Source organism: Cognatiluteimonas weifangensis, from assembly GCF_003416885.1.
GTDB classification, from domain to species: Bacteria; Pseudomonadota; Gammaproteobacteria; order Xanthomonadales; family Xanthomonadaceae; genus Cognatiluteimonas; species Cognatiluteimonas weifangensis.
Map to the genome: position 1 here is coordinate 1 of NZ_QVPD01000011.1, position 97830 is coordinate 97830.

Annotated in this window: 87 protein-coding genes, 3 tRNA genes and 6 pseudogenes; 32 read left to right on the top strand and 64 right to left on the bottom strand. The window is 70.7% G+C overall.

What is annotated here, in order from left to right:
* Positions 1-535: 535 nt before the first annotated feature.
* The 28 genes and pseudogenes from pnp to tpiA form a co-directional block, all read right to left on the bottom strand.
* Positions 536-2645: pseudogene (gene pnp / locus D0Y53_RS10065) on the bottom strand (polyribonucleotide nucleotidyltransferase); the annotation flags it as partial.
* Between the two features lie 128 nt (positions 2646-2773).
* Positions 2774-3034 (bottom strand): 30S ribosomal protein S15, encoded by a 261-nt coding sequence (rpsO, locus tag D0Y53_RS10070; protein WP_117203103.1) that lies wholly within the window; start codon positions 3032-3034, stop codon positions 2774-2776.
* Between the two features lie 261 nt (positions 3035-3295).
* Positions 3296-4282, bottom strand: a complete 987-nt coding sequence (gene truB / locus D0Y53_RS10075) for a tRNA pseudouridine(55) synthase TruB (RefSeq protein WP_386724910.1) — start codon at positions 4280-4282, stop codon at positions 3296-3298.
* 241 nt (positions 4283-4523) lie between these two features.
* Positions 4524-4901, bottom strand: coding sequence for a 30S ribosome-binding factor RbfA (gene rbfA / locus D0Y53_RS10080; RefSeq protein ID WP_117203104.1), 378 nt, complete (start codon positions 4899-4901; stop codon positions 4524-4526).
* Positions 4902-4921: 20 nt separating this feature from the next.
* The gene (gene infB / locus D0Y53_RS10085; RefSeq protein ID WP_117203105.1) at positions 4922-7492 is read right to left on the bottom strand and encodes a translation initiation factor IF-2; all 2571 of its coding nucleotides are present in this window, start codon (positions 7490-7492) and stop codon (positions 4922-4924) included.
* A gap of 287 nt (positions 7493-7779) precedes the next feature.
* Positions 7780-9291, bottom strand: a complete 1512-nt coding sequence (nusA, locus tag D0Y53_RS10090) for a transcription termination factor NusA (RefSeq protein ID WP_117203106.1) — start codon at positions 9289-9291, stop codon at positions 7780-7782.
* Between the two features lie 114 nt (positions 9292-9405).
* Entirely contained in the window at positions 9406-9999 is a 594-nt protein-coding gene (locus D0Y53_RS10095) for a ribosome maturation factor RimP (RefSeq protein WP_117203107.1), read from the bottom strand.
* Between the two features lie 170 nt (positions 10000-10169).
* Positions 10170-10246 (bottom strand) — tRNA-Met (locus D0Y53_RS10100).
* 100 nt (positions 10247-10346) lie between these two features.
* Positions 10347-11789, bottom strand: a complete 1443-nt coding sequence (nuoN, locus tag D0Y53_RS10105) for an NADH-quinone oxidoreductase subunit NuoN (protein ID WP_117203108.1) — start codon at positions 11787-11789, stop codon at positions 10347-10349.
* Positions 11790-11802: 13 nt separating this feature from the next.
* The gene (locus D0Y53_RS10110) at positions 11803-13320 is read right to left on the bottom strand and encodes an NADH-quinone oxidoreductase subunit M (protein WP_117203109.1); all 1518 of its coding nucleotides are present in this window, start codon (positions 13318-13320) and stop codon (positions 11803-11805) included.
* A gap of 42 nt (positions 13321-13362) precedes the next feature.
* Positions 13363-15435 (bottom strand): NADH-quinone oxidoreductase subunit L, encoded by a 2073-nt coding sequence (nuoL, locus tag D0Y53_RS10115; protein ID WP_117203110.1) that lies wholly within the window; start codon positions 15433-15435, stop codon positions 13363-13365.
* A gap of 4 nt (positions 15436-15439) precedes the next feature.
* Positions 15440-15763 carry an NADH-quinone oxidoreductase subunit NuoK gene (nuoK, locus tag D0Y53_RS10120; RefSeq protein ID WP_117203111.1) on the bottom strand — a complete coding sequence of 108 codons (324 nt, stop codon included), beginning with the start codon at positions 15761-15763 and terminating at the stop codon, positions 15440-15442.
* Positions 15760-16410 carry an NADH-quinone oxidoreductase subunit J gene (locus D0Y53_RS10125; RefSeq protein WP_117203112.1) on the bottom strand — a complete coding sequence of 217 codons (651 nt, stop codon included), beginning with the start codon at positions 16408-16410 and terminating at the stop codon, positions 15760-15762. Before D0Y53_RS10125 ends, nuoK begins: the two co-directional genes overlap by 4 nt.
* 24 nt (positions 16411-16434) lie before the next feature.
* Positions 16435-16923, bottom strand: coding sequence for an NADH-quinone oxidoreductase subunit NuoI (nuoI, locus tag D0Y53_RS10130; RefSeq protein WP_117203113.1), 489 nt, complete (start codon positions 16921-16923; stop codon positions 16435-16437).
* The gene (gene nuoH, locus D0Y53_RS10135; RefSeq protein ID WP_117203114.1) at positions 16923-18014 is read right to left on the bottom strand and encodes an NADH-quinone oxidoreductase subunit NuoH; all 1092 of its coding nucleotides are present in this window, start codon (positions 18012-18014) and stop codon (positions 16923-16925) included. Before nuoH ends, nuoI begins: the two co-directional genes overlap by 1 nt.
* Positions 18011-20248, bottom strand: coding sequence for an NADH-quinone oxidoreductase subunit NuoG (gene nuoG, locus D0Y53_RS10140; RefSeq protein ID WP_117203115.1), 2238 nt, complete (start codon positions 20246-20248; stop codon positions 18011-18013). Before nuoG ends, nuoH begins: the two co-directional genes overlap by 4 nt.
* On the bottom strand, positions 20245-21606 hold the full coding sequence (nuoF, locus tag D0Y53_RS10145) for an NADH-quinone oxidoreductase subunit NuoF (protein WP_117203116.1): 1362 nt from the start codon (positions 21604-21606) through the stop codon (positions 20245-20247). Before nuoF ends, nuoG begins: the two co-directional genes overlap by 4 nt.
* A 16-nt stretch (positions 21607-21622) precedes the next feature.
* Positions 21623-22150, bottom strand: a complete 528-nt coding sequence (gene nuoE / locus D0Y53_RS10150; RefSeq protein WP_117203117.1) for an NADH-quinone oxidoreductase subunit NuoE — start codon at positions 22148-22150, stop codon at positions 21623-21625.
* A gap of 12 nt (positions 22151-22162) precedes the next feature.
* Positions 22163-23392, bottom strand: a complete 1230-nt coding sequence (locus tag D0Y53_RS10155) for an NADH-quinone oxidoreductase subunit D (protein WP_233511754.1) — start codon at positions 23390-23392, stop codon at positions 22163-22165.
* A gap of 71 nt (positions 23393-23463) precedes the next feature.
* A complete protein-coding gene (locus D0Y53_RS10160) occupies positions 23464-24246 on the bottom strand; it encodes an NADH-quinone oxidoreductase subunit C (RefSeq protein WP_117203121.1) in 783 nt (260 codons plus the stop codon).
* A gap of 1 nt (position 24247) precedes the next feature.
* Positions 24248-24820, bottom strand: a complete 573-nt coding sequence (locus D0Y53_RS10165) for a NuoB/complex I 20 kDa subunit family protein (protein ID WP_117203123.1) — start codon at positions 24818-24820, stop codon at positions 24248-24250.
* 49 nt (positions 24821-24869) lie between these two features.
* A complete protein-coding gene (locus tag D0Y53_RS10170; protein WP_117203125.1) occupies positions 24870-25226 on the bottom strand; it encodes an NADH-quinone oxidoreductase subunit A in 357 nt (118 codons plus the stop codon).
* Between the two features lie 456 nt (positions 25227-25682).
* Positions 25683-25829 carry a hypothetical protein gene (locus D0Y53_RS13125; RefSeq protein ID WP_233511748.1) on the bottom strand — a complete coding sequence of 49 codons (147 nt, stop codon included), beginning with the start codon at positions 25827-25829 and terminating at the stop codon, positions 25683-25685.
* 115 nt (positions 25830-25944) lie between these two features.
* Positions 25945-27948: an acyltransferase family protein gene (locus D0Y53_RS10175; RefSeq protein WP_117203127.1), complete on the bottom strand. Its 2004-nt coding sequence runs from the start codon at positions 27946-27948 to the stop codon at positions 25945-25947.
* Between the two features lie 94 nt (positions 27949-28042).
* A complete protein-coding gene (locus D0Y53_RS10180) occupies positions 28043-28471 on the bottom strand; it encodes a Rossmann-fold NAD(P)-binding domain-containing protein (RefSeq protein ID WP_199492043.1) in 429 nt (142 codons plus the stop codon).
* A 315-nt stretch (positions 28472-28786) separates the two neighbouring features.
* Positions 28787-28871, bottom strand: a tRNA-Leu gene (locus D0Y53_RS10185).
* 74 nt (positions 28872-28945) lie between these two features.
* Complete coding sequence (secG, locus tag D0Y53_RS10190) at positions 28946-29386, bottom strand: preprotein translocase subunit SecG (protein WP_117203129.1); 441 nt, start codon at positions 29384-29386, stop codon at positions 28946-28948.
* 16 nt (positions 29387-29402) lie between these two features.
* Entirely contained in the window at positions 29403-30155 is a 753-nt protein-coding gene (tpiA, locus tag D0Y53_RS10195) for a triose-phosphate isomerase (protein ID WP_117203131.1), read from the bottom strand.
* 109 nt (positions 30156-30264) lie between these two features.
* Here tpiA and D0Y53_RS10200 point away from each other — a divergent pair, with 109 nt between their 5' ends.
* Together D0Y53_RS10200 and D0Y53_RS10205 are read left to right on the top strand one after the other, a co-directional pair.
* Positions 30265-31062, top strand: coding sequence for an SDR family NAD(P)-dependent oxidoreductase (locus D0Y53_RS10200; protein WP_117203133.1), 798 nt, complete (start codon positions 30265-30267; stop codon positions 31060-31062).
* Between the two features lies 1 nt (position 31063).
* Complete coding sequence (locus tag D0Y53_RS10205; RefSeq protein ID WP_117203135.1) at positions 31064-31732, top strand: DUF6445 family protein; 669 nt, start codon at positions 31064-31066, stop codon at positions 31730-31732.
* A gap of 840 nt (positions 31733-32572) precedes the next feature.
* Here D0Y53_RS10205 and D0Y53_RS10210 read toward each other — a convergent pair.
* From D0Y53_RS10210 to prmB, 12 genes are all read right to left on the bottom strand, one after another.
* Entirely contained in the window at positions 32573-33523 is a 951-nt protein-coding gene (locus D0Y53_RS10210) for an isopenicillin N synthase family dioxygenase (RefSeq protein ID WP_117203137.1), read from the bottom strand.
* 58 nt (positions 33524-33581) lie between these two features.
* Positions 33582-34940: a phosphoglucosamine mutase gene (gene glmM / locus D0Y53_RS10215; RefSeq protein ID WP_117203139.1), complete on the bottom strand. Its 1359-nt coding sequence runs from the start codon at positions 34938-34940 to the stop codon at positions 33582-33584.
* Positions 34937-35827 (bottom strand): acetyl-CoA carboxylase, carboxyltransferase subunit beta, encoded by an 891-nt coding sequence (gene accD / locus D0Y53_RS10220; protein ID WP_117203141.1) that lies wholly within the window; start codon positions 35825-35827, stop codon positions 34937-34939. The genes glmM and accD overlap by 4 nt, the downstream gene beginning before the upstream one ends.
* A gap of 244 nt (positions 35828-36071) precedes the next feature.
* The gene (gene trpA, locus D0Y53_RS10225) at positions 36072-36875 is read right to left on the bottom strand and encodes a tryptophan synthase subunit alpha (RefSeq protein ID WP_117203143.1); all 804 of its coding nucleotides are present in this window, start codon (positions 36873-36875) and stop codon (positions 36072-36074) included.
* Positions 36872-37279: a DUF3144 domain-containing protein gene (locus D0Y53_RS10230; protein WP_158550637.1), complete on the bottom strand. Its 408-nt coding sequence runs from the start codon at positions 37277-37279 to the stop codon at positions 36872-36874. Before D0Y53_RS10230 ends, trpA begins: the two co-directional genes overlap by 4 nt.
* Before the next feature lie 58 nt (positions 37280-37337).
* Positions 37338-38558 (bottom strand): tryptophan synthase subunit beta, encoded by a 1221-nt coding sequence (trpB, locus tag D0Y53_RS10235; protein WP_233511749.1) that lies wholly within the window; start codon positions 38556-38558, stop codon positions 37338-37340.
* A gap of 101 nt (positions 38559-38659) precedes the next feature.
* Positions 38660-39340 carry a phosphoribosylanthranilate isomerase gene (locus tag D0Y53_RS10240; protein ID WP_386725085.1) on the bottom strand — a complete coding sequence of 227 codons (681 nt, stop codon included), beginning with the start codon at positions 39338-39340 and terminating at the stop codon, positions 38660-38662.
* A complete protein-coding gene (gene truA, locus D0Y53_RS10245) occupies positions 39337-40146 on the bottom strand; it encodes a tRNA pseudouridine(38-40) synthase TruA (protein ID WP_117203149.1) in 810 nt (269 codons plus the stop codon). Before truA ends, D0Y53_RS10240 begins: the two co-directional genes overlap by 4 nt.
* Before the next feature lie 39 nt (positions 40147-40185).
* On the bottom strand, positions 40186-42042 hold the full coding sequence (locus tag D0Y53_RS10250; protein ID WP_147319057.1) for a motility hub landmark protein FimV: 1857 nt from the start codon (positions 42040-42042) through the stop codon (positions 40186-40188).
* Positions 42043-42114: 72 nt separating this feature from the next.
* Positions 42115-43134: an aspartate-semialdehyde dehydrogenase gene (locus D0Y53_RS10255; protein WP_117203153.1), complete on the bottom strand. Its 1020-nt coding sequence runs from the start codon at positions 43132-43134 to the stop codon at positions 42115-42117.
* A 117-nt stretch (positions 43135-43251) separates the two neighbouring features.
* Positions 43252-44343 carry a chorismate synthase gene (gene aroC / locus D0Y53_RS10260; protein WP_117203155.1) on the bottom strand — a complete coding sequence of 364 codons (1092 nt, stop codon included), beginning with the start codon at positions 44341-44343 and terminating at the stop codon, positions 43252-43254.
* Positions 44344-44467: 124 nt separating this feature from the next.
* Positions 44468-45421: a 50S ribosomal protein L3 N(5)-glutamine methyltransferase gene (gene prmB / locus D0Y53_RS10265; RefSeq protein WP_117203157.1), complete on the bottom strand. Its 954-nt coding sequence runs from the start codon at positions 45419-45421 to the stop codon at positions 44468-44470.
* Between the two features lie 117 nt (positions 45422-45538).
* Here prmB and D0Y53_RS10270 point away from each other — a divergent pair, with 117 nt between their 5' ends.
* Both D0Y53_RS10270 and asd read left to right on the top strand, forming a co-directional pair.
* Entirely contained in the window at positions 45539-46180 is a 642-nt protein-coding gene (locus D0Y53_RS10270; RefSeq protein WP_117203159.1) for an SCO family protein, read from the top strand.
* Between the two features lie 37 nt (positions 46181-46217).
* Positions 46218-47081, top strand: coding sequence for an archaetidylserine decarboxylase (gene asd, locus D0Y53_RS10275; protein WP_117203161.1), 864 nt, complete (start codon positions 46218-46220; stop codon positions 47079-47081).
* A 144-nt stretch (positions 47082-47225) separates the two neighbouring features.
* Here asd and D0Y53_RS10280 read toward each other — a convergent pair whose 3' ends face one another.
* Positions 47226-48800 (bottom strand): transglycosylase SLT domain-containing protein, encoded by a 1575-nt coding sequence (locus tag D0Y53_RS10280; protein ID WP_117203163.1) that lies wholly within the window; start codon positions 48798-48800, stop codon positions 47226-47228.
* Between the two features lie 150 nt (positions 48801-48950).
* Here D0Y53_RS10280 and D0Y53_RS10285 point away from each other — a divergent pair, with 150 nt between their 5' ends.
* From D0Y53_RS10285 to greB, 3 genes are read left to right on the top strand one after another with little or no spacing between them, the layout of a single operon-like run.
* Positions 48951-50477 carry a helicase HerA-like domain-containing protein gene (locus D0Y53_RS10285; protein WP_117203165.1) on the top strand — a complete coding sequence of 509 codons (1527 nt, stop codon included), beginning with the start codon at positions 48951-48953 and terminating at the stop codon, positions 50475-50477.
* A 47-nt stretch (positions 50478-50524) separates the two neighbouring features.
* Positions 50525-51019, top strand: coding sequence for a copper resistance protein NlpE (locus D0Y53_RS10290; protein WP_117203166.1), 495 nt, complete (start codon positions 50525-50527; stop codon positions 51017-51019).
* A gap of 7 nt (positions 51020-51026) precedes the next feature.
* Positions 51027-51542 (top strand): transcription elongation factor GreB, encoded by a 516-nt coding sequence (gene greB / locus D0Y53_RS10295; protein WP_117203168.1) that lies wholly within the window; start codon positions 51027-51029, stop codon positions 51540-51542.
* Here greB and D0Y53_RS10300 read toward each other — a convergent pair.
* The 4 genes from D0Y53_RS10300 to rimO all read right to left on the bottom strand — a co-directional run bounded on the left by D0Y53_RS10300 (position 51505) and on the right by rimO (position 55465).
* Positions 51505-51981, bottom strand: coding sequence for a low affinity iron permease family protein (locus D0Y53_RS10300; protein ID WP_117203170.1), 477 nt, complete (start codon positions 51979-51981; stop codon positions 51505-51507). The genes greB and D0Y53_RS10300 overlap by 38 nt on opposite strands.
* A gap of 69 nt (positions 51982-52050) precedes the next feature.
* Positions 52051-52821 carry a molybdopterin-dependent oxidoreductase gene (locus D0Y53_RS10305; protein WP_117203172.1) on the bottom strand — a complete coding sequence of 257 codons (771 nt, stop codon included), beginning with the start codon at positions 52819-52821 and terminating at the stop codon, positions 52051-52053.
* Positions 52814-53668 carry a cytochrome b/b6 domain-containing protein gene (locus tag D0Y53_RS10310; RefSeq protein ID WP_199492044.1) on the bottom strand — a complete coding sequence of 285 codons (855 nt, stop codon included), beginning with the start codon at positions 53666-53668 and terminating at the stop codon, positions 52814-52816. Before D0Y53_RS10310 ends, D0Y53_RS10305 begins: the two co-directional genes overlap by 8 nt.
* A gap of 441 nt (positions 53669-54109) precedes the next feature.
* Entirely contained in the window at positions 54110-55465 is a 1356-nt protein-coding gene (gene rimO, locus D0Y53_RS10315; protein ID WP_117203174.1) for a 30S ribosomal protein S12 methylthiotransferase RimO, read from the bottom strand.
* A gap of 88 nt (positions 55466-55553) precedes the next feature.
* Between rimO and D0Y53_RS10320 the strand changes: the two genes are divergently transcribed.
* The 3 genes from D0Y53_RS10320 to D0Y53_RS10330 are packed head-to-tail and all read left to right on the top strand — an operon-like array spanning position 55554 to position 56982.
* Positions 55554-56219, top strand: coding sequence for a dienelactone hydrolase family protein (locus D0Y53_RS10320; RefSeq protein ID WP_117203175.1), 666 nt, complete (start codon positions 55554-55556; stop codon positions 56217-56219).
* A gap of 20 nt (positions 56220-56239) precedes the next feature.
* The gene (locus D0Y53_RS10325) at positions 56240-56671 is read left to right on the top strand and encodes an HIT family protein (RefSeq protein ID WP_117203258.1); all 432 of its coding nucleotides are present in this window, start codon (positions 56240-56242) and stop codon (positions 56669-56671) included.
* Positions 56672-56679: 8 nt separating this feature from the next.
* On the top strand, positions 56680-56982 hold the full coding sequence (locus tag D0Y53_RS10330; RefSeq protein ID WP_117203176.1) for a hypothetical protein: 303 nt from the start codon (positions 56680-56682) through the stop codon (positions 56980-56982).
* A gap of 20 nt (positions 56983-57002) precedes the next feature.
* Here the strand turns inward: D0Y53_RS10330 and dcd are convergent, their stop codons facing one another.
* On the bottom strand, positions 57003-57578 hold the full coding sequence (gene dcd / locus D0Y53_RS10335; RefSeq protein WP_117203178.1) for a dCTP deaminase: 576 nt from the start codon (positions 57576-57578) through the stop codon (positions 57003-57005).
* Positions 57579-57588: 10 nt separating this feature from the next.
* Positions 57589-58656 carry an iron-sulfur cluster carrier protein ApbC gene (gene apbC, locus D0Y53_RS10340; RefSeq protein ID WP_117203180.1) on the bottom strand — a complete coding sequence of 356 codons (1068 nt, stop codon included), beginning with the start codon at positions 58654-58656 and terminating at the stop codon, positions 57589-57591.
* Positions 58657-58811: 155 nt separating this feature from the next.
* Between apbC and D0Y53_RS10345 the strand changes: the two genes are divergently transcribed.
* The 3 genes from D0Y53_RS10345 (at position 58812) to rnfB (ending at position 61959) form a co-directional block, all read left to right on the top strand.
* Positions 58812-59255 carry a DUF2147 domain-containing protein gene (locus tag D0Y53_RS10345; RefSeq protein WP_117203182.1) on the top strand — a complete coding sequence of 148 codons (444 nt, stop codon included), beginning with the start codon at positions 58812-58814 and terminating at the stop codon, positions 59253-59255.
* A 133-nt stretch (positions 59256-59388) separates the two neighbouring features.
* On the top strand, positions 59389-61497 hold the full coding sequence (gene metG / locus D0Y53_RS10350) for a methionine--tRNA ligase (protein WP_117203184.1): 2109 nt from the start codon (positions 59389-59391) through the stop codon (positions 61495-61497).
* A 42-nt stretch (positions 61498-61539) separates the two neighbouring features.
* Entirely contained in the window at positions 61540-61959 is a 420-nt protein-coding gene (gene rnfB, locus D0Y53_RS10355; RefSeq protein WP_117203186.1) for an Rnf electron transport complex subunit RnfB, read from the top strand.
* A gap of 162 nt (positions 61960-62121) precedes the next feature.
* Here rnfB and D0Y53_RS10360 read toward each other — a convergent pair whose 3' ends face one another.
* The 7 genes and pseudogenes from D0Y53_RS10360 to D0Y53_RS10385 all read right to left on the bottom strand — a co-directional run bounded on the left by D0Y53_RS10360 (position 62122) and on the right by D0Y53_RS10385 (position 69602).
* A complete protein-coding gene (locus tag D0Y53_RS10360; protein ID WP_233511750.1) occupies positions 62122-63000 on the bottom strand; it encodes a TraB/GumN family protein in 879 nt (292 codons plus the stop codon).
* 197 nt (positions 63001-63197) lie between these two features.
* Entirely contained in the window at positions 63198-64145 is a 948-nt protein-coding gene (locus D0Y53_RS10365; RefSeq protein ID WP_117203191.1) for a DUF1684 domain-containing protein, read from the bottom strand.
* A gap of 1 nt (position 64146) precedes the next feature.
* A pseudogene (locus tag D0Y53_RS13290) lies at positions 64147-64839 on the bottom strand (DNA mismatch repair MutL family protein); the annotation flags it as partial.
* Positions 64840-64937: 98 nt separating this feature from the next.
* Positions 64938-65964 (bottom strand): annotated as a pseudogene (gene mutL, locus D0Y53_RS13295) (DNA mismatch repair endonuclease MutL); the annotation flags it as partial.
* Positions 65965-66087: 123 nt separating this feature from the next.
* Complete coding sequence (locus tag D0Y53_RS10375) at positions 66088-67542, bottom strand: N-acetylmuramoyl-L-alanine amidase (RefSeq protein ID WP_117203195.1); 1455 nt, start codon at positions 67540-67542, stop codon at positions 66088-66090.
* Between the two features lie 51 nt (positions 67543-67593).
* Positions 67594-68112 (bottom strand): tRNA (adenosine(37)-N6)-threonylcarbamoyltransferase complex ATPase subunit type 1 TsaE, encoded by a 519-nt coding sequence (gene tsaE / locus D0Y53_RS10380; protein ID WP_117203197.1) that lies wholly within the window; start codon positions 68110-68112, stop codon positions 67594-67596.
* Positions 68113-68117: 5 nt separating this feature from the next.
* A complete protein-coding gene (locus D0Y53_RS10385) occupies positions 68118-69602 on the bottom strand; it encodes an NAD(P)H-hydrate dehydratase (protein WP_117203199.1) in 1485 nt (494 codons plus the stop codon).
* 22 nt (positions 69603-69624) lie between these two features.
* Between D0Y53_RS10385 and queG the strand changes: the two genes are divergently transcribed.
* Positions 69625-70704: a tRNA epoxyqueuosine(34) reductase QueG gene (gene queG, locus D0Y53_RS10390; protein WP_117203202.1), complete on the top strand. Its 1080-nt coding sequence runs from the start codon at positions 69625-69627 to the stop codon at positions 70702-70704.
* Between the two features lie 138 nt (positions 70705-70842).
* Here queG and panD read toward each other — a convergent pair whose 3' ends face one another.
* The 3 genes and pseudogenes from panD to panB form a co-directional block, all read right to left on the bottom strand.
* Positions 70843-71223 carry an aspartate 1-decarboxylase gene (panD, locus tag D0Y53_RS10395; RefSeq protein ID WP_117203204.1) on the bottom strand — a complete coding sequence of 127 codons (381 nt, stop codon included), beginning with the start codon at positions 71221-71223 and terminating at the stop codon, positions 70843-70845.
* A 123-nt stretch (positions 71224-71346) separates the two neighbouring features.
* Positions 71347-72210, bottom strand: coding sequence for a pantoate--beta-alanine ligase (panC, locus tag D0Y53_RS10400; RefSeq protein WP_117203206.1), 864 nt, complete (start codon positions 72208-72210; stop codon positions 71347-71349).
* A pseudogene (gene panB, locus D0Y53_RS10405) lies at positions 72207-72988 on the bottom strand (3-methyl-2-oxobutanoate hydroxymethyltransferase). Before panB ends, panC begins: the two are co-directional and overlap by 4 nt.
* 201 nt (positions 72989-73189) lie before the next feature.
* Here panB and D0Y53_RS10410 point away from each other — a divergent pair.
* A complete protein-coding gene (locus tag D0Y53_RS10410; RefSeq protein ID WP_267896059.1) occupies positions 73190-74116 on the top strand; it encodes a creatininase family protein in 927 nt (308 codons plus the stop codon).
* 31 nt (positions 74117-74147) lie between these two features.
* Here the strand turns inward: D0Y53_RS10410 and folK are convergent, their stop codons facing one another.
* Together folK and pcnB are read right to left on the bottom strand one after the other, a co-directional pair.
* Positions 74148-74657, bottom strand: coding sequence for a 2-amino-4-hydroxy-6-hydroxymethyldihydropteridine diphosphokinase (folK, locus tag D0Y53_RS10415; RefSeq protein WP_199492046.1), 510 nt, complete (start codon positions 74655-74657; stop codon positions 74148-74150).
* A 5-nt stretch (positions 74658-74662) separates the two neighbouring features.
* A pseudogene (gene pcnB / locus D0Y53_RS10420) lies at positions 74663-75949 on the bottom strand (polynucleotide adenylyltransferase PcnB); the annotation flags it as partial.
* A 191-nt stretch (positions 75950-76140) separates the two neighbouring features.
* On the opposite strand from pcnB, the gene D0Y53_RS10425 reads away from it, so the two are divergent.
* Together D0Y53_RS10425 and fdxA are read left to right on the top strand one after the other, a co-directional pair.
* Positions 76141-76216: transfer RNA gene (locus D0Y53_RS10425), tRNA-Glu, on the top strand.
* Between the two features lie 132 nt (positions 76217-76348).
* The gene (fdxA, locus tag D0Y53_RS10430; protein ID WP_117203214.1) at positions 76349-76672 is read left to right on the top strand and encodes a ferredoxin FdxA; all 324 of its coding nucleotides are present in this window, start codon (positions 76349-76351) and stop codon (positions 76670-76672) included.
* Positions 76673-76741: 69 nt separating this feature from the next.
* Here the strand turns inward: fdxA and D0Y53_RS10435 are convergent, their stop codons facing one another.
* On the bottom strand, positions 76742-77251 hold the full coding sequence (locus tag D0Y53_RS10435; protein ID WP_117203216.1) for a hypothetical protein: 510 nt from the start codon (positions 77249-77251) through the stop codon (positions 76742-76744).
* A 13-nt stretch (positions 77252-77264) separates the two neighbouring features.
* The gene (gene dapA, locus D0Y53_RS10440) at positions 77265-78170 is read right to left on the bottom strand and encodes a 4-hydroxy-tetrahydrodipicolinate synthase (protein ID WP_117203219.1); all 906 of its coding nucleotides are present in this window, start codon (positions 78168-78170) and stop codon (positions 77265-77267) included.
* 225 nt (positions 78171-78395) lie between these two features.
* Between dapA and D0Y53_RS10445 the strand changes: the two genes are divergently transcribed.
* From D0Y53_RS10445 to D0Y53_RS10455, 3 genes are all read left to right on the top strand, one after another.
* The gene (locus D0Y53_RS10445) at positions 78396-78977 is read left to right on the top strand and encodes a glycine cleavage system transcriptional repressor (RefSeq protein WP_233511751.1); all 582 of its coding nucleotides are present in this window, start codon (positions 78396-78398) and stop codon (positions 78975-78977) included.
* A 58-nt stretch (positions 78978-79035) separates the two neighbouring features.
* Positions 79036-79518: a peroxiredoxin gene (locus D0Y53_RS10450; protein WP_117203223.1), complete on the top strand. Its 483-nt coding sequence runs from the start codon at positions 79036-79038 to the stop codon at positions 79516-79518.
* A 147-nt stretch (positions 79519-79665) separates the two neighbouring features.
* Complete coding sequence (locus D0Y53_RS10455) at positions 79666-81063, top strand: PhoH family protein (RefSeq protein WP_117203225.1); 1398 nt, start codon at positions 79666-79668, stop codon at positions 81061-81063.
* Positions 81064-81125: 62 nt separating this feature from the next.
* On the opposite strand, the gene D0Y53_RS10460 is transcribed toward D0Y53_RS10455, so the two are convergent.
* Positions 81126-82796 (bottom strand): SulP family inorganic anion transporter, encoded by a 1671-nt coding sequence (locus D0Y53_RS10460; protein ID WP_117203227.1) that lies wholly within the window; start codon positions 82794-82796, stop codon positions 81126-81128.
* Complete coding sequence (locus D0Y53_RS10465; protein WP_233511752.1) at positions 82793-83038, bottom strand: helix-turn-helix domain-containing protein; 246 nt, start codon at positions 83036-83038, stop codon at positions 82793-82795. Before D0Y53_RS10465 ends, D0Y53_RS10460 begins: the two co-directional genes overlap by 4 nt.
* Positions 83039-83176: 138 nt before the next feature.
* Between D0Y53_RS10465 and thiD the strand changes: the two are divergent.
* Positions 83177-83959 (top strand): annotated as a pseudogene (gene thiD, locus D0Y53_RS13130) (bifunctional hydroxymethylpyrimidine kinase/phosphomethylpyrimidine kinase); the annotation flags it as partial.
* On the opposite strand, the gene galE reads toward thiD, so the two are convergent.
* Complete coding sequence (gene galE / locus D0Y53_RS10475) at positions 83920-85110, bottom strand: UDP-glucose 4-epimerase GalE (RefSeq protein WP_117203231.1); 1191 nt, start codon at positions 85108-85110, stop codon at positions 83920-83922. The pseudogene thiD and the gene galE sit on opposite strands and share 40 nt — an antisense overlap.
* 169 nt (positions 85111-85279) lie before the next feature.
* Between galE and D0Y53_RS10480 the strand changes: the two genes are divergently transcribed.
* The 11 genes from D0Y53_RS10480 to D0Y53_RS10530 form a co-directional block, all read left to right on the top strand.
* On the top strand, positions 85280-86365 hold the full coding sequence (locus tag D0Y53_RS10480; RefSeq protein ID WP_117203233.1) for an NAD-dependent epimerase: 1086 nt from the start codon (positions 85280-85282) through the stop codon (positions 86363-86365).
* Positions 86362-86982 (top strand): XrtA/PEP-CTERM system exopolysaccharide export protein, encoded by a 621-nt coding sequence (locus D0Y53_RS10485; protein ID WP_233511753.1) that lies wholly within the window; start codon positions 86362-86364, stop codon positions 86980-86982. The genes D0Y53_RS10480 and D0Y53_RS10485 overlap by 4 nt, the downstream gene beginning before the upstream one ends.
* Positions 86979-88577, top strand: coding sequence for a hypothetical protein (locus tag D0Y53_RS10490; RefSeq protein WP_117203235.1), 1599 nt, complete (start codon positions 86979-86981; stop codon positions 88575-88577). The genes D0Y53_RS10485 and D0Y53_RS10490 overlap by 4 nt, the downstream gene beginning before the upstream one ends.
* Positions 88574-89320 (top strand): P-loop NTPase family protein, encoded by a 747-nt coding sequence (locus tag D0Y53_RS10495; RefSeq protein ID WP_117203237.1) that lies wholly within the window; start codon positions 88574-88576, stop codon positions 89318-89320. Before D0Y53_RS10490 ends, D0Y53_RS10495 begins: the two co-directional genes overlap by 4 nt.
* Entirely contained in the window at positions 89307-90641 is a 1335-nt protein-coding gene (locus tag D0Y53_RS10500; RefSeq protein WP_117203239.1) for a porin family protein, read from the top strand. The genes D0Y53_RS10495 and D0Y53_RS10500 overlap by 14 nt, the downstream gene beginning before the upstream one ends.
* A 16-nt stretch (positions 90642-90657) precedes the next feature.
* On the top strand, positions 90658-91794 hold the full coding sequence (locus tag D0Y53_RS10505) for a glycosyltransferase family 2 protein (protein ID WP_158550638.1): 1137 nt from the start codon (positions 90658-90660) through the stop codon (positions 91792-91794).
* A 123-nt stretch (positions 91795-91917) separates the two neighbouring features.
* Positions 91918-93186, top strand: coding sequence for a glycosyltransferase family 4 protein (locus D0Y53_RS10510; protein ID WP_158550639.1), 1269 nt, complete (start codon positions 91918-91920; stop codon positions 93184-93186).
* Entirely contained in the window at positions 93176-94354 is a 1179-nt protein-coding gene (locus D0Y53_RS10515) for a glycosyltransferase (protein ID WP_117203245.1), read from the top strand. The genes D0Y53_RS10510 and D0Y53_RS10515 overlap by 11 nt, the downstream gene beginning before the upstream one ends.
* Positions 94351-95601: a glycosyltransferase gene (locus D0Y53_RS10520; RefSeq protein ID WP_117203247.1), complete on the top strand. Its 1251-nt coding sequence runs from the start codon at positions 94351-94353 to the stop codon at positions 95599-95601. The genes D0Y53_RS10515 and D0Y53_RS10520 overlap by 4 nt, the downstream gene beginning before the upstream one ends.
* Before the next feature lie 5 nt (positions 95602-95606).
* Entirely contained in the window at positions 95607-96926 is a 1320-nt protein-coding gene (locus tag D0Y53_RS10525) for an O-antigen ligase family protein (protein ID WP_117203250.1), read from the top strand.
* A gap of 7 nt (positions 96927-96933) precedes the next feature.
* Positions 96934-97830, top strand: an 897-nt coding sequence (locus tag D0Y53_RS10530) for a hypothetical protein (RefSeq protein WP_147319058.1), incomplete at its 3' end; no start/stop codon positions are given.

The window sequence follows — 97830 nt, forward strand, 5'->3', positions numbered from 1 at the left end:
GGGGTGCGGAGAGTGGACCATGGAGGGTCCACGACCCGACTTAAAGACAGGAGGTCGTCAGGAGGGCGCAGCACCCCCAGCCCGCCGGCCGGCGACTCCTGCCGAAGCCGATCTCCCGCAGCCGAGAGAAGCACCACAAACGACGACGGCCGAGAAGCGTTCGACCAGCTCGGCTTCTTATCCGCCGCGAAAACGCGGCGCGCGCACGCCTACCCCGAGTCTCGTTTTCGATGGCTTGAGAACACCGGATCCCCGCTTTCGCGGGAATGACGACAACGCTCCTTCAGGCCTTCCTCAAAGCAGGACGTCGTCAGCAGGGCATGGCCATCCTTGCCCGCCGGACGGCAACGCACTCCGAAGCCGGCCCCGCAGCCGGGAGAAGCGCCACAAAAAAGCTCGGGCGCCATGAATGGCCTGCGCGACGATTGCGTCGAAGCCGACCGGCAGAACGCCCGGACAGTGACGTGGCAGAAAGAAAACGAAAAAAAAGCGGGCCGAAGCCCGCTTTTTTTCGATTCCTGCGCTGGCGCCGCGGCTCAGCCGACGGTGGCGCCCTCGCCTTCCTCGACCGCCTTCATCGACAGGCGGATGCGGCCCTGCTTGTCGACCTCCAGCACCTTGACCTTGACCATCTGGCCTTCCTTGAGCACGTCGCTGACCTTCTCCACGCGCTCGTTGGAGATCTGCGAGACGTGCACCAGACCGTCCTTGCCGGGGGAGATGGTGACGAACGCGCCGAAGTCCATCAGCTTGGCGACCTTGCCCTCGTAGATCCGGCCCGGCTCCACGTCCGAGGTGATCTGCTCGATGCGGTGCCTGGCGGCCTGGCCGGCGGCGGCGTTCACCGAGGCGATGGTGATGGTGCCGTCGTCCTGGATGTCGATCTGGGTGCCGGTTTCCTTGGTGATCGCCTGGATCACCGAACCGCCCTTGCCGATCACCTCGCGGATCTTGTCGGGGTGGATCTTGATCGTGATCAGGCGCGGCGCGAAGTCGCTCAGCTCCGGACGCGGCGCGGTCAGCGCCTTGCCCATCTCACCGAGGATGTGCAGGCGGCCGGCCTTGGCCTGCGCCAGCGCGGTGCGCATGATCTCCTCGGTGATGCCCTGGATCTTGATGTCCATCTGCAGCGCGGAGATGCCCTCGGCGGTACCGGCGACCTTGAAGTCCATGTCGCCCAGGTGGTCCTCGTCGCCGAGGATGTCGCTCAGCACCACGTGCTTGTCGCCTTCCTTGACCAGGCCCATGGCGATGCCGGCCACCGGCGCCTTGATCGGCACGCCGGCATCCATCAGCGCCAGCGAGCTGCCGCAGACCGAAGCCATCGACGAGGAACCGTTGGACTCGGTGATTTCCGAGACCACGCGGATGGTGTACGGGAACGCCTCCATCGTCGGCATCACCGCCAGCACGCCGCGCTTGGCCAGGCGGCCGTGGCCGATCTCGCGGCGCTTGGGGCCCATCATGCGGCCGGCTTCGCCGACCGAGTACGGCGGGAAGTTGTAGTGGAACAGGAAGTGTTCCTTGTACTCGCCGGAAACCGCGTCGATGATCTGGCCGTCGCGCGCGGTGCCCAGGGTGACCGCGACGATCGCCTGGGTCTCGCCGCGGGTGAACAGCGCCGAGCCGTGCACGCGCGGCAGCACGCCGACGCGCGAGGCGATCGGACGCACGGTGTCGAGCGCGCGGCCGTCGATGCGGACCTTGGTGTCGAGCACCGAGCCGCGCATGGTCTGGTATTCCAGTTCGCCGAATTCCTTCGCCATCTCGCCGGCGCTCCAGCCGGCTTCCTCGGCGCGGCCGGCCAGCGCCTGCATCACGTCCTTCTTGATCGCGGCGATGGCGTCGCGGCGCTGCAGCTTGTCGCGCACGTGGAAGGCTTCGGCCAGCCTGCCGCCGACGGCTTCCTTGAGCGCGGCGATCATGGCCTCGTTCTTCTCCGGCGCCTGCCAGGCGGACGGCTTGGTGCCGGCCTCGACGGTCAGCTCGTTGATCGCGTTGATGACCTTCTGCATCTCGCGATGGCCGAACATCACCGCGCCCAGCATCACGTCCTCGGACAGCTCGTCGGCTTCCGACTCCACCATCAGCACGGCGTTGGCGGTGCCGGCCACTACCAGCTCCAGCTTCGAGTCCTTCAGCTCGCTGACGGTCGGGTTGAGCAGGTACTGGCCGTCCCTGTAGCCGACCTTGGCCGCGCCGATGGGGCCCATGAACGGAGTGCCGGCCAGCGACAGCGCGGCCGAGGCGCCGATCAGCGCCAGCACGTCGCCGTCGACTTCCGGATTCATCGACATGACCGTGGCGATGATCTGGACCTCGTTCTTGTAGTCCTCGGGGAACAGCGGGCGGATCGGACGGTCGATCAGGCGCGAGATCAGGGTTTCCTTCTCCGTGGCGCGGCCTTCGCGCTTGAAGAAGCCGCCCGGGATGCGGCCGCCGGCGTAGAACTTTTCCTGGTAGTCGACGGTGAGCGGGAAGAAGTCCTGCCCCTCGCGCTGCGACTTGGCCGCGACCGCGGTGACCAGCAGCACGGTGCCGTCGCACTTGACCATGACCGCGCCGCCGGCCTGGCGGGCGATCTCGCCGGTCTCGAGCGTGACTTCGCGATTGCCGTACTGGAAGGTCTTGGTGATTTTTGCCACTTCGGGTTCCTTGGATGCTTGCTTACGGTTGGACCGGAACGCGCCCTTGCGCGCACCGGCTGGTTGCGCGATCGCAACCGCTCAAAACGAGACCGCGGCGCATCGCTGCGCCGCGGTCGTGGCGTTGCCTAGCGGCGCAGGCCCAGCTTCTGGATCAGCGCCTTGTAGCGCTCGGCGTCCTTGCGACGCAGATAATCGAGCAGGCTGCGGCGACGGTTGACCATCATCAGCAGGCCGCGGCGGCTGTGGTGGTCCTGCTTGTGGGTCTTGAAGTGCTCGGTGAGCTGGGTGATGCGGGCTGTGAGCAGGGCGACCTGGACTTCCGGGGAACCGGTGTCGTTGGCGCCGCGCTTGTGTTCTTCGATGATGCTGGAGCTGTCGATGGACATGGTGCTGCCTCGGGTAGACGCGTGGTCGGCAGAAATCGTCGGAACGCTGGTGACAGCGTCGACGCACCGCCGGGCCCGCCGCTTGCGGATGGTGCAGGATGTGAACGGAGAAGCCGATCGGGGCGATCAGCTGCGGGATTGTAGCGCCGCAGGGCCTTTGCGGACAAGGCGTTAGCGCATGCCAGGGCCGGGCCGGGGGCGCGTGTCGGCCCTGCTGTGGCCGGCCGGCCTTCCTGACGCGGCGGCACGCTCCAGCCCGGCCTACGGCGGCGGCGCACGCGGCGGCTGCACGCAGGCCCAGGCGAACAGCCGCTGCGGCCGCAGGCAGCCCGCGGCGTCGACCGCGCCCAGCCCCAGCGCACGCCCGCCCGGGTCGAGAATCGCGACGCTGCCGGCGGGGCGGAAGTCGCCGGCCACGCTCTGGCCCTGCCCCAGCCGCAGCGCCTGCGCCGCATTCACCCGGACCTGCGGCCAGGCGGCCATGCCGGCCTCGATTGGCAGCAGGCAGGCGTCGAGGCTGCGCTCGCCGCGTTCGGCCAGCGCCTGCAGCGCTTCCAGGGTCCACATCCGCGGCTCGCGGAAGGGGTCGACCCACAGCCGTCGCAACTCGGTGACATGGGCGCCGCAGCCCAGCAGCTCGCCCAGATCGCGCACCAGGCTGCGCACGTAGGTGCCCGAACCGCACTCCACATGCAGGCGCAGCTGCGGCGCGGCGGCACCGGACAAGCCGTCGAGCAGGTCGGCGGCCGACTGCAGCTCGAAAGCGTGTACTTCGACCTCGCGCTCCTCGACCTCGACCGGCTCGCCGCGCCGCGCCTTGGCGTACAGCGGCTCGCCGCCGCGCTTGAGCGCCGAATAGATCGGCGGGCGCTGGCGGATGCGGCCGGTCAGCGCCTGCAGCGCGGCGTCGATGCGCTCGACGCCGAGGGCCGGCACCGGGCGCTCGCGCAGCGGCTGGCCCTCGGCATCGTCGGTATCGGTGACCACGCCCAGCCGGGCGACAGTGTCGTAGGCCTTGCGTGCGCCGAGCAGGCCGCCAGCGATCTTGGTCGCCTCGCCGAAGCACACCGGCAGCAGGCCGGTGGCGAGCGGATCCAGGCTGCCGGTGTGGCCGGCCTTGTCGGCGCGGAACAGATGGCGCACGCGCTGCAGCGCCTGGTTGGAGCTCAGGCCGCGCGGCTTGTCCAGCAGCAGGATGCCGTCGAGCTTGCGGAACACCGTGCGCGGCCTTTGGGTCATCGGCGGCATTGTAGGGGGGAAGCAGGATGACCTTCGCCCCACCCTCGCCCCGCTTGCGGGGAAAGGGACGGATCCGCATGGCGGATCAGGGTGAGAGGTGTGTGGCGCGGGTGGCAAACCGTGCGTGGCGCATACCGCGGATCGTGAGCGGGGGTCTGGATCCGCGTCGCTCCACCGGCCCCTCATCCGCACTTCGGGCACCTTCTCCCCGCAAGCGGGGAGAAGAAACGCATCGCCACGACCGGCCGGCTTACGGCTTTTCGTCGTCGTCGGGGGCGAGATCCGGCCGCTCGCGCAGCAGGCTCTCGATGCGCTCGCCGCGGTCGACCGACTCGTCGTAGTGGAAGTGCAGTTCCGGCACGTGCCGCAGCTTGACCGCCTGCGCGAGCTGGTAGCGCAGCTCCGGCGCCAGCGCCTTGAGCGCCTTCAGCGCCTCGGCCGCGCGTTCGGGCTGCAACGCGGTCACCCACACCCTGGCGTGGGCCAGGTCGCGGGTGACCTCCACGTCCGAGACGCTCAGCGACGGCAACCCGTGCCCGCGCACCGCCTCGTGCACCAGCGTACCCAGCTCGCGGCGGAGCTGGGCGGAAACGCGGTCGGTGCGGTGGAAGGATTTCTTCTGCGGCATTTCGTTCTACGGTATCCGGGTTACAGCGTGCGCTGCACCTCGATGCGCTCGAAGCACTCGATCTGGTCGCCCGGCTGGACGTCGTTGTAGGCCTTCACGCCGATGCCGCACTCGGTGTTGACGCGGACCTCGTCGACGTTCTCCTTGAAGCGGCGCAGCGATTCCAGCTCGCCCTCGAAGATGACGGTGTTGTCGCGCAGCACGCGGATCGGCTTGTGGCGCTTGACCACGCCCTCGACCACCATGCAGCCGGCGACCGCGCCGAACTTGGAGCTGCGGAACACGTCGCGCACTTCCGCGGTGCCGATGATTTCCTCGCGGATCTCCACGCCCAGGATGCCGGAGGCGACCTGCTTCACCTGGTCGATCACGTCGTAGATGATCGAGAAGTAGCGCAGGTCCACGCCCGCGGTCTCGATCACCTTGCGCGCCGAAGCGTCGGCGCGGACGTTGAAGCCGATGATGGTGGCCTTGGAGGTCGCGGCCAGCTGCGCGTCGGACTCGGTGATGCCGCCCACGCCCGAGCCGATCACGTTGATCCGGATCTGGTCGTTGGACAGGCCGGTCAGCGCCTCGCGCAGAGCCTGCACCGAGCCCTGCACGTCGGCCTTGACGATCAGCGGCAGGCTGAGCTGGCCGGAGCCCTCGCCCATCTGCGCCATGATGTCTTCCATGCGGTTGCCGGCCTGGCTGACCAGCCGCGTCTCGCGGCGCTTGGCGTCGCGCTGCTGCGCCACGTCCTTGGCCAGGCGCTCGTCGGCGACCACCACGAAGTCGTCGCCGGCATCGGGCACGCCCGACAGGCCCAGCACCTGCACCGGGATCGACGGACCGGCCTCGGACACCTGCTTGCCGCCCTCGTCGAACAGCGCGCGCACGCGGCCGTACTGCACGCCGCAGACCAGGTAGTCGCCCTTCTGCAGCAGGCCCTGCTGCACCAGCACCGTCGCCACCGGGCCGCGGCCCTTGTCCAGCGCGGATTCGATCACCACGCCGGAGGCGCGGCCTTCCTGCACCGCCCGCAGTTCGAGCACTTCGGCCTGCAGGGTGATCGCGTCCAGCAGGTTGTCCACGCCCTGCCCGGTCTTGGCCGACAGCTCGACCATCTGGGTGTCGCCGCCGAATTCCTCGGCGACCACCTCCTGGGCGAGCAGCTCGTTCTTGACCCGCAGCGGGTCGGCATCGGACTTGTCGATCTTGTTGATCGCCACGATCAGCGGCACGCCGGCCGCACGGGCGTGCTGCACGGCCTCGATCGTCTGCGGCATGACGCCGTCGTCGGCGGCCACCACCAGCACCACGATGTCGGTCAGCCTGGCGCCGCGGGCGCGCATCTGCGAGAAAGCGGCGTGGCCCGGGGTATCGAGGAAGCTGATCGTGCCCTTGTCGGTGCGGACGTGGTAGGCGCCGATATGCTGGGTGATGCCGCCGGCCTCGCCGGAGGCGACCTTGGTGCGGCGGATGTAGTCCAGCAGCGAGGTCTTGCCGTGGTCGACGTGGCCCATGATGGTGACCACCGGCGGCCGCGGCAGCTTTTCGCCCTGCAGCTCCTCCACCTGCGCCAGCAGCTCCGACTCGGCGTCGCCGGCATCGGCGCGCACGGCGGTGTGGCCGAGCTCCTCGACCACCAGCACCGCGGTGTCGTGGTCGATGGTCTGGGTGATGGTCGCCATCACGCCCATCTTGAACAGCGCCTTGACCACGTCGCCGCCCTTGAGCGCCAGCTTCTGCGCCAGGTCGGCCACGGTGATCGCGTCGCCGATCGCCACTTCGCGCACGATCGGCGCGGTCGGGCGGGTGAAGCCGCTGCCCGAGCGCGCCTGCTCGGCATGGCGGCGGGTCGGCCGGGCCTTGCCGCGGCCGGTGCTGCGGCGCGCGCGGTCGGCGGCGCTCAGGTGCATCTGCCCGGCAAAGCGGCTGACGCGCTCGTCGTCCTCGACCCCGGCGACCATCGCGTGCGAGCCGCGGGTCTTGTGCTTGTGCCCGGCCTTGTCGTCGGCGCGCGGCGCGGCCGGCTTGGGATGCGGATGGACATGGCTCTTGCGCGCGACCTCCTCCTCGGGGGCGGCCGCAGCGGCGGCGGCGCGCTCGGCCTCCAGGCGCGCGGCTTCCTCTTCCTGGCGCTTGCGCTCGGCCGCTTCCGCGGCGCGGCGCTGGTCGGCCTCGGCCAGGCGCTGCTGCTCGGACAGGTTGCGCTGCCGGGACTCCTCCAGCTTGCGCAGGATCTCGGCGCGCTCGTCGTCCTGCGGCGCCGCCGCCGCGGGGGCGGCCGCCTCCGGCTTGACCAGCACGACCTTCTTGCGCACCACCACGTCGACCGTGGCGCGGTTCTTGCCGCCGCCGACGGTGAGCTCCTGCTTGCGGCTGCGGCTGAGGGTGATCTTCCTCGGCGCGGCCAGATCCTCGACCGCCTTCTCTTCCTTGCCGTGGGCGCGCTTGAGGAAGCCGAGCAGCTTGACCTTCTCGATGCTGGTGACGACCTGGTCGGGACCGTCGAAGCGCATGCCGGCCTCGGCCAGCTGCTCCAGCAGTTTGTCGACCGGCTTGTTCACCAGTTCGGCCAGCTTGCGGATGGTGGTTTGTTGCGTCATGCGAATTCCGTGTCCTGTGGCCCGGTTGCGGCCGGGCGCGTGAAGCAGGCGATTCTACTGCGGTGGGCGTCGGGAAGCGGTTTTAGTGTCCGCCGGCTGTCGTTTCGCTGCAAAAGGCCTGTTTCCGAAGGTGGGTTGTTTACATGGGTGTGGCTCGTCGTTGCGTCAGCGATCCTGTGCCATCCATGGCGCTGCAGCACTGGCTTCGGATGGTCCGGCCCGGCCATCCAGGGCCGGGCGCCAGCGGCCGCAGCCGATGCCGGCAGGGCATCGGCCGAGCGCAACCGCTAGCCCTCGCGCTCCAGGCGCGCGATCTCCTCGGCGCGGGCGGCCAGGATCAGCGCCGCGGCGCGCGCCTCGTCCAGGCCCTCGATCCCGAACTCCACGACCTCGTCGGCGCCGAGCTCGCCGAGCTCGTCGGCGGTACGGACGCCGTGGGCGGCGAGCGCGAAGGCGGTGTCTTCGTCCATGCCTTCGAGCTGGAGCAGGTCCTGCGCGGGCTGGTTCTCGTCCAGTTCCTCCTCCACCGCCAGCGCGTCGTTGAGCAGCGCATCGCGGGCGCGCGAGCGCAGCTCCTCGACGATGTCCTCGTCGAAGCCCTCCACCGCGAGCAGCTCGCCGACCGGGACGTAGGCGACTTCCTCCACCGTGCTGAAGCCCTCGGACACCAGGATGCTGGCGATTTCCTCGTCGACCTCGAGCTTTTCCTGGAACAGCGCGCGCGCAGCGTCCTGCTCGGCCTCGGACTTGGCGGTGACCTGGTCCTGGGTCATGACGTTGAGCTGCCAGCCCGACAGGCGGCTGGCCAGGCGCACGTTCTGGCCGCCGCGGCCGATCGCCTGCGCCAGCTTGTCCTCGGCGACCGCGAGGTCCATCGAGTGCTTTTCCTCGTCGACGATGATCGACTGCACCTCGGCCGGCGCCATCGCGTTGATCACGAACTGCGCCGGGTTGTCCGACCACAGCACGATGTCCACGCGCTCGCCGTTCAATTCGTTGGACACCGCCTGCACGCGCGAACCGCGCATGCCGATGCAGGCGCCGATCGGGTCGGTGCGGTTGTCGTATGCCAGCACCGCGATCTTGGCGCGGTCGCCCGGGTCGCGGGCGCAGGCCTTGATCTCGACCAGGCCCTGGCCGACTTCCGGCACCTCGAGCTTGAACAGCTCGATCATGAACTCGGGCGCGGCGCGGCTGATGAACAGCTGCGGGCCGCGCGGCTCGCTGCGCACGTCGTAGAGATAGCCGCGGACGCGGTCGCCGGCGCGCAGCACGTCGCGCGGGATGCCCTTGTCCTTGGGGATGAAGGCCTCGGCGTTGCCGCCCAGGTCGACGTAGATGTTGCCGCGCTCGGCGCGCTTGACCACGCCGGTGACCAGCTCGCCGATGCGGTCCTTCCACTGGTCCACGACCTGCGCGCGCTCGGCCTCGCGCACCCGCTGCACGATCACCTGCTTGGCGGCCTGCGCGGCGATGCGGCCGAAGTCCGGGTTCTCGATCTGCTCCTCGATGAAATCGCCGACCTCCACGCCCTCGCTCTCGTCGAGCGCGTCCATCAGGCGGATCTGGCGATCCGGCGACTCCATCACCACGTCGTCGGCCACGACCTCCCAGCGGCGGAAGGTCTCGTAGCTGCCGTCCTTGGGGTCCACGGCGACGCGGGTCAGCACGTCCTGGTCCGGGTAGCGCTTCTTCGCCGCCGACGCCAGCGCGGCCTCGATCGCCTCCAGGATGACCGACTCCGGCACGCCCTTCTCGGCCGCCACCGCGTCCACGACCAGCAACAAATCCTTGCTCATACCAGAATTCTCTCTAAAGGTTCCGACGATTCGCCGCTCCGATAGCGCGAGCGGCTGCTTCCGATCCTGCCGGGCCGTCCGGCCTGCCGCCGCTGCCGGCGACCTGCCCGATGCCTATTCTTTTCCCGGCTTGCGGCCGGCTTTCCGCTTGCCGGGGCGCGCGTCGCGCCCCGCCTTGTCCCGTGCCGGCGCCAGGCCCAGTGCCGCCCAGTCGGGCACCAGCCGCGCCTTGTCGATGTTGTCGAAGGCCACCGACAGCGGCTGGCCGTCGACCTCGAAGCCGATTTCCTCGTCCGCCACCGAGACGATCCGTCCCTGCAGCCGGCGGCGCCCGTCCTGCGGCAGCTTCAGCGTGACCTTGGCGTCCTGGCCGAGGAAGCGCGCGAACTGCGCCGGCGCGAACAGCGGCCGGTCCACGCCGGGCGAGGACACCTCCAGCGTGTAGTGCCCGCTGATCGGATCGGCCACGTCCAGCTGCGCGGAGACCTCGCGGCTGACCGCCTCGCAATCCTCGATGCCGACCGTGTCCGCCGCCGGCTGCGCCGCGCCGTCGGCGTCGGCGGGCCGCGCGTCCGCCGGCTTGTCGATGTACAGGCGCAGCAGCGCGCCGCCGGGAGCCGACTGGTATTCGACGCCCAGCAGTTCCAGCCCCAGCGATTGCACCGTGGGCGCCAGCAGCGCTGCGATCTGGTTTGCCTTGTCGGTCATGCGTTGCGTGTTCGGTTGCGCGATGCGTGGCTTCGAAAACAACAAGGGGCCCATTGGGCCCCTTGTCCGATACCGCTGGATTTCGGCGCGGCCGCGTACCGCATGCGACCGTCAAGCCCGACCTTCGCAAACGAAAAAGGCTCCGAGGAGCCTTGATCGCCAGCGAGAGCTGGTAGCGGGGGCAGGATTTGAACCTGCGACCTTCGGGTTATGAGCCCGACGAGCTGCCAGACTGCTCCACCCCGCAGCAGAAGCGGGATTATGCGGTTTCCGGAGGGCCGTGACAAGCCTGAGGCGGGCTTTCGTTAAGAAACCCGCACAGGGACGTGCGGGCTCCTGCGAAGGACTCAAATAAAGGCCGCCTGGCACCAGGCCATGATCGGGTTCCAGAACATGCCCAGCACCAGCAGCGCCAGCGCGTTGAGGCTGAAGGCCCAGCGCAGCGGGCGGTTGGTGCTCGGGGCCGGGGCGTCGCCGTCGGGTGCGTCGAAGTACATCACCTTGCACACCTTCAGGTAGTAGAAGCAGCCGATCACCGCGAACACGATGCCGACGATCGCCAGCCACAGCATGTCGCCGTGGATCGCGGCGCGCAGCACCGAAAGCTTGGCCCAGAAGCCCAGGAACGGCGGGATCCCGGCCAGCGACATCATCGCGATCAGCATCATCCCGGCCAGCCACGGATTGCGCGCGTTCAGGCCCCTGAAGTCGTCGATGCGGTCGGCCTCGTAGCCGCGCCGCGCCAGCACCACGACCGCGCCGAACGCCGCCGTGCCCATGATCGCGTAGACGATCGCGTAGAACATCGCCGCGGCGTAGCCCTCGGCGTCGGCCGCGGCCAGGCCCAGGAACAGGAAGCCGACGTGGGAGACGGTCGAATACGCCAGCATGCGCTTGATGTTGGTCTGCACCAGCGCGATCACGTTGCCGACCGCCAGCGACAGCACCGCGAGCACCGCGATCAGCAGCCGCCAGCGCTCGTCCAGCGGGCCAAGCCCGGACTCGAGCAGGCGGAAGGCCATCGCGAACGCGGCCAGCTTGGGCGCTGAGCCGATGAACACCGTGATCGGGGTCGGCGCGCCGTGGTAGGTGTCGGGCAGCCACATGTGGAACGGCGCGGCGCCGAACTTGAAGGCGATGCCGGCGATCAGGAACACCGTGCCCATCAGCAGCAGCGTGGTTTCCTGCGAACCGGCGATCGCGGCCTGCAGCTGCGCCAGGTCCAGGGTGCCGGCGGCGCCGTACAGCAGCGACATGCCGTACAGCAGCAGGCCGGAGGCCAGCGAGCCGAGCACGAAATACTTCATCGCCGCTTCGGACGCCAGCGAGCTGTCGCGGTCCAGCGCCACCAGCGCGTAGGAGGCCAGCGCCAGCAGCTCCAGCCCCAGGTACACCATCACCAGGCTGCCGGCCGAGATCAGCAGCATCATGCCCACGACCGCGAACAGCATCAGCACCGCGACCTCGCCCTTGTACAGGCCGCGCTCGCGCAGGAACGGCCACACGTACATCAGCGACAGCGCGGTGATCGCGCAGGCGGCGATCTTGAGCACGTCGGCCATGGTGTCGCGCACGAACATGCCATTGAGCACGGTGCCCTGGCCGCCAACGCCGGCGGCGATCATCGCCGCCACCGCCAGCAGCGCGGCCATCGCCAGCACGTGGGTGACGACGCGGCGGCGCTCGTCCAGGAACAGGTCCAGCAGCAGCAGCGCGAACGCGGCGCCGACCAGCACCAGTTCGGGCAGCAGCGGCAGCAAGTCGGCGGCGGTGGGCAGGGTCGGCGTCATCCGGCGTGCATCCTCAAAGCTTGCTTGCGGCGAGCTGGCTCGCCAGTTGCGCGATGGACGGTTCCATCAGGTCGGTCAGCGGCCGCGGCCACACGCCGATCAGCAGCACCGCGGCGGCGAACACGCCGAGCACGATCCACTCGCGCAGGTCGATGTCCTGCATCTGCGCCACGTGGGCATTGCCGACCTCGCCCCAGACGATGCGCTTGGCCAGCCACAGGGTGTAGCCGGCGCCGGTGATCAGGGTGGTGGCGGCGGTGAAGGCCAGCAGCGGATGCTGCTGGAAACTGGCCAGGATCACCATGAACTCGCCGACGAAGCCCGACGTGCCCGGCAATCCGGAATTGGCCATCGAGAAGAAGATCATGAACGCGGCGAACCACGGCATCACGTTGGCCACGCCGCCGTAGTCGGCGATCCGGCGCGTGTGCAGACGGTCGTAGAGCACGCCGACGCAGGAGAACATCGCGCCGGAGATGAAGCCGTGCGAGATCATCTGCACCATCGCGCCCTGCAGGCCCAGGCGCGCGGCGTCGACGTTGCCGAAATCGCGCACCAGCGCGAAAGCGATGAAGATGCCCAGGGTGACGAAGCCCATGTGCGCGACCGACGAATACGCGATCAGCTTCTTCATGTCCTCCTGCACCAGCGCCACCAGGCTGATGTAGACGATCGCGATCAGGCTCAGCGCGATCACCAGCCAGGCCCACTCGTGGCCGGCGTCGGGGACGATCGGCAGGCTGAAGCGCAGCAGGCCGTAACCGCCGATCTTGAGCATGATCGCGGCCAGGATCACTGAACCGCCGGTGGGCGCCTCCACGTGCGCGTCCGGCAGCCAGGTATGTACCGGGAACATCGGGATCTTGACCGCGAACGCGATCAGGAAGGCGAAGAACAGCCACATCTGCTCGGGCATCGACAGCGGCAGCGCGTACATGTCGATGATCTGCCAGCTGCCGCCCTTCAGGTACAGGTAGATCAGCCCGACCAGCATGAACACCGAGCCGAGGAAGGTGTAGAGGAAGAACTTCACCGAGGCGTAGACGCGGCGCGGTCCGCCCCAGACCCCGATCAGGATGAACATCGGGATCAGCATCGCCTCGAAGAACACGTAGAACAGCATCGCGTCCATCGCCGCGAACACGCCGATCATCACGCCTTCCAGGAACAGCATCGAGGCCACGTACTGGCTCACGCGCCGGTCGATCGGGCTCCAGGCGCCGACCAGCACCAGCACCGTGGTCACCGTGGTCAGCCCGATCAGCGCCACCGAGATGCCGTCGGCGCCCAGGTGGTACTGGATGTCGTAGGCCGGGATCCACGCGTGCTGCTCCACGAACTGCAGGCCCGGCTCGGCGAAGTCGAAACCGGTGAACAGCAGCACGCTCGCGGCCAGGGTCGCCAGCGCGAACGCCAGCGCGGTCCAGCGCGCGGCCGCGGCGCGGGCGTTGCCCAGCGCCAGGCACAACGCGCCGCCGAGGATCGGCAGCCACACCAGCAGGCTGAGCAGTGGAAGCGGATTGGAGGTCATGCTGTTGAAAGGCTCGGGGCTCACGTCGCGGGTCCTTGCCCGTCAGTGCCAGTAGCGAAGCAGCACGGCCAGCAAACCGATCAGGCCGAGGATCATCGCGAAGGCGTAATGGTAGAGGTAACCGGACTGGGTCCTGCGCAGCAGTCCGGCGCCGAAGTCGAGCAGGCGCGCGCTGCCGTTGACGAAGAAGCCGTCGATGACGCGTTCGTCGGCCTTGCGCGAGAGCTTGCCCAGGGCGACGCCGCCGCCGGCGAACCCCTGGATCCAGAGGGTGTCGAAGCCGTACTTGTCCTCCAGCACCCGCACCGGCCAGGCCAGTACCTTGCGCGCCCGGACGTGCAGCTCCGGCTTCCACCAGTACATCACGGTGGCCAGGGCGAAACCGGCGAACGCCAGCCAGAACGTCGGCGCCGTGAAGCCGTGCAGCGCGAACTCGACCGGGCCGTGCCCGGACCAGACCTCGGCGCCGACCTTGGCCACCATGTCGCGCGCCGCCGCGACATCGATGGCGCCGAGGAAGAACGGCAGTTGCTCGACCCGGCCCATCATGTCGGTCCCGAACAGCATCGGGCCGGCGGTGAGGAAACCGATCACCACCGACGGGATCGCCAGCAGGATCAGCGGCACGGTCACCACCCACGGCGACTCGTGCGGCTCGTGCGCGCCGCCGTGGCCGTGCGCGTGGTCGTCATGGCCGTGTTCGGCCGCCGCGTGACGGAAACGCTCCTCGCCGAAGAAGGTCAGGTACAGCAGGCGGAAGCTGTAGAAGGCGGTGACGAAGGCGCCCAGCAGCACTGCCCAGTAGCCGTAGCTGGCGACCCAGTTGCCGGCCTCGTGCGCGTGCTCGGCGGCCGCCTCGATGATCGTGTCCTTGGAATAGAAGCCGGCGAAGAACGGCGTGCCCACCAGCGCCAGGGTACCGAGCAGCATGGTCCAGAAGGTCACCGGCATGTACTTGCGCAGGCCGCCCATGCGGCGCATGTCCTGCTCGTGGTGCATGGCGATGATCACCGAGCCGGCGCCGAGGAACAGCAGCGCCTTGAAGAAGGCGTGGGTCATCAGGTGGTACACGGCCGCGCTGTAGGCCGATACCCCCAGCGCCACCGTCATGTAGCCCAGCTGCGACAGCGTCGAGTAGGCGATCACGCGCTTGATGTCGTTCTGCACGATGCCGATCAGGCCGGTGAAGAACGCCGTGGTGGCGCCGATGAACAGCACGAAGTTGAGCGCGGTCGCGCTGAGCTCGAACAGCGGCGACATCCGCGCCACCATGAAGATGCCGGCGGTGACCATGGTCGCGGCGTGGATCAGCGCCGAGATCGGGGTCGGGCCTTCCATCGAGTCCGGCAGCCACACGTGCAGCGGCACTTGCGCCGACTTGCCCATGGCGCCGACGAACAGGCAGATGCAGATCAGCGTCGCCACCGACCACTCGTAGCCGCCGATCACCGAAACCGTCATGCCCGCGATCGTCGGCGCGTTGGCGAACACGGTGGCGTAGTCCATGGTCCCGAACCAGTACAGCACCGCGGCGATGCCGAGGATGAAGCCGAAGTCGCCGACGCGGTTGACCAGGAACGCCTTGAGGTTGGCGAACACCGCGCTCGGACGCTTGAACCAGAAGCCGATCAGCAGGTACGACACCAGGCCCACCGCTTCCCAGCCGAAGAACAGCTGCATGAAGTTGTTGGCCATCACCAGCATCAGCATCGAGAAGGTGAACAGGCTGATGTAGCTGAAGAAGCGCTGGTAGCCGTCGTCATCAGCCATGTAGCCGATGGTGTAGACGTGCACCAGCAGCGAGACGAAGGTCACCACCACCATCATCATCGCGGTCAGCTTGTCGACCATGAAGCCGACGTGGGACTGGTAGTCGCCGACGCTGAACCAGGTGTAGACGTTCTCGTTGAACGGCGGCGCGCCCTGCCCGACCAGTTGCCACAGCACCCAGCACGACAGCCCGCAGCTGACCGCCACGCCGGCGATGGCGACGCCGGCGGCGCCGGCGCGTCCGACCTGGTTGCGGAACAGCCCGGCGACGATCGCGCCGAGCAGCGGTGCCAGCACGATCGCCAGCAACACCGACTTGGAAATCATGTGTTCGACGCCCGGCATCGGCTCAGCCCTTCAACATGTCGATATCGGCGACGTCGATCGTGCGCCGGTTGCGGAACAGGGTGACCAGGATCGCCAGGCCGATCGCGGCCTCGGCCGCGGCCACGGTCAGTATGAAGAACACGAACACCTGCCCCGCCGGGTCGCCGAGCTGGCGCGAGAAGGCGACGAAGTTGATGTTGACCGCCAGCAGCATCAGCTCGATGCACATCAGCAGCACGATCACGTTCTTGCGGTTGAGGAAGATCCCGGCGACGGCGATGCAGAACAGCGCCGCGCCCAGGAAGAGGTAATGCCCGAGCGCCAGCCCGGTGACGAGGGTGTTCATGGCTTGGCCTCCGGGTCCGGGGACGCATCCGCGGCCGGCGGGCGCACGGGCTGCATCCTGACCATGCGCAGGCGTTGCGACGGCTTCACGTTGGCCTGCTCCGCCGGGTTCTGGTACTTGCCGCCCACGCGGCGGCGCAGGGTCAGCATCACCGCGGCGATCACCGCCACGGTCAGGATCACCGCGGCGACCTCGAACGGCAGCAGGAAATCGGTGAACAGCGCCCGCGCCAGCCAGGTGATGTTGGGCACGTCGGCAGCGGTCGCCGCGTGGGCGGCGTTGTCGGCGAACGGCACCGCGCTGCGCGCGCGCACCCCGATCAGCGCCAGCATCTCCGCCAGCATCACCACCGCGACCAGCAGCCCGACCGGCAGGTAGCGCACGTAACCCTCGCGCATGCGCGCCACGTCCACGTCCAGCATCATCACCACGAACAGGAACAGCACCATCACCGCGCCGACATAGACCATCACCAGCGCCAGGCCGAGGAATTCGGCGCCGGCCAGGATCCAGGTGCAGGCCACGGTGAAGAAGGTCAGCACCAGGAACAGCGCGGCGTGCACCGGGTTGCGGACGCCGATCACCGCGCCGGCGGAAAGCACGGCCGCGGCGGCGAAGGCGTAGAAGGCGAGCAGGGCGTAATCCATGCGGTTGTACTCAGCGGCGCGGGGTCATCGGTACGGGGCGTCGGCGGCGCGGCGTTCGGCGATCTCCGCCTCCAGGCGGTCGCCCAGCGCCAGCAGCTGCGGCTTGGTCACGACGTTCTCGCCGCGGTTCTCGAAGTGGTACTCGAGGATGTGGGTCTCCACGATCGAGTCCACCGGGCACGACTCCTCGCAGAAGCCGCAGTAGATGCACTTGAACAGGTCGATGTCGTAGCGCGTGGTGCGGCGGGTGCCGTCGGCGCGCTGTTCCGAATCGATCGTGATCGCCAGCGCAGGACACACCGCCTCGCACAGCTTGCAGGCGATGCAGCGTTCCTCGCCGTTGGCGTAGCGGCGCAGCGCGTGCAGGCCGCGGAAGCGCGGCGACTGCGGCGTCTTTTCCATCGGGTACATCAGCGTGTACTTGGGACGGAACAGGTATTTCAGGGTCAGCCACAGGCCCTGCAGCAGCTCGATCAGCAGCAGTCCCCGGAACCAGGAGATCAACTTGGCCATCAGCGTCCCACCTCGAACACGCCGTAGTACGCCATCAACGCGGTCGCGAAGATCCAGGCGATGGTGAGCGGAATGAACACCTTCCAGCCCAGACGCATGATCTGGTCGTAGCGGTAGCGCGGGAAGGTGGCGCGGAACCAGATGTAGCAGCTAGCGAAGAACGACACCTTCAGGAACAGCCACGGCCAGCCGCCGGTCCAGATCCAGTCCAGCAGCCAGTGCACGTGGCCGATGTCCAGCCCCTGCAGCGGGCTGAGCCAGCCGCCGAGGAAGAAGATCGAGACCAGGAAGCTGACCAGGATCATGTTGGCGTATTCGGCCAGGAAGAACAGCGCGAACTGCGCGCCCGAATACTCGACCATGTGCCCGGCGACGATCTCCGACTCGCCCTCGACCACGTCGAACGGCGCGCGGTTGGTCTCGGCCACGCCGGAGACGAAATAGATCACGCACAGCGGCAGCAGCGGCAGCCAGAACCACTCGAACGGGCCGGCGTCGCCGGCCTGGGCCATGACGATGTCGGTCAGGTTGAGGCTGCCGGCGGCGATCAGCACGCACACCAGCGAGAAGCCCATCGCGATCTCGTAGCTGATCATCTGCGCCGAGGCGCGCATCGCGCCGAGGAAGGCGTACTTGGAGTTGGACGCCCAGCCGGCGACGATCACGCCGTACACGCCCAGCGAGGTCATCGCCAGCAGGTACAGCAGGCCGGCATTGGCGTCCGACACCGCGGCGCGTACCCCGAACGGCACCACCGCCCAGGCCGCCAGCGCCGGCACCATCGCGATCAGCGGCGCCAGGATGTACAGCACCGGCTGCGCCTGCGTGGGCTGGACGACTTCCTTGAACAGCAGCTTGAACACGTCGGCGAAGGCCTGCAGCACGCCCTTGCCGACGTACATCGGCCCGTGGCGCACGTGCATCCAGCCGATCAGCTTGCGCTCCCAGACCACGTAGAAGGCGACGGCGATGATCACCGGCATCGCCACCAGCAGGATCTTGAGCACGATCCACGCCACCAGCCCGACGCTGCCGAAGCCCAGCAGCCAGTCGCGGAACGGATCGACGTAGTTGACCATCAGCGGGTTCATGCGCGGGCGACCTCCACGCGTCCGGCGGTGAGCAGCGGCGCGGTCGCGCCGTAACCCGACTCGATCCAGGCGCAGCCCGGGGCGACGCGCGCGTCCAGCGCGACCGGCAGCGTCGCCACGCCCTGCCCGGCCGCGACCCTGGCGACCGCCTTGTCCGCCAGCCCGAGCGGCCGCGCGTCGTCGGGATGCAGCACGATGCGCGCGCCCACGGTCAGCGGGTGCGCCTGCAACGCGGCGGCGCGGCGCACGACCGCGTCGCTGCGGTAGATCGCCTGCGACACCGCCAGCTCCAGCCCGTTGCCGGACACCGGCGCGGCCGTACCGCGGGCCACCGCGACCGTCTGCGGCGCCGCTGCGGCGCGCATCTCGTCCAGCTCGGTGAAGTCGAAGCCCGCAGCGTCCAGCGCGCCGCCGAGCGCGCGCAGCACGCGCCAGCCGGCGCGCGCCTCGCCCGGCAGCTTGCCGGCGGCGACCGCGTGCTGGTCGAAACCGTCGAGGTTGGTCAGGATCGCGTCGATTTCCGGCAGCGCGCCGATCGGCAGGATCACGTCGGCGACCTTGCGCGTGGACTGGCAGGCGAACTGGCTGAACGCCACCACCTGCGCCTGGCCCAGCGCCTGCATCGCCAGCGCCTGGTCGGCGAAGTCCAGCCCCGGCTCGATCCCGTACAGGACGTAGGCCGCGCGCGGATCGCGCAGCATCGCCTGGGCGTCACGCGCGCCCGGCAGCACGCCGTGGCGCGCCAGGCCGAGCGCGTTGGCACCCTGCGGGATGCGGCACAACGCAGCGCCGTGGGCCTCGGCGAAGGCGCGCGCAGCGGCGCGGATCGCACTGGCGTACGGGCTGGATTCGGCCACGCCGCCGAGGATCACCGCCACGCGCCGGGCTTCGCCCAGCTCGACCTGGCCGAGCGCGGCCGCCAGTTGCGATGGCGGCACGATGCGCTTGCTGGCGATCTCGAAGGTGAACTCGAAGTCCACCGGGTTGACCACGTGCACCTTGGTCCCGTGCAGCGAGGCCTTGCGCACCCGCGCCTGCAGCAGCGGGACCTCGTAGCGCAGCTGCGAGCCGACCACGACGATGGCGTCGGCCTGCTCGATGTCGGCCACCGGCATCCCGAAGACCTCGGCGACGGCGCCGTCGGCCAGGTCCTGCTGGGCAATGCGGTGGTCCAGGTTGCCGCTGCCCAGCGCCTGCGCCAGCCGCGCCAGCAGCGTGCCTTCCTCGTTGGAGGTGGCCGGGTGCACCAGCACGCCGAGGGCGTCGCCGCGGTGCTCGCCCAGGATCTGCGCGGCCTTGGCCAGCGCCTCGTCCCAGGAAGCCTCGCGCCAGTCGCCGTCGTCGCCGTTGCGGGCCACGCGCAGCAACGGCGTGGTGGCGCGGTCTTCCGCGTACAGGCCCTGGTGCGAGTAGCGGTCGCGGTCGGACAGCCAGCATTCGTTGACCGCGTCGTTGTCGCGCGGCACCGTGCGCATCACGTCGCCGCGGCGCGCGTGCACGAACAGGTTGCTGCCCAGCGCGTCGTGGTAGCCCAGCGACTCGCGCGCGATCAGCTCCCACGGCCGCGCGCGGAAGCGGAACACCTTGTTGGTCAGCGCGCCGACCGGGCACACGTCGATCACGTTGCCCGACAGCTCGGTGGTCAGCGGCTTGCCATCGTAGGTGCCGATCTGCATCTGCTCGCCGCGCATCATGCCGCCGAGCTCGTAGGTACCGGCGATCTCCGCGGTGAAGCGCACGCAGCGGGTGCAGTGGATGCAGCGGGTCATGTCGGTGGCGACCAGCGGACCCAGGTCCTCGTCGGCGACGATGCGCTTGCGCTCGGAGAAGCGCGACACCGAGCGGCCGTAGCCCAGCGACAGGTCCTGCAGCTCGCACTCGCCGCCCTGGTCGCAGACCGGGCAGTCCAGCGGGTGATTGATCAGCAGGAACTCCATCACGTTGCGCTGCGCCCGCAGCGCCTTTTCGCTGCGCGTGCGCACCTGCATGCCGTCCATCACCGGAGTGGCGCAGGCCGGCGCCGGCTTGCCCATCTTCTCCACGTCCACCAGGCACATGCGGCAGTTGGCGGCGATCGACAGCTTGTCGTGGTAGCAGAAGCGCGGGATCGCGATCCCGGCCCGGTCCGCGGCCTGGATGATCATCGAGCCCTTGGGCGCGGCCAGCTCGACCCCGTCGATGAAGACGGTGACCTGGTCTGGCGGCAGGTTGGGGTTGACCGGCTCCGGACTCATGCGGTCACCGCCTTGGGAACCACCCTGCCGTCGCGCTGGTCGTCGACCAGGAAGCGCTTGTTCACGATCGCGTACTCGAACTCGTCCCAGAAATGGCGCAGGAAACCCTGCATCGGCCACGCCGCGGCCTCGCCGAAGGCGCAGATGGTGTGGCCCTCGATCTGCCCGGCGGCTTCGCGCAGCATGCGCAGGTCGTCGATCGTGGCCTGCATCGCGGCGACCCGATTGACCATGCGCGACATCCAGCCGGTGCCCTCCCGGCACGGGGTGCACTGGCCGCAGCTTTCCTGCATGTAGAAGCGCGCGATGCGCTGGCAGGCGCGGACCATGCAGGCGGTCTCGTCCATCACGATCACCGCGCCGGAACCCAGGCCCGAGCCGACCTTCTGGATCGCGTCGTAATCCATGGTCAGGCCCATCATCGTTTCGCCCGGCAGCACCGGCATCGACGAGCCGCCCGGGATCACCGCCTTGATCCGGTGCCCGTCGCGCACGCCACCGGCCATCTGCAGCAGTTGCGCGAACGGGGTGCCCAGGCGGATTTCATAGTTGCCCGGGCGGTTGACGTGGCCGGACACCGAGAACACCTTGGCGCCGCCGTTGTTGGGCCTGCCCAGGTTGAGGAACCATTCGGCGCCGTTGCGCACGATCGCCGGCACCGAGGCGTAGGTCTCGGTGTTGTTGATCGTGGTCGGCTTGCCGTACAGGCCGAAGTTGGCCGGGAACGGCGGCTTGAAGCGCGGCAGGCCCTTCTTGCCTTCCAGCGACTCCATCAGCGCGGTTTCCTCGCCGCAGATGTAGGCGCCGGCGCCCAGCGCATTGAAGATGTCGATGTCGATGCCGGAGCCGAGGACGTTCTTGCCCAGCCAGCCGTGGGCGTAGGCCTCGCGGGTGGCTTCCTCCAGGTGCTCGAACGGCTCGTGGTGGAACTCGCCGCGCAGGTAGTTGTAGGCGACCTTCGTATTCGTCGCGTAGCAGGCGATCGCCAGCCCCTCGATCACCGCGTGCGGGTTGTAGCGCAGGATGTCGCGGTCCTTGCAGGTGCCCGGCTCGGACTCGTCGGAGTTGCACAGGATGTACTTCTCGCCGTCGTGCTTCGGCATGAAGCTCCACTTCAGCCCGGTCGGGAAGCCGGCGCCGCCGCGGCCGCGCAGGCCGGACTGCTTGATCATGTCGATCAGCGCGGCACGGTCCATCTTCTCCTCGATGACCTTGCGCAGCGCGCTGTAGCCGCCGGTCTTGAGGTAGTTCTCGTACGCCCACGGCTTGTCGTAGTGCAGCGTCGTGTAGACGACGTTGTGCTCCTGCGGCGCGGGGCCGACCGGGCCGTAGCCTTGCGAATAGTCCTGGTGCGCCATTACCGCCGTGCTCCGCTCATTTCAACGCATCCAGCAGCTCGTCGACCTTGGCCGCGTCGAGCTTCTCGTGGTAATGCCCGTTGATCACCATCACCGGCGCGCCGCAGCAGGCAGCCACGCATTCCTCCTCGCGCTTGAGGTAGACGCGGCCGTCGGCGGTGGATTCGCCCAGCTTGCAGCCGAGCTTCTTCTCCGCGTGCGCCACCAGGTCCTCGGCGCCGTTGAGCCAGCAGCTGATGTTGGTGCAGATGGCGACGTTGTTGCGGCCGACCGGCCTGGTCTCGAACATCGAGTAGAAGGTCGCCACCTCGTACGCCCACACCGGCGGGATGCCCAGGTACTTGGCCACCGCCGCGATCAGCTCGTCGCTGAGCCAGCCGCCGTTCTGCTCCTGCGCCGCCCACAACCCCTGCAGCGTCGCCGAACGCTTGCGCTCGGGCGGGAACTTGGTCAGCCAGAGATCGATGTGCGCGCGGGTCGCATCGCTCAACGCCACCATCGGGTCGACGTTGCGCGCACTCTCGAAATTGCCGGTAGCTCTCATCGGTACATGCCTTTAGCGATCGATTTCGCCGAACACGATGTCGTAGGTGCCGATCATCGCCACCACGTCGGCCAGCATGTGCCCGCGGACCACCTCGTCCATCGACGACAGATGGGCGAAGCCGGGCGCGCGCAGGTGCACGCGGAACGGCTTGTTGGCGCCGTCGCTGACCAGGTAGCAGCCGAACTCGCCCTTGGGTGCCTCGACCGCGCAGTAGGTCTCGCCGGCAGGCACGCAATAGCCTTCGCTGAACAGCTTGAAGTGGTGGATCAGCGCTTCCATGCTGCTCTTCATCTCCTCGCGGGAGGGCGGAGCGACCTTGAAGTTGTCGACGATCACCGGGCCGGGGTTGGCCTTTAGCCAGCGCACGCACTGGCTGATGATGCGCGCGGACTGGCGCATCTCGGCCACGCGTACCAGGTAGCGGTCGTAGCAGTCGCCGTTGACGCCGACCGGAATGTCGAAGTCGACTTGCGCGTAGCGCGCGTAAGGCTGCTTCTTGCGCAGGTCCCACTCCACCCCGGAGCCGCGCAGCATCGCCCCGGTCATGCCCCAGGCCAGCGCCTTTTCCGGTGGCACCACGCCGATACCGACGGTGCGCTGTTTCCAGATGCGGTTGTCGGTGAGCAGGACCTCGTACTCATCCACGCGCTTGGGGAAGTCGGCGGCGAAGGCCTCCAGGTAGTCCAGCATCGAGCCTTCGCGCCACTCGTTGAAACGCTTGAGCGACTGGCCCTTGCGCCACTTCGACTCGCGATACCTGGACATGCGCTCGGGCAGGTCGCGGTAGACGCCGCCGGGGCGGTAGTAGGTCGCGTGCATGCGCGCGCCCGACACCGCCTCGTACACGTCCATCAGCTCCTCGCGCTCGCGGAACGCGTACAGGAACACCGCCATCGCGCCCAGGTCCAGGCCGTGCGAGCCGATCCACATCAGGTGATTGAGGATCCGCGTGACCTCGTCGAACAGGGTGCGGATCCACTGCGCCCGCTCCGGCGGCTCGATCCCCATCAGGGTCTCGATCGCGCGCACGTAGGCGTGCTCGTTGCACATCATCGAGACGTAATCCAGCCGGTCCATGTAGCCGATCGACTGGTTGAACGGCTTGGACTCGGCCAGCTTCTCGGTGCCGCGGTGCAGCAGGCCGATGTGCGGGTCGGCGCGCTGCACGGTCTCGCCGTCCATCTCCAGGATCAGCCGCAGCACGCCGTGCGCGGCCGGATGCTGGGGGCCGAAGTTCATCGTGTAATTGCGGATTTCCTGCCGCGCTTCGGCGGAATTGCTGGCGAAGGCGACGCCGGACGGCTGCGTGCTCACTTGGCCCCTCCTGCCGGGACCCGGGCGCCGACGACCTTGAGGTCGCGGTCTTCGGCGCGGGCGGTGGCGTAGCGGTTGTCGTCGCGGATCACGCGCGGCACGTTGACCCGCGGCTCCACCGAGGTCACCGGCTCGTAGATCACGCGCTGCTGCTCGGGGTCGTAGCGCACCTCGACGTTGCCGATCAGCGGAAAATCCTTGCGGAACGGATGGCCGACGAAGCCGTAGTCGGTGAGGATCCGGCGCAGGTCCGGGTGCCCGGCGAAGACGATCCCGTACAGGTCGAACGCCTCGCGCTCGAACCAGTTGGCCACCGGCCACAGGTCGACGATCGAATCCACCACCGGCAGCTCGTCGTCGGGGGCGAAGCAGGTCGCGCGCACGCGCCGGTTGTGCTGCAGCGACAGCAGCTGCGCCACCACCGCGAAACGCCGTTGCGGCACCGCAATCTCGCCCGCGCCCTGCGGCTGCGGGCGCTGTTCGGTCGGCATCTGGCCGTGGCGGAAGCGCCCCGGCCCGCGGCCCACGACCCCGCGCGAGAATCCCTGCGAGGACACGCCCACGTCCCACTCGCCGCTGCCGTAGCCCATGTAGTCGGCGCCGCAGACGTCGATCAGCATTTCGAAACCGAACTCGTCGCGCAGCGTGCGGCAACCTTCGTGCCAGGCGCCGGCGTCGAACACGATCCCGACCTCGCCGCGCGGCAGGGCGACCGACACCGGGGCATCGGCGAAGCGCGCGCGCAGGCGCTCGGCAAAGGCAGTCGTGGTCTCGCTCATCTCAGCGCTGGCCCGTCTTGTGGTCGCCGAAGTTGGTGGAGCGGCGGATCTTCTTCTGCAGCTGCAGGATGCCGTAGGTCAGCGCCTCGGCGGTCGGCGGGCAGCCGGGTACGTAGATGTCCACCGGCACGATCCGGTCGCAGCCGCGGACCACCGCATAGGAGTAGTGGTAGTAGCCGCCGCCGTTGGCGCAGCTGCCCATCGAGATCACCCACTTGGGGTCGGGCATCTGGTCGTAGACCTTGCGCAGCGCCGGCGCCATCTTGTTGACCAGGGTGCCGGCGACGATCATCACGTCGGACTGGCGCGGCGAGGGCCGGAACACCACGCCGAAGCGGTCCAGGTCGATGCGCGCGGCGCCGGCGTGCATCATCTCCACCGCGCAGCAGGCCAGGCCGAAGGTGACCGGCCACATCGAGCCGGTGCGCGCCCAGTTGAGCAGCGCGTCGGAGGTGGTGGTGGCGAAGCCGCGCTCGACCAGCGGGTTTTCCTCGCCCGGACGCAGGATGTCGTCGACCCGGCCTTCCGGCAGCGGGTTGTTCATCAGCCCTTCGACGGTCTGGATCACGCCCATGTCCGGCCTCCGCACGCGATCGCGGCCCGGCGCGGGGCCACGCGATGGGTCATTCCCATTCCAGCGCTCCCTTCTTCCACACGTAGACGAAGCCGATCACCAGCAGCGACAGGAACACGCCCATTTCCACCAGCCCGAACAAGCCGAGTTCGCGGAACACCACCGCCCAGGGGAAGACGAAGGCGATTTCCAGATCGAACACGATGAACAGGATCGCCACCAGGTAGTAGCGCACGTCGAAGCGCATGCGCGCGTCCTCGAACGCCGGAAAGCCGCACTCGTACGGCGACAGCTTCTCGGCGGTCGGGTGCTTGGGCCCGAGCAGGTTGCCGACGACGATCAGGGCGACGCCGATGCCGGCAGTCACGGCCAGGAACAGCAGGATCGGCAGGTATTGGGCCAGCACGCGCGTCCTCTCCGGTCATCCCGACCTGTGCCCGCACATCCTGTCCGGGGCAGTCTCGAATCGCACCGAAGCCCGCGGGGAAGCGGGCTTCGCATTGGCTCCCGGGCGCTCCACGTGGAGACACCGAGGGAATCGCACCATTGGCTTGCGACGGCTTGCGCCGGCAAGCGGCAGCGCCCGATCCACCGGTCGCCCGCCAAGGGCCGGCATTGTAGCCGGCCCGCGCAGAGTGCGCCTAGTCCGCCGGCGCAGAAACGCCACGCATTGCGCGCGCGCGTCATGCTCGCACCACCCGTCGCGCCGGCCGGATGCGAATCGTTCGCAACATCGCACGACCTATATGTGACCAGCAGCAGGCCCTCATCCGGCCTGCCTGCAGGGCGGCCCCGGACGTCGGACGGCGCCCAGTCCGGTTCGTTCCGCGCCTTCTGCCTGGACGCCACCAGCACCGCCGGATCACCCGCACGGTGGCGCTACCTCGTAATCGATCCAGCAACCGATCACCGCACGCGCCGCTTCGATCACCTGCCGCGCCGGGAAGCCCTGCCCGCGGCCGAGGTTGAAGGCGTGCGCGCCGGCATGCCGATCCAGGTAACCCGGCACCGCTGGGCCGGGATTCGCGTTGCCTCGGCGCGTTCGTCATCCGGCTCCGGTGATGGCGCTGATTGCACTGGGCGTCAAGCTGGCCTCGACCGGGCCGATCCTGTTCCGACAGCAGCTAACCCTCTCCATGTTCACCGCCCAGGCGCACTCGCTTGGTGTGTAGGGCGGAGGAATCAAACAAATGCATGGTAGCGAGGTGATTCGCCACAAATGCGGCGCCATTCAGGCTCAGGTGGCCACCGTCGCGGTAGAGCAGCCGTCCCTGCGTGTCGAGATAACGACAGGACACGGCATTGCAAAACCAGGGCGCCGGATCGACCGCGCGAATGTTCGTGAAACCTGCATGACGCGCGACTTCGCGCCAGAACCACTTCGTATCGCGCTGAACCCGGGCGCGCAGACGCGCCGGGGGCATCGCTCCGCCGTACTGGCGCGCCACGGAAAGCGTGAATGGGGCGTCGTCCGGCGCACCCGGGGTGGGGCCAACCAGGACGACCCGGTCGGTCAGTGCAGCGACGACCTTCATGGTCGAGCGGAAGGCTGGTGGAAACACCTCCAGATTGCCACGGTGGCCGGCGTCATCGGCCAACGTGTCTTGTCCACCCGGCCCCGAATATTTCATCCAGGACGCGTGCAGGACGATGACATCGAAATGGCGCGAACGGATCAGGCCCATGACCTTGTCGTTGTCGTCACGGCAGCCGGGGTCCCCGAGAATCCTGATCCCCAGCAATGGCGCACACGCGCCACGTGCCGCCAGCAGCCCCGTCTTCCCTGCGTGTTTCAGCACGGCATCCAGGGCCGGCGCCCACGCCAACGCATGGCTGTCGCCCCACAGCAGGATCGTCGGCGTGCCGTTCGCCGCACCGAGGCGGCAGGTCGTGGAGGCAGGATCCGGCACGCGCCCATTGCATTGCCGGAATGGAATGGACGGATGACGGGCATCGTCCAGCGCCACCACGTCCGGCGCAAACCGCGAGCGCCAGCCGCCATCGAAGCGGGTCGTCGCGGCCGCCGATGCCAGCAGGACACTGGCTACGGCTGCCGCCGCAAACAAGGCGCGCCGCGTACCGGGGCGCGCGCCCTGCTTCCGCCTCCGCAATGGCGTTTCCACCCAACGATAACTGGCCGCCGCCAGCGCCAGCGCCAGCGCGAACAACAGCCACGACACCCGGGGTTCGAGCGGCTGCATGGCGCTGCGATAGCGCACGAACACCAGCAATGGCCAATGCCACAAATACAGCGAATACGAGATCAGCCCGACGAACACCATCGGACGCAGCGACAGCAGCCGCTGCACCTGCGAGCTGCTACTGGCACCCGCATGCAGCAGCGCCGCGGTGGCGACGACCGGTAGGCCGGCTCGCCAACCCGGGAATTCGGGCCCGGCCCTGATCCACCACAGCGCCCACAGCAAGGTCGCGAGCGCAAGCCACGACACCGCGCCGTGCAAGGCCGGCCGGACGATGGGCGGCAGCGCGCCGATCGCAAGCAAACCGCCCAGCAGCAATTCCCACGCGCGGAACGGGGACAGGAAGAAGGTGGCCGCGGGCCCCCGTGCCTGGAACCACAGGCACAGGGCGAACGAAACAGCACTGCAGGCCAGCAACGCGAACTTCAGTCGCGCATCGCCGCGCAGGTAGCGATGCAGCAGGATCAGCAGGATCGGCAAGCCGATATAGAACTGCTCCTCGACCGCCAGCGACCATGTATGCAGCAGCGGGGTGTATTCGGAACGGGTGTCGAAATAGCCGCTTTGGCGCCAGAACAGCAGGTTGGAGCCGAACAGCAAAGTGGCGATCGTCGCCCGGCCCAGCCTCAGCAGGTCGGAAGGCAACAGCAGCCACGTGCCGACTGCCAGCGTGACGAGCAGCATCATGAACAGCGCCGGAAAAATGCGGCGGACGCGGCGCTCGTAGAAGCCGGCGAAAGTGAAGTCGCCGTGCCCGATTTCCTTGTGGATGATGCCGGTGATCAGATAACCGGAAATCACGAAGAAGACATCGACGCCGACGAACCCGCCGTGCAATGGACCGATGCCGTAGTGGTAGAGGACGACCGCAAGCACCGCAATCGCGCGCAAGCCATCGATGTCCTTTCGATAAGCGATCGTTCCCATTGCACGCGCCAAGCCTTCAGGCGATGCCTCCTAATACCCCCCTTCCACGAATTGCTCGTTGCCGATGTTGTAGACGCGATACGACGCGACACCGCTACTGGCAGGACTGGCAGGGTCCGGGCCGCGGATCACGCCCTCCACGATCGTTCACGTAGGTGAACCTGCGCTTGTGACGGCCGTTGTTGAACAGCTTGATCGGCTCGTCGCCAGGATGGCCTTGGTGAGCAGGAACAACGCCATGTATTGCAGCAGCCGGCCAGCCCAGGGCCCATACACGGTGAAGAAACGCAGAACGCAGCCCGGTACCCGGAATGGCGTATAGAGACACATACGCTGTGCGCCATCGCCTCGCGGCTTTCTTGCGGGCGGCGTACAGGGTGAGCGGATGCTCCGCGGGCGGGTGCTCGGAGAGCGGCAGATTGTGGAACGCGTTGCGACCGCATTGGAGGGACTGCCAGCGCAGGTCGTCGAGCGGATCCTGGTCGAGGCGATCGGCAATCTGGCACCAGGCATAGTTGGCCACGGCTGCGATTGCAGCCACCGGGGCCATCATCAATACGCCGCGCTTGTGCCATCAAGCCATCGCGCGCCTGCGTGCCCGCGCGGTACCCATCTTCGGCGCGTCGGCAAGCCGCGCGGGGCTCAACGGCTGGGGGTAATGTGCAGTGCGTCCAGGCGCAGGGTGCCCCAGACTTGCCGCTCGGCCAGCGCGCGCGCCAGGAACGCAGCATCTGGCCGGGGCAGCCCGGGACGCTGAAATCGCCCGCGACCCGCTGCTGTGGCGGGTTTTTCGCCTGCCGTCAGGCCCCCCGGGAAGGGGCGGCCCGACGCATGGTGTTGGTGCCCAAGGGGGGACTCGAACCCCCACGACCGAAGCCGCTACCACCTCAAGGTAGTGCGTCTACCAATTCCGCCACCTGGGCAGGTGTCCGTCCCGGACCGGAAGCAGCGGGCATCCGGCCCGCCTTCACGCAAAGTCTAACCGCCGGCGCGACGCTCAGCCGCCCGCGGGCGGGGCCGTCGGCTGCGGTTGCGCCGCCGGCACCGTGGCAGCCGGGGCGGCGGGCACGGTCGATGTCGGCGCCGCTGCCGGCGGCTGCGCGGCTGGCGCCGCGGGAACCGTCGCGTCGCCTGCGGCGGGCGCCGGCGCCGTCTCCGGCAACTGCGCCATCACCCCCAGGTCCTGCTGCGTGTTCTGGGTCGCGGTATTGGTCGCGTGCCAGGCCATGAACAGGCTGATCGCGAAAAACAGCACCGCCAGCCACTTGGTGCTCTTGGACAGGAAGTTGGAAGCGCCGCGGGCGCCGAACACGGTCGACGAGGCGCCGCCGCCGAAGCCCGAGCCCGCCTGCGCGCCGGCCCCGCGCTGCAGCAGCACGAGCACGGTCATGCCGATCGCCAGCAGCACGTAGAACACATTCAGGATCAGCATCAGCATTGCGGGTATTCCGGTCTCAGGGGGCCGCCGCGGCTGCGATGGCCAGGAAATCCGCGGCGACCAGGGAGGCCCCGCCGATCAGCCCGCCGTCGACGTCGGGCTGGGAAAACAGCGCGGCGGCGTTGTCGGGCTTGCAGCTGCCGCCGTACAGGATCGGCAGCGAGCCGGCGATTTTAGCATCGCGGGCGGCGACTTCGCCACGGATGAAGGCATGGATCGCCTGCGCCTGCTCCGGGGTGGCGGTCTGGCCGGTGCCGATCGCCCAGACCGGCTCGTAGGCGACCACGGCGCCGGCCAGCACCGCCGCGCCGGCCAGCTCGAACAGCGGCTGCAGCTGGCGCTCGATGGTGTACTCGGTCTGCCCGGCCTGGCGCTGCTGCAGGGTCTCGCCCACGCACAGGATCGGCACCAGCCCGGCATGGCGCGCGGCCAGGAACTTGCGCGCGACCAGTTCGCTGCCCTCGTGGTGGTACTGGCGGCGCTCGGAATGGCCGACCAGCCCGTAGCGGGCGCCGACGTCGACCAGCATGCCGGCCGAGACTTCGCCGGTGTAGGCGCCCTTCTCGTTGGCGCTGACGTCCTGGGCGCCGAAGGCGATATCGCTGCCGGCGTAGCGTTCGACCAGCTCCGACAGGTACGGCAGCGGCGGCAGCACCACGCGCTCCACCCCGGCCGGCGCCGGCACCGCCGCCAGCGCGTCCAGCAGCGCGTGCGCGAAGGCGCGGTCGCCATGCAGTTTCCAGTTTCCGGCCACGATCCTGCGCCGCATGCCCTGCTCCGGTGATTTCGAGGCGCGCAGTCTAGCCCAGCCCCGCTTTAGAATCCGCAGGGTCGCCGCGCCCTGTGGACGGGCGGCTTCCTTCTTCCGCGAGGTCGCGATGCCCGACTCCGGCCATGCCCTGGTCACCGGCGCCTCCAGCGGCATCGGCGCGGCAATCGCGCGCGAATACGCCCGTCGCGGTGTGCCGCTGGTGCTCACCGCGCGCCGCGGCGAGCGCCTGGATGCGCTGGCTGCGTCGCTGCGCGCGCAGGTGCCGGTGGAGTGCATCGTCGCCGACCTCGCCGACCCGGCCGCGCCGGAGCTGCTGCATGCGGAAACCGTGCGCCGCGGGCTGCGGATCGCGCATCTGGTCAACAACGCCGGCTACGGCGTGCCCGGACGCTACCTGTCCTCGGACTGGGCGACCCACGCGGGGTTCCTGCAGGTGATGGTGGTTGCGGTTGCGGAGCTGACGCACCGCTTCCTGCCGGCAATGGAAGCCGCCGGCCATGGTCGCATCCTCAATGTCGCCTCGCTGGCGGCGCTGGTGCCGGCCACGGCCGGGCACACGCTGTACGGCGCGGCCAAGGCGTTCGTGATCCGTTTTTCCGAATCGCTGGCGGCCGAGACACGGGCGCGCGGGGTGCATGTCACCGCGCTGTGCCCGGGGATGACCTGGAGCGAATTCCACGACGTCAACGGCATGCGCGCGCGGGTGTCGAAGCTGCCGGGCTGGCTGTGGCAGGACGCCGAGCGCGTCGCCCGCCTGGGCGTGGACGCGGTCGAGCGCGGCGATCCGCGCTGCGTGACCGGCGGCGCCAACCGCATGCTCGCGGCGCTGTCCAAATACCTGCCGGAGGCCGCGGCGCAGGCGCTGATCGCCGGTCGCAGCAAGGATTTCCGCGACACGGACTGACATGCGTCCGCCTCCCATCAAGCTGTTGCCGTACCGCAAGCCGACCCTGGGCCGCGACTACTGGTTGCTCGACGACGCCCTGCCCGATCCGCTCGCGGTGCGCGCGCGTTGCCTGGCGCGCAGCGATTGGTCGCAGGGCTATCCGTACCGGCCGGAAGCCTGGCCGGGAATGCGCGCCATTCCGGCGCTGCTGCCGGACGAACTCGCGCTGCTGGAATCGTGGGTCTGCACGTCGACCAGCCGTAGCCGGCTGTGGGTGCAGGCCGCGCCCGACGGCAGCCACCTCAACCACAACTGCGTACAGGTGGTCGGCGAGGACGAATGCGGTCCGCGTCCGCACACCGACTCGCGCGCACTGTGCCGCTACGCCGCGGTGCTGTACCTCAATCCGCAGGCGCCGGAGTATTGCGGCACCAGCTTCTATCGCCAACGCCTGCCGGATGGGCGCATGGGCGGCAACACGGTGATGCCGCCGCACGTCAACCTGGTCGAGGCCCTGGGCACCCGCCACGTGCCGCTGGGGTCCTTCGCCGAGGATGTGCGCATTCCGTACCGCTTCAACCGTCTGCTGCTGTACAGCGCCAACCTGATCCACAGCGCCAGCGCGTACTGCGGCCAGCTGCTGGCCGACAAGCGCATGGCCGCGGTGTTCTTCTGGATGGCCACCTGAGCTGGTTCGCGTGGGCGGGCTTCGTGCGCGACCTCCTGTCTTTAAATCGGGCCGCAAGCCATCGATGGCTTGCGCTTGGGAAATTGGCTTCGGCGGGAGTCGCCGCCCGGCGGGCTGGGATGCTGCGCCCTCCTGACGGCGCCCTGTCTTTAATATCGGGCCGCGGACCATCCGGTCCTGCGCTCATGTGGTGGGCTTCGGAGGGAGTCGCTCGCCCGGCGGGCTGGGCTGCTGCGCCTTCCTGACGATGTCCCGTGTGCAAGTCGGGGCGCAGGCCATCGATGGCTTGCACTTGGAAGATCGGCTTCGGAGGGAGTCGCCGCCCGGCGGGCTGGGGGTGCTGCGCCCTCCTGACGATGTCCCGTGTGCAAGTCGGGGCGCAGGCCATCGATGGCTTGCACTTGGAGGATCGGCTTCGGAGGGAGTCGCCGCCCGGCGGGCTGGGGGTGCTGCGCCCTCCTGACGACCTCCTGTCTTTAAGTCGGGTCGTGGACCCTCCATGGTCCACTCTCCGCACCCCCAGCCCGCCGGGCGGCGACTGCGCGAGCTTGGAGTCCGTCGCTTCGGGTTTTTTTCTGCGGACGCCAACTCACCTGCCAGAAGCCGGTGGCCCGGCCTGTGCGGGACCGTCGGCGGCATGGGTCCGGCGCAATGCGCCGGACGGGTGGGCCAAGGATGGCCCACCCCGGTCTTGCCGCCTGCGCAGGAGTGCGCAGGCGAGCAAGCCGCCGAGGAGCCTACAGGGACGTATTCACGGCGTGTCCCGCACAGGCCGGGCCACCGGCTTCCTCCACGGAGATCGCTGCCTGTCCTTGCAGGAGTTCGTGCGCCCGCGAGTCCCTATTTGAGCTTGATCTCGCGCAGCCGCTCTTCCAGGTAGCCCTGCGCGGTGATCGGCTGCGGATAGCGGCTGGGGTTGTCGGGCGTGATGCACGCGGGCAGCACGTCGATCAGGAAGTCCGGGTTGGGATGCAGGAAGAAGGGGGTGGAATAGCGCGGTTGGCGCGCGTCCTCGCCGGGCGGATTGACCACGCGATGCGTGGTGGAGGGATACACGTGGTTGGTCAGGCGCTGCAGCATGTCGCCGATGTTGACCACGATGGTGTCGGCGTCGGCGGTGAACGGCACCCACTCGCCCTTGCGCGACAGCACTTCCAGCCCGGCGGCACTGGCGCCGACCAGCAGCGTGATCAGGTTGATGTCCTCGTGCGCGCCGGCGCGGACGTTGGGCACGTCCGGCGTGACGATCGGCGGGTAGTGGAGCGGGCGCAGGATCGAGTTGCCGCAGTCGATCTTGTCGGCGAACCAGTCCTGCGGCAGGCCGATGTGCAGCGCGAGGGCCGCCAGTACCTGCGCGCCGAGCGCATCAAGCGCGGCATACAGACCGTAGGCGTGGTCGCGGAACTCCGGCACTTCCGCCGGCCACAGGTTGGGCGGCATCAGCGCCGCGTACTTCGAGTCGCGCGGCAGCTCGCGGCCGACGTGCCAGAACTCCTTGAGGTCCGGATAGCGCGAGTCCTTGGCGGTCTCGACCATGAACGGGGTGTAGCCGCGCGCGCCGCCGCCGTCGGGCACGTGGTACTTGCGCTTGACCGCGTCGGGCAGCGCGAACAGGCGCCGGAACGCGGCGTAGGCGTCGTCGATCAGCGCCTGGTCGATGCCGTGGCCGCGGATCCCGGCGAAGCCCCATTCGCGATAGGTGGCGCCGAGTTCGGCGACGAAAGCGGCGCGGTCGGCGGCGCTGGCGGGCGCGGTGAAACGGCGGATGTCGAGGGTCGGGATCTGGCTCATCGGCGGAAAGTGGGTAAGCGTCGGTCGGCCGCCGGCGCGCGGCGGCGATGGATCCGGATCAGCCAGCGGCGGCGCGCACCGCGGCGGCAAGCGTGTCGAGGGTGGCCTGCATCAGTGCGGCGTCGTCGGCTTCGACCGTGACGCGCACCACCGGCTCGGTGCCCGACGGCCGCAGGAAGGCGCGTCCGCGCCCGTCCACCGCGCGCTGCGCCGCGGCCAGCGCCTGCCGCACCGACGCGGCCTCGGCCGGCCGCGCGCCATTGGCATAGCGCACGTTGACGGTCTGCTGCGGCACCCGCTGCATGCCCTGCAGCGCCGCGCGCAGGGTCAGGCCGCGGCGGCGCAGCACTTCCAGCACCTGCAGCGCGCTGACGATGCCGTCGCCGGTGTTGGCGCAGTCCAGGCACAGCAGGTGGCCGGAGGCCTCGCCACCGAGCACGCCGCCATGCTGCAGCAGCGCCTGGTGCACATGGCGATCGCCGACCTTGGCGCGGACGAAACCGATCCCGGCTTCGCCCAGCGCGCGCTCGAAGCCGTAGTTGCTCATCAGCGTGCCGACCACCGGGCCGCGCAGGCGGCCGCTGCGCTGCCAGTCGGTGGCCAGCACGTACAGCAGGTCGTCGCCGTCGCACAGGGTGCCTTCATCGTCGACGAACAGCACGCGGTCGCCGTCGCCGTCGAAGGCGATGCCCAGGTCGGCGCCGGTGGCCCGCAGGTGCGCGATCAGGGTGTCGGGATGGGTGGAGCCGACGCCGTCGTTGATGTTGACGCCGTTGGGCTCGGCGCCGATCGCGTCCACGCGCGCGCCCAGTTCGCGCAGCACCAGCGGGCCGAGCTGGTAGGTGGCGCCGTTGGCACAGTCCATGGCGATGCGCATGCCGCCCAGATCGAAGCCCTTGGGCACGGAATTCTTGCAGGCCTCCACGTAGCGGCCGACCGCGTCGCGGGTGCGCACCGCCTGCCCGAGCCGCTCCGAGGCCACGGTGCGGAACGGCTGCTCCAGCGCGGCCTCGATCGCCGCTTCGGTGGCGTCGTCGAGCTTCTCGCCCTGCGCGGAAAAGAACTTGATGCCGTTGTCGTAGTGCGGGTTGTGCGAGGCGGAGATGACGATGCCGCCGTCGGCGCGCATGGAATGGGTCAGGTGCGCGACCGCCGGGGTCGGCATCGGCCCCATCAGCTGCACGTCCACGCCGGCGGCGACCAGCCCGGCCTCCAGCGCGGCTTCGAACATGTAGTTGGAGATGCGCGTGTCCTTGCCGATGATCACCACCGGCTTGCGCCAGTCGTTGCGCGGCAGCGCGTAGCCGTAGGCGTTGCCCAGGCGCAGCACGAAATCGGCCGAGATCGGGCCTTCGCCGACCCGGCCGCGGATGCCGTCGGTGCCGAAATACCTGCGACCGGCGTCGGCGCCGCTCAAGCGGCGACCTCGGCGTCGTCCTGCGGCTGCGGCTGCTTCATCAGCATCGCCAGCAGCGCGGCGATGCGCTCGCGCAGCTCGCGGCGGTCGCAGATCTGGTCGATGGCGCCGTGCTCGAGCAGGAATTCGCTGCGCTGGAACCCCTCGGGCAGGGTTTCGCGCACGGTCTGCTCGATCACCCGCGGGCCGGCGAAACCGATCAGCGCTTCCGGCTCGGCGATGTTGATGTCGCCCAGCATCGCCAGCGACGCGGACACGCCGCCGGTGGTGGGATGGGTCATCACCGAGATGTACGGCAACCCGGCCGCACGCAGTTTGCCGAGCGCGGCCGCAGTCTTGGCCATCTGCATCAGCGAGAACAGGCTCTCCTGCATGCGCGCGCCGCCGGTGGCGGAAAAGCACACCAGCGGCGCGCCGATCTCCAGCGCGCGCTCGGCCGCCAGGGCGAAGCGCTCGCCGACCACCGAGCCCATCGAGCCGCCCATGAAGGCGAAGTCGAAGGCGCAGGCCACCAACGGCCGGCCCTTGAGCGTGCCCTGCAGCGCGATCAGCGCGTCGCGCTCGCCGGTGCTTTTCTGCGCGGCCTTGATCCGGTCGACGTATTTCTTCTGGTCCTTGAACCGCAGCACATCGACCGGCCCCAGCGCGGCGCCGATCTCGCTGCCGCCACCCGGGTCGAGGAAGGCCGCCAGCCGCACCCGGGCGCGGATCGCCCGGTGGTGGCTGCACTTGGGGCAGACCTCGAGGTTTTCCTCCAGCTCCGGCCGGTACAGCACCGCGCCGCACTTGTCGCACTTTTCCCACAGGCCCTCGGGCACGCTGCGCTTGCGGCTGGTGGCCGCTTCGGTGCGGATGCGCGCGGGCATCAATTTCTTCAACCAGCTCATCTTGGGAGTGTCTCGGCGATCCTGAGTTGCGCGGCATCGGTGCGGGAGGAGAGGCTTCCACATCCCGGCCCAGCGCCCAGCGGGCCGGAGCCGTCCCTCGACCGAGGGAGCTGAAACCTGTCCCCCTGCGACCGAGGGGGTGGCGCCAGCGCTCCGCGTATGGCCCGACGGCACCATCGGCGCGGAAGCAAAGTCGACGGGCGATTCTAGCGCAGCGCCGGGCCGTGCCCGGACGGCGCGCCGATCAGGCGGCGTCGAGGGCGGCGCGCAGCGGGGCCAGGAAGGCGCCGGCGGCGCCCGCGGCCTGCACCGGGCCGTCGGCCGCGGCCAATGCCGCGACCAGGGCGCTGCCGACGACCACGCCGTCGGCGTCGGCCGCCATGGCCACGGCGCCGGCCGCGTCCTTGATCCCGAAGCCGGCGACCACCGGCACCGGGCTGTCGGCGCGCAGCGCCCGCAACCGCGCCGCGGCCGCGCCGGGATCGAGCCGGTCGGCACCGGTCACTCCGGCGTAGCTGACGTAGTACAGATAGCCCTGGCCCTCGGCGCACAGCCGCTGCCGGCGCGCGTCGCTGGTGGTCGGCGCGGCCAGCAGGATCAGCGCCAGTTCGTGCGCGGCGAACGCCTCGCGCAACGCCCCGGCCTCCTCCGGCGGCAGGTCCACCAGCAGCACGCCGTCGACCCCGGCGGCGGCCGCGTCCTGCGCGAAACGCGCGGCGCCGCGGATCTCCACCGGGTTGAGGTAGCCCATCAGCACCACCGGCGTGGCCGGGTCGCGCGTGCGGAACGCGCGCACGCAGTCGAGCACGTAGGCCAGGCCGGCGCCGCGCGCCAGCGCGCGTTCGGAGCTGCGCTGGATCACCGGGCCGTCGGCCATCGGGTCGGAGAACGGCACCCCCAGCTCGAGCACGTCGGCGCCGGCCGCGACCAGCGCGTGCAGCACCGGCACGGTGGCCTCCAGCGCCGGATCGCCGGCGGTGACGAACGGCACCAGCGCCTTGCGGCCGGCGGCGCGCAAGGCGGCGAAGGTGGCGTCGAGTCGGGTCACTCGGCGGGCGTAGCCGGCGAAACCGGGCCGGCGGCACTGGCGGCCGCCGCGGCGGCGGCGTATTCGGCGGCCAGCTCGGACTCGCCGACATCCAGGCCGCGCTCGGCGCCCAGGCCGTCCAGATGCTCGTTGAGCATGCGCCGGTACATGGTGCTCATGTAGTCGAGGAAATCCTTGCGCTCGGCCGCGGCCCTGCTGCCGACATTGGACAGGTAGACGTGCGCGTTGAAACGCGCCGCTGCATACAGGCTGGCCATGCTGATGCGCTTGAGGCCCTGCTGCCGGGACTGCTTGTTGGTCAGTTCCAGGTATTCGTTGACGCAGGTGAAGAAGGCCGGATCGAGCTGGTTGGCGTTCTGCTCCGCCGCCGGGTTCTGGGCCTGGGTCTGGTTGTCTTCGGTCACGGTCTTGCCTCGGGTGGGAAAAGAAGGGAACAAGTGCCGCGACGGCCTGGCTGGCCGTTCACGGCGCGATCTTCTCGCGCGCGGCGATGGTATGCACGTCCTTGTCGCCGCGGCCGGAGAGATTGCACAGCACGATCGCCTCGCGCGGCAGTTCGCGCGCGAGCTTCAGCGCCTGCGCCAGCGCGTGGCTGGATTCCAGCGCCGGCAGGATGCCTTCCGTGCGGGTCAGCCGGTGGAACGCCGCCAGCGCCTCGGCGTCGGTGACGCCGACGTACTGCGCGCGGCCGCTGTCCTTGAGGAAGGCGTGCTCGGGGCCTACGCCGGGATAGTCCAGCCCGGCCGAGATCGAGTGCGTCTCCACGATCTGGCCGTCGTCGTCGCACAGCACGTAGGTGCGGTTGCCGTGCAGCACGCCCGGCCGGCCCGCCGACAGCGAGGCGGCGTGGCGGCCGCTGGCGATGCCCTCGCCCGCCGCTTCCGCGCCGACCAGGCGCACGTCGCGGTCGTTGAGGAAGGCATGGAAGATGCCGATCGCGTTGCTGCCGCCACCGACGCAGGCGGTGACCGCGTCCGGCAGACGGCCGTATTCGGCCAGCATCTGCGCCCGCGCCTCGCGCCCGACCACGGCGTTGAAGTCGCGGACCATGCGTGGATACGGGTCCGGGCCGGCCACCGTGCCGATGATGTAGAAGGTGTCGCGCACGTTCGTGACCCAGTCGCGCATCGCCTCGTTGAGCGCGTCCTTGAGCGTGGCCGAGCCGCTGTTCACCGGGACCACGGTCGCGCCCAGCAACTGCATGCGGTAGACGTTGATCTGCTGCCGCGCGATGTCGGTGGCGCCCATGTAGACCACGCATTCCAGCCCCAGGCGCGCGGCCACGGTGGCGCTGGCGACGCCGTGCTGGCCGGCCCCGGTCTCGGCGATGATCCGGGTCTTGCCCATGCGGCTGGCCAGCAGCGCCTGGCCGATGGTGTTGTTGATCTTGTGCGCGCCGGTGTGGTTGAGGTCCTCGCGCTTGAGCAGGATCCGCGCGCCGCCGTTCTCGCGGCTCAGGCGCTCGGCGAAGTAGATCGGGCTGGGGCGGCCGACGTAGTGCGCCAGGTCGGCCTCGAACGCGGCCACGAACGCCGGATCCACGCGCGCGGCGTCGTAGGCGGCGGCCAGTTCCTGCAGCGGCCCGGCGAGGGTCTCGGCGACGAAGCGCCCGCCGTAGCGGCCGAAATGGCCGCTGGCATCGGGCCAGGCGTGGAAATCGGGCACGGGGGCGGGAGTGGACAACGGGGTCATTCGGACGACGGGCTTGCGCCGGCATCCGGCACTGGGCCGGCCAGTGTAGGGGAAACGGCGGCCGCTGACAGGATCGCGCCGCGGAGGCGCCGCTACGGGGCCGGCGCCTGGCGCCTGCAGTCGGCGCGGCGGACCTCGGCGACGAACCGGCGCATGCGCGCGGCGTCCTTGACCCCGGGTGCGCGCTCGATGCCGCTGGAGACGTCCACGCCCCAGGGCTGCGCCGCGGCGATCGCCGCGTACACGTTGTCCGCGTTCAGGCCGCCGGCCAGCAGCGCCGGCCGGGACAGCCCGCGCGGCCAACGCCGCCAGTCGAAGGCGTCGCCGCTGCCGCCGGCCGCGCCCGGCGCATGGCCGTCGAGCACGAATCCCGCCGCGCCCGGATAGCGGGCGCGCAACGCGGCCGCCGACGGCGCCCGTGCGCCGCCCATCGGGATGGCCTTGAGATATGGCAGGCCGAAGCGGCGGCAGAACGCGTCGTCCTCGCCGCCGTGGAACTGCAGCAGGGTCGGCCGCAGTTGCCGGATCGTAGCCCGCACCTCCGCGGCGCTGTTGTCCATGAACAGCGCCACCGCATCGACCAGCGGCGCCAGCGCGGCGCGCAGCCGCGCCGCCTCCTCCGGTTGCAGCCGGCGCGGACTGCCGGGCGCGAACACGAACCCCACCGCGTCCACGCCCAGTTCGCCGGCCAGGCGCACGTCGCCGGGCCGGACCATGCCGCAGAACTTGATCCGGGTGCGACCGTGCGGCGGGTGCGGACGTTGCGGACTCACGCTGTCGTCTCCGCCGGCAGGCTCACCGCGGCCGGCAAGCCGTAGCCGGCCGGATAGCGCGGGCCGAGGAACACCAGCCCGTCCGGCGGCGCCGTCGGCCCGGCCACGTTGCGGTCGCGTCCGGCCAACAGCGTGGCCAGCCAGTCCTCGCCGGCCTCGCCGCGCCCCACCGGCAGCAGGCTGCCGACGAGGTTGCGCACCATGTGGTGGAGGAAGGCGTTGGCCTGGACGTCGATCTCGACGATCTCGCCGTCGCGGCGCACCGCAATCTCCTGCAGCTCGCGGCGCGCGTGCGGCGCCTGGCATTGCGCGCTGCGGAAGGCGGAGAAATCGTGCTCGCCGAGCAGCGCCTGCGCGGCGCGGTGCATGGCGGCGGCGTCCAGCGGCTGCCGTTCCCAGGTCAGGTACTGGCGTCCCAGCGCCGGCCGGATCGCGCGGTTGAGGATGCGGTAGCGATAGCGCCGCGCGCGCGCCGAGAAGCGGGCATGGAAATCCCCGCCCACCGGGAGGCACCACAGCACGCTGGCGGCCGGCGGCAGCCGCGAGGTCGCACCCAGCATCCAGCCGCGCGGGTCGCGCACCGCATCGCTGTCGAAATGCACGACCTGGCAGGCCGCGTGCACGCCGGCATCGGTGCGCCCGGCGCAGACCGTGTCCACGCGATGGCCGGCGACGAACGCCAGCGCCCGCTCCAGCGCGGCCTGCAGGGTCGGCTCGCCGCGGCGCTCGGGGGCGCCAGGCTTGTTCAAGCGCTGCCAGCCGGAGAAGCCGCTGCCGTCGTATTCCACGCCCAACGCGTGGCGCATCGGGCTAGCCTCCCCGCGGGCCGTGCGCTGCGGGCGTCATCACAGCTCGCGCAGCATCCGCGCCGCGGTCTCGCGCGCGGCCGGGTCGCGACCGTGCAGGACCTCGCGCAGCAGTTCGCGCGCAGCATCGTCGTCGCCCAGGTCCAGGTAGGCGCGCGCCAGTTCCAGTTGCCGTGTGGGGTCGGCGCCGGCATCCGTGGCTTCCGTGGCCTCGTCGGTGGCCGCCTCGGCGGATGCGGGCGCGGCGGCGGCGCCATGCCAGGTCGGGACTGCGCCGATCCGGGCCGGCGCGTCGGTCCAGTGCGGCGTCGTGGCCGCGTCGGCGCGCGGCGCGTCGGCGGCCGGCGCGGGGGCAGCGGCCGGCGCGGAACTCGCGGAAGCCGGTTCCGCCACGGCCGGCGACATGCCCGCGGCCAGCAGCGCGGTGTCGAACAGCCGCGTCGGCGGCGGCGCCTTGCGGCGCCGGGTGGCCAGCCAGCCGACCAGGGCCGCGGCCAGCAGCGCCAGGCCGATCCACAACCACACGCCGCTGCCGACCTGCGCCTGCGCGGGTTGCGCCGGCGCCTGCGTGGTCGCCGGTTGCGCGGCGACGGTATTGGCCTTGGCCAGGTTCTGCTGCGCCGCGGCCAGCGCGCTGTCCTTCATCGCGATCAGCTGCTGCTGTTGCTGCTGCAGCTTCTCCAGCTCGGCCACGCGGGCCTTGAGCTCGCCGACCTCGGCCTCGCGCGCGGCCAGGGCTTCCCTGGTCCCCTGCAATTCCTGCTGCTGCAGCATGTCGCCCTCGCCACCGGCCTGGATGCCGGATCGTGTGCCTGCGCGCCCGCGCCCGTCGGCCGGCGGCACGATCTGCAGCCGCGCCTCGGCACTGGCCGCCGCGAGGCTGTCCTGCTTGCCGCCGTCGCTGCTCGCCGCGGCTGCGGCCGCCGACGCGATCGCCGCCGGCTGCGGCTGCGGCGCCTGCGCCTCGCGCCACTGCGCGACTTGCGCGCGCACCACCGCCGCGGCTTCGCCGGCACTGTAGCGCGAGAGGTCCTCCGCCGAGGGCATGCGCAGTACCGCGCCGGCCTTCAGACGATTGATGTTGTCGCCCATGAAGGCGGCGGGGTTGGCGCGCAGCAGCGCCAGCATGATCTGGTCCAGGCTGCGACCGTCGCGCGCCAGACCGACGGCGATCTCGCTGAGGGTATCGCCGGCGCGCACGGCGTAGGCGTCCGCCGGCGGCGGCGCAGGCGCCGGAGCCGGCGCGGCCGCCACGGCGGATGGCGGCGGCAGCGCGACCGGTGCGGGCACCGGCGCCGGGGCCGGGGCCGGGGCCGGGGCCGGGGCGACGGGGGCCGCGGCCGGTGTCGGAGCTGGCGGCGGCGTCGGGGCGGCAGCGGACGCGGATGCCGGCGGCGGCACCGCCGCAGCGGCTTCGGGCGCGCGCATGATGGTGTTGGCCGGCGCCACCGTCGGCGCCTGGATCGGCTGCAGCGGCGCGGCGACGCTGCGCGGGGCGTCGAGCAGCGCCGAGTATTCGCGCACCAGGCGGCCTTCGCCCCAGTCCACTTCCAGCAGGAAGGTCAGCAGCGGCTGGGTCGGCGGCGTGGCGCTGGTGACGCGGATCACCGGCCGGCCGCGGGCATCCAGCGCCACCGCGAACTGCAGCCCGGCGACTTCCGTGTCCGGCGGCCGCAGCCCGACCCGGCGGAAGGTGTCCGGCGAGGCCAGCCGCGCCTGCAGGTGCTCCAGTTCGGACGGATCGCCGGAGACGATCGGGATTTCGGCCAGCAGCGGCTGCCCGGGCTGCGACTTGACCGTGAGCTGGCCCAGGCCGAGCGCCTGCGCCGGCCCGGCCAGCAGCGTCAGCGCCACGGCGAGCAGGAACGAGTATGCGATCGACGGCTTGCTGGTCACGCCCACCCCCGGGGAACCCTGGCCGCGACTCTAGCCGCCCACGGCGGCAATCCGCAACGACCGCGGCGGCGGTCAGCGGCCCGCGGCAACGACCAGCTCGGCGATCTGCACCGCATTCAGCGCGGCGCCCTTGCGCAGGTTGTCGGACACGATCCACAGGTTGAGCGCACGCGGATGCGAGAGGTCGTCGCGGATACGGCCGACGTAGACCGGGTCGGTGCCGGAGGCATGCGTCACCGGGGTCGGGTAGCCGCCGCCGACCGGTTCGTCCACCACCTGCACCCCCGGCGCGGCCTGCAGCAGCGCGCGCGCGTCGGCGGCCGACAGCTTGGCGCGCGTCTCCACGTTGACCGCTTCCGAATGCCCGTAGAACACCGGCACCCGGACCACGGTCGCGTTCACGCCGATGGCGTCGTCGCCGAGGATCTTGCGGGTCTCCCGGACCAGCTTCATTTCCTCGGTGGTGTAGCCGTTGTCGGTGAAGTCGCCGCCGTGCGGAATCACGTTGAAGGCGATCTGCACCGGGTACACCTCCGGCTCGGCCGGCTGGAAGTTGAGCAGGCCGGCGGTCTGCCGGCCCAGTTCCTCCAGCGCGCGGCGGCCGGTGCCCGACACCGCCTGGTAGGTGGCGATATTGAGGCGCGCGATCCCGACCGCGCGATGGATCGGCGCCAGCGCCACCAGCAGCTGCATGGTCGAGCAGTTGGGATTGGCGATGATCCCGCGCGGGCGGTTGCCGACCTGCTCCGGGTTGACTTCGCTCACCACCAGCGGCACGTCGTCGTCGTGGCGGAAGGCGGAGGAGTTGTCGATGACCACCGCGCCGGCCGCGGCGAAGCGGGGCGCATAGGCCTTCGACACCGCTGCGCCGGCGGAAAACAGCGCGATCTCGACCCCGGCAGGATCGAAGGTCGCCAGCTCCCGCACCGGAACCTTGCGGTGGCCGAACGCGACCTCGCCGCCGGCCGAGCGTTCGCTGGCCAGCGCGACCAGTTCCCCGACCGGGAACGCGCGTTCGGCCAGGATCGCCAGCATCGCCTCGCCGACCGCGCCGGTGGCGCCGACCACGGCGACCTTGTATGTCCTGCTCATGTCTGGATGTTCCCGTTCAGTCCGTGTCCTGCCGCGACGGTCGGCTGCCGCGCGGGGTGGCCGCGCAGCGCGTCCCGTCAGCGCCCGCGGCGGCAAGCCGTGCCCGCGGGTGCGTGTTCATGCCTGCGGCGGGAGTCTCGGCGCCACCGCGCCGACATCGCCGCACTGCGCGCGGTGGCGCAGCGCCTGGTCCATCAGCACCAGCGCCAGCATCGCCTCGCAGATCGGGACCGCACGCAGGCCGACGCAGGGATCGTGGCGGCCGGTGGTGACGACCTCGACCGCCGCGCCGTGCACGTCCACCCCGCGCGCCGGCAGGCGCAGGCTCGAGGTCGGCTTGAACGCCACCGAGACCACGACCTGCTGGCCGCTGGAAATGCCGCCGAGGATGCCGCCGGCATGGTTGGACAGGAACCCCTCCGGGGTCGCCTGGTCGCGGTGCGCGCTGCCGCGCTGGACCACGCTGGCGAAGCCGGCGCCGATCTCCACGCCCTTGACCGCGTTGATCGACATCATCGCCGCGGCGATCTCCGCGTCGAGCTTGCCGTAGACCGGCTCGCCCCAGCCCGGCGGCACGCCGTCGGCGACGACCGCGACCCGCGCGCCGACCGAATCGCCGGACTTGCGCAGCGCGTCCATGTAGTTTTCCAGCTCCGGCACCTGCGCGGCATCGGGCCAGAAAAACGGATTGGCCTCCACCGCATCCCAGTCGTGGCCGCGCGGCAGCACCTCGCCGATCTGCGCCAGGTGGCCGCGCACGCGCACGCCGTGGCGCTGCGCCAGCCATTTTTTCGCGATCACCGCCGCGGCCACGCGCATCGTGGTTTCGCGCGCGGACGAGCGCCCGCCGCCGCGCGGGTCGCGGATGCCGTACTTGTGCCAGTAGGTGTAGTCGGCATGGCCGGGGCGGAACTGCTCGGCGATCCGGGCGTAGTCCTTGCTGCGGGCGTCGACGTTGCGCACCAGCAGCGCGATCGGAGTGCCGGTGCTGCGCCCCTGGTACACGCCCGACAGGATTTCCACCGCGTCGGCCTCGTGCCGCGCCGAGGTGTGCCGCGACTTGCCGCTGGCGCGGCGCGCGAGGTCATGGGCGAAATCCTCCGGCGCCAGCGCAATCCCCGGCGGGCAGCCGTCGACCACGCAGCCGATCGCCGGCCCGTGCGATTCGCCGAAGGTGGTGACCCGCAGCAGCTGGCCGAAGGTGTTCATGTTGCAATGCCGTTCGTGCCGAGCGCAGTTCGCGCAGCGAACGAAGGCGAAGCATCGCGAAACCCTGCGACTTTGCCCCCCAGGCTACGCTCAGGGTGAACGGTATCGGGAAACCCGCGCGGCATCAGAACAACCCGGCGGCGGCGCGCGGCGCGGCGGCCCGTTCGCGCGCGTCGGCCAGCGCGCGGATGCGCGCGTTGTGCGCGACCAAGTCGTGGCGTTCGGCCACGAACACGCCCATCTGCCCGACCTTGAACTCGACCCAGGCCAGCGGCAGTTCCGGCAGCAGCTGCACCAGCGCCTGCTCGGCCTCGCCGACCTCGCACACCAGCAGCCCGTCCTCGGTCAGGTGCAGCGGCGCGTCGCGCAGGATCTGCAGCACCAGGTCCAGGCCGTCGGCGCCGGCGCGCAGGCCGAGCTCCGGCTCGTGGGAATATTCCTTCGGCAGCGCGTCGGTTTCGGCGTCGGTGACGTAGGGCGGATTGCTGACGATCAGGTCGTAGTGCTCGCCGGCCAGCGCCGCGAACAGGTCCGAGCGCAGCAGCCGCAGGTTGTCCACGCGCAGCCGCGCCTGGTTCTCGCGCGCCAGCGCCAGGGCGTCGTCGGACAGGTCGACGCCGTCCACGTGCCAGTCCGGGTTGTAGTGCGCCATGGAGATGGCGATGCAGCCCGAGCCGGTGCACAGGTCCAGCGCGCGGCGCACCTCGCGCCCGCCCAGCCACGGCTCGAAGCCGGACTCGATCAGCTCGGCGATCGGCGAGCGCGGCACCAGCGCGCGCGGGTCGGACTTGAACGACAACCCGGCGAACCAGGCCTCGCCGGTCAGGTAGGCGGCGGGAACGCGTTCCTCGATCCGGCGCAGGAACAGCCCCAGGATCTCCTCCTTCTCCGCCAGCGTCACCCGCGCCTGGCCGTAGGCCGGGCCGATGTCGTGCGGCAGGTGCAGCGCGTGCAAGGTGAGCTGGGTCGCCTCGTCCAGCGCGTTGTCGTAGCTGTGGCCGAAGGTGAGCCCGGCCGCGTTGAAGCGGCTGGCGCCGTAGCGGATCAGGTCGATGATGGTGCGGAGCTCATCGGTCATGGCGGCGGCCGCGGCGTGCGCCGGGAGGCAGGGGACCGCGAATTATAGCCGTGGCGCGGCTATCATGGCCGAAGTTCAAGCGTTTTCTGACCACCCTTCCGGCGCACGCAGGCTCCCATGTTCAACCGCACCACCGTCCTCATCCTGGTTGCCGCACTGGCGGCCGCACTCGGCCTGTGGGCCGCGCAGCACTGGGGCCCGGCCCCCGCCGCCGGTCCGCAGTTGCAGGCGGTGCGGCTGTTCCAGCAGCCGCGCGAGCTGCCGGCCTATTCGTTGCAGCAGTCCGACGCCACCCAACTGGTGCCCGGCGAGCTCAAGGGCCACTGGACCGTGGTGTTCCTGGGCTTCACCCATTGCCCGGACGTGTGCCCGACCACGCTGGCGCAACTGGCGCAGGCGCAGAAGCAGTGGGCCGCCCTGCCCGATGCCACCCGGCCGCGGGTGCTGTTCGTCTCGGTCGATCCGGAACGCGACACGCCCGACCGCATCGGCGAATACGCGCACGCCTTCCACAAGGACACGCTGGCCGCGACCGCCGACATCCCGGCACTGGAAGGTTTCGCGCGCGCACTGTCGCTGGTGTTCATGAAGGCGCCGGCCGCGGCCGGCGCGCCCGCCGACCAGTACAGCGTCGACCACTCCGCGGCGCTGGCCGTGCTCGATCCGCAGGCGCGCATGGCCGGGGTGATCCAGCCGCCGCTGGACCCGCAGGCGATCGCCGCGGACCTGCTGGCGCTGACCCGGACGCCGCCACGGTGAGCGGCCTTGCGGCAGCGCGGGCCCGGCCGCAGCGCGCATGAGCCCGTTCACCGCGCTCAGCCACGTGCTGCCGCAGCGCCTGCTGTCGTCGCTGGCGCGGCGCCTGGCGTACTCGCGCAACCGCGCGCTGAGCCAGTGGCTGATCGGTGCGGTGACGCGCCGCTTCGGCGTCGACCTGGCCGAAGCTGCCGAGCCCGACCCGCGCGCCTATCCCAGCTTCAACGCCTTCTTCACCCGTGCGCTGAAACCCGGCGCGCGCACGCCCGACCCGAACCCGCGCGCGCTGCTGCTGCCGGCCGACGGCCGCATCAGCCAGTGCGGCGCGATCGTCGCCGACACCGCCGGCCCCGGCCGGATCTTCCAGGCCAAGGGCCGCTCGTTCACCACCGCCGAGCTGCTCGGCGACGCCGATGCCGCCGCGTTGTTCGACGGCGGCCTGTTCGCCACCGTGTACCTGTCGCCGAAGGACTACCACCGCGTGCACATGCCCTGGCGCGGGCGCCTGCGCGAGACCGTGCACGTGCCCGGGCGGCTGTTCTCGGTGGGGCCGGACGCGGTGGCCGCGGTGCCGCGGCTGTTCGCGCGCAACGAGCGCCTGGTGTGCCATTTCGACTGCGATTTCGGCCCGCTGGCGGTGGTGATGGTGGGCGCGCTGCTGGTCTCGGGCGTGGAAACCGTGTGGGGCGGCGTCGAGATCCCGCCCTACGGCGGACCGGTGACGACCCGCGACTACCGCGGCGAGGACATCGTGCTGGAACGCTTCGCCGAGATGGCGCGCTTCAACTACGGTTCCACCGTGATCGTGCTGCTGCCGCGGGGCGTGGCGACGCTGGCGCCCGGGCTGGACGCCGAATCGCCGGTGCAGCTCGGCCAGCGACTGGCGACGCTCGCCTCGCCCTAGCGGCCGCCTCCCCGCGCGTCGCGACGCAGCCGGATCGCGGCTGACGCCACCTGTACAACCGCCGGCATCGCAACGAGGTAGTCGCGACGCGGGACGATCGCGGCTGACGCTGCTGCTGCGGAACCGTTGCGGCCGGCGCCGCGCCTATTGCCGGCAGCCTTCCAGCTTCAGCCGTTGCCCCGGCCGGATCGCGTAGCGCGGTGCCTTGATGTCGTTGGCCCTGGCCAGCTCGCCGGTGCTGCACTGGAACTTGCGCGCGATCGCGGTCAAGGTCTCGCCGCGCTGCACGCTGTAACGGCGCGGCTGCATCGGTGCCGGCCGGCCGCTGGCGGAGGTCGTGGCGGCCGCGGTGGTCATCGGGCCCGCGGCTCCGCCGTCGGGCAGTTGTTCGACCGCGCCCATGCGCACGATCGCCGCGCCCGGGTCGCTGCGCACCAGTTGCTGCGCCAGCGTCGCGCGCGGGCCCTGCACGCAGTAGCGGCCGTAGAGACCGACGATCCGGCTGGTGGCGTTGAGCGTGGTGCCGGCCGGCAGCCAGCTGTCGGCCTGGTAGCGCGGGTTGAGGTTGCGCAGCGCGCGCATGTAGCCCTCGCGGGTGCCGCGGTTGCCCAGGCAGATGGTCAACTCGTAGATCGAGGCCGGCTGCTGCAGCCGCAGCGGCGCCGGCCTGGCGTCCACCCGCGGGAAGCTCAGCCCGTACTGCTTCGGGTGCAGGAACAGCCACGCCGCGGCGATCACCATCGGCACGTAGTCGCGGGTCTCCGGCGGGAACTGGTTGTAGACGTCGGCATTCCAGAAGCCGCGGCCGCCGCTGCCCTGGTACACGCGCAGCGCGCGGCCCTCGCCGCCGTTGTAGGCGGCCAGCGCCAGCTCGATGCTGCGGTTGAGCTCGCCCATGCGCTCGTTGAGGTAGGCGGCGCTGGCTTCGGCCGCGGCGCGCGGGTCGTAGCGGGTGTCGAAGCCGGTGCCGTCCACGCCCAGGCCGAAGCGCTTGCCGGTGGCGTACATGAACTGCATCGGCCCGGCGGCGCCGGCGCGCGAGGTCGCGTGCACCTTGCCGTTGGACTCCTTGGCCATGATCCCGAACAGCAGCGCCTCCGGCAGCCCGGCGCGCTCGTAGGACGGCCACATCAGCTGGCGCAGGTATTCGTAGTTCTCGTAGCTGGCCAGCAGCTGTCCGCGCATGTCGGTCAGCCAGCGGCGGATGCCGGCCTGCACCGCCGGGTTGTACTGCACCATGGCGTCGAAGCGGTGGCTGCGGTCGTCCAGCAGCGAGGCCGCGCGCGCGGCTTCGGGCACGTCGCCGGCGAGGCTGCCGCTGCGCCCGGGCCCGGCGTGGTCGGGGTCGGCGTCCTGCGGATCGAAGTCGTCCTCGTCGTCGCCGGTCGCAGCCTCGCCATCGGCGGCCAGCTTGAGCAGGCGCTTGTAGGTGGTCAGCAGGGTCGGTACCTGGCAGCCGCGCTGGCGGCCGCAAGCGGCGACCGCGTCTTCCATGTCCTCCAGTGCGGCGTCGCTCTCCTGCTGCCCGTCCGGATCGTTGTTGCCGATCTTCACCAGCGCGGCGCGGTAGCGGGCTTCGGCCGCGGCCATGCTGGCGTGGATGGCGTCGACGCCGGCCTGGTCGCGACGCGACAGCGCGGCCGCTTCCGACGCCGGGGCCAGCCAGGCGAACAGCAGCGCAAGGGGGGCCAGACGCAGGAAAACGGCGGAAAAAGTCATTGCGGCCACGACAGCAGGGGGTAGTGGCAGGGTAGCCCGCGCTCCGGCGCCGCGGCAACCGCGTGCGCACGCAGCCGCGCACGCGCGCCTGCCGGCGTCCGCGGCTCCTACAATCGATAGAATCGGCACATCCCTCCGGAAGGATTGCGCATGGACCCCATCCTCGTCGGCAAGGCCGTCACCACGCCCGACGCGCTGGCGGAAAACCGCGGCCTGGTGCAGTTGCTGCCCAAGTACGGCAACCATCACGGCCTGGTCGCCGGCGCTACCGGCACCGGCAAGACGGTGACGCTGATGACGCTGGCGGAGGGATTCTCGCGGATCGGGGTGCCGGTGTTCCTGGCCGACGTCAAGGGCGACGTCGCCGGCCTCGCCGTCGCCGGGACGCCGAACGACAAGCTGCAGGCGCGGATCGCGCAGATCGGGATCGACGATTACCGGCCCGAAGGCGCGCCGACGATCTTCTGGGACCTGTACGGCAAGCTCGGGCATCCGATCCGCACCACGGTCAGCGAGATGGGCCCGCTGCTGCTGTCGCGGATCCTGGAGCTCAACGACACCCAGTCGGGCGTGCTCGACATCGTGTTCAAGCTGGCCGACGACCGCGGCCTGCTGCTGCTGGACCTGGAGGACCTGCGCGCGCTGCTCGGTCTGGTCGCCGCCGAGCGCCGCGACATCGGCACGTCCTATGGCCTGGTCAGCACGCAGTCCATCGGCGCGATCCAGCGCGCGCTGCTGCGGCTGGAGCAGGAAGGCGGCGGCCACTTCTTCGGCGAGCCGGCGCTGGAACTGGCCGACCTGATGCGCACCACGCCCGACGGCCGCGGCGTGGTCGGGATCCTCGCCGCCGAGCAGCTGATCCTGAAGCCGCGGCTGTATTCGAGCTTCCTGCTGTGGCTGATGTCGGAACTGTTCGAGACGCTGCCGGAAGTCGGCGACCTGGACAAGCCCAGGCTGGTGTTCGTGTTCGACGAGGCGCACCTGCTGTTTGACGACGCGCCGCCGGCGCTGCGGCAGCGGATCGAGCAGGTGGTGCGGATCATCCGCTCCAAGGGCGTGGGCGTGTATTTCTGCTCGCAGTTCCCCGACGACGTGCCCGACGACATCCTCGGCCAGCTCGGCAACCGCGTGCAGCACGCGCTGCGCGCCTTCACCCCGCGCGACCAGAAGGCGGTGCGCACCGCCGCCGAGACCTTCGTCGCCAACCCGGCGCTGGACGTGGCCGCCACGATCGGCCAGCTCGGCGTCGGCGAGGCGCTGGTGTCGATGCTGCGCGACAAGGGCGTGCCGATGCCGGTGGAGCGCACGCTGATCGCCCCGCCGCGCTGCCGCATGGGCGCGATCACCGAGCACGAGCGCGCGCAGGTGCGCGCCGGCAGCCCGGTCGGCGGCAAGTACGACCGCGCCGTGGACCGCGAGTCGGCGGCCGAGATGCTGGCGAAGAAAGCCGAAGCCGCCACGGCCAAAGCCGAGGCTCCGGTGGCGCAAGACGCCGCGACCGACGCCGCCGAAGACGGCGGCATCGGCCGCAAGGTCAGCGAATGGATGTGGGGCACCAGGCGCCGCCAGGGCGCGGTCGAGACCATGACCAAGCAGGCCGCGCGCACCGTCGGCAACCAGATCGGCCGGCAGATCCTGCGCGGCGTGCTGGGCAACATTTTCGGCGGTCGGCGCTGAGCCGGCCGCCCATTCCTCAACCGTTCCCGTTCCCGGAGGTGCCACCGATGCCACGCCTGCTTTTCGCCATCCTGCTCCCGCTGGCCCTGGCCGCCTGCCAGCGCGAAACGCCGGCGCCCGAGCCGGCCGCGGTCGCGCCGAGCGCCGCCGAACCCGTGGTCGAGGCCGCGGTCGAAACCACGCTGGCGCAGGCCGGCGTACAGCCCGGGCCCGGCGCCATCGACGTCAAGGCGTTCGCCGGCAAGTTCAGCGGCGCCCTGCCCTGCGCCGACTGCCCCGGCATCGACGAAACCCTGGAGCTCGGCGCCGACGGCGCCTTCACCCTCACCGACGTCTATCGCGAGCGCCCGCAAGGCACCTTCACCCTGCAGGGCACCTGGTCGACCGAGGCCGACGGCAAGCGCATCCGCCTGGATCCCGGCAGCAAGACCGAGGCCGACCGCCTCTACGCGATCGCCGACAACGACACGCTCGCGCCGCTGGACGCCGATGGCCAGGCCATCGCCGGCACGCCGGACCTGCGCCTGACGCGCGGCAAGTAGGCCGGTCTTGGGACGCTGGCGCCCCCCCGCCGCAGGCAGCACCGCGCTGGTCACCCCGCAGGGCCACGCGCGGCTGAAGGCCGAACTCGACGAGCTGTGGCGCCTGCGCCGCCCGGAGGTGGTGAAAGCGCTCGCCGCCGCCGCCGCCGAGGGCGATCGCTCGGAGAACGCCGAGTACAGCTACCGCAAGAAGCAGCTCGGCGAGATCGACCGCCGCGTGCGTTACCTGAGCAAGCGGCTGCAGGTGCTGCGCGTGGTCGACACCGTGCCGACCGACCCCGGGGCGGTGTTCTTCGGCGCCACGGTGAAACTGGAGAACCTCGCCAGCGGCGAGGTCGCGCGCTACCGCATCGTCGGCCCGGACGAGACCGACGCGAAACGCGGCCACATCAGCATCGATTCGCCGCTGGCGCGGGCACTGCTGAAAAAACGCGTGGACGACGAATTCGAGGCGGTCCTGCCCGGCGGCGCCGCGCGCTTCGCGATCATCGCCGTGGCTTACGGCGACGGCGACGGCGGCTGACAGGCGTGGTGGCGCCGGAGTCGGCGCCATCGAGGTCGGGCGTGCCGGCCTCGGCAGCGCCTTCCGGCCCGGCTTCGCGCGCCTTGCGCGCCAGGCGCTCGTAGCGGTCCTGGAATTCCTGCAGGTCCCGCTCCTCCAGCTCCTCCAGGTCCAGCAGCGCGTTGTGCGCGCCCTGGGTGGCGCGGATCAGCTCGTCGAGCTTGATCTGCAGCGCCCGGGTGTCGCGGTTCTGGGTGTTCTGGATCAGGAACACCATCAGGAAGGTGACCACGGTGGTGCCGGTGTTGATCACCAGCTGCCAGGTGTCGCTGAAGCCGAACAGCGGCCCGGTGAGCGCCCACGCCAGCACCACCCCGGCGGCCAGCGCGAAACACAGCGGCCGCCCGGTGAAGTACGAGGCCGCCTTGGCCGTGCGGGTGAACCAGCCGAGCTTGCGCATGGCGCGTCTCCGGGGCGATGCCGCCAGTGTGCCGGGCGCGCGCGAAGGCCGCGTCAGCGCCGCGGCCGCTCAGATGCCGCCGTACCAGTCGTAGTCGCGGTCCTCCCAGTAGCCGCCGCGGCCGCCGACGATCGCGCCGTAGCCGGCCACGACCTCGACGGTATGCACGTACTTGGGCTGCTTGTAGCCGAGCTTGCGCTCGATCCGCATCCGCAGCGGCGCGCCGTTGGCGACGGGCAGCGGGGCGTCGTTGAGCGCGTAGGCGGCGAGCGTCTGCGGGTGGTAGGCGTCCAGCAGGTCGACGCTCTCGTAATAGCGCGAGCCGTCGCCGGCCAGGTCGTCGAAGCAGTGGAACACCACGAAGCGCGCCCCGGGCCGGGGCCGGGCCAGGTCGAGCAGCTGCGCCAGCGGCACCCCGCGCCACTTGCCGATCACGCTCCAGCCCTCGACGCAGTCGTGGCGGGTCACCTGGGTGCGCGCCGGCAGCGCGCGCAGCGCGTCCAGGGAGAACTGCAGCGGCCGCTCGACCAGGCCGTCGATGCGCAGCCGATAGCCGCGGAAACCGTCGGCCTTGAGCGCCAGGTACTCGGGCGTGCGCGGATCGATCGAGCCGTTGGGGCGGAACTGCGGCGAGAGCATCGATTCCGGGAATTCCGTCGCCAGCCGGTCGCCGCTCAACAGTCGCTGGCTGTGCAGGGTCAGCGGCTCGGCCAGCGCCAGCAGGTCGACGAAACGTCGGCTGCGCGAGAGCGCGTCGCAACCGGCCAGCAGGCCCGCCCCGGCGCCGGCGATGGCCCCGCGCAACAGGCGCCGGCGCGCGAGCAGCACGCGCTCAGTCATGGCCGGCCTCCGGCGCCCGCGGCCAGCGGATGCGGAAGCGGCCGCTGAGCATCGAGCGCAAGCCGTTCACCGGGCCGGCGTACACCACCATCAGCACGTGCACCACGGTGAACAGCACCAACAGCGCCATGACCGCGAAATGCAGCGTGCGCGCCGACTGCCGGCCGCCGATCAGCGCCAGCCAGCCGCCCAGCAGGCTGTCGAGCTGCGGCGACATCGACAGCCCGGTCAGCAGCGCCATCGGCGCCAGCCCCAGCACCACGCCGAGGTAGGCGAGTTTCTGCAGCGGGTTGTAGCGCATCGCGTCCTCGCCCAGCGGGTGGCGGAAGCGCAGGTGGTCGGCGATCGAGCGGCCGATGCCGCGCCAGTCCTCGCGCCGCATCGCCAGTTCGCGCCGCAGGTGGCCGCTGGCCAGCGACCAGCCCAGGTAGCAGGCGCCGTTGATCGCCCACAGCCAGGCGAAGAAGAAATGCCAGCGCCGCCCCAGCGCCAGCGAGCGCGGGCCGGGGATCGTCGCCCAGCCGGGGAAGCCGCGCTGGACCATGCGCCCGTCCGCGTCCGCGGACACGCCGAGCACGCCGGTGGTGTCGACGGCGACGCGGCCGACGACGGTGACGCCGCGGCCCCTGCCGTCGGCGCCGCGCACCGCGGTGATCGCCAACAACGGATGCTCGAAATCCGAGGCCACGCCCCAGTACAACGCCGGATGCGCATTGAAGATCTGCAGGCCGCTGCCGACCAGGGCCAGCAGGCAGGCGAGGTTGATCCAGTGCATCCAGCGCAAGGGCGCCCGATGCCGCAGCACCGTGCGCCATTCGTATGCCGGAGCGGGCGCAGCCATCGCCATGCCCCGATGCTACGCCCAGTCTCCGCCGCCGGAGCGGCATCGCCGCCGAGCGGTTCTTCACGCAAAAAGCTTGCCGGCTCCGTGACGGGTCCGCCGCGCCTGCGGGCCTGCCAGTCGGGGGACGCCGCAAGTTACATCCATGTAGGCTTTTCGGCGGCATCCATGCCGCCGAAACCCCCGCCCGACAGGCCCGCAGGCGCGACGCCCATGAAGACATGCGGGATCACGATCTTCGGCCGCCAAGAGTCCGGGGCAACCCTAGTGCAGCCGCCGTGAGTCCCGGCTTGCGAGGCGGGACTTTCAGCGACATGGATGTCGCTGAAAAGCCTACATGGACGTATTCACGGCGTGTCCCGCCTTGCAGGGCGGGGCTCGCGGCGGCCCTCACGGAGTCGGCAAGCCGTGGGCGAGACGAACCGCGCAGCCGCAGGCTGCTGCGTGCTATACGGCCACTTCGCCGTAGAGGTCGTGCTCGTCGCTGCCGAGGATCTCGACATCGGCGAACTGCCCCGGCTGCAGGCCCGCATCGCGGCCGTTCTGGATCTGCACCAGGCCGTCGATCTCCGGCGCATCGGCCATCGAACGCGCGATGGCGAGCTCACCATCGATGGCATCGACCAAGCAGCGCTGCACGCTGCCGACCTTGGCCTCGAGTTTCGCCGCGCTGATGTCGGCCTGGCGCTGCATGAACCGGGCCAGCCGCTCCTGCTTCACGTCGTCCGGCACCGGGTCGGGCAGCGCATTGGCCGCGGCGCCTTCCACCGGCGAATAGGCGAACGCGCCGACGCGGTCCAGCTGCGCTTCGTCGAGGAAGTCCAGCAGCGCCTCGAACTCGGCGTCGGTCTCGCCGGGGAAGCCGACGATGAAGGTACTGCGCAGGGTGAGGTCCGGGCAGATCGCGCGCCAGCGCTGGATGCGCTCCAGGGTCTTGTCCACCGCGCCCGGGCGCTTCATCAGCTTGAGGATGCGTGGGCTGGCGTGCTGGAACGGGATGTCCAGGTACGGCAGCAGCTTGCCCTCCGCCATCAGCGGGATCACGTCGTCCACGTGCGGGTACGGGTAGACGTAGTGCAGGCGCGTCCACACGCCCAGCGTGGACAGGCCTTCGCACAGCGCCTTCATCCGCGTCTCGTACACGTTGCTGCCCCACAGCCGCGGCGCGTACTTCAGGTCCACGCCGTAGGCGCTGGTGTCCTGCGACACCACCAGCAGCTCCTTGACGCCGCCGCGCACCAGCTTCTCGGCCTCGCGCAGCACCTCGTCCACCGGCCGCGAGACCAGGTCGCCGCGCATGGACGGGATGATGCAGAAGCTGCAGCGATGGTTGCAGCCCTCGGAAATCTTCAGGTACGCGTAGTGCTTCGGCGTCAGCTTGAGGCCATAGTCCGGCAGCAGGTCGACGAAGGGGTTGTGCGTCGGCGGCACCGCGGCGTGCACCGCGTCCATCACGCTGGCGTAGTCCTGCGGGCCGCTGATCGACAGCACGCCGGGGTGCGCCTGGCGGATCACGTCGGCGCGCTTGCCCAGGCAGCCGGTGACGATGACCTTGCCGTTCTCGGCCATGGCCTCGCCGATCGCATCCAGCGATTCGGCCACCGCGGAATCGATGAAACCGCAGGTGTTGACCACCACCACGTCGGCGTCGTCGTAGCTCTGTACCAGGTCGTAGCCCTCGCCCCGCAGCTGGGTCAGGATGCGCTCGGAGTCCACCAGCGCCTTGGGGCAGCCGAGGCTGACGAAGCCGACTTTGGGGCCGGCGGCGTCCGGGGCGGGGGCTGCGGGACGGGTCGGGGGCATCGGGCGCTACCGCGTGAGGGGCGCGGATTATAGTCCGGGGCTAGAATCGGATCCCGCACCGATTATTCCGCAGCCACGGGGAGTGAACATGGGCCGGGACATCGCCTTCGAGACGCCGTCCGGCAGCATCGGCGGCTGGCGCGCCGACCCGGTGGAAGCGCCGCGCGGCGCGCTGGTGGTGGTGCAGGAGATTTTCGGCGTCAACGCGCACCTGCGCAGCGTCGTCGACCATTACGCCGCCGAAGGCTATGTGGCGCTGGCGCCGGCGTATTTCGACCCGATCGAGCGCGGGGTCGAGCTCGACTACGGCCGGGACGGCGTCGCTCGCGGCAAGGCGCTGGTCGATGAACTCGGCTTCGACCGCGCCGTCGCCATCACCGCAGCGGCGGCGAAACTGCTGTGCAGCGAGGGCCTCAAGGTCGGGGTGGTCGGCTTCTGCTGGGGCGGCACCATCGCCCTGCTCGGCAACGTCCGGCTCGGGCTGCCCGCGGTCAGCTATTACGGCGCCCGCAACCTGCCGTTCCTGGACGAACCGCTGCGCGCGCCGATGCAGTTCCATTTCGGCGAGCACGACCGCTCGATCCCGCCGCAAGCCGTCGCCGCGCACCGCGCGAAACTGCCGGCGGCCGAGGTCTGGACCTACCCCGCCGGCCATGCCTTCAACCGCGACAGCGACCCGGCCGTCTACGACGCAGCCAGCGCACGCAGCGCGCACGCGCGCGCCATGGAACTGTTCGCCGGCGCGCTGGGTTGAGCGCCACGAAGGAGACCGCCATGCCCCGGCACGCCAACGCCCCGCAACGCTACGAGCTGCATCCGCAGCTGGCCGCCGATACCCATCCGGTCGCGGCCCTGGCGCTGTGCGAGCTGCGGCTGATGGACGATGCCAATTACCCCTGGCTGGTCCTGGTGCCGCGGCTGCCGCAGGCGCGCGAGCTGATCGACCTGGATGCCACGCAACGGCATGTGCTCGGCGACGAGGTCGACATCGCCGCACGCGTGCTGCGCGACGTGTTCCAGCCGCACAAGCTCAACGTCGCCGCGCTCGGCAACCTGGTGCCGCAACTGCACGTGCACGTGATCGCCCGCTACGAGCACGATCCGGCCTGGCCGGCGCCGGTCTGGGGCCGGGTCGCGGCGCGGCCGTACACGCCCGAGGCGCTGGTGGAGCGCATCGCCCAGCTGCGCGACGCGCTACGGACCTGAACGCCCGCATGAAACAGCTGCTGCTTGCCGCCCTGCTCGCCACCACGACGATGGCGACCACGTGGCCCGCGCACGCGGGCCTGTTCGACAAATCGCCGGAGCAGTCGGCCGAGGAAGCCGCGCGCGCCAACCTGGCCGCGGTCACGATCTGGGTCGATGCGAGTTGGGGCTTCCGCAACCAGGGCGCGGCCAATGCGCTGAGCCGCGCGCACCAGGCGTTCGCCAGCCGCGGCTACCAGATCGTGGACGTGGCGCCCTACATCGAGAACGGCGACCTGCAGGGCTTCTTCGTCACCTATCGGAAGCCGTAGCCGCTCGTTGGAGCAGGCGATCAGGTCCGCGGCAACGTGACCCCGGTCTGGCCCTGGTACTTGCCGCCGCGATCGCGGTAGGAAGTCTCGCAGACGTCGTCCGCGGCGGCCTGGAAGAACAGCATCTGCGCCACGCCTTCGCCGGCGTAGATCTTGGCCGGCAGCGGCGTGGTGTTGGAGAACTCCAGGGTCACGTGGCCTTCCCACTCCGGCTCCAGCGGGGTGACGTTGACGATGATCCCGCAGCGCGCGTAGGTGCTCTTGCCCAGGCACACCACCAGGGTGTCGCGCGGGATGCGGAAGAACTCCATCGTGCGCGCCAGCGCGAAGGAATTGGGCGGAATGATGCACACGTCGGCCTCGACGTCGACGAAGCTGCCCGGGTCGAACGCCTTGGGGTCGACGATGGTCGAGTTGATGTTGGTGAACACCTTGAACTCGCGCGAGCAGCGCACGTCGTAGCCGTAGCTGGAAGTGCCGTAGCTGACGATGCGGCGGCCGTCGCCGGCGGTCTTGACCTGGCCCGGCTCGAACGGCTCGATCATGCCCTGCTGCTCCGCCATGCGGCGGATCCAGCGGTCGCTCTTGATGCTCATGCGTGCTCCCCTAGACCATCGAGGCGGCGATCGACATCGCCGCGCGCGGACGCGCCGCCAGCCGCGCGGCGATCGCCCGTGCGGTGGTGCGGTAGGCCTGCGCCGCGGTCGACTCCGGCGCCGAGACCACCACCGGCACGCCGATGTCGCCCTGCTCGCGGATCGCCAGCTCCAGCGGCAGGCTGCCCAGCAGCGCCACCCCGTACTGCGTCGCCATGCGCTCGCCGCCGCCCTGGCCGAAGATGTGCTCGGCATGGCCGCACTGGCTGCACACGTGCACCGCCATGTTCTCCACCAGCCCCAGCACCGGCACCTTGACCTTCTCGAACATCTTCAGCGCCTTGCGCGCGTCCATCGTCGCCACTTCCTGCGGGGTGGTGACGACGATCGCGCCGGAGACCGGGATCTTCTGCGCCAGCGTCAGCTGGATGTCGCCGGTGCCCGGCGGCAGATCGACGATCAGGTAGTCCAGGCCCGTCTCCCCGCCCCACAGGGTCTGCTCCAGCAGCTGGGTCAGGGCCTGGGTCGCCATCGGCCCGCGCCAGATCATCGGCGTGTCGTGCTCGACCATCAGCCCGATCGACATCGCCTCGATGCCGTGCGCGCGCAGCGGCACGATCGACTTGCCGTCGGGGCTGTCCGGACGCCCGGACAGGCCGAGCATGGTGGGGATGCTGGGGCCGTAGACGTCGGCGTCGAGCACGCCCACGCGGGCGCCGTCGGCGGCCAGCGCCAGCGCCAGGTTGACCGCCGTGGTCGACTTGCCGACCCCGCCCTTGCCCGAACCGATGGCGAGGATGTTGCGGATCCGCGACGAGGGCACCACGTTGGGCTGCGGCGCGTGCGTGGCGATCCGGTGGCCGATCTCGCAGCTGGCCAGCGGCAGCGGCGCCAGCGCGGCGGCGACCGCCGCGCGCAGGGCCGCAACCGCGTCGTCGCCCAGCGGATAGCCCAGCGCCAGCGCCACCGCGGCCCCGCCTTCGCCGGCGGCGGCGCGGATGCGCGCACCGGTCTCGGACAGGCGCAGGCCGCAAGCCGGGTCGAGGACCGCGGCGATCTTCTCTTCGATCTCGTTCATGGCGTCATTGTACCGGCACCGCCGCGACCGCCGCGGCCGCGCCGTCGCGGAACGTGTCGCGCCGGGCGCGTCCATACGCGGGCGGATGCGGTATAACTCCCCCAGCCCGGGCGGCCCTTGCCATCCGGTCGTCCAGCATCCCTCGGAGGAGATCCATGCGTACCCCATTCAAGTGCGCCAAGCTGTTCGCCCTGCTGCTGCTTGCCTTGCCGTTGGCGTCTTTCGCCCAGAGCTCGCCGGAGGGCCGCTGGAAGACCATCGACGACGAAACCGGCAAGGTGAAGTCGATCGTCGAGATCACCCGCATGACCAACGGCACCCTGCAGGGCAGGGTGGTCGAGATCCTGCATTCCGACAAGGGCCCGAACCCGATCTGCGACAAGTGCAAGGGCGCCAACCACAACAAGCCGGTCAAGGGCATGACCATCCTCTGGGGCCTGAAGCCCGACGGCAACCGCTGGAGCGGCGGCACCGTGCTGGATCCGGCCAAGGGCAAGACCTACAAGTCCAAGGTCGAACTGCTCGAGGGCGGCCGCAAGCTGGGCATGTCCGGCTGCATCGCCTTCATCTGCCGGCAGCAGGTCTGGGTGCGCGAATAACCGCCGCGACCGCAGCGACCGCAACGACGCAAGGCCCGGCATCCGCCGGGCCTTGCGTTTTCCGGGCGCGCTCGCCGGGACCGGTCGGGACCGCGTGCGATAATCGCCGGTCGCCGCAAAACGCACGTCGCCCATGCCCCGCACCGCGCTCGTCACCAACGCCCTGCCCTACGCCAACGGCCCGCTGCACCTGGGCCACCTGGTGGGCTACATCCAGGCCGACATCTGGGTGCGGGCGCGACGCATGGCCGGCGACACCGTGCATTACGTCTGCGCCGACGACACCCACGGCACCCCGATCATGCTCGCCGCGGAGAAGGCCGGAACCACGCCGGAAGCTTTCATCGCCGGCATCCAGGCCGGGCACGAACGCGACTTCGCCGACTTCGGCGTCGCCTTCGACCATTACGACTCGACCCACTCCGCCGGCAACCGCGCGCTGACCGAGACGATCTACGCGAAACTCGACGCCGCCGGGCACATCACCCGACGCTCGGTCGCCCAGCTCTACGATCCGGTCAAGGGCATGTTCCTGCCCGACCGCTACGTCAAGGGCACCTGCCCCAACTGCGGTGCGGCCGACCAGTACGGCGACAACTGCGAGAATTGCGGCGCCACCTATGCGCCGACCGAGCTGAAGGCGCCGTATTCGGTGGTCAGCGGCGCCACGCCGGAGCTGCGCGAGTCCGAGCATTTCTTCTTCGAAGTCGGGCACTTCGAGGCGTTCCTGCGGCAGTGGCTGGCCGGCGATGTCGCCGTGCCCGGGGTCAAGGCCAAGCTGCAGGAGTGGCTGGACGGCGACGGCGGCCTGCGCGCCTGGGACATCTCCCGCGACGCGCCCTACTTCGGCTTCCAGATCCCCGGCCATCCGGGCAAGTACCTGTACGTCTGGATCGACGCGCCGATCGGCTACCTGGCCAGCTTCCAGGCACTGTGCGAGCGCCGCGGGCTGGCGTTCGACGACTACATCGGCGCCGACAGCCGGGCCGAGCTGCACCATTTCATCGGCAAGGACATCGTCAACTTCCACGGCCTGTTCTGGCCGGCGATGCTGCACGGCGCCGGCCTGCGCGCGCCGACGCGGCTGCACGTCAACGGCTACCTGACCGTGGACGGCGCCAAGATGTCGAAGTCGCGCGGCACCTTCGTGATGGCGCGCACCTACCTCGACAGCGGCCTGCCGCCAGAGGCGCTGCGCTACTACTTCGCGGCCAAGTCCGCCGGCGGGGTCGAGGACCTGGACCTGAACCTGGCCGACTTCGTCGCGCGGGTGAACGCCGACGTGGTCGGCAAGTTCGTCAACCTCGCCAGCCGTTGCGCCGGGTTCATCGGCAAGCGCTTCGGCGGACGGCTGGCCGGCGCGTTGCCGGAACCGGAGACCTATGCGCGCTTCGCCGCCGCGCTGACGCCGATCCGCGCGGCCTACGCGCGCAACGAGCCGGCCAGCGTGCTGCGCCAGGCGATGGCGCTGGCCGACGAGGCCAACCGCTACATCGACGAACGCAAGCCCTGGGTGCTGGCCAAGCAGGACGGCGCGGACGCCGAGTTGCAGGCGGTCTGCAGCCAGGGCCTGAACCTGTTCCGGGTGCTGGCGCTGGCGCTGGCGCCGGTGCTGCCGGCGCTGGCGCGGCAGGTGGAAACATTCCTGGACGCGCCGCTGCAACGCTGGGGCGACGCCGACGCGCCGCTGCTGGGTCACGCCATCGCCGCCTACCAGCCGCTGTTCACCCGCATCGACCCCAAGCAGATCGCCGCCATGACCGAAGCCTCGAAGGACACCCTCGCCGCCCCCGTACCGGCCCCTGCCGGCACGGCGCCGACCGCACCCGCTGCCACGCCTGCCGGTGCGGGCGCAGCGCCGGCCGCGAAGGCCACCGCCGCGAAGGCCGCGGGCGACGCCGCGCCCGCGGCAACGGTCTCCCTCGACGACTTCGCCCGGCTCGACCTGCGCATCGGCAAGGTGCTGGCCTGCGAGTTCGTGGAAGGCTCCGACAAGCTGCTGCGCTTCGAGCTCGACGCCGGCGAGCTCGGCAAGCGCCAGATCTTCTCCGGGATCCGCGCCAGCTACGGCGCGCCGGACACGCTGGTCGGCCGCAACGTCGTGTTCATCGCCAACCTGGCGCCGCGCAAGATGCGCTTCGGCGTCAGCGAAGGCATGATCCTGTCGGCCGGTGTCGACGCCGGCGCGCTGCACCTGCTGGGTGTCGACGCCGGCGCGCAGCCGGGCATGCCGGTGAAGTGACACCCCGGGCCCGCGGTCCTGCACCGCCACCCCCGACCGGACATGGCCGACACCCCCGACCTGATCGAACGCCTCGACCGCATCCTGCCGCAGACCCAGTGCGGGCAGTGCGGCTACTCCGGCTGCCGGCCGTACGCGCAGGCGCTGGCGCGCGGCGAGGCAGACATCGACCGCTGCCCGCCCGGCGGCGACGCCGGCGCCCGCGCGCTGGCGCAGGTGCTCGGGGTCGCGGCCAAGCCCTTCGACCGCAGCCGCGGCGCGCACACGCCGGCGCAGGTCGCGTTGATCGTGGAGGACGCCTGCATCGGCTGCACCAAGTGCATCCAGGCGTGTCCGGTCGACGCCATCGTCGGCGGGCCCAAACACATGCACACGGTGCTCGAGTCCCCGTGCACCGGCTGCGGGCTGTGCGTGCCCGCCTGCCCGGTGGATTGCATCGTGATGGTGCCGCCGCTGGTCTAGCGCAGGGCCATTCGCCGCCCCGGCGAATACCGGGACCCAGTGTCCCGGTCCGTCATCGCCGGCATCGGATCACGGCGTTCGCCGGGATGACTTCGGCGCATCGTTTAGGCTTTCCCCGGCAGTTTGCGCAGCGCAGTGCGCTGGCGCGACTCGCCGTTGCGCCTAGTGCGGCGTCTCGCAGGCCGCGCAGATGCGTTCGACGCGATAACCGCGCGCGCGCAGCTTCTCGACCAGGCCGTCCGCGCCCAGCAGGTGCAGCGCGCCGACCACCACCAGGGTGTCGTCGTCGCCCGGCGCCTGCAGCCGCTGCTCGATCCGCGGCAGCCAGGCGTCGTTGCGCTCGACGTTGACGTGCCGATACAGGTCCGGGTAGTCGCGCTGCATCTCGGTGGCCATGCCGTCCCACAGCGTCGCGGCATCGCCCGCGCGCCAGGCCGCATGCAATTGCTGCAATTCGCGGTCGCCCTGTTCCGACTCGCCCAGCGCCTCGTCCAGCAACTGCAGTTGCTCGGCGGCGTCCATGCCGTCGAGGAAGGCGATCTGCTGCGCGCCGGTCTCGAACCCGGCGGTCGGCTTGCCGGCCCGCCGCGCGGCGTCCGCGAAGTGGCGATCCAGGCCCAGCGCGGGATCGAGCCCGGCCCGGGTCATCGCCACGATGCTCACCGTCAGGCCGACGAACCAGGGCTCGAACATCTGCAGCGCCTGCGGCGTCAGCCCGGTGGCCTGCAGGCCGTCGGCGTTGGCGGCGAACCACGCCTGCAGCTTGCGCGCGGTGTCCGCCGGCAGCTGGCTGTCCAGGCGGGTGCCGTCCACGCGCAATGCGGCCTGGCCCATCTGCAGCGCCAGCGCCGGCGATTCCAGCTCCTCCGGCGCCATCTCGAACAGCAGCGACTCGGCATCGGCGAACGCGGCGTCGACCTCCGCCGCCAGCGGATAGTCCGTCGGCTTGAGCAGGTGGAAGGAGCCGAGCAGGTAGACGTCCGCCCCCGTGCCCGCGCCCGCGCCCTCGGCGCCGCCGGACACCTTCCACAACAGCGGCACCGGCGGCGGCGCTTGCGGTGCCGGTGCGACTGCCGCGCGCGGGGCCGCCGTCGGCGCAGCCGCCGGGGCACGCTGCGCGTGTGCCTGCGCGGGCTGCGGCGCGGACGCCGGGAGCGGCACCGAAGCATGGGCGAAGGCGGCGACCAGGGCCGCCGTGCACGATGCCAGTAACAACGCACGGAGCTGCATGGGAACCCTCAGGAATGCGGCGGTTTGGCGTAGGCCTGCTCGCCGGCGGTGATCGCCAGGTCGAGGCGGTTTTCCGGCGGCGGCAGCGGACAGGTCGCGAACGCGGTGAACGCGCACGGCGGATTGTAGGACCGGTTGAAGTCGAGCACGACCTTGCCGGCGGCGTCGGGCATCGGCGCGTACAGGAAACGCCCGGCGCCGTAGCTGCCGCGGCCGTTGGTGCGGTCGGCGAACACCAGGAACAGCTCGCCCTCGCCCTCGTCCAGCGCCTCGAGGCGGTAGGTCTTGCCGTCGCGCGTGAATTCGACCGCGCCGGGATTGGGTACCGCGTCGACGGTGCCGATGATGTTGGCGATCTCCAGCGTCTTGCCGGGCGGATGCGGCACGAAGGTGCCTTCGATTTTCCACGTCGCGTCCGCCGGCCAGTACGCCAGGCCCGCGAACCGCACCCGCGTGGGCGCATCGGCGTGCTTGACCCGCAACGCGTAGCGGCCGCCGCGCTCGATCACCGTGGCCTGGCCGCGGCCGGCGTCGAAGCCGATCACGCTCGGCCCCGCCGGCGCAGTATCCGTGCGCAGCGGCGCGGCGGCGGCGAGCGGCTGCCCGTCCAGGGTCGGCGCCGCGGCTGCGTCCGGCACGAAACGCAACTGCCCGCCCTTGAGGTCGAGCATGCCCAGGTGCTCCGGGCCCATCGCCAGGCGGATGCCGTTGTCGGCGTCGCTGCCCAGGTAATGGCTGCCCGGATCGATCCAGTGCAAGCCGATCAGGCTGGCCCAGCCGTCGGCGGCGAGCAGGCGTTCGCGGCGCTGGTCGCGCCAGGCCTGTTCGGCGCGGGCAAAGGCGGTGGCGGCGGCGGCCTGGTCCACGGTCGGTGTTCCCTCGTTGTCGTGGCGCTGGCAACCCACGACCAGGGCGATCGCGGCGGCGGCCAGCAGCAGGTGGCGGATTCGGGGCATCTCAACGTCCTCGCAGGAACCAGCGGTCGATCTCCGCCAGGCTGAAGCGGGCCCAGGTCGGGCGCCCATGATTGCATTGTCCGGAGCGTTCGGTGGCTTCCATCTCGCGCAGCAATGCATCCATTTCCGGCAGCGTCAGGCGGCGATGGGCGCGCACCGCGCCGTGGCAGGCCATGGTCGCCAGCAGTTCGTCGCGGGCGGCGGCGACGCGGCGGCTCTCGCCGTGCTCGCGCAGGTCGGCCAGCACGTCGCGCAGCAAGGCCTCGCTGTCGCCGTCGGCCAGCAAGGCCGGCACTGCGCGCAGCAGCAGCGTCTGCGGGCCGGCGCGCGACACCTCGAATCCGAGATCGGCCAGCGTCGCCGCCTCGCGTTCGGCGATCTCGGCTTCGCGCGCGGACACCGCCACGGCCTGCGGCACCAGCAGCGGCTGTCGGCGCACGCCGATGCCGTCGTGCGCGGCCTTGAGCTTCTCGTAGCCGATGCGCTCGTGCGCGGCGTGCATGTCGACCACGATCAGGCCATCCGCGGTCTCGGCCAGGATGTAGATGCCGTGCAGCTGCGCGATGGCGTGGCCGAGCGGCGGCAGGGTCGCATCGTCGGAGGCCGGCAACGCCGGCCCCGGCGCCCCGCCCGCGATCGCGCTGCGCGTGCCGTACAGGGCCGCGTAACCCGCCCGCGCCTCGTCGACCGAAGCGGCGGTGGGCGGCAGGCCCTGCAGCGCGAGCCGGGACTGCGGCATCGCGCCGGCGAACGCGTGGGACGCGGCCGCGGGCGACAACGGCTCCGCGATCGCCGCCGTGGCGCCGGCGCGGGTTTCGGCCAGCGCTTCGAGCAGCGTGCGGTAGACGAAATCGTGCACCAGCCGCGCTTCGCGGAAGCGTACCTCGTGCTTGGCCGGATGCACGTTGACGTCGACGCCGCGCGGGTCGAGTTCCAGGAACAGCACGTACGCCGGCTGGCGGCCGTGGAACAGCACGTCGGCGTAGGCCTGCTTCACCGCGTGCGCGACGCTGCGGTCGCGCACGCTGCGGCCGTTGACATACAGGTACTGCTGGTCGGCGCTGGCGCGGTTGTAGGCCGGCCGCGCGATCCAGCCGTGCAGACGCAGGCCGGCGCCGACGTGCTCGATGCGCAGGGCGTTGCGCGCGAATTCCTCGCCCAGCGTTTCCAGCAGGCGCTCGGGCGCGGTCTGCCGGGCGTCGCCGTCGAGCAATCCGAGCGCGCGGTAGCGGCGCGCGGGCTTGCCGTTGTGCGCGACCCGCAGTTCCACGTCCGGCCGCGCCAGCGCCAGCGAGCGCAGCCAGTCCTCGATGTGCCCGAGTTCGGTGCGCTCGGCGCGCAGGAACTTGCGCCGCGCTGGCACGTTGTAGAACAGGTCGCGGACCTCGACCGTGGTGCCGGGCGGATGCGGTTTCGGCGCCACCGCGCCGATGCGCCCGCCCTCCACCGGCAGCACCGCGCCGTGCTCGCTGCCGGCGCGGCGCGAGGCCAGCGCGAAGCGGCTGACCGAGGCGATCGAGGGCAGCGCCTCGCCGCGGAAGCCGAGGGTGGCGACGGCTTCCAGGTCGTCGAGCGAGGCGATCTTGCTGGTGGCATGGCGGGCGACCGCCAGCGGCAGGTCGGACGCATCGATGCCGCCGCCGTCGTCGCGCACCCGGATCAGGCGCACGCCGCCTTCCTCCAGGTCGATGTCGATCCGGCGTGCGCCGGCGTCCAGCGCGTTCTCGACCAGTTCCTTGACCACGGACGCGGGCCGCTCGACGACCTCGCCGGCGGCGATCTGGTTGATCAGGGTGTCGGGAAGTTGGCGGATCGTCACGGCGACGGCGGATTCAAGGCAGCGACCCAGGCGCCGGTGACGGCGACATCAGGCGATTTCAACCGTGATGATAGCGACTCGGGGACGGCGCGAGTCGGACCGTCGGCTTGACGCTGCGGCCGCTCAGGGGCTGCCGCCGCCGTAGGCGCCGCCGGCCGCGTCGGCGCGCGCGGCGTACAGCGTGCCCGGCGGCGGTTGCCGCGAGAAATAACTGGTGACGCCGTCGAGGATCGCGCGCGCCAGCTGCGACTGGTGGCGCGGATCGTTGAGCTTGCGCTCCTCGTCCGGATTGGAGATGAAGGCGGTCTCGACCAGCATCGAGGGCACGTCCGGCGAGCGCAGCACCACGAAGTTGGCGCGCTCGATGTGGCTCTTGTGGGTCTTGCCCAGGCGCTTGAGGCCGCCCAGGACCTGCTCGGCCATGCTCTCGGAGGCTTTCTGGGTCGCGCTTTGCGACAGGTCCAGCAGCACCGAGGCCAGGGTGTCGTCCTTGTCCTGCAGCTTGACCCCGCCGACCAGGTCGGCGGCGTTCTCCTGCCGCGCCAGCCAGCGCGCGGCCTGCGAGGAGGCCCCGCGCTGCGACAGCACGAACACCGAGGAGCCGCTGGCCTCGGGGCTGGTGAAGGAATCGGCGTGGATCGACACGAACAGGTCGGCCTTGGCCGCGCGCGCCTTCTGGTAGCGCTGCGCCAGCGGGATGAAGTAGTCGCCCTCGCGGGTCAGGTACGCCTTGAGCCCGGGGGTGGCGTCGACCTGACGCGCCAGTTCGCGCGCGATCTTCAGGGTGATGTCCTTCTCGCGGCTGCCGTTGGCGCCGCGTGCGCCCGGATCCTGACCGCCGTGGCCGGCGTCGATGGCGATGATCAGCGGTCGCAGGCCGGCGCGGCGGGCGATGTCCTGCACGGTCTTGACCGGGGCCTGGGCACTGCGCGAGGTCGGGCCGGCCGCCGACTCCGGGGCGGCGGCCGCATGGGCGGCGCTGCGGCCCGGGGCCGTCGCGGCGCTCTGTGCGGCGCCCTGGGTGAGGATCGCCAGCGGATCGGGGGCGGCCGGCGGCGGCGTCGCGGGCAGCGACGCGATCAGGCGCGCGGTCGCGGCCGCCGCGGTGCGGGTGGGGTCGGCCGTGGGGGTCTGCGTCGCCATGGCGGCCGCCGGTGCCGGACCCGCTGGCGCGCCGTCGCCCGGCCATTCCAGCACCAGACGCGGACCGTCGGCCCCGGGTTCGAAATGCGGTTTCAGCACTGCGACCGCGTCGGCCAGATCGAACACGATCCGGGCGGTGCCCGGCACCGGATGGCCGCTGCGCACCGCTCGCACCAGGCCGCCTCCGGACGGCAGCGACAGGGTCCGGGGCAGGTCCACGCCGGGCAGGTCGACGACCAGGCGGTCGGGGCCGGACAGGGCCATCACCTTGAAGCCGACCTCGCGGTCCAGCCGCAACTCGGCCCGGGTGCCGGTGGCCCCGCTGTCCACGCGCACGCCGCGCAATTCCCCGGCCTGGGCCAGGTTCCAGCACACCGCGGCCAGCAAGGCCGTAGCGAGCAGGAATTGCTGAACGGTCGCCCCCCGGATGCGCATGGGCCGGATTCAAGCACCAAACTTCGGGCTTGGCAAGCATTTTTCCCTTAGTTATCCGGGGTCTGGCGCAACTTCCTGTGGTCCGGATTCATAAAAGGGTCGCAACTGGGTATTTTCGGCCAGTCGCGCCAGCCATGCCGTCCCCGCCGGCGTCCCCGCTTGCAGCCGGGCGCCGCGCCCGGGGCCGGCCAGCGCCAGCCGGATCTCCAGATCGGGCGCCGGCAGCGCGCGAACGCCGTGCTCGGGCCACTCCACCAGCCACAAACTGGCCTCGGCGTCGTCCAGGGCCAGGAATTCGAGCTCGCCGGCATCGCCGATCCGGTACAGATCCAGGTGCAGGGCGCGGCCCCCCTCCGGCAGCGGGTAATGCTCGACCAGGGTGTAGGTCGGGCTGCGGATCGCGCCCGTCACCCCGTGCGCACGCAGCCAGGCGCGCGCCAGGGTCGATTTGCCGGCGCCCAGGTCCCCGTGCAGGTAGACCACCGCCCGCGCGGGCGACCGCGGCTGCGTCGCCGCCAGGGCGCGCGCGAGCGCCTGGGTCGCTTCGGGGTCGGGCAGCGTGAGTTCCATCGTGCTCAAGCCTGTGGGTGCGGATTCGCGCAGCGGCGCAACTGCGGCAGCAGGTCCGACGGCAGCATGCCGCGCTCGCCTGCGGCGGCCGCGACATCGCCGGCGACCGCGTGCAACAGCGCGCCCGTGGCGGCCACATCGAAGGCCGCCAGGCCTTGCGCGCGCAGCGCGGCGATCACGCCGCTGAGCAGGTCGCCCATGCCGCCCACCGCCATGCCGGGATTGCCGGCCGCGATCGCCCGCGGCGTGCGTTGCGGCGCCGCGACCAGCGTGCCCGCGCCCTTGAGCACGACCACGCAGTCGTGGCGCTCGGCCAGCGCCTGCGCGGCGGCGTAGCGGTCGGCCTGCACGCGCGCGCTGTCGCTGCCCAGCAGCCGCGCCGCTTCGCCCGGATGCGGAGTGAGGATCGTGTCCGCGGGCAGCGCGCGCGGCGCAGCGGCCAGCAGGTTGAGGGCATCGGCGTCGAGCAGCAGCGGCTTGCCTGCGGCCAGCACCGCGTCCAGCAGTTCGCGCCCCCACCCGCCCTGCCCCAGGCCCGGGCCGATGGCGACGACATCGGCGCGCTGCAGCAGCGGCGCCAGCGCCGCCGCGGTCTCGACCACGTGGACCATGGCTTCCGGTTGTCGTGCCAGCAGCGCCGTCACGTGCTCGCGCCGCGTCGCCACGCTGACCAGACCGGCGCCGCTGCGCAACGCGGCCTGCGCGCACAGCACGATCGCGCCGCCGCTGCCGTGGTCGCCGCCGATGCACAGCACGTGGCCGTAGTCGCCCTTGTGGCTGTCGCGCGGGCGCGCCGGCAGCCAGTCGCCGAGCGCGCCGGCCGGCCACGCCTCCGCGGCGACCGGCACCGAGCGCAACAGCGCCGGATCCAGTTCCAGGGGGGCGATCTCGGCGACTCCGATCCGGTCCAGCGCCGCGCCGGTGACCAGGCCGCGGTGCGGCGTGATGAACTGCAGCGTGCGCGCCGCCCGCACCGCGCTGCCGGGGACGCTGCCGCGGTCGGCGTCGACCCCGCTGGGGACGTCGAGCGCGAACACCGGCGCGGGGCCGGCGTTGATCGCGGCGATCAGCGCCGCGCACTCGGCATCCGGCGCCCGTGTCAGGCCGATGCCGAACACGGCATCGACCACCACGTCGGCGGCGGGCAACGCGCCCTGGAACACCGCGACCTGGCCGCCGGCGCGTTCGAAGTCGGCGTGGGCCCGCTGCGCCAGCGCGCTGCGCGGCGCGTGCCCGGCCAGCCGCAGCACCTGCACCTGGCGCCCGGACGCCAGCGCCTGCGTCGCCAGCACGTAGCCGTCGCCGCCGTTGTTGCCCGGCCCGCAGACCACGGCGATGCGCTGGGCCTGCGGCCAGTGCGCCAGCAGGCAACGCCACGCCGCCCGGCCGGCGCGCTGCATCAGCAGGAAGTCGTCGCCGAGCGCCTGCGCCGCGCGCTGTTCCAGCGCGCGCAGGGCGGCGGTGTCGTACAGCGCGACGGTCTGCGGCATCGCGCGATTCTATACTTGCGCGATGGAAATCCCCGCCGCTCCCGCCGTCCACGAGGCGCCCGACCTGGCCGCGCTGGCGACGCGGATCAAGGCGCTGGTGCTGGAATCGGGCTTCCAGCGCTGCGGCATCAGCGACATCGACCTGTCCCGGGACGAGGCCCACCTGCGCGACTGGCTGGCGCAGGGCCTGTACGGCTCGATGGAATGGATGGCGCGCCACGGCGACAAGCGCTCGCGGCCGCAGGAACTGATCCCGGGCACGGTGCGGGTCCTGTCGGTGGGCATGGATTACGGCCGCGACGGCGAGCAGGCCTGGGCCACGCTGGCCGACGGCGAGCGCGCCTATGTCGCCCGCTACGCACTGGGCCGCGACTACCACAAGCTGATGCGGCAGCGGCTGCAGAAGCTGGCCGAGCGCATCGCCGCGGAAGTCGGCCCGTTCGGGCACCGCGTGTTCGTGGATTCGGCGCCGGTGCTGGAGCGCGCGCTCGCGCGCAACGCCGGACTGGGCTGGATCGGCAAGCACACCTGCCTGATCGACAAGGACGGCGGCAGCTGGTTCTTCCTCGGCGAGATCTACCTCGACCTGCCGCTGCCGATCGACCCGCCGGCGAGCGAACACTGCGGCACCTGCCGCCGCTGCATCGACGTCTGCCCGACCGGGGCGATCACCGCGCCCTACCGGCTGGACGCGCGGCGCTGCATCTCCTACCTGACCATCGAGCACGAAGGCGCGATCGACGAGGAGCTGCGGCCGCTGATCGGCAACCGCATTTTCGGCTGCGACGACTGCCAGCTGGCGTGCCCCTGGAACAAGTTCGCCAAACGCACCGACGAGCCGGACTTCCGGGTGCGCAACGACCTCGACCGGGCGAGCCTGGCCGACCTGTTCGCTTGGACGGAAGCGGAGTTCCTGCAGCGCAGCGAAGGTTCGGCGATTCGCCGCAGCGGCTACCAGCGCTGGTTGCGCAACATCGCCGTCGCGCTGGGCAACGCACCCACCACGCCGGAGGTGGTGGCGGCGCTGGAGTCGCGTCGCGAGCACGAGGACCCGGTCGTGCGCGAACACGTGCTCTGGGCGCTGGGCCGGCATCACCGGTAACGGCCGGCCCCCGGCGGCGCATCGGACCCAACGCAGGCCGGCCCACGCCCAAGCGGAGGCTGGCGGAGAAAACGCCAGATCGATCGGACGGATGCGGCTGGACGCGGCCGGATGCGGGGTCCGCGCGGCAGCGCGCGCTTACGCGGCCTGCTGCGGGATCGAGGTGTTGGTGTGGGTCAGCGCGTTGTGCCGGTCCACGTACACCAGGGTCGGCTGGTGCTGCGCCGCTTCGGCGGCGTCGAGCCCGGCATAGGCGCAGATGATCACCAGGTCGCCGGGCTGGGCGCGGTGCGCGGCGGCGCCGTTGACCGAGATGATGCCGCTGCCTGCCTCGGCGCGGATCGCGTAGGTGACGAAACGCTGGCCGTTGTTGACGTTGAAGATGTGCACCTGCTCGTACTCGCGGATCCCGGCGATGTCGAGCAGGCGCGCGTCGATCGCACACGAACCCTCGTAGTGCAGCTCGGCGTGGGTCACGCTGGCGCGGTGGATCTTGGCTTTGAGTAGGGTCAGTTGCATCGTCGCGCCCCGGCCCGCGGCTGCGGGCGTCAGGTCGGCAAGTTTAACAGCGTTTGCCGCAACGCAACATTCGCCTCGATGCACCGTTGCGCCGGCAGTTCGGAAATCCCGGCCGTCCGGGCATCACCGGAAGCCTCGATCCAGCGTGAATTCGAGGTTGTCGATCAGCCGCGTGCGCCCCAGGCGCGCAGCCACCAGGGCCAGCTGCGCCCCGCCCTCGCCGTCGGCCGGCTCGCCCAGGTCCGGGCGCCGCACGACCACGTAATCGACGTCGAACCCGCGCCGCTGCAGGTGCGCCCGGGCCTCCGCCTCCACCTGCAGCCGGGGCGTGCCGGCGACGAGCGCCGCGCGCATCGTCTGCAGGGTGCGCTGCAGTTCGGCGGCCACCGGCCGCTCCTCCGCCGACAGGTACTGGTTGCGCGAGCTCATCGCCAGGCCGTCGGCCTCGCGCAGGATCGGTGCGGCAAGGAGTTCCAGCGGGAACGCGAGATCGCGCACCAGGTAGCGGATCACCGCCAGCTGCTGGTAATCCTTGCGCCCGAACACCGCGACGTCCGGCTGCACCTGGTTGAACAGGCGCGCGACCACGGTGGCGACGCCGTCGAAATGGCCGGGGCGATGCGCGCCTTCCAGCACCTCGGTCACGCCCGGCACCCGTACCTGCACCGTCGCCTCGACGCCGAACGGATACATCGTCTCCACTGACGGCAGCCACAGCAGGTCGCAGCCGGCGGCGTCCAGCCCCGCCGCATCGGCCTCGGGCGTGCGCGGGTAGCGCGCGAAATCCTCGTCCGGCCCGAACTGGGTCGGGTTGACGAACACGCTGGCGACCACGCGGTCGGCATGCCCGCGCGCCAGCCGCAGCAGCGAATGGTGGCCGGCGTGCAGGTTGCCCATCGTCGGCACGAAGCCCACGCGCAGGCCTTCGCGCTTCCATGCCGCCACGCGCGCGCGCAGCGCGGCCAGTTCGCCCGTGGTCGCGATCATGCCGCGTAGCTGTGCGCGGCGTCGGGGAAACTGCCGTCGCGCACCGCCGCGACATAGGCGGCGACGGCGCCCGCGACCGACCCGCCGTCGGCGAGGAAATCCTTGACGAACTTCGGCCGCCGGTGGCCGCCGTCCAGGCCCAGCAGGTCGTGCAGCACCAGCACCTGGCCGTCGCACTGCGGCCCGGCGCCGATGCCGATGGTCGGGATCGCAAGCTCGGCGGTGATCGCGGCGGCGACCGGCGTCGGCACGCATTCGAGCACCAGCAGCGAGGCGCCGGCGTCGGCGACCGCGCGCGCGTCCTCGTGCAGCTTGGCCGCGGCGCGCTCGTCGCGCCCCTGCACCTTGTAGCCGCCCAGGCGCAGCACCGACTGCGGCGTCAGCCCCAGGTGCGCGCAGACCGGGATCTCGCGTTCGACCAGGAAGCGAATGACTCCCAGCTTGTGGCCGGCGCCTTCCAGCTTGACCATGCCGGCGCCGGCCTGCAGGCAGCGCATGGACGCCTCCAGTGCGCGCTCGGGCGTGGCGTCGGCCTGGAACGGCAGGTCGGAAACCAGCAACGCGGCGGACAGCCCGCGCGCGCGACGCAGGCGGTGTGGTAGACGATGTCGTCGACCGTCACCGGCAAGGTGCTGGCGTGGCCCTGCACCACCATGCCCAGCGAATCGCCGACCAGCACCAGATCGACGCCGGCGGCGTCCAGCGCACGCGCGAAGCCGGCGTCGTAGCAGGTCAGCATGGTCAACCTGCGACCCTCGCGCTTGGCTTGCGCCAGCATCGGGACGGTCCAGGGCTTGCGGTCGGCGGCATCGGCAGCGGTTGCGTACACGGCGATTCCGGCGGAAAGGGGGATGCCGATTATGCCGGTCGCCGGGCGCGCGTGCGCTCGGCTGGCCTGCACCGGGCCGACGCGGCGTTTTCCCCCGGTGTCCGGCCATGCACCGGAGCCATTACGGGGGAATCCATGCATCGCCGCCTGATGAACCCGGCCGGATGGTTGCTGCCGGTCCTGCTCGCCGCCTGCGGTCAGACCCATCATTCGCTGCAGGCGGTCGGCCCGCTGCGACTGCGGCCGGGCATTTATGCGGTGTCGGACCTGGACCGCGTCCAGCTCGCCAGCCTGCCGCGCGACCGCACCCTGTTCCTACTGCCCGTCGGCATGCTGGAGGAACACGGCCCGCACCTGCCCACGGGCAGCGACAACCTCCAGCTCGATGCCGAGGTGCGGGCGCTGCTGCCGGCGCTGGGCAAGCGCTTCCCCGACTGGTTCGTACTGACGTTGCCGACCCTGCCCTACGGCGTCGGCGGCGCCAACGGCTTCAGCGGCGACCCGATCGATCCCGGCACCTACGCGCTGGACAAGGACACCTTGCGCGACGTGGTACGCGAGCTCACCGCGCAGGTCGCGCAGAACGGCTTCCGCTGGACCTTCGTGCTCTATACCCACGGCGCGCCCGACCATGCCAAGGCGATCTTCGACGCCTGCGACGCGGTCAGCGACAAGTACGGCGTGACCGTGGCCAACCTCAGCGGCACCATGTGGTCCGACCCGGACCGGGTGAAGGAGTCCGATGCGCTGCGGGCACGCTACTTTAGCCCGGCACAACGGGCGCGAATGCAACACGACATCCATGCCGGCGCCAACGAAACCTCGCTCCTGCTGGCTGAAGCGCCGGCTGCGGTGCGTCCGCTCTGGCGGCGGCTGCCGCCGGTCGCCGGCGACAGCATGCTCGCGGTGTTCAGGCAGGCCAGGCGACCCGGCTGGCCGGGCTATGTCGGCATGCCGTCGCTCGCGAACGCGCGCTACGGCCGCGAAAAACTCGCCAGCAACGTCAGGTTCGACCTGCGTCTGATCGCCGCAGCGCTGCACGGCGACAACCTGCGCAAGCGGCCGCGCGACGATTGACCCGGCGAGCGGCCGGGCGCTCGAGCGGCGCTCAGGCGCGCTCCGCCAGCAGCTTGCAGCCGCCGGCATCGACCGCAGCGAGCAGGTCGGCGACGCGGCCGCGGCCGGGCACGTCCAGGCCCGGCGCGATCTCCGCCAGCGGCACCAGCGCGAACGCGCGCTGGTGCAGGTGCGGGTGCGGGACCCGCAGGCCCGGCTCGTCGATGCTGTCCGCGCCGTACAGCAGCAGGTCCAGATCCAGCGTGCGCGGGCCCCAGCGTTCGCCGCGCTCGCGGTCGCGGCCGAAGCGGCGCTCGATCTCCAGCAGCGCATCGAGCAGCGCGCGCGCGTCCAGCCGCGTCTGCAGCAAGGCTGCGGCATTGACGAAATCCGGTTGCGCGGTATTGCCCCAGGCCGGCGTGCGATACAGGCGCGAGGCACGCAGCAGGCGCGTGCCCGGCAAGGCATCCAGCGCCCGCAGCGCCGCGTGCAGGGTCGCGGCGACTTCGCCGAGGTTGCCGCCCAGACCGACCGCCGCCAGGACCGGACGGTCGTCGAGCATCGCGTTCACGCGGAGGCGGAAGTGACGCTGCGCCGACGCCGGCGGCGACGCCGCGGCGCGGCCTCGGCGGTGTCCGTGGCGTCGGAGTCCGCGGCGGTATCGGCCTCGCCCGCCGCCGCCTGCACCTCGCGCCAGAACGCGACCTCCTCCGCATGCTCGTCGGAGGCCGCCTGCCGCAGCACCAGGAAATCGAACGCGGCGCGGAACCGCGGATGCGCCAGCAGCCGCGACGCCCGCTTGCGCTGGGACAGGCGCGACTGCAGCAGCCAGATCTCCTGCATCGGCAGGGAGAAGCGCCGCGGCAGCGCCAGCGTGGCCAGCTGGTGCACGGTGACGCGATCGGCCGCGCGCCGCTGCGCCTCGGCCGCATGCATGCCCTGCGCCTGCAGCGCCATCAGCGTGCGGCAGTACGCCGGCCACAGCAGCAGCGCGAACAGGAACGCCGGCGATACCGGCTCCCCGGCGGCCACGCGCTCGTCGGTGCCGCGCAGGCCTTCCAGCAGCATCTTGCGCAACGCGCCACTGCGGTTGGACTTGAGCGCTGCCGCGGTTTCCGGCAGCAGCACCGGCAACAGGCCGTGGCGCTCCAGACCGAGGAAACCTGCGACCGCATGCCCGGCCAGGAACAGTTTCAGGCACTCCTCGAACAGGCGCGCCGGTGCAGCCTCGCGCAGCAGCGGCGCCAGCAGCGGCAACGGCGCGGCGGTAGCCGCGTCGATGCGGAAGCCGAGCTTGGCCGCCAGCCGCACCGCGCGCAGCATCCGCACCGGATCCTCGCGGTAGCGCTGCTCGGGATCGCCGATCAGCTTCATCACCCGGTTCTGCACGTCCTCGAAGCCGCCGACGTAATCGCGCACCGAGAAATCCTCGATCGCGTAGTACAGCGCGTTGGCGGTGAAGTCGCGCCGCACCGCGTCGTCCTCGATCGTGCCGTAGACGTTGTCGCGCAGCAGGCGCCCGCCCTCGTGCTGCTCGCGGTCGCCGCTGCCGTCGTCGCTGTTGGCGCGGAAGGTGGCGACCTCGATGATCTCGCGGCCGTACACCACGTGCGCCAGGCGGAACCGGCGGCCGATCAGGCGGCAGTTGCGGAACAGCGCCTTGACCTCTTCCGGGGTGGCGCTGGTGGCGACGTCGAAATCCTTGGGCCGGCCGCCGACCAGCAAGTCGCGCACCGCACCGCCGACGAGGTAGGCGCCGTAGCCGTTCTCGCGCAGGCGGTACAGCACCCGCAGCGCGTTGGGGCTGATGTCCTTGCGCGAGATGGGGTGCGCGTCGCGCGGGATGATCCGCAATTGCAATTGCGCGCCGGCGGCGATGGTGGGGTCTTGGATGGGCATCGGGGGCGGCGCAGCCGCGGGCAGGGCCGTGAAGGCGGGATCGCATTGCCTGCGGCAAGCGTGGCCCATATACTAGCAGGCTCCGTGCGCCGGCCATTCCGGAACACGGGCCGGCCGTCCAGCCGGGGTCCCGCGCGGACCACCCCGCTCCCTTCGTCTAGAGGCCCAGGACGTGGCCCTCTCAAGGCTAAAACACGGGTTCGAATCCCGTAGGGAGCGCCATACACGCAGGTCGCCCGCAAATGCACCGCAGGCGACGCGGATTCCACGCGAAAGCCCGGTCCCGGCCGGGCTTTTTTCGTTTTCCGGGCGCGCTCGCTAAACTTGCCGCCGCGCCCGCAACGGAACCAGGCCATGCCCTTCGTCGTCACCGAAAACTGCATCAAGTGCAAGTACACCGACTGCGTCGAGGTGTGCCCGGTGGACTGCTTCCACGAGGGCCCCAACTTCCTGGTGATCGACCCGGAGGAGTGCATCGACTGCACCCTGTGCGAACCCGAATGCCCGGTCAGCGCGATCTACCCGGAGGACGACGTTCCCGCCGGGCAGGAACGGTTCGCGGCGCTGAACGCCGAGCTGGCGAAGGAGTGGCCGGTGATCGCGACCCGCAAGGAGCCGCTGCCGGATGCCGCCGAGTGGGACGGCAAACCGGACAAGCTGCCGCTGCTGCAACGCTGAGACGCGCGGCGCCGCCGCGACCGCACGGGCGCCGGGGCGCCCGTGCGCATTGCCGCTTGGCGCCCGGCCTCAGCCGCCCAGCGCCGCCTTCAGGGCCGCGATCAGCTTGACCGGCGCCTCGGCGCTGGCGGACATGCCGCGCGGGTCCACCGCCGACACGTAGACGCCGGCGTCGACCTTGGTCACCCGCACCAGGAAATTCGCGCCCTCGTAGCTGACGTCGTAGGTGCCCAGCAGTTGCGCCTTGCTGGCGATGACGACGCCCGCCTGCGCCGTCAGCGCATCGCCGACCCGTGCGAACACTTCGTCGCGCTCGCCGGCGACGGTGAAGCCGGTCGCGGCGGCGGCGACGCTCGGGCCCAGCGAGGACCGGGTCACCGATTGCGGCGCATCGCCCGGCACCTGCATCGCGCCCTGGGTGTTGGGCAGGTCCAGGTCCGGGGGCACTTCCAGCGGCCGGCTTTCGGCGCTCTGCTGGTAGGGGCTGTCCTGCTTGAACCAGTGGCAGCCCGCGGTGCCGGCCACGGCAACCACGACGATGGCGAGGACGAGCGGACGCAACACGTGGGGCTGGGGCATCGGTATCTCCAGGTCAGGCCGCGACGGCATTGCGGCAGGTTTGTTCCAGCTGCTCGACGAGGTCGGCGATCCGAACCGCGGCCTCGGCGTGGGCCGGCGACAGCGGCGTCAGCGGCAGGCGCAGGCCGTGGCCTACCCCCATGCGCGACAGGATAGCCTTCAGCGGGATCGGATTGGACTCCACGCCGAGGAACGCGTACGCCGGGCGCAGGCGCGCATCCCAGGCCTCGGCCTCCGCCCGGTTGCCGGCGCGCGCCAGGTCGCAGAGCTTGCGGAACGCGCGCGGCAGCACGTTGGAGGCGACCGAGACCACGCCGTCGGCGCCGGCGAGCATCGCCCGCGCCGCGGTCGGATCGTCGCCGCTGAGCACGGCGAAGCCGTCGCCGCGCAACGGCAGCAGCGCGGCCATGCGCTCCGGTTCGTTGCGCGCTTCCTTGATGCCGACGATGCGCTCGTGCCCGGCGAGTACGGCCGCCGTCTCCGGCAGCAGGTCGCACCCGGTGCGGCCGGGCACGTTGTACAGCACCAGCGGCAGCGCGCCGTCGTCGGCGATCGCGCGGTAATGCGCGATCAGGCCCGGCTGGGTCGGGCGCACGTACGGCGGCGTCACCACCAGCGCGGCGTCGGCGCCCAGCGCGGCGACGCGGCGGGTCTGCTCGATGGTCTTGGCGGTGTTGGACAGGCCGCTGCCGGCCAGCACCGGGATGCGCCCGGCAATGATCTCCACCGCGCTGCGCAGCAGGGCGTCGTACTCGGCGTCGTACAGCGCCGCGGCCTCGCCGGTGGAGCCGGCCACCACCACGCCCTGGGTGCCGCCGTCGAGTTGCGTCTGCAGCAGCCGGCGCCAGGCGTCGAAATCGATCTCGCCGCCGGCCGTGAACGGCGTCGCCAGCGCGGTGATGCTCCCGGAAAGTCGCACGTGGATGTTCTCAGGTTGGGGATGGCCGCGCACCGGCCCCGTGGCGCCCGCGGCCCCCCGCGTGCGGACATCGGGACGGGAAGACGAAGGATCTGCCGGCGCGCGAGCGCCCGCTGCCGACACGCGCCGATGTTACTTGCGGCGCCAAAGCGCGGGCAAGTATGCTGGCCGCGGCTTCCGGCCCCGCGCCGGCCGCCGTTCAGCCCCCCAGCAGCGGACGCCGCCTTGACCGATCCCGACCTTGCCCATCGCGATTCCGCCTCCCGTCCGTCCCCGAACGAGAACCACCTGCTGATCAACGCCTACACGACGCATCCGCGGTCGCCGTTGCTGGCGGTGACCCGGCGCATCGCCGACAGCGGCTGCAACCTGGTCGACACCCGCCTGTCCACGGTCGGACGCGACGTCTCGGTGACGGCGCTGGCCACCGGGTCCTGGGACGCGGTCGCCAAGCTGGAGACCATGCTCGGCAAGCTCGAGCGCGAGGAAGGCCTGAAGCTGGTCTGGTACCGCACCGGGCCCAAGCCGGTGCAGTCCAACCTGCTGCCGTACGTGGTCGAGGTCGTCGCCGCCGACAAGCCCGGGATCCTGTACCAGCTCGCCGATTTCTTCGACCACCAGTCGATCACCATCGAGAGCCTGCACTGCTCGCGTTACCGGGCAATGCAGACCGGTGCGGAAATGTTCACCGCGCAGGTCACCATCGGCATCCCCGCCGACATGCACATCGCCGCGCTGCGCGACGATTTCCTGGAGTTCTGCGACCATCTGAACCTGGATGCGATCATGGATCCGATGAAGTTCTGAGCACGGCCTTCCGACGCACGAGGTTCCGAGCACGGAATCCCGGGATGAAGCCCATACGATGATCGAGACTGGCAAGGCGCTGTCGAAATCCGTCCTCTCGCTGCCGCTGGCGCTGTCGGACGGCAGCCGCGCGACCCTCGCCGATTACGCTGGCAAGTGGCTGGTGCTGTACTTCTACCCCAAGGATTCCACTCCCGGCTGCACCACCGAGGGCCTGGACTTCAATGCGCTGCTGCCGAAGCTCCGCAAGCTCGGCGCCGAGGTCCTCGGGGTGTCGCGCGACTCGCTGCAGTCGCACCGGAATTTTTGCGCCAGGCAGGGCTTCCGGTTCGCCCTGGTCAGCGACGCCGAGGAGACGCTGTGCCGGGCCTTCGACGTGATCCGGCCGAAGAAACTGTACGGGCGCGAGTACATCGGGATCGAACGCAGCACCTTCCTGATCGATCCGACCGGCGTGGTCCGCCAGGCCTGGCGCGCGGTCAAGGTTCCCGGTCACGCCCAGGCTGTGCTCGACGCGCTGCAGGCTGCGCACGGGCCGTGACATCCTCTCTTCGACTTTGTCCGGCCCGGCGCAGCGCGCCTGGCGTTCATCGTCGCGTGCGCCGTTGGCGTGCAAACGCTCCTCTTCACCCACGCCCCGCACCGCGGGTCGCGGTGACCCGTCGCTGTCCGACCGCAGGAAACACGCATGACGCGTAGCAAGCGCATCCATGTTTTGGACACCAATGTGCTGATGCACGACCCCACCGCGCTGTTCAAGTTCGAGGAGCACGACGTCTACCTGCCGATGCAGGTGATGGAGGAGCTCGACAACGCCAAGAAAGGCACCTCCGAGGCCAGCCGCAACGCGCGCCAGGTCAGCCGCTTCCTCAACGAGATGATCGAGGCGCACGGCAACGGCGACATCACCGCCGGCATCCCCTTGAGCCGGCCGCGGGGGCTGCAGCTGCGCGGCGCGCAGAGCATCGGCAAGCTGCGCTTCCAGACCCGCGACTTCGATTCCGGCAAGCGTTTCGGCGCGGTGATCCCGGACAACCACATCCTCGGCGCGATCCTGGCGCTGAAGGAGGACGAGCCCGAGGCGGCGGTGGTGTTCGTGTCCAAGGACATCAACCTGCGGATCAAGGCCTCGATCGCCGGGATCGCCAACGAGGACTACGAGAACGACCGCGCGCTGGACGACTTCAGCCTGCTGTACACCGGCGCCACCGCGCTGCCCGGGGATTTCTGGCAGCGCAACGGCAAGGACCTGAAGTCGTGGACCGAGAAGGGGCGCACCTTCTACGAGATCGCGCGCACCGGCGAGGACGACTGGCACCCGAACCAGTTCCTGTACCTGCCCGGCGACGAGGAAGCCGAGCTGAAAGTCGTCCGGGTCGGCGAGGACAAGGTCACGCTGCGGATCGTCGACGATTTCCGCCACGCGCAACACGCGGTCTGGGGCATCCTGGCGCGCAATCGCGAGCAGAACTTCGCGCTCAACGCGCTGATGGACCCGGAGATCGACTTCATCACCCTGCTCGGCACCGCCGGCACCGGCAAGACCCTGCTGGCGCTGGCCGCGGGGCTGGCGCAGACCATGGACCAGCAGCGCTACCGAGAGATCATCATGACCCGCGCCACGGTCAGCGTCGGCGAGGACATCGGCTTTTTGCCCGGCACCGAAGAAGAAAAGATGACGCCGTGGATGGGCGCGCTCACCGACAACCTGGAAGTGCTGACCCACAACCAGGAAGGCGGCTCCTGGGGCCGCGCGGCGACCAACGACCTGCTCGCCTCGCGGATCAAGATCCGCTCGCTCAACTTCATGCGCGGGCGCACCTTCCTCAACCGCTGGCTGATCCTGGACGAGGCGCAGAACCTGACGCCCAAGCAGATGAAGACGCTGATCACCCGCGCCGGCCCCGGCACCAAGATCGTGTGCCTGGGCAACGTCGAGCAGATCGACACGCCGTATCTGACCGAGACTACATCGGGCCTGACCTACGCGGTGGACCGCTTCAAGCACTGGCCGCACAGCGCGCACGTCACCCTGCGTCGCGGCGAGCGCTCGCGGCTGGCCGATTACGCCTCGGAAGTGCTGTAGCTGTAGCTGTAGCTGTAACTACGACTTCAACTGCACCCGGTCGCGGCCGCGCCGGGTGCCGCTCAGGACGGCTCTGCGGCCGCCGCCTCGCCACGGTGGGCCTGGATGTGCGCCAGCGCCGTGGCCAGGTCCTTGAAGTAGCTGGCCGGTTCCTCGCGGCTGACGACCTGCGCGCGCACCAGCTTGCGCAGCACCCGCAGGCTGGCGCCGCTGAGCAGCACCTGCACGCCGCGCTGGCGCAGGGCGGAGATGGTGGATTCCAGCCGCTTGAGCCCGGTGGCGTCGACGAACGGCACCCGCTCCAGCCGCAGCACCAGCCAGGCGGGCTTGCCCCGCGACCACGACAGCGCCCGCTCCAGCGAATCGACCGAACCGAAGAAGAACGGCCCTTCGATCGAATACACCGCCACGTCGTGCGGCAACTCCTCCAGCCCGGCCGCGGCCAGTTCCTCGCGCACGCTGGCGTGGCCGTGCTCCACCACCTCGACCGAGGCGGCCATGCGGCGCATGAACTGGAACATCGCCAGGATCACGCCGATGTTCACCGCCACCACCAGGTCGGTGAGGATGGTGAGGAAGAAGGTGATCAGCAGGATCGCCACGTCCGCGCGTGGCGCCTGCCGCACCAGGCGCAGGAAACGCCGCGCCTCGCTCATGTTCCAGGCCACCACCCACAGGATCGCGGCCAGCGCCGCCAGCGGCACCTGCCCGGCGTAGGGTGCCAGGAACACCAGCACGCCGATCAGCAGGATGCAATGCACGATGGCGGCGAGCGGGCTGGTGCCGCCGTTGCGGATGCTGGTCGCGGTGCGGGCGATCGCGCCGGTGGCGGCGATGCCGCCGAACAGCGGCGAGAGGATGTTGGCCACGCCCTGGCCGATCAGCTCCTGGTTGGAATCGTGGCGGGTGCCGGCCATGCCGTCGGCGACCACCGCCGACAGCAGCGACTCGATCGCGCCGAGCATGGCGATGGTGAAGGCCGACGGCAGCAGCATCACCAGCAAGTCGAACGACATGGCCGGCAATTGCAGTTGCGGCAAGGTGCGCGGGATCGCGCCGAAGGTGGACGCGATGGTCGCCACGCCCTGCGGTTTCCAGACCGCCACCGCGACGGTGGCGGCGATCATCGCCAGCAGCGGACCGGGCACCCGCGACATTCCGGGCAGACGCGACCCCCACAACGCCAGCAGCAGGCTGCCGACCCCCAGCAGCGTGGTCGCCGGATGCAGTTGCGGCAGCGACTGCAGCAGTTGCCAGCCCTTGAGGTAGAACTGTTCGGCGTCGGCCGCGGGCAGGCCGAAGAAATACTGCCATTGCCCCACCCAGATGATCACCGCGATGCCGGCAGTGAAACCAACGATCACCGGGTCGGGGATGAAGCGGATCACCGCACCCAGCCGCGCCAGTCCCATCAGCACCAGCATGATCCCGGCCAGCAAAGTCGCCAGCAGCAACCCGCTGACGCCGAACTGCGCCACCACGCCGGCGAGGATGACGATGAAGGCGCCGGTGGGACCGGCGATCTGGATCCGCGAGCCGCCGAACAGCGCGACCGCCGCGCCGGCGACGATCGAGGTGTACAGGCCCTGCTCCGGCTTGACCCCGGAGGCGATCGCGAACGCCATGGCCAGCGGCAGCGCGACCACGCCCACCACCAGTCCGGCGACGATGTTGGGCAACCAGTGCTCGCGCCGGAACAGCCCCGCACGCCAGGCTTCGACGGCGGCGATCATGCCCCGGCTCCCGCTTCCGCCTTCAGGCGGACGCCGCGGCCGCCGCCGTGGCTGCTCGCCCGCTCGCCGATCAGCTCGATTCCCGCTGCGTCCAGGGCCGCGACGACCTTGGCCAGCGTATCCACCGTGCCGCGCACCTGGCCGCTGCTCGCTTCCATGCGCTGGATGGTCGGCAGCGACACCCCGGCCAAGTGCGCCAGCTGGCGCTGGTCGATCCCCAGCAGGGCGCGCGCCGCCCGCATTTGCGCCGCAGTGATCACTGGCCGACTCCACCCTCAGACATATGAATGAATATTTTAAACATCATCAAGCACGCTTGGTACTGCACCTTTCTGCCCACTTTGTAAAGTAGGCCCCCATTCCTGCCTGCGCGGCCTGCCATGTCCAGCCTCCCCCTTTGCGCCCTGACCATCGCCGGCTCCGATTCCGGCGGCGGCGCGGGCATCCAGGCCGACCTGAAGGCCTTCGCCGCGCACGGCGTCCATGGCCTGAGCGCGATCGCGGCGCTGACCGCGCAGAACACCCGCGGCGTGACCGCGGTACACGTGCCGCCGGTCGGCTTCCTGCGCGCGCAGATCGATGCCTGCTTCGACGACTTCCACATCGGCGCGGTCAAGCTCGGGATGCTGGCCACCGCCGAGGTGATCCACGCCGTGGCCGATGCGCTGGACACGCATTGCCCAGCGTTCGTGGTGCTGGACCCGGTGATGGTCGCGACTTCCGGCGCCAAGCTGCTGGCCGACGACGCGCTGGACGCGCTGCGCACCCGGCTGCTGCCGCTGGCGAGCCTGCTCACGCCCAACATCCCGGAAGCCGAGCTGCTGCTGGGCCGCCGCATCGCCTCCGCAGCCGCCGCCCAGGACGCGCTCGCCGAACTGCGCGCGCTCGGCGCGCAGGCGGTGCTGCTCAAGGGCGGGCACCTGGACGACGGCGCGCGCGTGGTCGACCGCTTCGACGATGGCCGGGCGCAAGCCGAATTCGTCCACGACCGGCTCGCGGTCGCCGCGCACGGCACCGGCTGCACGCTGGCCTCGGCGATCGCCGCCAACCTGTGCCGCGGCCTGGTGCCCGCCGCGGCCTGCGAGGCGGCGGTGGATTACGTGTACGCCGCGCTGCGCGGCGGCTACCGGCCCGGGCGCGGCGATGTCGTGGTGCTGGACCACTGCGCCACGGTCCGCACGCCGACCGACGGCGGCGGCGGGCCGGCGGGCGGCCGCGGCGTCGCGTCGACGCGTTTGTTCCGCGCGCTGCCCGACGCTACCTGACCGGCACCGGCGACGAACGCAGGCGCATCGACGTCCGCGTCCGCGTAGCCGCGCGGATGCAGCGATTGCCAATGCCAGGCGTCGCGACACATCCGCGGCACGCCCAGCCGCGCCCGCCAGCCGAGCAGGCGCCGCGCACGCGCAGGATCGGCATACAGCGTGGCGACGTCGCCCGGCCTGCGGGCGACGATCTCGCAGGGAATCCGGCGCCCCGAGACCCGTTCGAAGGCGCGCACCAGTTCCAGCACGCTGGTGCCGCGGCCGGTGCCCAGGTTGACGACGAGGTTGCGCTCGCGACGCACCAGGTAGTCGAGCGCATCCGCATGCGCGCGCGCCAGATCCATCACGTGCAGGTAGTCGCGCACGCCGGTGCCGTCGGCGGTCGGGTAGTCGCCGCCGAACACCCGCAGCCGCTCGCGCCGGCCCGCCGCGACCTGGCACAGGTAGGGCATCAGGTTGTTGGGCACGCCGCACGGGTCCTCGCCGATCAGGCCGGAGGGATGCGCGCCGACCGGGTTGAAATAACGCAGGCTCGCCGCCCGGAACGCGGGATCGGCACGGCACAGGTCCCCGATCATCTGCTCCATCACCAGCTTGGTGCGGCCGTAGGGATTGGTCGCCGACAGCGGCGCGTCCTCGCGCACGGGGACTTGCTCCGGCTCGCCGTAGACGGTCGCCGATGAGCTGAACACCAGCCGCCGCACGCCCGTGTCCTGCATCGCCTGCAGCAACGCGATCGTGCCGCCGATGTTGTTGTCGAAATAGTCCAGCGGCTGCGCGCACGACTCGCCGACGGCCTTGAGCGCGGCGAAGTGCATCACCGCGTCGAAGCGGGATCCGGCAAGCAGCGCCCGCAGCCCGTCGCGATCGCGCAGGTCGAGTCGATGCGCCTCGACCGGGGCGCCGATGATCCGCTGCAGGCACGGCAGCGTGCGCGGCGAACTGTTGACGAAGTTGTCGACCACCACGACCCGGTGCCCGAGGCCGGCCAGGACCACGCAGGCATGCGAGCCGATGTAGCCGGCCCCGCCGCAGACCAGGATGCGCATACACCGCCTCGTACGGCCGGCTCCTGACCTCAGCAACGCGGGCCGGAGGATTTGCCGGACGCGACCGGATTCCGCGTTCCCCCTCTCGCCTGCCCCGTGCCCGGCGGGACGGCGGGACACCGCAAGCCGGGAATCGTCACGGCGCGCGCGAGCGTGCGAGGAGTCGACCATGAAGGTCCTGGTGACGGGCGCCGCCGGTTTCATCGGCGCCAGCCTTTGCGGGCGCCTGCTCGCGCGCGGCGACGAGGTGCTGGGCTACGACAACCTCAACGACTACTACGACCCGCGGCTGAAGCAGGCGCGCCTGGCGCGACTGCTGCCGCAACCCGGCTTCCGCTTCGCGCTGGCGGCGCTCGAGGATCGCGACGCGCTGCAGCGCGCGTTCGCCGCGTTCGCGCCGCAGCGGGTGGTCAACCTGGCGGCGCAGGCCGGCGTGCGCTACTCGCTGGAGAATCCGCAGGCCTACATCGACAGCAACATCGTCGGCTTCCTGAACGTACTCGAGGCCTGCCGCCACGCCGGCACCGAGCACCTGGTCTACGCCTCGTCCAGCTCGGTCTACGGCGCCAACCGCAAGCTGCCGTTCGCGGTGGAGGACAGCGTCGACCATCCGGTCAGCCTGTACGCCGCCAGCAAGAAAGCCAACGAGCTGATGGCGCACACCTACAGCCACCTGTTCGGCCTGCCGACCACGGGCCTGCGCTTTTTCACCGTGTACGGTCCATGGGGGCGACCGGACATGGCGCTGTTCCTGTTCACCCGCAAGATTCTGGCGGGCGAGCCGATCGAGGTATTCAACCACGGCCGTCACAGCCGCGATTTCACCTACATCGACGACATCGTCGAAGGCGTGATCCGCACCCTCGACCGGGTGCCGGGTCCGGACCCGGCTTACGACCCGATGGCCCCCACCCCCGCCTCCTCCAGCGCGCCCTATCGCCTGTACAACATCGGCAACCACCGCCGGATCGAACTGCTGCGCTACATCGAGGTGATCGAGGACTGCCTCGGGCGCAAGGCCGAGCGCCGGCTGCTGCCGCTGCAGCCCGGCGACGTCCCGGACACCTGCGCCGATGTCCACGCGCTGCAGCGCGATACCGGCTATGCGCCGGCCACCCCGATCGAGGTCGGAGTGCGCCGGTTCGTGGACTGGTACCGGGAGTTCTACCTGTCCGAGAGGCCGGTCCGGGTCGCTGGCCGCTGTCCCAGCGCCCCGGCGTTTGCCCCGGTGAGCCAACTCGGGGAACACCCATGACCCGCATGCATTCCGGCTTTCTCGCCACCGCCGCGGCGTTGCTGCTCGCCGCCTGCGCCACCACGGCCCCGGACGACGCCGGCCCGCCCCCCACCGCTGCCAGCGCCGTCGACGCGTACCACATCGGCGTCGACGACATGGTCCAGGTCTCCGTCTGGCAGAACCCGGACCTGGGCATCACCGCCCCGGTGCGGCCGGACGGCATGATTTCGGTGCCGCTGATCGGCGACGTGCAAGCCGGCGGTCGCACCCCGCCGGAAGTGGCCAAGGACATTCAGACGCGACTGGCGGCGTACGTGCTCGAGCCGCGGGTGTCGGTCATCCTCACCGAGCTGCGCAGCCACGAATACCTGTCGCGGGTCAGCATCACCGGCGCGGTCACCAACCCGGTGTCGATCCCCTACCGCCAGGGCATGACCGTGCTGGACGCGGTGCTCGCGGCCGGCGGCGTCACCGAGTTCGCGGCGCCCGACCGCTCCAGCCTGCACCGCAAGTCCGACACCGACGTGCGCAGCTACAGCCTGCGCCTGGATCGGATCCTCAAGCAGGGCGATCTGAGCACCAACTACAAGGTCGCACCCGGCGACGTGATCACGGTTCCGGAGCGCATCCTGTGAACTACGGCTACACCCAAGCGAGCCTGCCCGGGCCCTCCGGCGAGCGTCTGCCGACGCTCACCCTGATTGCGCTCGCGCGCACGGAATTCCGCCGCTACGTGCTGCCGTTGGCGACGATCTTCGCGGTCGTCGCGTTCGGCTTCCTGGTCTGGGGCCTGGGCAATCCCCCCACCTACAAGTCGTCGGCGACGGTGCTGGTCGAGGACAACGGCTCCATCATCCCGCTGGCCGACGGCCGCCCGGCAGCGCCGGACGACACCTCGCGCGCCGTGATCTCGCGCGACGTGCTGTTCGGCCACGCGGTGATGGAAGACATTCTGCGCGCAGGCGGCTGGCTCGACGCCGATCCCAGTCCGCAGGAGAAGCAACGCCTGATCAACGGCATCACCGCACGCACCGAAATCCAGGTCACCGGCAGCAGCAGCAGCGGCCGCGCCAGCGACCCGCGGCTGAGCCTGGTGAAGATCACCTATGCGGACTCCGATCCCGCACGCGCCTACGCCGTGACCAAGCGCTTCTCCGAAGCGCTGATCGAACGGGTCCTCGACTCCAAGGCACGCGCCAGCCGCTCCACCTACCAGTTCATCGACGCGCAGGTGGAGAAGTACCAGCAAGCGCTGGGCGAGGCCGACCGCAAGCTGCAGGATTACCGCAGCATCAACCCGGACGCGGTGCCCGGCGTCGACGACGACGTCTCCGCGCGGATCGGGGAGTTGCGCCGGATGGTCGACAACGCGCGCATGGATCTCGCCGATGTCGGTGCCCAGGAACAGCAACTGATGGGCCAGCTGTCACGGGAGAGCCAGGTCGTCACGGTGCCGCGTTCCACCCAGTTGAACGCGCAACTGGCGGCGCTGCAGGCCGAGCGCGACCGCCTGCGGCTGAGCTACACCGACCAGTATCCGGACGTGGTCCGGATCCAGAACCAGATCCGCGCCCTGCAGACGCAGGCACGCGGCGCCGGCCGCGACGCGGGAACGCCGGTGCTGTCCGGCGCCGCCCCGTCGTTGAATCCGCTGTACGGACAACTGCGGGCGCAGCTGTCGGAGGTGCGGCGCCAGGGGGCCGCGGCCGCTTCCCGGGTCGCCACCGCGCAGGCGCTGCTCGCCGAGGAGCTGGCACGCAGCCGCAAGATCATGGGCGCGGAACCCGACGTCGCGGCCTTGACCCGGGCCCGCGAGGTCAACCGGGAAATGTACGAGGACCTGCTCAAGCGCCGCGAAAGCGCGCGGGTCTCGATGCGTCTGGACGCCGAGGGACGCAGCCTCGGCTTCCAGATCCAGGAGCCGGCGTCGCTGCCGCTGACGCCCAGCGGCTTGCGGCTGACCCATTTCGCCGCCGCGGGCCTGCTGCTGGCGACGCTGCTGCCATTGCTGCTGCTGTCGTTGCTGGTCAGGCACGACCCCCGCGTCCGTACGCCCCTGCAGATCGAGCGCGAGGCGGGATTGCCGGTACTGGCGACCATTCCCCACCACCTCACGCACGCCCAATACCTGCGCAACGCCAGGCAGCTGAAGCTGGGATCGGCATTGTTCCTCGCGGTGCCGCTGGTCTATGCGCTGGTACTCGTGCTGAAACTGGCCGACATCCTATGAATGCGATCGACTATTCCGCGGTGGATGCCGTGGCCGATCTTGCCGGTGCCGGGCGGGACGTCGTGCGCCGGACCGGCTCCACCGCACTGACCCCCGCGCAGCTGGACGACCGCGCGATCATCCCCTACGCCGATGGCGCCAACCGCCGCCTGGTGGATGCGTTCCGGGAGCTGCGTACGCGACTGCTGGCGACTGCCAGCGACAACTTCATCACCCTGGTCGCTCCGGTCAGCGCCGGCAGCGGCGGCAGCTATGTCGCCCGCAACCTCGCCGTCACCCTCACCTTCGACCCGACCAAGAGCGCACTGCTGATCGATTGCAACCTGCGCCGGCCCTCGCAGCACCAGTCGATGCGGGTCGACGCCTGCAACGGCGGCCTGGTCAACTATCTGGAAGACCCGGATGCCGAGGTCGAGAGCATGCTTTACGACACCGGCATCCCGCGCCTGCAACTGATTCCGGCGGGCCGCTCGCGGCAGGGCGAGGTGGAGACCGAGTACTTCGCCTCGTTCCGCATGCGCCTGCTGCTGGACTCGCTGCGCAGCAGCTATGCCGACAGGTACATCTTCCTCGACAGCCCGCCGGCGCTGGGTGCGCCCGACGCGCGCATGCTGTCGGAGATGGCCGACGTGGTGGTCCTGGTCGCCGGCTACGGCCGCAACACGGCCGCGGACATCGCCGCCGCCGCCGGCAACTTCGATCCCGGGAAATTCGCCGGCGTGGTCTTCAATGAAAACGCCTGAACCCGGCTGCGGCCGGAGCCGCCCCCTGCGGCGGACGGCGCTGTCCGCCGCGCTCGCGGCCGCAGCCATCGCCGGCGGCGTGCACGCGGCGGAGATCGACTACCAGCTCGAGCTGGCGCTGCTCCACAGCGACAACATCAATCTCAGCGAGGACAACCAGGCCAAGGATACGATCCTCATACCGCGTCTGGCGTTCGAGGCTCGGCAGCAGGGCACGGCGATCGCGCTGCACGCACGCGGCGAGCTGGAACGCCGCCATTACTTCGACAACACGTTCCCGGACGAAACCAGGACCGCGTTCGCCGGCCAGCTCGACTGGGCGCTGCTGCCCGAACGCATGCACCTGGTGTTCGAGGACTACCTCAGTCACGAACCCATCGACATCCGCGACGGCCGCTACCCGGGCAACCTGCAGCGGGTGAACGTGTTTCTCGCCGGACCCAGCTTTCTCGCCCGCTTCGGCGAGCGCAACCGGCTGCGGCTCGACCTGCGGGCGTCCGACAGCCACGCCGAGGTGACGCCCGGGTTCGACGGCCGACGCTACAGCGCCGTGGCCGCCTTGCAGCACGAACTGACCGCCACGTCGCGGGCCTCGATCAACGTCGCCTCGACCCGGGCCGAGTTCGACGACCCGCCGCCGGTGGCGACCGACTACACGCTCCAGGAAGGCTTCGGCCGCTACGAGGGCAGCCTGCGCGGCATCGAATACGAAATCGATCTCGGGCACGCGCGCCTGAACCGCGCCGCAGGCGACGACGCGACCACCACCATCGCGCGCGCCACGGCGACCTGGCAGATCAGCCCGCGCAGCCGGCTGCGTTTGCGCGCGCGCCACCAGTTCTCGGACGAGGTCCAGGATCTGGTCGTGCGCATGAGCGACCCGGACGAGCCGTTGGCCGCGGACCTGGCCGGCGTCTTTTCCCCCTTCGTCACCGCCGGCGTCTATCGCCAGCGCAGCGCCGAAATCGATTACCGCTTCAACGGCCAGCGCCTGAGCCTGCGCCTGCGCCCGCTGTACCGGCACCTGCGCTATTTCGACCGGCCACAGAACGACCGCACCATGCGCAGCGCCTACTACCGGATCGGTTACCGCGTACGCCCGCGCGCGGACGTGTTCTTCGAGGGCTATACGAGCAAGCACGAATTCCTGACCCAGCCGCGCGAGGACATGGACCACGTGCACAGCCTCGGCATCGACTACCGGATGACGCGGCACCTGAGCTGGCGCGCCGAGGTGATGCGCAACACCCGCGCCTCGACCCAGGCGGACCCGCGCTACCGGGAAAACGCCGCGCAACTGACCATCGTGTGGATGCGCTGACGAGGGAGCCGTGCACGTGCTCGAAATCCTGCTCTGGAGTGCGCTCGCCGTACTGGCCTACATCTACGTCGGCTATCCGTTGCTGGCGATCCTCCTGGCCAGGCTGCGGCCGCGTCCGGTGCACCGGGGCCCGGTCCGCGCCTCGGTCACCGCGATCATCACCGCCTACAACGAGGAAAAGCACATCGGGCAGAAGCTGCAGAACGTGCTTGCCGCCGATTACCCCGCGCAGCTGCTTGATGTCATCGTCGCCTCCGATGCCTCCAGCGATGCCACCGATCGCATCGTGCGCGAATGCGATGCGCCGAACGTCAGGCTGCTGCGGGTGGAAGGCCGCCTGGGCAAGACCGCCTGCCAGAACGCCGCCGCCAAAGTCGCCCGCGGCGACATCCTGGTGTTCATGGACGCCACGACCATGACCGACCCCGGCGCCCTGCGGGCAATGGTCGGCAATTTCCACGACCCCGGCGTCGGTTGCGTCGCCGGGCGCCTGGTCTACCGGGCGCGCGGCGCGGATGCGACCAGCCGCGGTGGCACCTCCTATTGGGGTTACGAGACCAGGTTGCGCATGGCCGAAAGCGCGCTCGGCTCGCTGATCGGCGTCAGCGGGCAACTGTACGCGGTCCGGCGCAATGCCTACCGGCCGATCGCACCGGACCTGATCAGCGATTTCGTCATCGCCATGGCGATGCGCGGACAGGGGTTGCGGACGGTGCTGGAACCGGACGCGGTCTGTTACGAGGACACCCTCGACCGCTCCGACCAGGAGCTGCCGATGCGGGTCCGGGTCGGGTTGCGCAGCCTGTATGCGCTGGCATCGCAACGGCGTTTCCTCGACCCGTTCCGCTACGGCGCTTTCGCCTGGGAGCTGTGGTCGCACAAGCTGCTGCGCTACCTGTCGCCGGTGTTCTGGACGATCGCCCTGCTGGCCAACATCGCCCTCGCCCTGCAGGGGCGCTACCTGCCGCTGCTGGCGTTGCAGGTGCTGGTGCTGGCGCTGGGCACGCTCGGATTCCTGCCGCTGCGGCGCTTCGGCGGGTGGCGGCTGCTGGCGCAGCCGTACTACTTCCTGCTCACCAATCTCGCCTCGGCCGTCAGCCTGTTCAAGTTCCTGCGCGGCGAGCGGATCGTGACCTGGACGCCGTTGCGCTGAGCGGCGCCGCTGGCCGTCGACGCGGCGACGTGGCGTTGTCCCAGAGACCACGAAGATCGGGCCGGATGGCATGCCATGCGATCGGGAGCGGACATGTACGTTGCAGCCGCGAGCACTCCGAGCATGCCGCCGGAAGCTGCCTGCGCGGACACGCCGCCGCATCCGCGTGTCGCTCCGCGACGCGTGCTGTACGTGGTGTCGCGGTTCCCGGCCTGGTCGGAGACGTTCATCGTCCGCGAGATCCGCACGCTGCTGGAGCAGGGCGTCGACGTCCGCATCCTGTCGCTCAGGTCGCCGTCCACGGGCCTCGTCCAGGCCGATGCCGCCGCGCTGCTGGATCGCGTGCGCCAGCCGCCTTCGCCGCCGATCCTGCTCGGCCGCGCGCTGCGCGCCTGGGGCGCATATCCGCGGCGGGTGTCGGCGGCGGCCTTCATCGTGGCGGCCGACAGCTGGCGCAGCCCGGCGGTCCTGATGAAATCGCTGGCGACCCTGGCCGATGCCCTGAGCCAGCTGGCCTGGCTGCGCCGGTTCGACCCGGACTACATCCATGCGCACTGGTCGACCTATCCCGCGACCGCGGCCTGGCTGCTGGCACGGGTCCTGCGGCGCCCGTTCGGATTCACCTGCCATGCCCACGACGTGTTCGTGAACCGCCAGCTGCTGCCGCGCAAGCTTGCGGACGCTGCGCTGGCGGTGACCGTCTCGCAACACAACGTCGACTGGCTGGACCACAACGTCTCGCCGCTGGCGTCACGCAAGCTGGAGGTCGTGCATTGCGGGGTGGACCTGGCGCATCTGCCCTGGCGTCCCGAAGGGCGCGCCGGAAGCCTGATCCTGGGCGTCGGTCGCCTGGTGCCGATGAAGGGTTTCGACACGCTGATCGAGGCGCTCGCCCTGCTGCAGGCACGCGGGGTCGGGTTCCGGTGCCTGCTCGTGGGCGAAGGCCCGCAGCGTGCGGCCCTGCAGGCTTCGGTCCTCGCCCATGGCCTGCAGGACAGGATCGAGCTGCCCGGGGCCTTGCCGCAGGAACAGGTGCGGGCCGCGCTCGACCAGGCCGTGGCGTTCGCCCTGCCCTGCCAGGTGGCCGCAGACGGCAGCCGCGACGGCATCCCGGTCGCGCTGATGGAAGCGATGGCGGCCGGATGTCCGGTCGTCAGCTGTCCGGTGTCGGGGGTGCCGGAATTGATCGACGACGGCCAACACGGGCTGCTGGTGCCGCAGCGCGATCCGCAGGCGCTGGCGCACGCCCTGCAACGGCTGCTGGACGATGCCGCATTGCGCCACCGTCTGGCCAGCGCAGCGCGCCTGCGCATCGAACGCGAATTCGATGCCGACAAGGAAGCGCGGAAACTTCACCGGCTGATGGCGAGGGCTACAGCAGATGCCGCCTGAACGCATCCTCGTGGTCATCGACGGGATGGGGGTCGGCGGCAGCCAACGCCAGATCGCCCATCTGCTGGCCGGCATGGACCGCAGCCGGTGGCAACCCGAACTCGCCTATTTCCGCGAACGCTCGTTCCTGGTCGATGCGCTCGTGCAGGCGGGCACCCCGGTGCACCACCTGCCCAAGCGCGCACGCCTCGACCCGCGCTTCCTGATCGCCTACGCCGCGCTGCTGCGCCGGCGCGATTACGCGCTGGTTCATGCGTTCTCGCTGACCGCCGAGTTCTGGACCGTGCTGGCGGCGCGAGCGTCCGGCCGTCACCCCGTGCTGATCGCTTCCGAACGCAACCAGTACCTGGACAAGCCGGCGTGGTACTGGCGCCTCAAGCGCCTCACCTTGGGCCACTGTGCCGCGGTGATCGCCAATTCCAGTGCCGGCGCTGTTGCCACGGCACAGCGCACCGGCCTGCCGGTGTCCCGGTTCGACACCGTCGTCAACGGAGTGGACCAGGTACCGCCGATCGCGCCGGACGAACGCGACGCCGTGCGCCGGCATCTCGACGTCCCGGCCGGCCGCGTGCTCGGATTGTTCGCCGGGCGGCTGGTGGCGCAGAAGAACCTGGATTGCCTGATCGCCGCGCTGGCGGCGCTCGCGCCGGAGCAGCGGCCCTGGATCGCACTCGCCGGCGACGGGCCCCTGCGCGGGCAACTGGAGCAACTGGCGCGGGAAGCCGGGGTAGCGGCGGACCTGTCGTTCCTGGGCGAGCGCAGCGACACCGTCAGGCTCATGCAAGCCGCGGATTTCCTGGTCCTGCCCTCGCGTTTCGAAGGCCAGTCGAACGCGCTGCTGGAAGCCATGGCCGCCGGCTGCCCGGTGATCGCCTCGGCCGTCGGCGGTACGCCCGAACTGGTCCGGGACGGCCGCACCGGCCTGCTGTTCGCGCCCGGCTCCGTCGCTGCGTTGTCCGCCTGCATGGCGCGGCTGTGCACGGACCCGACCCTGCGGGCGCGGCTGTCCCGGCAGGCACGGGAACATGTGGCGCAAGCGCACGCGGTGCCCACCCTGGTGGCCGCCACCACGGCCGTTTACGAGCGCTGCCTCCTGCGCAGGGCAGCCGGCACCCTTACCCGCACGGCCGACGCCGGTCGGCATGTCGCAGCGGGCGGCCCGCCATGAATGCGCACCAGCGGCCCCAGGCCGACATTGCCTCTCGTACCCGATTGCATGTGCTCATGCTGCTGGGCGGTGCCTATCCGCCGGTCAATGGCGGCGGCACGGAATTGCAGGCACGGACCCTCGCCGCGGGGCTGCGCCAACGCGGTCATCGCGTCACCGTGCTGGCCCCGCGCAGCGCACGGGGTCCGCAGCGGCGCATCGACCGCCTCGACGGCGTCCCGATCTGCCGATTGCCCTATCCGCGCGTGCGCCTGCTCGGCACGGCGTGGCTGCTGGGCCGAGTGGCCTTGTTCCTGTGGTTCAAAGGCCGGCGTTACGACGCCTGGCACGCGCATTCGCCCCGCTACGTGGCCGCCATGGCAGCGCTGCTCGGCAGCCGCCTCGAGCGGCCACGGGTCGTGGTCAAGGTCGCGAGCGCCGCGGAGCTGGATACCGGCAACCTCGCCGTCCGGCCCGGACTGCGTGCACGCGCGATTTTCCATTGCCTGCGCCGGGCGGATGCCTGGCAGGCGATCAGCCGACGGATCGCCGATGCCCTCGTCGCACGCGGCATTCCCGCGAGCCGCATCGCCGCGATCCCCAATGCAGTCGACGTGCTCCGTTTCCGTCCGCGACAACATACCGCCGGCGCATCTGCGCGGTTCCTGTTCGTCGGCCGCCTGGTGCCGGCGAAGAACCTGTTCGCCCTGCTGGAGGCGTTTTCGGCGCTGCTGCCGACGCATCCGCAGGCATCGCTGCGCATCGTCGGCGGCGGCCCCCTGGAAACGGCGCTGAAGAACCGCGTCCGCGAACTGGGGATCGACGCAAACGTGCATTTCGACGGCCACCGGAGCGACATCGAGGCCGTGCTGGCCGAGGCCGATGTCGGGGTGCTGCCTTCCAGCGTCGAAGGCCTGTCGAACACCCTGCTCGAATGCATGGCCAGCGGCTTGCCCATGATCGCAAGCCGGGTGAGCGGCAGCGAGGACCTGGTGACGCCCGCCAACGGCTGGCTGTTCGAGCCCGGCGACCGCGCCGGCCTGGTCGCATGCCTGGCCGCAGCCGCCGCGCTGCCGACGCAGCAACGCCTGAAGATGGGCGCATGCGCGCGCGCCACCATCGAACGCCATGCCGCGCTGCCGGGCGTGCTGGACCGGATCCTGGCCTTGTATCGCGGTCAGGCAACGCCGGCCGCACTCGCGGCGGGCGCCGACCGCGGTCCGTCCATGCGCGCGATCGGCATCGCGAGCGGGGGGCATCGACCATGACGCGATTGCTGTTCGCGATGCCGATCGTGCTGCTGCCTTTCGCACTCTACTTCCCGGTCAGCATCGTGGTCCCCGGGATGAACCTGACCAACCTGCTGATGTTGCTGCTGGCGTGCGGGTTGCTCTTCGGTCGCCGCGACCCCGCGCACCTCGCCGTCCCGGGCTTTCTCGGCGCCCCGCTGTTGTGCCTGTTCGCGGTCCTGGTGCTGGGTTTCGTCGCCGCGCAGTGGAGCGACCTGTCGCAGGTCGACGACGACCTTGCCAGCCTGAAGAACGCGATCTTCTATCCCCTGCTTTATTTCATCTACCGGCGTTGCCGCCAGGACCTGCGGGGGACACGGCAACTGATCGTGCTGGTCCTCGTGGTCGCGGTGGCCACGGGCCTGCAAGCCGTCTACCAGGGCATCCAGTTCGGCTTCAGCGCCTACGACGGCACCCAGCGCGCCGTCGGGCCCTTCGGCGGGATCGGGCAGGCGAACCGGGCCGGCGTGTTCTTCGCGATGTTCCTGCCGATGCTGGTCGCGGTGGCGCTGCAATTGCGCCAACGCAAACCGGTGCGTCTGGCCGCGATCGCCGGCGGCGGAATCCTGGTCGCGGCGATCCTGTTCACCTACTCGCGCCAGTCCTATCTGATTGCGGCGTTCGTCATCCTCGTGCTGTTGCTGCGTCGCAGCTTCCCTGCCGCGGCGCTGGCGACGCTGGTGCTCGTCGCCTCCGCGAGCATGCTGCCCAACAGCGTCGTCGAGCGGGTGCAGGAGACCCGACAGGTCGAGGCCGGCGGCTCGGTGGAACTCGACACCAGCACCACCAGTCGTCTGGAGATCTGGAAGGGCGCCATGCAGATGCTGCGCGACCACCCCATGGGCGTCGGACTGGACCAGTTCCCGAAGCAGATCGGCAAGTACACCGACCACGCCGGCATGGACGCGCACAACGCATTCGTGCTGATGCTGGCCGAATGCGGGCCCATCGGCCTGTTGGCGATGCTCTGGTTGTTCTGGCGGCTGTGGCTGCTGGCGCGCTGGTTGCGCCGCAGCGCGGGAAGCGCGCGCCCCGAAGCCAGCACGCTCGCGCTCGGGTTCACCCTGACCGTGGTAGCGATGGCGCTGGGCAACCTCTATGGCAGCCCGTTCTTCCAGGGCCTGATCATGGCCAACTTCTGGATCCTGTGCGGCCTGATGGAACGCTATGGCACGATCAAGGCGCACGCCGCCAGAATCGTCTACGGCAGGCCGGTGGCGCCGATCCCCATGGCCCAACGCTTCCCGCTGGTGGCGCGCATCGCGCCCGGTCTTTCCCTGCTGCGGAAATTCCCGCTGCCATGAGCGGCGCATGCGCGGCATCCCGTCGGGCCGACCCAGGCGCCGCGATTTCGGGCCCGGGGCGGGTGCCTGCGGCATGAACGGAGCTTTTCGCCCCGCACCGCCCAGCTGTCGCCGGGGCGCGCAGCGAGCCGCAATCGCGACGATCGCGCTGGCTTCCAGCCTGATCGCGTGCGGCGCCGATGTCGTCCCGGTACAGGCCGACTGCAGGCAGCGCGATGCGGTAGCCACCGACCTTCCGGTGACGCCGCTGGGGCGAGCCGCCCGCGCCGCGACGACCTACTACGTCCGCCCCGACGGGGGCGATGCCAGCCAGTGCAGCGGCCGTGCCGATACCGCTTATACCGGCACCAATCGCGACTGCGCCTGGAAGCATCCGTTCTACGCCCTGGGTCCCGACGGCTCCGTGCGCATTGCCGGTGGCGACATCCTGATCATCGGCAGCGGCAGTTACCGGATCGGCGAAGGCGCACCCGGCGCCGCCGGTTGCAGCGGCGCCCGCTGCTACCCGGCCGCCATCCCCAGTGGCCCCAGCAGCCGCGCCCCGACCCGCATCCTCGGCAAATCCTGCTCGGCTCCACCCAGGCTGCGGGGCGCTGGGGGTGTCGATCGCGTACTCAACCTCGAAGGCAGTTCCAACATCGAAGTCGGTTGCCTGGAAATCACCGACGGCAGCGACTGCGTCTACGCCCACTCCGTCTCCAGCGTCGCCTGCACCAGCGCCACGCCCTGGGCCCGCGGCGGCATCTACGCCAGCGCCTCGCGCAACGTCTGGCTCCACGACCTCAACATCCACGGCCTGGCCGCCCGCGGCATCCAGGCCGGCGGCCTCACCGACTGGACCGTCGAACGCGTCCGCATCAACAAGAACGGCCGCGTCGGCTGGAACGGCGACCTCGGCTCCGCC

Bases quoted from the DNA above. Each gene is read 5' to 3' on its own strand.
- rpsO (WP_117203103.1), bottom strand. From the start codon at position 3,034: ATGTCCATCGACAGCTCCAGCATCATCGAAGAACACAAGCGCGGCGCC.
- truB (WP_386724910.1), bottom strand. From the start codon at position 4,282: ATGCCGCCGATGACCCAAAGGCCGCGCACGGTGTTCCGCAAGCTCGAC.
- rbfA (WP_117203104.1), bottom strand. From the start codon at position 4,901: ATGCCGCAGAAGAAATCCTTCCACCGCACCGACCGCGTTTCCGCCCAG.
- infB (WP_117203105.1), bottom strand. From the start codon at position 7,492: ATGACGCAACAAACCACCATCCGCAAGCTGGCCGAACTGGTGAACAAG.
- nusA (WP_117203106.1), bottom strand. From the start codon at position 9,291: ATGAGCAAGGATTTGTTGCTGGTCGTGGACGCGGTGGCGGCCGAGAAG.
- D0Y53_RS10095 (WP_117203107.1), bottom strand. From the start codon at position 9,999: ATGACCGACAAGGCAAACCAGATCGCAGCGCTGCTGGCGCCCACGGTG.
- nuoN (WP_117203108.1), bottom strand. From the start codon at position 11,789: ATGACGCCGACCCTGCCCACCGCCGCCGACTTGCTGCCGCTGCTGCCC.
- D0Y53_RS10110 (WP_117203109.1), bottom strand. From the start codon at position 13,320: ATGACCTCCAATCCGCTTCCACTGCTCAGCCTGCTGGTGTGGCTGCCG.
- nuoL (WP_117203110.1), bottom strand. From the start codon at position 15,435: ATGCCGGGCGTCGAACACATGATTTCCAAGTCGGTGTTGCTGGCGATC.
- nuoK (WP_117203111.1), bottom strand. From the start codon at position 15,763: ATGAACACCCTCGTCACCGGGCTGGCGCTCGGGCATTACCTCTTCCTG.
- D0Y53_RS10125 (WP_117203112.1), bottom strand. From the start codon at position 16,410: ATGGATTACGCCCTGCTCGCCTTCTACGCCTTCGCCGCCGCGGCCGTG.
- nuoI (WP_117203113.1), bottom strand. From the start codon at position 16,923: ATGGCCAAGTTGATCTCCTGGTTCCGGGGACTGCTGCTGATCGAGCTG.
- nuoH (WP_117203114.1), bottom strand. From the start codon at position 18,014: ATGAACCCGCTGATGGTCAACTACGTCGATCCGTTCCGCGACTGGCTG.
- nuoG (WP_117203115.1), bottom strand. From the start codon at position 20,248: ATGAGTCCGGAGCCGGTCAACCCCAACCTGCCGCCAGACCAGGTCACC.
- nuoF (WP_117203116.1), bottom strand. From the start codon at position 21,606: ATGGCGCACCAGGACTATTCGCAAGGCTACGGCCCGGTCGGCCCCGCG.
- nuoE (WP_117203117.1), bottom strand. From the start codon at position 22,150: ATGAGAGCTACCGGCAATTTCGAGAGTGCGCGCAACGTCGACCCGATG.
- D0Y53_RS10155 (WP_233511754.1), bottom strand. From the start codon at position 23,392: ATGAACTTCGGCCCCCAGCATCCGGCCGCGCACGGCGTGCTGCGGCTG.
- D0Y53_RS10160 (WP_117203121.1), bottom strand. From the start codon at position 24,246: ATGAGCGAGACCACGACTGCCTTTGCCGAGCGCCTGCGCGCGCGCTTC.
- D0Y53_RS10165 (WP_117203123.1), bottom strand. From the start codon at position 24,820: ATGGGCGTGATCCAGACCGTCGAAGGGCTGATGAACAACCCGCTGCCG.
- D0Y53_RS10175 (WP_117203127.1), bottom strand. From the start codon at position 27,948: ATGGGAACGATCGCTTATCGAAAGGACATCGATGGCTTGCGCGCGATT.
- secG (WP_117203129.1), bottom strand. From the start codon at position 29,386: ATGCTGATGCTGATCCTGAATGTGTTCTACGTGCTGCTGGCGATCGGC.
- tpiA (WP_117203131.1), bottom strand. From the start codon at position 30,155: ATGCGGCGCAGGATCGTGGCCGGAAACTGGAAACTGCATGGCGACCGC.
- D0Y53_RS10200 (WP_117203133.1), top strand. From the start codon at position 30,265: ATGCCCGACTCCGGCCATGCCCTGGTCACCGGCGCCTCCAGCGGCATC.
- D0Y53_RS10205 (WP_117203135.1), top strand. From the start codon at position 31,064: ATGCGTCCGCCTCCCATCAAGCTGTTGCCGTACCGCAAGCCGACCCTG.
- D0Y53_RS10210 (WP_117203137.1), bottom strand. From the start codon at position 33,523: ATGAGCCAGATCCCGACCCTCGACATCCGCCGTTTCACCGCGCCCGCC.
- accD (WP_117203141.1), bottom strand. From the start codon at position 35,827: ATGAGCTGGTTGAAGAAATTGATGCCCGCGCGCATCCGCACCGAAGCG.
- truA (WP_117203149.1), bottom strand. From the start codon at position 40,146: ATGCGCCACGCGTTGGGCGTGGAATACGACGGCAGCGGCTTCTCCGGC.
- D0Y53_RS10255 (WP_117203153.1), bottom strand. From the start codon at position 43,134: ATGAGCAGGACATACAAGGTCGCCGTGGTCGGCGCCACCGGCGCGGTC.
- aroC (WP_117203155.1), bottom strand. From the start codon at position 44,343: ATGAACACCTTCGGCCAGCTGCTGCGGGTCACCACCTTCGGCGAATCG.
- prmB (WP_117203157.1), bottom strand. From the start codon at position 45,421: ATGACCGATGAGCTCCGCACCATCATCGACCTGATCCGCTACGGCGCC.
- D0Y53_RS10270 (WP_117203159.1), top strand. From the start codon at position 45,539: ATGTTCAACCGCACCACCGTCCTCATCCTGGTTGCCGCACTGGCGGCC.
- asd (WP_117203161.1), top strand. From the start codon at position 46,218: ATGAGCCCGTTCACCGCGCTCAGCCACGTGCTGCCGCAGCGCCTGCTG.
- D0Y53_RS10280 (WP_117203163.1), bottom strand. From the start codon at position 48,800: ATGACTTTTTCCGCCGTTTTCCTGCGTCTGGCCCCCCTTGCGCTGCTG.
- D0Y53_RS10285 (WP_117203165.1), top strand. From the start codon at position 48,951: ATGGACCCCATCCTCGTCGGCAAGGCCGTCACCACGCCCGACGCGCTG.
- D0Y53_RS10290 (WP_117203166.1), top strand. From the start codon at position 50,525: ATGCCACGCCTGCTTTTCGCCATCCTGCTCCCGCTGGCCCTGGCCGCC.
- D0Y53_RS10300 (WP_117203170.1), bottom strand. From the start codon at position 51,981: ATGCGCAAGCTCGGCTGGTTCACCCGCACGGCCAAGGCGGCCTCGTAC.
- D0Y53_RS10305 (WP_117203172.1), bottom strand. From the start codon at position 52,821: ATGACTGAGCGCGTGCTGCTCGCGCGCCGGCGCCTGTTGCGCGGGGCC.
- D0Y53_RS10310 (WP_199492044.1), bottom strand. From the start codon at position 53,668: ATGGCGATGGCTGCGCCCGCTCCGGCATACGAATGGCGCACGGTGCTG.
- rimO (WP_117203174.1), bottom strand. From the start codon at position 55,465: ATGCCCCCGACCCGTCCCGCAGCCCCCGCCCCGGACGCCGCCGGCCCC.
- D0Y53_RS10320 (WP_117203175.1), top strand. From the start codon at position 55,554: ATGGGCCGGGACATCGCCTTCGAGACGCCGTCCGGCAGCATCGGCGGC.
- D0Y53_RS10325 (WP_117203258.1), top strand. From the start codon at position 56,240: ATGCCCCGGCACGCCAACGCCCCGCAACGCTACGAGCTGCATCCGCAG.
- D0Y53_RS10330 (WP_117203176.1), top strand. From the start codon at position 56,680: ATGAAACAGCTGCTGCTTGCCGCCCTGCTCGCCACCACGACGATGGCG.
- dcd (WP_117203178.1), bottom strand. From the start codon at position 57,578: ATGAGCATCAAGAGCGACCGCTGGATCCGCCGCATGGCGGAGCAGCAG.
- apbC (WP_117203180.1), bottom strand. From the start codon at position 58,656: ATGAACGAGATCGAAGAGAAGATCGCCGCGGTCCTCGACCCGGCTTGC.
- D0Y53_RS10345 (WP_117203182.1), top strand. From the start codon at position 58,812: ATGCGTACCCCATTCAAGTGCGCCAAGCTGTTCGCCCTGCTGCTGCTT.
- metG (WP_117203184.1), top strand. From the start codon at position 59,389: ATGCCCCGCACCGCGCTCGTCACCAACGCCCTGCCCTACGCCAACGGC.
- rnfB (WP_117203186.1), top strand. From the start codon at position 61,540: ATGGCCGACACCCCCGACCTGATCGAACGCCTCGACCGCATCCTGCCG.
- D0Y53_RS10365 (WP_117203191.1), bottom strand. From the start codon at position 64,145: ATGCCCCGAATCCGCCACCTGCTGCTGGCCGCCGCCGCGATCGCCCTG.
- D0Y53_RS10375 (WP_117203195.1), bottom strand. From the start codon at position 67,542: ATGCGCATCCGGGGGGCGACCGTTCAGCAATTCCTGCTCGCTACGGCC.
- tsaE (WP_117203197.1), bottom strand. From the start codon at position 68,112: ATGGAACTCACGCTGCCCGACCCCGAAGCGACCCAGGCGCTCGCGCGC.
- D0Y53_RS10385 (WP_117203199.1), bottom strand. From the start codon at position 69,602: ATGCCGCAGACCGTCGCGCTGTACGACACCGCCGCCCTGCGCGCGCTG.
- queG (WP_117203202.1), top strand. From the start codon at position 69,625: ATGGAAATCCCCGCCGCTCCCGCCGTCCACGAGGCGCCCGACCTGGCC.
- panD (WP_117203204.1), bottom strand. From the start codon at position 71,223: ATGCAACTGACCCTACTCAAAGCCAAGATCCACCGCGCCAGCGTGACC.
- panC (WP_117203206.1), bottom strand. From the start codon at position 72,210: ATGATCGCGACCACGGGCGAACTGGCCGCGCTGCGCGCGCGCGTGGCG.
- D0Y53_RS10410 (WP_267896059.1), top strand. From the start codon at position 73,190: ATGAACCCGGCCGGATGGTTGCTGCCGGTCCTGCTCGCCGCCTGCGGT.
- folK (WP_199492046.1), bottom strand. From the start codon at position 74,657: ATGCTCGACGACCGTCCGGTCCTGGCGGCGGTCGGTCTGGGCGGCAAC.
- fdxA (WP_117203214.1), top strand. From the start codon at position 76,349: ATGCCCTTCGTCGTCACCGAAAACTGCATCAAGTGCAAGTACACCGAC.
- D0Y53_RS10435 (WP_117203216.1), bottom strand. From the start codon at position 77,251: ATGCCCCAGCCCCACGTGTTGCGTCCGCTCGTCCTCGCCATCGTCGTG.
- D0Y53_RS10450 (WP_117203223.1), top strand. From the start codon at position 79,036: ATGATCGAGACTGGCAAGGCGCTGTCGAAATCCGTCCTCTCGCTGCCG.
- D0Y53_RS10455 (WP_117203225.1), top strand. From the start codon at position 79,666: ATGACGCGTAGCAAGCGCATCCATGTTTTGGACACCAATGTGCTGATG.
- D0Y53_RS10460 (WP_117203227.1), bottom strand. From the start codon at position 82,796: ATGATCGCCGCCGTCGAAGCCTGGCGTGCGGGGCTGTTCCGGCGCGAG.
- D0Y53_RS10465 (WP_233511752.1), bottom strand. From the start codon at position 83,038: ATGCGGGCGGCGCGCGCCCTGCTGGGGATCGACCAGCGCCAGCTGGCG.
- galE (WP_117203231.1), bottom strand. From the start codon at position 85,110: ATGCGCATCCTGGTCTGCGGCGGGGCCGGCTACATCGGCTCGCATGCC.
- D0Y53_RS10480 (WP_117203233.1), top strand. From the start codon at position 85,280: ATGAAGGTCCTGGTGACGGGCGCCGCCGGTTTCATCGGCGCCAGCCTT.
- D0Y53_RS10485 (WP_233511753.1), top strand. From the start codon at position 86,362: ATGACCCGCATGCATTCCGGCTTTCTCGCCACCGCCGCGGCGTTGCTG.
- D0Y53_RS10495 (WP_117203237.1), top strand. From the start codon at position 88,574: ATGAATGCGATCGACTATTCCGCGGTGGATGCCGTGGCCGATCTTGCC.
- D0Y53_RS10500 (WP_117203239.1), top strand. From the start codon at position 89,307: ATGAAAACGCCTGAACCCGGCTGCGGCCGGAGCCGCCCCCTGCGGCGG.
- D0Y53_RS10510 (WP_158550639.1), top strand. From the start codon at position 91,918: ATGCCGCCGGAAGCTGCCTGCGCGGACACGCCGCCGCATCCGCGTGTC.
- D0Y53_RS10515 (WP_117203245.1), top strand. From the start codon at position 93,176: ATGCCGCCTGAACGCATCCTCGTGGTCATCGACGGGATGGGGGTCGGC.
- D0Y53_RS10520 (WP_117203247.1), top strand. From the start codon at position 94,351: ATGAATGCGCACCAGCGGCCCCAGGCCGACATTGCCTCTCGTACCCGA.